This is a genomic window from Halonotius roseus (genome assembly GCF_006861655.1).
GTDB lineage: Archaea > Halobacteriota > Halobacteria > Halobacteriales > Haloferacaceae > Halonotius > Halonotius roseus.
In genome coordinates, this window is the sequence record NZ_SESI01000001.1 from 361,840 (window position 1) to 473,407 (window position 111,568).

The 111,568-nt window shown below is 61.4% G+C and carries 113 protein-coding genes, 4 tRNA genes, 1 pseudogene and 1 CRISPR repeat array (1 of these 119 cut by a window edge); of the genes and pseudogenes, 66 read left to right on the plus strand and 52 right to left on the minus strand.

Features of this window, described 5'->3' with window-relative positions:
* Positions 1-315, plus strand: the 3' end of a protein-coding gene (locus EWF95_RS01980) for a DUF7504 family protein (RefSeq protein ID WP_142442351.1). Its footprint begins 1,131 nt before the window's first position; only the last 315 of its 1,446 coding nucleotides appear in the window; its start codon lies beyond the left edge, outside the window; it ends in the stop codon at positions 313-315.
* 190 nt (positions 316-505) lie between these two features.
* Positions 506-580 (plus strand) — tRNA-Met (locus EWF95_RS01985).
* A gap of 217 nt (positions 581-797) precedes the next feature.
* Here EWF95_RS01985 and EWF95_RS01990 read toward each other — a convergent pair.
* Both EWF95_RS01990 and EWF95_RS01995 read right to left on the minus strand, forming a co-directional pair.
* On the minus strand, positions 798-1,748 hold the full coding sequence (locus tag EWF95_RS01990; RefSeq protein WP_142442352.1) for an oxidoreductase: 951 nt from the start codon (positions 1,746-1,748) through the stop codon (positions 798-800).
* A 382-nt stretch (positions 1,749-2,130) separates the two neighbouring features.
* The gene (locus tag EWF95_RS01995; RefSeq protein WP_142442354.1) at positions 2,131-2,331 is read right to left on the minus strand and encodes a hypothetical protein; all 201 of its coding nucleotides are present in this window, start codon (positions 2,329-2,331) and stop codon (positions 2,131-2,133) included.
* Between the two features lie 242 nt (positions 2,332-2,573).
* Here EWF95_RS01995 and EWF95_RS02000 point away from each other — a divergent pair, with 242 nt between their 5' ends.
* Together EWF95_RS02000 and EWF95_RS02005 are read left to right on the plus strand one after the other, a co-directional pair.
* Entirely contained in the window at positions 2,574-2,957 is a 384-nt protein-coding gene (locus EWF95_RS02000) for a DoxX family protein (protein WP_142442355.1), read from the plus strand.
* A gap of 139 nt (positions 2,958-3,096) precedes the next feature.
* A complete protein-coding gene (locus EWF95_RS02005; RefSeq protein WP_142442357.1) occupies positions 3,097-3,966 on the plus strand; it encodes a CheF family chemotaxis protein in 870 nt (289 codons plus the stop codon).
* 16 nt (positions 3,967-3,982) lie between these two features.
* Here EWF95_RS02005 and EWF95_RS02010 read toward each other — a convergent pair whose 3' ends face one another.
* The 3 genes from EWF95_RS02010 to EWF95_RS02015 form a co-directional block, all read right to left on the minus strand.
* Positions 3,983-4,267: a DUF357 domain-containing protein gene (locus EWF95_RS02010; RefSeq protein WP_142442359.1), complete on the minus strand. Its 285-nt coding sequence runs from the start codon at positions 4,265-4,267 to the stop codon at positions 3,983-3,985.
* A 46-nt stretch (positions 4,268-4,313) separates the two neighbouring features.
* A complete protein-coding gene (locus EWF95_RS13410; protein WP_185911668.1) occupies positions 4,314-4,484 on the minus strand; it encodes a hypothetical protein in 171 nt (56 codons plus the stop codon).
* Positions 4,485-4,639: 155 nt separating this feature from the next.
* Positions 4,640-6,697, minus strand: a complete 2,058-nt coding sequence (locus EWF95_RS02015; RefSeq protein ID WP_142442361.1) for a DEAD/DEAH box helicase — start codon at positions 6,695-6,697, stop codon at positions 4,640-4,642.
* Between the two features lie 137 nt (positions 6,698-6,834).
* On the opposite strand from EWF95_RS02015, the gene EWF95_RS02020 reads away from it, so the two are divergent.
* The 4 genes from EWF95_RS02020 (at position 6,835) to EWF95_RS02030 (ending at position 10,023) form a co-directional block, all read left to right on the plus strand.
* Positions 6,835-8,019 (plus strand): CBS domain-containing protein, encoded by a 1,185-nt coding sequence (locus EWF95_RS02020; RefSeq protein ID WP_142442362.1) that lies wholly within the window; start codon positions 6,835-6,837, stop codon positions 8,017-8,019.
* A gap of 87 nt (positions 8,020-8,106) precedes the next feature.
* Positions 8,107-8,616, plus strand: coding sequence for a metallophosphoesterase (locus tag EWF95_RS02025; protein WP_142442364.1), 510 nt, complete (start codon positions 8,107-8,109; stop codon positions 8,614-8,616).
* 45 nt (positions 8,617-8,661) lie between these two features.
* Complete coding sequence (locus tag EWF95_RS13415) at positions 8,662-8,808, plus strand: DUF7859 family protein (RefSeq protein ID WP_185911669.1); 147 nt, start codon at positions 8,662-8,664, stop codon at positions 8,806-8,808.
* Between the two features lie 30 nt (positions 8,809-8,838).
* Entirely contained in the window at positions 8,839-10,023 is a 1,185-nt protein-coding gene (locus EWF95_RS02030) for an inorganic phosphate transporter (RefSeq protein WP_185911670.1), read from the plus strand.
* 42 nt (positions 10,024-10,065) lie between these two features.
* Here EWF95_RS02030 and EWF95_RS02035 read toward each other — a convergent pair whose 3' ends face one another.
* The gene (locus tag EWF95_RS02035; protein ID WP_142442365.1) at positions 10,066-11,427 is read right to left on the minus strand and encodes a hemolysin family protein; all 1,362 of its coding nucleotides are present in this window, start codon (positions 11,425-11,427) and stop codon (positions 10,066-10,068) included.
* Positions 11,428-11,577: 150 nt separating this feature from the next.
* On the opposite strand from EWF95_RS02035, the gene EWF95_RS02040 reads away from it, so the two are divergent.
* Positions 11,578-11,799, plus strand: coding sequence for a DUF7561 family protein (locus EWF95_RS02040; RefSeq protein WP_142442367.1), 222 nt, complete (start codon positions 11,578-11,580; stop codon positions 11,797-11,799).
* Between the two features lie 273 nt (positions 11,800-12,072).
* Complete coding sequence (locus EWF95_RS02045; protein ID WP_142442369.1) at positions 12,073-13,875, plus strand: helicase C-terminal domain-containing protein; 1,803 nt, start codon at positions 12,073-12,075, stop codon at positions 13,873-13,875.
* On the opposite strand, the gene EWF95_RS13885 is transcribed toward EWF95_RS02045, so the two are convergent.
* Positions 13,872-13,958, minus strand: coding sequence for a surface glycoprotein (locus tag EWF95_RS13885; RefSeq protein ID WP_394348579.1), 87 nt, complete (start codon positions 13,956-13,958; stop codon positions 13,872-13,874). The genes EWF95_RS02045 and EWF95_RS13885 overlap by 4 nt on opposite strands.
* 225 nt (positions 13,959-14,183) lie before the next feature.
* Here EWF95_RS13885 and EWF95_RS02055 point away from each other — a divergent pair, with 225 nt between their 5' ends.
* Both EWF95_RS02055 and EWF95_RS02060 read left to right on the plus strand, forming a co-directional pair.
* Entirely contained in the window at positions 14,184-14,366 is a 183-nt protein-coding gene (locus EWF95_RS02055; RefSeq protein ID WP_142442372.1) for a hypothetical protein, read from the plus strand.
* A gap of 150 nt (positions 14,367-14,516) precedes the next feature.
* Positions 14,517-14,834, plus strand: coding sequence for a DUF7853 family protein (locus EWF95_RS02060; protein ID WP_142442374.1), 318 nt, complete (start codon positions 14,517-14,519; stop codon positions 14,832-14,834).
* 30 nt (positions 14,835-14,864) lie between these two features.
* Here EWF95_RS02060 and EWF95_RS02065 read toward each other — a convergent pair whose 3' ends face one another.
* Positions 14,865-18,536 (minus strand): LAGLIDADG family homing endonuclease, encoded by a 3,672-nt coding sequence (locus EWF95_RS02065; RefSeq protein WP_142442375.1) that lies wholly within the window; start codon positions 18,534-18,536, stop codon positions 14,865-14,867.
* Between the two features lie 379 nt (positions 18,537-18,915).
* Between EWF95_RS02065 and EWF95_RS02070 the strand changes: the two genes are divergently transcribed.
* The 14 genes from EWF95_RS02070 to EWF95_RS02135 all read left to right on the plus strand — a co-directional run bounded on the left by EWF95_RS02070 (position 18,916) and on the right by EWF95_RS02135 (position 31,330).
* The gene (locus EWF95_RS02070) at positions 18,916-19,389 is read left to right on the plus strand and encodes a hypothetical protein (protein ID WP_142442377.1); all 474 of its coding nucleotides are present in this window, start codon (positions 18,916-18,918) and stop codon (positions 19,387-19,389) included.
* Between the two features lie 88 nt (positions 19,390-19,477).
* Complete coding sequence (coaBC, locus tag EWF95_RS02075) at positions 19,478-20,650, plus strand: bifunctional phosphopantothenoylcysteine decarboxylase/phosphopantothenate--cysteine ligase CoaBC (RefSeq protein ID WP_142442379.1); 1,173 nt, start codon at positions 19,478-19,480, stop codon at positions 20,648-20,650.
* Between the two features lie 205 nt (positions 20,651-20,855).
* Positions 20,856-22,034: a monovalent cation/H+ antiporter subunit E gene (locus EWF95_RS02080; protein ID WP_142442380.1), complete on the plus strand. Its 1,179-nt coding sequence runs from the start codon at positions 20,856-20,858 to the stop codon at positions 22,032-22,034.
* On the plus strand, positions 22,031-22,336 hold the full coding sequence (locus tag EWF95_RS02085; RefSeq protein WP_142442382.1) for a cation:proton antiporter: 306 nt from the start codon (positions 22,031-22,033) through the stop codon (positions 22,334-22,336). Before EWF95_RS02080 ends, EWF95_RS02085 begins: the two co-directional genes overlap by 4 nt.
* Positions 22,333-22,653 (plus strand): monovalent cation/H(+) antiporter subunit G, encoded by a 321-nt coding sequence (gene mnhG, locus EWF95_RS02090; protein WP_142442384.1) that lies wholly within the window; start codon positions 22,333-22,335, stop codon positions 22,651-22,653. Before EWF95_RS02085 ends, mnhG begins: the two co-directional genes overlap by 4 nt.
* Positions 22,650-23,207: a DUF4040 domain-containing protein gene (locus EWF95_RS02095; RefSeq protein ID WP_142442386.1), complete on the plus strand. Its 558-nt coding sequence runs from the start codon at positions 22,650-22,652 to the stop codon at positions 23,205-23,207. Before mnhG ends, EWF95_RS02095 begins: the two co-directional genes overlap by 4 nt.
* Positions 23,204-23,818, plus strand: a complete 615-nt coding sequence (locus tag EWF95_RS02100) for an MnhB domain-containing protein (protein WP_142442388.1) — start codon at positions 23,204-23,206, stop codon at positions 23,816-23,818. Before EWF95_RS02095 ends, EWF95_RS02100 begins: the two co-directional genes overlap by 4 nt.
* Positions 23,815-24,183 carry a cation:proton antiporter subunit C gene (locus tag EWF95_RS02105; protein WP_142442390.1) on the plus strand — a complete coding sequence of 123 codons (369 nt, stop codon included), beginning with the start codon at positions 23,815-23,817 and terminating at the stop codon, positions 24,181-24,183. The genes EWF95_RS02100 and EWF95_RS02105 overlap by 4 nt, the downstream gene beginning before the upstream one ends.
* Positions 24,176-25,717, plus strand: a complete 1,542-nt coding sequence (locus EWF95_RS02110) for a proton-conducting transporter transmembrane domain-containing protein (RefSeq protein ID WP_142442392.1) — start codon at positions 24,176-24,178, stop codon at positions 25,715-25,717. The genes EWF95_RS02105 and EWF95_RS02110 overlap by 8 nt, the downstream gene beginning before the upstream one ends.
* The gene (locus tag EWF95_RS02115) at positions 25,714-27,399 is read left to right on the plus strand and encodes a proton-conducting transporter transmembrane domain-containing protein (RefSeq protein WP_142442394.1); all 1,686 of its coding nucleotides are present in this window, start codon (positions 25,714-25,716) and stop codon (positions 27,397-27,399) included. Before EWF95_RS02110 ends, EWF95_RS02115 begins: the two co-directional genes overlap by 4 nt.
* Positions 27,399-29,192, plus strand: a complete 1,794-nt coding sequence (locus tag EWF95_RS02120) for a Na(+)/H(+) antiporter subunit D (protein WP_142442396.1) — start codon at positions 27,399-27,401, stop codon at positions 29,190-29,192. Before EWF95_RS02115 ends, EWF95_RS02120 begins: the two co-directional genes overlap by 1 nt.
* A 43-nt stretch (positions 29,193-29,235) precedes the next feature.
* The gene (gene hisD / locus EWF95_RS02125; RefSeq protein WP_142442398.1) at positions 29,236-30,504 is read left to right on the plus strand and encodes a histidinol dehydrogenase; all 1,269 of its coding nucleotides are present in this window, start codon (positions 29,236-29,238) and stop codon (positions 30,502-30,504) included.
* A gap of 58 nt (positions 30,505-30,562) precedes the next feature.
* A complete protein-coding gene (locus EWF95_RS02130; RefSeq protein WP_142442400.1) occupies positions 30,563-30,928 on the plus strand; it encodes a HesB/IscA family protein in 366 nt (121 codons plus the stop codon).
* 75 nt (positions 30,929-31,003) lie between these two features.
* Positions 31,004-31,330 carry a DUF5789 family protein gene (locus tag EWF95_RS02135; RefSeq protein ID WP_142442401.1) on the plus strand — a complete coding sequence of 109 codons (327 nt, stop codon included), beginning with the start codon at positions 31,004-31,006 and terminating at the stop codon, positions 31,328-31,330.
* Here the strand turns inward: EWF95_RS02135 and aglJ are convergent.
* Entirely contained in the window at positions 31,319-32,329 is a 1,011-nt protein-coding gene (gene aglJ / locus EWF95_RS02140; protein ID WP_142442403.1) for an S-layer glycoprotein N-glycosyltransferase AglJ, read from the minus strand. The genes EWF95_RS02135 and aglJ overlap by 12 nt on opposite strands.
* 198 nt (positions 32,330-32,527) lie before the next feature.
* On the opposite strand from aglJ, the gene EWF95_RS02145 reads away from it, so the two are divergent.
* From EWF95_RS02145 to ftsY, 6 genes are all read left to right on the plus strand, one after another.
* Complete coding sequence (locus EWF95_RS02145; RefSeq protein ID WP_120084282.1) at positions 32,528-32,680, plus strand: 50S ribosomal protein L39e; 153 nt, start codon at positions 32,528-32,530, stop codon at positions 32,678-32,680.
* A 2-nt stretch (positions 32,681-32,682) separates the two neighbouring features.
* On the plus strand, positions 32,683-32,958 hold the full coding sequence (locus tag EWF95_RS02150) for a 50S ribosomal protein L31e (RefSeq protein WP_142442405.1): 276 nt from the start codon (positions 32,683-32,685) through the stop codon (positions 32,956-32,958).
* A 6-nt stretch (positions 32,959-32,964) separates the two neighbouring features.
* Positions 32,965-33,630: a translation initiation factor IF-6 gene (locus EWF95_RS02155; protein ID WP_142442407.1), complete on the plus strand. Its 666-nt coding sequence runs from the start codon at positions 32,965-32,967 to the stop codon at positions 33,628-33,630.
* Between the two features lie 109 nt (positions 33,631-33,739).
* Positions 33,740-33,916, plus strand: coding sequence for a 50S ribosomal protein L18Ae (gene rpl18a / locus EWF95_RS02160; protein WP_142442409.1), 177 nt, complete (start codon positions 33,740-33,742; stop codon positions 33,914-33,916).
* Positions 33,913-34,386 carry a prefoldin subunit alpha gene (gene pfdA / locus EWF95_RS02165; RefSeq protein WP_142442411.1) on the plus strand — a complete coding sequence of 158 codons (474 nt, stop codon included), beginning with the start codon at positions 33,913-33,915 and terminating at the stop codon, positions 34,384-34,386. The genes rpl18a and pfdA overlap by 4 nt, the downstream gene beginning before the upstream one ends.
* 29 nt (positions 34,387-34,415) lie before the next feature.
* Positions 34,416-35,603: a signal recognition particle-docking protein FtsY gene (gene ftsY, locus EWF95_RS02170; RefSeq protein ID WP_142442412.1), complete on the plus strand. Its 1,188-nt coding sequence runs from the start codon at positions 34,416-34,418 to the stop codon at positions 35,601-35,603.
* A gap of 80 nt (positions 35,604-35,683) precedes the next feature.
* On the opposite strand, the gene EWF95_RS02175 is transcribed toward ftsY, so the two are convergent.
* The gene (locus EWF95_RS02175) at positions 35,684-36,544 is read right to left on the minus strand and encodes a twin-arginine translocation signal domain-containing protein (RefSeq protein ID WP_142442414.1); all 861 of its coding nucleotides are present in this window, start codon (positions 36,542-36,544) and stop codon (positions 35,684-35,686) included.
* A 51-nt stretch (positions 36,545-36,595) separates the two neighbouring features.
* A complete protein-coding gene (locus tag EWF95_RS02180; protein WP_142442416.1) occupies positions 36,596-38,074 on the minus strand; it encodes a S8 family peptidase in 1,479 nt (492 codons plus the stop codon).
* Positions 38,075-38,265: 191 nt separating this feature from the next.
* Here EWF95_RS02180 and EWF95_RS02185 point away from each other — a divergent pair, with 191 nt between their 5' ends.
* Positions 38,266-39,663 carry a signal recognition particle protein Srp54 gene (locus EWF95_RS02185; RefSeq protein ID WP_142442418.1) on the plus strand — a complete coding sequence of 466 codons (1,398 nt, stop codon included), beginning with the start codon at positions 38,266-38,268 and terminating at the stop codon, positions 39,661-39,663.
* 41 nt (positions 39,664-39,704) lie between these two features.
* Here EWF95_RS02185 and surE (EWF95_RS02190) read toward each other — a convergent pair whose 3' ends face one another.
* A complete protein-coding gene (gene surE / locus EWF95_RS02190) occupies positions 39,705-40,538 on the minus strand; it encodes a 5'/3'-nucleotidase SurE (protein ID WP_142442419.1) in 834 nt (277 codons plus the stop codon).
* 60 nt (positions 40,539-40,598) lie between these two features.
* Positions 40,599-40,982: a secondary thiamine-phosphate synthase enzyme YjbQ gene (locus EWF95_RS02195; protein WP_142442421.1), complete on the minus strand. Its 384-nt coding sequence runs from the start codon at positions 40,980-40,982 to the stop codon at positions 40,599-40,601.
* Positions 40,983-41,062: 80 nt separating this feature from the next.
* Here EWF95_RS02195 and EWF95_RS02200 point away from each other — a divergent pair, with 80 nt between their 5' ends.
* Positions 41,063-42,040 (plus strand): nucleoside recognition protein, encoded by a 978-nt coding sequence (locus tag EWF95_RS02200; protein ID WP_246055614.1) that lies wholly within the window; start codon positions 41,063-41,065, stop codon positions 42,038-42,040.
* A gap of 19 nt (positions 42,041-42,059) precedes the next feature.
* On the opposite strand, the gene EWF95_RS02205 is transcribed toward EWF95_RS02200, so the two are convergent.
* The 5 genes and pseudogenes from EWF95_RS02205 to EWF95_RS02225 all read right to left on the minus strand — a co-directional run bounded on the left by EWF95_RS02205 (position 42,060) and on the right by EWF95_RS02225 (position 44,527).
* Positions 42,060-42,632 (minus strand): GNAT family N-acetyltransferase, encoded by a 573-nt coding sequence (locus tag EWF95_RS02205; RefSeq protein ID WP_394348574.1) that lies wholly within the window; start codon positions 42,630-42,632, stop codon positions 42,060-42,062.
* Positions 42,633-42,708: 76 nt separating this feature from the next.
* A pseudogene (locus EWF95_RS02210) lies at positions 42,709-42,933 on the minus strand (DUF7123 family protein); the annotation flags it as partial.
* A gap of 128 nt (positions 42,934-43,061) precedes the next feature.
* On the minus strand, positions 43,062-43,343 hold the full coding sequence (locus EWF95_RS02215; RefSeq protein WP_142442423.1) for a hypothetical protein: 282 nt from the start codon (positions 43,341-43,343) through the stop codon (positions 43,062-43,064).
* 208 nt (positions 43,344-43,551) lie between these two features.
* The gene (locus EWF95_RS02220) at positions 43,552-43,974 is read right to left on the minus strand and encodes an RNA-binding domain-containing protein (protein WP_142442425.1); all 423 of its coding nucleotides are present in this window, start codon (positions 43,972-43,974) and stop codon (positions 43,552-43,554) included.
* Positions 43,958-44,527, minus strand: coding sequence for an AAA family ATPase (locus EWF95_RS02225; RefSeq protein WP_142442427.1), 570 nt, complete (start codon positions 44,525-44,527; stop codon positions 43,958-43,960). The genes EWF95_RS02220 and EWF95_RS02225 overlap by 17 nt, the downstream gene beginning before the upstream one ends.
* Positions 44,528-44,617: 90 nt before the next feature.
* Between EWF95_RS02225 and EWF95_RS02230 the strand changes: the two genes are divergently transcribed.
* The 3 genes from EWF95_RS02230 to EWF95_RS02240 all read left to right on the plus strand — a co-directional run bounded on the left by EWF95_RS02230 (position 44,618) and on the right by EWF95_RS02240 (position 46,543).
* Positions 44,618-44,692 (plus strand) — tRNA-Arg (locus EWF95_RS02230).
* A gap of 288 nt (positions 44,693-44,980) precedes the next feature.
* Positions 44,981-45,379, plus strand: coding sequence for a PAS domain-containing protein (locus tag EWF95_RS02235; RefSeq protein ID WP_185911671.1), 399 nt, complete (start codon positions 44,981-44,983; stop codon positions 45,377-45,379).
* 84 nt (positions 45,380-45,463) lie between these two features.
* Positions 45,464-46,543, plus strand: coding sequence for an NAD(P)/FAD-dependent oxidoreductase (locus EWF95_RS02240; RefSeq protein ID WP_142442431.1), 1,080 nt, complete (start codon positions 45,464-45,466; stop codon positions 46,541-46,543).
* A 9-nt stretch (positions 46,544-46,552) separates the two neighbouring features.
* On the opposite strand, the gene surE (EWF95_RS02245) is transcribed toward EWF95_RS02240, so the two are convergent.
* Positions 46,553-47,374: a 5'/3'-nucleotidase SurE gene (gene surE / locus EWF95_RS02245; RefSeq protein ID WP_142442432.1), complete on the minus strand. Its 822-nt coding sequence runs from the start codon at positions 47,372-47,374 to the stop codon at positions 46,553-46,555.
* Positions 47,375-47,483: 109 nt separating this feature from the next.
* On the opposite strand from surE (EWF95_RS02245), the gene EWF95_RS02250 reads away from it, so the two are divergent.
* On the plus strand, positions 47,484-47,885 hold the full coding sequence (locus EWF95_RS02250; protein ID WP_142442433.1) for a DUF5798 family protein: 402 nt from the start codon (positions 47,484-47,486) through the stop codon (positions 47,883-47,885).
* A 35-nt stretch (positions 47,886-47,920) separates the two neighbouring features.
* On the opposite strand, the gene EWF95_RS02255 is transcribed toward EWF95_RS02250, so the two are convergent.
* Both EWF95_RS02255 and EWF95_RS02260 read right to left on the minus strand, forming a co-directional pair.
* Positions 47,921-48,346 carry a CoA-binding protein gene (locus EWF95_RS02255; protein WP_142442434.1) on the minus strand — a complete coding sequence of 142 codons (426 nt, stop codon included), beginning with the start codon at positions 48,344-48,346 and terminating at the stop codon, positions 47,921-47,923.
* Between the two features lie 57 nt (positions 48,347-48,403).
* Positions 48,404-49,252: a geranylgeranylglycerol-phosphate geranylgeranyltransferase gene (locus EWF95_RS02260; protein WP_142442435.1), complete on the minus strand. Its 849-nt coding sequence runs from the start codon at positions 49,250-49,252 to the stop codon at positions 48,404-48,406.
* A 118-nt stretch (positions 49,253-49,370) separates the two neighbouring features.
* Between EWF95_RS02260 and EWF95_RS02265 the strand changes: the two genes are divergently transcribed.
* Positions 49,371-49,445, plus strand: a tRNA-Arg gene (locus EWF95_RS02265).
* A 99-nt stretch (positions 49,446-49,544) separates the two neighbouring features.
* On the opposite strand, the gene EWF95_RS02270 is transcribed toward EWF95_RS02265, so the two are convergent.
* Both EWF95_RS02270 and EWF95_RS02275 read right to left on the minus strand, forming a co-directional pair.
* The gene (locus tag EWF95_RS02270; RefSeq protein ID WP_142442436.1) at positions 49,545-50,441 is read right to left on the minus strand and encodes a DUF3267 domain-containing protein; all 897 of its coding nucleotides are present in this window, start codon (positions 50,439-50,441) and stop codon (positions 49,545-49,547) included.
* 170 nt (positions 50,442-50,611) lie between these two features.
* On the minus strand, positions 50,612-52,696 hold the full coding sequence (locus EWF95_RS02275; protein WP_246055615.1) for a glycoside hydrolase family 15 protein: 2,085 nt from the start codon (positions 52,694-52,696) through the stop codon (positions 50,612-50,614).
* 141 nt (positions 52,697-52,837) lie between these two features.
* Between EWF95_RS02275 and EWF95_RS02280 the strand changes: the two genes are divergently transcribed.
* Positions 52,838-53,503 (plus strand): DUF502 domain-containing protein, encoded by a 666-nt coding sequence (locus EWF95_RS02280; RefSeq protein WP_142442437.1) that lies wholly within the window; start codon positions 52,838-52,840, stop codon positions 53,501-53,503.
* A gap of 138 nt (positions 53,504-53,641) precedes the next feature.
* Here EWF95_RS02280 and EWF95_RS02285 read toward each other — a convergent pair whose 3' ends face one another.
* Both EWF95_RS02285 and EWF95_RS02290 read right to left on the minus strand, forming a co-directional pair.
* Positions 53,642-54,406 (minus strand): pirin family protein, encoded by a 765-nt coding sequence (locus EWF95_RS02285; protein ID WP_142442438.1) that lies wholly within the window; start codon positions 54,404-54,406, stop codon positions 53,642-53,644.
* Between the two features lie 44 nt (positions 54,407-54,450).
* Positions 54,451-55,107 carry a lactate utilization protein gene (locus tag EWF95_RS02290; protein WP_142442439.1) on the minus strand — a complete coding sequence of 219 codons (657 nt, stop codon included), beginning with the start codon at positions 55,105-55,107 and terminating at the stop codon, positions 54,451-54,453.
* Between the two features lie 156 nt (positions 55,108-55,263).
* On the opposite strand from EWF95_RS02290, the gene EWF95_RS02295 reads away from it, so the two are divergent.
* The 3 genes from EWF95_RS02295 to EWF95_RS02305 all read left to right on the plus strand — a co-directional run bounded on the left by EWF95_RS02295 (position 55,264) and on the right by EWF95_RS02305 (position 57,910).
* Positions 55,264-55,710, plus strand: a complete 447-nt coding sequence (locus EWF95_RS02295) for a hypothetical protein (protein ID WP_142442440.1) — start codon at positions 55,264-55,266, stop codon at positions 55,708-55,710.
* Positions 55,711-55,794: 84 nt separating this feature from the next.
* The gene (locus EWF95_RS02300) at positions 55,795-56,298 is read left to right on the plus strand and encodes a hypothetical protein (RefSeq protein WP_142442441.1); all 504 of its coding nucleotides are present in this window, start codon (positions 55,795-55,797) and stop codon (positions 56,296-56,298) included.
* Positions 56,299-57,190: 892 nt separating this feature from the next.
* Positions 57,191-57,910 carry an SDR family NAD(P)-dependent oxidoreductase gene (locus EWF95_RS02305; RefSeq protein WP_142442442.1) on the plus strand — a complete coding sequence of 240 codons (720 nt, stop codon included), beginning with the start codon at positions 57,191-57,193 and terminating at the stop codon, positions 57,908-57,910.
* 36 nt (positions 57,911-57,946) lie between these two features.
* On the opposite strand, the gene EWF95_RS02310 is transcribed toward EWF95_RS02305, so the two are convergent.
* The 4 genes from EWF95_RS02310 to EWF95_RS02325 all read right to left on the minus strand — a co-directional run bounded on the left by EWF95_RS02310 (position 57,947) and on the right by EWF95_RS02325 (position 60,738).
* A complete protein-coding gene (locus EWF95_RS02310; protein ID WP_185911672.1) occupies positions 57,947-58,837 on the minus strand; it encodes a CheF family chemotaxis protein in 891 nt (296 codons plus the stop codon).
* 101 nt (positions 58,838-58,938) lie between these two features.
* On the minus strand, positions 58,939-59,424 hold the full coding sequence (locus EWF95_RS02315) for a metal-dependent hydrolase (RefSeq protein WP_142442444.1): 486 nt from the start codon (positions 59,422-59,424) through the stop codon (positions 58,939-58,941).
* Between the two features lie 66 nt (positions 59,425-59,490).
* Positions 59,491-59,841 carry a hypothetical protein gene (locus EWF95_RS02320; RefSeq protein WP_142442445.1) on the minus strand — a complete coding sequence of 117 codons (351 nt, stop codon included), beginning with the start codon at positions 59,839-59,841 and terminating at the stop codon, positions 59,491-59,493.
* Between the two features lie 105 nt (positions 59,842-59,946).
* Complete coding sequence (locus EWF95_RS02325; RefSeq protein ID WP_142442446.1) at positions 59,947-60,738, minus strand: DUF5806 family protein; 792 nt, start codon at positions 60,736-60,738, stop codon at positions 59,947-59,949.
* A 140-nt stretch (positions 60,739-60,878) separates the two neighbouring features.
* Between EWF95_RS02325 and EWF95_RS02330 the strand changes: the two genes are divergently transcribed.
* Both EWF95_RS02330 and EWF95_RS02335 read left to right on the plus strand, forming a co-directional pair.
* Entirely contained in the window at positions 60,879-61,241 is a 363-nt protein-coding gene (locus EWF95_RS02330) for a universal stress protein (protein ID WP_142442447.1), read from the plus strand.
* A complete protein-coding gene (locus EWF95_RS02335; RefSeq protein WP_142442448.1) occupies positions 61,238-61,783 on the plus strand; it encodes a GNAT family N-acetyltransferase in 546 nt (181 codons plus the stop codon). Before EWF95_RS02330 ends, EWF95_RS02335 begins: the two co-directional genes overlap by 4 nt.
* On the opposite strand, the gene EWF95_RS02340 is transcribed toward EWF95_RS02335, so the two are convergent.
* Positions 61,784-62,233 (minus strand): universal stress protein, encoded by a 450-nt coding sequence (locus EWF95_RS02340; RefSeq protein WP_142442449.1) that lies wholly within the window; start codon positions 62,231-62,233, stop codon positions 61,784-61,786. It abuts the gene before it with no gap.
* A gap of 108 nt (positions 62,234-62,341) precedes the next feature.
* Between EWF95_RS02340 and EWF95_RS02345 the strand changes: the two genes are divergently transcribed.
* Together EWF95_RS02345 and EWF95_RS02350 are read left to right on the plus strand one after the other, a co-directional pair.
* Positions 62,342-62,782, plus strand: a complete 441-nt coding sequence (locus EWF95_RS02345; protein WP_142442450.1) for a universal stress protein — start codon at positions 62,342-62,344, stop codon at positions 62,780-62,782.
* Positions 62,783-62,843: 61 nt separating this feature from the next.
* A complete protein-coding gene (locus EWF95_RS02350) occupies positions 62,844-63,293 on the plus strand; it encodes a type IV pilin (RefSeq protein ID WP_142442451.1) in 450 nt (149 codons plus the stop codon).
* An 11-nt stretch (positions 63,294-63,304) separates the two neighbouring features.
* Here the strand turns inward: EWF95_RS02350 and EWF95_RS02355 are convergent, their stop codons facing one another.
* Together EWF95_RS02355 and uvrA are read right to left on the minus strand one after the other, a co-directional pair.
* Positions 63,305-64,390, minus strand: coding sequence for a geranylgeranyl reductase family protein (locus tag EWF95_RS02355; RefSeq protein WP_142442452.1), 1,086 nt, complete (start codon positions 64,388-64,390; stop codon positions 63,305-63,307).
* 299 nt (positions 64,391-64,689) lie between these two features.
* A complete protein-coding gene (gene uvrA / locus EWF95_RS02360; protein ID WP_142442453.1) occupies positions 64,690-67,638 on the minus strand; it encodes an excinuclease ABC subunit UvrA in 2,949 nt (982 codons plus the stop codon).
* Positions 67,639-67,860: 222 nt separating this feature from the next.
* Between uvrA and EWF95_RS02365 the strand changes: the two genes are divergently transcribed.
* The 8 genes from EWF95_RS02365 to EWF95_RS02400 all read left to right on the plus strand — a co-directional run bounded on the left by EWF95_RS02365 (position 67,861) and on the right by EWF95_RS02400 (position 72,899).
* Entirely contained in the window at positions 67,861-68,151 is a 291-nt protein-coding gene (locus EWF95_RS02365; RefSeq protein WP_142442454.1) for a DUF7562 family protein, read from the plus strand.
* An 80-nt stretch (positions 68,152-68,231) separates the two neighbouring features.
* Entirely contained in the window at positions 68,232-68,546 is a 315-nt protein-coding gene (locus tag EWF95_RS02370) for an EMC6-like membrane protein (protein WP_142442455.1), read from the plus strand.
* Positions 68,547-70,382 (plus strand): ribosome biogenesis/translation initiation ATPase RLI, encoded by a 1,836-nt coding sequence (locus tag EWF95_RS02375; RefSeq protein ID WP_142442456.1) that lies wholly within the window; start codon positions 68,547-68,549, stop codon positions 70,380-70,382.
* 264 nt (positions 70,383-70,646) lie between these two features.
* A complete protein-coding gene (locus tag EWF95_RS02380) occupies positions 70,647-71,075 on the plus strand; it encodes a hypothetical protein (protein WP_142442457.1) in 429 nt (142 codons plus the stop codon).
* Between the two features lie 95 nt (positions 71,076-71,170).
* Positions 71,171-71,446 carry a ribonuclease P protein component 4 gene (locus EWF95_RS02385; RefSeq protein WP_142442458.1) on the plus strand — a complete coding sequence of 92 codons (276 nt, stop codon included), beginning with the start codon at positions 71,171-71,173 and terminating at the stop codon, positions 71,444-71,446.
* Between the two features lie 166 nt (positions 71,447-71,612).
* Positions 71,613-72,011, plus strand: coding sequence for a response regulator (locus tag EWF95_RS02390; protein ID WP_142442459.1), 399 nt, complete (start codon positions 71,613-71,615; stop codon positions 72,009-72,011).
* A gap of 71 nt (positions 72,012-72,082) precedes the next feature.
* A complete protein-coding gene (locus EWF95_RS02395) occupies positions 72,083-72,277 on the plus strand; it encodes a methytransferase partner Trm112 (protein ID WP_142442460.1) in 195 nt (64 codons plus the stop codon).
* 46 nt (positions 72,278-72,323) lie between these two features.
* A complete protein-coding gene (locus EWF95_RS02400) occupies positions 72,324-72,899 on the plus strand; it encodes a DUF7524 family protein (RefSeq protein ID WP_142442461.1) in 576 nt (191 codons plus the stop codon).
* Positions 72,900-72,903: 4 nt separating this feature from the next.
* Here EWF95_RS02400 and EWF95_RS02405 read toward each other — a convergent pair whose 3' ends face one another.
* Together EWF95_RS02405 and EWF95_RS02410 are read right to left on the minus strand one after the other, a co-directional pair.
* The gene (locus tag EWF95_RS02405; protein ID WP_185911673.1) at positions 72,904-74,049 is read right to left on the minus strand and encodes a DR2241 family protein; all 1,146 of its coding nucleotides are present in this window, start codon (positions 74,047-74,049) and stop codon (positions 72,904-72,906) included.
* The gene (locus EWF95_RS02410; protein WP_142442462.1) at positions 74,050-74,928 is read right to left on the minus strand and encodes a CbiX/SirB N-terminal domain-containing protein; all 879 of its coding nucleotides are present in this window, start codon (positions 74,926-74,928) and stop codon (positions 74,050-74,052) included. It abuts the gene before it with no gap.
* A gap of 187 nt (positions 74,929-75,115) precedes the next feature.
* Between EWF95_RS02410 and EWF95_RS02415 the strand changes: the two genes are divergently transcribed.
* On the plus strand, positions 75,116-75,649 hold the full coding sequence (locus EWF95_RS02415; protein ID WP_142442463.1) for a DUF7523 family protein: 534 nt from the start codon (positions 75,116-75,118) through the stop codon (positions 75,647-75,649).
* Between the two features lie 57 nt (positions 75,650-75,706).
* Positions 75,707-77,251 (plus strand): cysteine--tRNA ligase, encoded by a 1,545-nt coding sequence (gene cysS, locus EWF95_RS02420; protein ID WP_142442464.1) that lies wholly within the window; start codon positions 75,707-75,709, stop codon positions 77,249-77,251.
* A gap of 36 nt (positions 77,252-77,287) precedes the next feature.
* Here cysS and EWF95_RS02425 read toward each other — a convergent pair whose 3' ends face one another.
* Positions 77,288-77,794 carry a hypothetical protein gene (locus EWF95_RS02425; protein WP_142442465.1) on the minus strand — a complete coding sequence of 169 codons (507 nt, stop codon included), beginning with the start codon at positions 77,792-77,794 and terminating at the stop codon, positions 77,288-77,290.
* Between the two features lie 3 nt (positions 77,795-77,797).
* Positions 77,798-78,364 carry a DUF7342 family protein gene (locus tag EWF95_RS02430; protein WP_142442466.1) on the minus strand — a complete coding sequence of 189 codons (567 nt, stop codon included), beginning with the start codon at positions 78,362-78,364 and terminating at the stop codon, positions 77,798-77,800.
* A gap of 134 nt (positions 78,365-78,498) precedes the next feature.
* Between EWF95_RS02430 and EWF95_RS02435 the strand changes: the two genes are divergently transcribed.
* Positions 78,499-79,335, plus strand: a complete 837-nt coding sequence (locus EWF95_RS02435) for a hypothetical protein (protein WP_142442467.1) — start codon at positions 78,499-78,501, stop codon at positions 79,333-79,335.
* 273 nt (positions 79,336-79,608) lie between these two features.
* On the plus strand, positions 79,609-80,787 hold the full coding sequence (locus EWF95_RS02440; RefSeq protein WP_185911674.1) for a HEAT repeat domain-containing protein: 1,179 nt from the start codon (positions 79,609-79,611) through the stop codon (positions 80,785-80,787).
* 5 nt (positions 80,788-80,792) lie between these two features.
* Here EWF95_RS02440 and EWF95_RS02445 read toward each other — a convergent pair whose 3' ends face one another.
* Together EWF95_RS02445 and EWF95_RS02450 are read right to left on the minus strand one after the other, a co-directional pair.
* Positions 80,793-81,155, minus strand: a complete 363-nt coding sequence (locus tag EWF95_RS02445; RefSeq protein ID WP_142442469.1) for a hypothetical protein — start codon at positions 81,153-81,155, stop codon at positions 80,793-80,795.
* A 349-nt stretch (positions 81,156-81,504) separates the two neighbouring features.
* Positions 81,505-81,579, minus strand: a tRNA-Glu gene (locus EWF95_RS02450).
* 234 nt (positions 81,580-81,813) lie between these two features.
* On the opposite strand from EWF95_RS02450, the gene nadA reads away from it, so the two are divergent.
* Genes nadA through nadC form a run of 3 tightly spaced genes read left to right on the plus strand, consistent with a single transcriptional unit; the run spans position 81,814 to position 85,308 of the window.
* The gene (gene nadA, locus EWF95_RS02455; RefSeq protein WP_142442470.1) at positions 81,814-82,947 is read left to right on the plus strand and encodes a quinolinate synthase NadA; all 1,134 of its coding nucleotides are present in this window, start codon (positions 81,814-81,816) and stop codon (positions 82,945-82,947) included.
* A 1-nt stretch (position 82,948) separates the two neighbouring features.
* Positions 82,949-84,493 carry an L-aspartate oxidase gene (locus EWF95_RS02460; protein WP_142442471.1) on the plus strand — a complete coding sequence of 515 codons (1,545 nt, stop codon included), beginning with the start codon at positions 82,949-82,951 and terminating at the stop codon, positions 84,491-84,493.
* Positions 84,493-85,308, plus strand: coding sequence for a carboxylating nicotinate-nucleotide diphosphorylase (gene nadC / locus EWF95_RS02465; RefSeq protein WP_142442472.1), 816 nt, complete (start codon positions 84,493-84,495; stop codon positions 85,306-85,308). The genes EWF95_RS02460 and nadC overlap by 1 nt, the downstream gene beginning before the upstream one ends.
* Positions 85,309-85,544: 236 nt before the next feature.
* On the opposite strand, the gene EWF95_RS02470 is transcribed toward nadC, so the two are convergent.
* The 3 genes from EWF95_RS02470 to EWF95_RS13420 all read right to left on the minus strand — a co-directional run bounded on the left by EWF95_RS02470 (position 85,545) and on the right by EWF95_RS13420 (position 87,531).
* Positions 85,545-86,396 (minus strand): MOSC domain-containing protein, encoded by an 852-nt coding sequence (locus EWF95_RS02470; protein ID WP_142442473.1) that lies wholly within the window; start codon positions 86,394-86,396, stop codon positions 85,545-85,547.
* Between the two features lie 66 nt (positions 86,397-86,462).
* Positions 86,463-87,215, minus strand: a complete 753-nt coding sequence (psmA, locus tag EWF95_RS02475; RefSeq protein WP_142442474.1) for an archaeal proteasome endopeptidase complex subunit alpha — start codon at positions 87,213-87,215, stop codon at positions 86,463-86,465.
* A 139-nt stretch (positions 87,216-87,354) separates the two neighbouring features.
* Complete coding sequence (locus EWF95_RS13420) at positions 87,355-87,531, minus strand: DUF7501 family protein (protein WP_185911675.1); 177 nt, start codon at positions 87,529-87,531, stop codon at positions 87,355-87,357.
* A gap of 207 nt (positions 87,532-87,738) precedes the next feature.
* On the opposite strand from EWF95_RS13420, the gene EWF95_RS02480 reads away from it, so the two are divergent.
* Positions 87,739-88,161: a DUF2391 family protein gene (locus tag EWF95_RS02480; protein ID WP_142442475.1), complete on the plus strand. Its 423-nt coding sequence runs from the start codon at positions 87,739-87,741 to the stop codon at positions 88,159-88,161.
* 28 nt (positions 88,162-88,189) lie between these two features.
* On the opposite strand, the gene EWF95_RS02485 is transcribed toward EWF95_RS02480, so the two are convergent.
* Complete coding sequence (locus tag EWF95_RS02485) at positions 88,190-89,608, minus strand: sensor histidine kinase (protein ID WP_142442476.1); 1,419 nt, start codon at positions 89,606-89,608, stop codon at positions 88,190-88,192.
* 328 nt (positions 89,609-89,936) lie between these two features.
* Here EWF95_RS02485 and EWF95_RS02490 point away from each other — a divergent pair, with 328 nt between their 5' ends.
* Positions 89,937-91,181, plus strand: a complete 1,245-nt coding sequence (locus tag EWF95_RS02490; RefSeq protein ID WP_142442477.1) for a tyrosine-type recombinase/integrase — start codon at positions 89,937-89,939, stop codon at positions 91,179-91,181.
* 17 nt (positions 91,182-91,198) lie between these two features.
* Here the strand turns inward: EWF95_RS02490 and EWF95_RS13425 are convergent, their stop codons facing one another.
* A complete protein-coding gene (locus EWF95_RS13425) occupies positions 91,199-91,363 on the minus strand; it encodes a hypothetical protein (protein ID WP_185911676.1) in 165 nt (54 codons plus the stop codon).
* 469 nt (positions 91,364-91,832) lie between these two features.
* On the opposite strand from EWF95_RS13425, the gene EWF95_RS02495 reads away from it, so the two are divergent.
* Positions 91,833-92,501 (plus strand): hypothetical protein, encoded by a 669-nt coding sequence (locus EWF95_RS02495; protein ID WP_142442478.1) that lies wholly within the window; start codon positions 91,833-91,835, stop codon positions 92,499-92,501.
* 16 nt (positions 92,502-92,517) lie between these two features.
* Positions 92,518-98,703: direct repeats of the CRISPR family, unit length 30 nt; unit sequence GCTTCAACCCCACGAGGGTTCGTCTGAAAC.
* Between the two features lie 104 nt (positions 98,704-98,807).
* Here EWF95_RS02495 and cas2 read toward each other — a convergent pair.
* Genes cas2 through cas6 form a run of 8 tightly spaced genes read right to left on the minus strand, consistent with a single transcriptional unit; the run spans position 98,808 to position 108,082 of the window.
* Positions 98,808-99,068: a CRISPR-associated endonuclease Cas2 gene (gene cas2, locus EWF95_RS02500; protein WP_137692286.1), complete on the minus strand. Its 261-nt coding sequence runs from the start codon at positions 99,066-99,068 to the stop codon at positions 98,808-98,810.
* Position 99,069: 1 nt separating this feature from the next.
* Positions 99,070-100,065 carry a type I-B CRISPR-associated endonuclease Cas1b gene (gene cas1b / locus EWF95_RS02505; protein WP_142442479.1) on the minus strand — a complete coding sequence of 332 codons (996 nt, stop codon included), beginning with the start codon at positions 100,063-100,065 and terminating at the stop codon, positions 99,070-99,072.
* Positions 100,066-100,067: 2 nt separating this feature from the next.
* The gene (locus tag EWF95_RS02510; RefSeq protein ID WP_142442480.1) at positions 100,068-100,616 is read right to left on the minus strand and encodes a CRISPR-associated protein Cas4; all 549 of its coding nucleotides are present in this window, start codon (positions 100,614-100,616) and stop codon (positions 100,068-100,070) included.
* Complete coding sequence (locus EWF95_RS02515) at positions 100,613-103,243, minus strand: CRISPR-associated endonuclease Cas3'' (RefSeq protein WP_142442481.1); 2,631 nt, start codon at positions 103,241-103,243, stop codon at positions 100,613-100,615. The genes EWF95_RS02510 and EWF95_RS02515 overlap by 4 nt, the downstream gene beginning before the upstream one ends.
* On the minus strand, positions 103,243-104,040 hold the full coding sequence (gene cas5b, locus EWF95_RS02520) for a type I-B CRISPR-associated protein Cas5b (protein ID WP_142442482.1): 798 nt from the start codon (positions 104,038-104,040) through the stop codon (positions 103,243-103,245). Before cas5b ends, EWF95_RS02515 begins: the two co-directional genes overlap by 1 nt.
* A gap of 2 nt (positions 104,041-104,042) precedes the next feature.
* A complete protein-coding gene (gene cas7b / locus EWF95_RS02525) occupies positions 104,043-105,125 on the minus strand; it encodes a type I-B CRISPR-associated protein Cas7/Csh2 (protein WP_142442483.1) in 1,083 nt (360 codons plus the stop codon).
* 1 nt (position 105,126) lies between these two features.
* Positions 105,127-107,289: a type I-B CRISPR-associated protein Cas8b/Csh1 gene (cas8b, locus tag EWF95_RS02530; RefSeq protein WP_142442484.1), complete on the minus strand. Its 2,163-nt coding sequence runs from the start codon at positions 107,287-107,289 to the stop codon at positions 105,127-105,129.
* On the minus strand, positions 107,276-108,082 hold the full coding sequence (gene cas6, locus EWF95_RS02535; protein WP_142442485.1) for a CRISPR-associated endoribonuclease Cas6: 807 nt from the start codon (positions 108,080-108,082) through the stop codon (positions 107,276-107,278). Before cas6 ends, cas8b begins: the two co-directional genes overlap by 14 nt.
* A gap of 330 nt (positions 108,083-108,412) precedes the next feature.
* On the opposite strand from cas6, the gene EWF95_RS02540 reads away from it, so the two are divergent.
* On the plus strand, positions 108,413-109,015 hold the full coding sequence (locus EWF95_RS02540) for a site-specific integrase (protein WP_142442486.1): 603 nt from the start codon (positions 108,413-108,415) through the stop codon (positions 109,013-109,015).
* Positions 109,016-109,135: 120 nt separating this feature from the next.
* Here EWF95_RS02540 and EWF95_RS02545 read toward each other — a convergent pair whose 3' ends face one another.
* Positions 109,136-111,292, minus strand: a complete 2,157-nt coding sequence (locus EWF95_RS02545; RefSeq protein ID WP_142442487.1) for an outer membrane protein assembly factor BamB family protein — start codon at positions 111,290-111,292, stop codon at positions 109,136-109,138.
* Between the last annotated feature and the right edge of the window lie 276 nt (positions 111,293-111,568).

Below are 111,568 nucleotides of genomic sequence, written 5' to 3' on the forward strand. Positions count from 1 at the left end.
GTCAACATCAACAACCCCAACGATGTGACGCGGCTCGGGATCCTCTCGACGAAGACGCTGGACGACTGGCGAGCCCTCGATGGCGGGATCGCTGTCTCGCTCGACCCGCTCGACGTGTTGTTCCGATACAAATCCGTTGAGGGCACCTTCCGGTTTCTCCACATTTTCCTCGGCAAGCTGAGTGCCGGCGGGGCGGTTAGCTCCTTTTTCGTCAACCCCTCGGCCAGCAACCCACAGGATGTGAACACGCTCAAACCGCTGTTCGATCACATCATGACAGTCGATGCCGGCGGCGTCGATCTGGAAGGGACGTGAGCCGATCTCGGTAGAAAGGACGTGATCCGGTCTCGGCTCCGGCGGCCGCCAAGAATGCCGGAATCATCGAACAAAACCAAGCCCCACAGCGGGCTGTCTGTGGGGTCATGACAGCATCTCACATCGTCGAAAAGTGCCATACTGCGAGTCGATCATAACCCTTAACCGTAGCTGTGGCATCCGTTTTGATAGCGGGATGGGATAGCCAGGAGATTCCGCCGGGCTCATAACCCGGAGATCGGTAGTTCAAATCTACTTCCCGCTACTTTTTGAGGCGAATAATAAGAGGAGCGTAGCGACGAGTGTCGTGAGCCTCACAAAAGCTCGGAAGAGATTTGAAGGAGACAACGAGGGAGCGAAGCGACCAAGTTGGCGTAGTTCAAATATACGTCCTGCTATACGTCTCAGACTCACACTACAACGGCGAGTCTCTTCTCGACACGATCTGGGGCACCAGCGGTCGGCAGACGACGAGTGGGCAGTCACCAGTGCCAGTAGTTGTACGTGACCCCGGTCGCCGCCTCGCTTCGTTCCCACAATCTCCGAGCGGCGTCCTCATCGTATGAAGCGTCGCTGGAGGACTGCTTTGTTGGGGATCCCCGCAGGTTCTTGAAGCCGCCAGGCCCGTAGTAGTCGCCACCCGCAACATCGTCGGCTGTTGCCGCGTACAACAGCGGCAACACCCCGTCTGCGGGCGACTGGCCGACGATCGCATTAGCGATCTTCATCATCGCCAACCGGAGCATCGAACCCTGTTGTTGGGGCCCCCGGTATTGGAGATTGGTTGCGGCGTAGCCGGGATGGCAGGCGACACTCAGCGTCCCGGTGATCCCATGGGCGTCAAACCGCCGCTGCAGCTCGTAGGCAAACAACAGATTGGCGAGTTTGCTCTGGCCGTAGGCCTCCCACTTGTCGTAGGACTGCTCGCGGTGTAGATCCTCGAAGTTCAGCGAGCCGATCGTGTGCGCGCCGCTGGAGTGGGTGACGATCCGGCTTTCGCTGTCGCTGTCGAGCAGGAGGTCTAAGAGCTGTCCTGTGAGTGCGAAATGGCCGAGATGATTCACGCCGAGCTGTGTTTCGAACCCATCCTCGGTTTCCTGTCGGGGGATCGCCATCACGCCAGCGTTGTTACAGAGGATATCCAGCGTGTCGTAGTCGTCGGCGACGCCGTTGGCGAAGGCGGCGATCGAATCCAACGATGCAAGATCGCACTCCCGGACGTTCAGTGTCGCGCCGGTCTCGCCGACCGTGGTCTTGATCTCGGTGGCAGCCTGTCGACCGCGGTCGAGGCTGCGACAGGCCATGATCACGGTCGCACCCTTGGCGGCGAACGCTTTCGTCGCTTCGTAGCCAAGCCCACTGTTGGCTCCGGTGATAACGACGGTGCGATCACGACAATCCGGCATCTGATCGGTAGTCCACGTAGGTGACATAGTGGGCTCCAGTATAGCGAACGTTCACGCCGTGTCGTAATTAATTACACCGATGCTACTGCTGGTGCTGTGATCGGTAGTGCCGCGAAAATTGGGATACAGTGCTGCACCATGCCAGTGGTGTAGCAGGGTTCGAGGGGGTCAATGTCGCGCGCTCTCGAAGACTCGGAAGTCGGGGGAGACTTCCACACCTATTCAGGGGGTGTCGCCTTCTGTGAGTAGCGACATCTTTGTGTGGTGCGAGGAGATATAAATACATTCGGCGCAGAATATCAGCTGTAATAATCAGGAGACCCAAGGGCGGTCGACACGGAGCAGCCAGTACAGATTTCGTGGGAGTGCTACAAAAAACAGAGCGCGTCGAAGCCGGTAGGTCGGCGCGCTACCGCTGTTTTTTCACCGGTGCGTAGCCGCGGGCTGCCAGCTTGCGCTCGACCCGTTCGGATTCGGCGTCCAGCGCGGCCGCCACAGGGGTCTGCTGTCGTCGGGCCTGTCGCCGACAGCGTTCTTGGGTCATCCAGCGGGATCGTTCCTCGTCGGTCATGGCCGCCCAGTCGGGCGGGAGGTCGTAATCGTGTCTCATAGCGTCGGTATGGGCATCTGTATGGTATACCGTCACACATATACCTCTTTTCGGTTCTGTTCAAACGGTACTCGTTTGGGTGGTTTTAGTTTTATTTCAACTAGCTTGCTGGATATTCACAACAGAAACAGGCTATTTTTCGCGTTTGAGACCGTGTTAATCAACCATGGACAATATCACGCGGTCTGAGAGACCTTGGCGTTTATATTCCCGTGGCGTCTACCACGCCGATAGACGACATCATGGGATCCGATACCACTGACACCCTCTCGACGCTGGGACGCGTGTTGTTCGGCCTCGGCGTCGCACTGCAAGCGACCGAAGATTTCCGGGAGATGGACGAGACGATCGAGTACGCCGACTCCGCCGACGTGCCACTGCCAGAGATCGCGGCCCCGTTTGCCTCCGGCATGATGGTCGTTGGCGGGCTGGGAACAGCACTCTGGCGGTTCCCGCGGCTGGCGACCGGTGCGGTGGCAACGTTTCTGGCGGTGGTGACACCGACGATGCACGATTTCTGGAACGCCGATCCCGACGACAAAAGCGGCGAGCGGCTGGCCTTTTTCGGGAATCTCGCCATGTTCGGCGCGGCCCTCGCCTTCCTCCGGGCGGCCTACAAACGGTAGCAACACGGATTTCGACCGGTTCTGAGAGGAACACGACAGCCACCCGGTGCCGGTAGGAGCAACACTGTCCGCAACCGCGCTAAATCCATCCCCAACTGATCCGAAATATACAATACCATGTTTGAGTAATGAGTACGTCATGAGTGAGGAGGTCGTCGCTGATTTCACCGGAAAGCTCCTCACCGAAGATATCGACCAGCTCAAACCTGTCAAAGGGAGAGTACTTCTTAACCACGAACAGTTAGTGCTTGTCACGGGCGACAGCAAGGAGAGCATCTTTCTCTCGAAGATCGTCAGCACAAACCCCGGCTCGGTCGCCGACAGCGTCTCACAGTTTTTTGAGGAGGCGATCGCCGTCGCCTACGAGCGAAACGGGAACCGACGGCGGGCGATCATCGGCGGCAGCCCGGATACCATCGCCAAGTTCCGGACGCTGCTGTTCAAGCTCCTGATCGGTAAACAGACCGTGATCGCCCAACACCCCGCCAAACGCGGCGGCCGGGTCACCGATGTGCCGCCACGAAAGATGCTGTTGGACCTCTCCGAATCGGCGATCGAGCTCTCGTTGGACGACAAGACCGCCCGAATCAACGTTGAGGCGGTCATCGGCTTCGAGCACGAACAGCGGGAGCTGATGGATCGCGCCCGGCCGACGCTGATCTTGGATCACGCCGCCGGCAACACGACACTGACGACCTACATCTCGCTGCTCAGCAAGCGGAAGCTCACCTTCCTGAGTCAGTTTGTCCGGCTCAACTACAGCAAGGTGATCAACGACGTGCGGGAGACAGAGGTCAACGACACCGAAACCCAGGCCCTTATTTCGCTGTACAGTGCCGGCGGCAGCGCGTCGCTTGAGGGGATCGTCACCGACAACGACACCGACGCACGGACGGTCGGCGAAAACCTCCTCGAAAAGGAGTTGGTCACGGAGGAGGAGGGCGTGCTCTATCTCACCTCCCGCGGCGAGATCGTCGTCACCGAACAGCTGGAATCGGTCAACGAGTAGTAGCCTGCCGGCAGCACTACATCGTGAACAGCTCGGTGTCGTCGGGCACCGAAAACAGCCCCATCCGGACACCACAGTCCAGCCAGCCGTAGCCGTAGGAAAACGCCGCCAGGGCGTTCACGGGGTCGTCATCCGCTCGGAAGTGACGGCCGTCCGCCAGATACGACGCTGCCATCTCCCGACACTCGGCGGCAGCCTCACCGAGTGGTGTGTCGGCTGGCGGTTGTATCGTCGCCGCGGCCAAGGCGTCGGCCAACATCCGCTCGTAGCGATCCGTCTTTTCGTCGAGGTCAGCAGCCATACCTGTGGCTTGCCGGCCAGCCCGAAAGCCGTTCGGTCGCTGGTCGCTACTCCTTGACGGACTGTTTCAGGATCAACGGCGTCACGATCGCATCCAGCGCGGCGATCCCGTAGGCGACGAGTTGGACGGTGCCACTCAAATAAAAGTAGGCGACGCCGGCGACGATCGCAGCTCCCCAGAGACCGATACCCCAACGGACGAGCGGATTACGCAACATACCGCGGAGGTTGACCGCGAGGCGTAAAATCGTCACTATCGGTTCGACGCCTGTTTCACTGACAGGCGATCACATGTGACAGTTGCTCGGTGACCACTAGCTCCGCTCGGCCAGCTACAACTCCTCGTCGGCCAGCTACAGCTCAGCTCGGCCAACTACAGCTCTTCGTCGGCCAGCTCCTGTTCGGCGACGATCTCGTACGGCGACAACCCATTGCGGATCCCATCGAGCAGCCGGAAGGCATCGTCCGGCGAGAGGAAATGCCGGGTGACCGCCCGGCCCATCGGCGTCGGTTCGAGGCCGTCGATAAACTCCCACTCCAGCAGCTTGCCGACCGCTCGCTGGGTGTCGATCTCACCGAGCATGCGGTCGTTGAGCCGCTTGGCCGACTCACCGGCGACGGTGATGTTGGCAAGAGTCTCCTCAACGGCAGCAGCCTGATCGTAGACGTTTCGTACGTCCTCCATCTCGCCCTTCAAAAGCTTGAACGCGACCTCGTCTTCGGTCATCTCCATCGAGTTGTGGTAGGTGCAGTCGGGCTCGATCAGCATGTAGACCGTCCCCTTGTCGTGGTAGTCGGGCCGCCCCGCGCGGCCAAGCATCTGGCTGAACTCCTGTACTGAGAGCCATTCGATCCCCATCGCCAGCGAATCAAAAATGACCTGCGAGGCCGGGAAGTCGACACCAGCAGCCAGCGCGGCGGTGGTGACGACCGCCGAGAGTTCCTGATCGAGGAATTTGCTTTCGACCTGTTTGCGCTTCTTGTAATCGAGGCCGGCGTGATACGGTGCAGAGTCGTAGCCCAGTTTCCGGCTGATCGAGTGACAGCGTCGCCGCGAGTTGGTAAAGATGATCGTCTGGCCGCGGTAGCCCTTCGAGGATTTCTGATCGAAGGCGCGTTTGACGAGCTTATCCTCCAGTCGCAGCTTCTCGCGTTCGTCGGCGAAGGTGACGTGTCGCTCGATGGGGACGGGTCGCTCCTCGAACTCGATGAGCGTCGCGCCGAGCTGTCCGGCCAGCCATTCGGGGTTGCCGACGGTCGCCGAGAGGTAAAGCCACTGCGCGCCGCCGTACTCGCTTCTCGTGTCGGCGCGCTCCGCACAGTAGTATTTGAGTCGTGAGATGAGGCCGTCAAGCCGGTGGCCGCGCTCGGGCTCTTTGAGCGTATGCACCTCGTCGATGACGACGGTGCCGATGTCGCCGAGATCCTTGCCTGTTCGCAACGCGTGATCGATCCCCTCGTAGGTGCCGACGATCACGTCCGCCCCCGGATCGAACCGCGTCCCGTCGTCGTTGATCCGGCTCGCGCCGACGCGGATCGTCACATCCAGCCCGAGATCGCCGTACCGATCCCGGAAATCCTCGTGTTTCTGATTTGCGAGGGCAACAAGCGGGACGAGAAACAGCATCTTGCCCTTGCCTTCCAGTGCGCGGTTGACACCCGCCAGCTCGCCGATCAGTGTTTTGCCTGTTGCGGTCGCGCTGACGACAAGCTGGTCGTCGCCATCAAAGAGGCCGTTGCGCACCGAAAGACTCTGAACTGGCAGCAACTCATCGAACCGGGATTCGATCATCGACTGCAACTGCGGGTGGAGACCGAGATCGGCCGTCTGCACCGGGTCGACATCGTCGACGGTCGCGCTGATCGTATCGAACTTCGTGAGGTCGGGGTCGAGATCACCCGAAAGCAGGTTGACGATCCGGTCGAGATCTTGGACTTCGAGCAGGAGATCCTCAAGCCGCTGTTGGGCCTGCCCGGTAAACTGGCCCTTGTAGGCGAGTTCCCGCTCTAACTCCTCGCGGGCACAGTCTGGACAGATATGCTCGCGGTCGGTTTTGATCGCCGTCTCCTCGGTGATCGGCGAGTACGCGCCGTCGTTGGCGCAGTACCGGCAGGTGCGAACCGTTTTCGCCGATAGCTGATAGCCATCGAGCAGTGCCTGAAGCTCCTCCCGTCCAGCCGTCGAGGTCTGTTGGGAGATGCGGATGCGGCCCGCTTGGCGGGCGAGTTCGACGAACTCATCTGGGTTTCGCGGCTCCTCGGTGGTTCCGTCCTTCGTGCGGAACCGCCCCGGTCGCGGGCCGGCGCTCGTCTCCTTCGTATCGAGCGTGCCGTGGAAAACGCGCTGGCCGTCCCGGATAGCGACGACGCGGTAGCTGTCGCCGCGCTCATGCAGGAACAGCGTCTCGACAGCCGAGGCCTGCGTGGACACGCCCTCCGGTAGACTATCGGAGTATATCAGGGGTTCGGCTTTCGGCGACGCCGTGCTGTCGGTTCCCTCGCCGCGGCCACGCCTGCCGCCACCACCCGGAAAGCCAGGTTAATACCTGCTCGTGGCGAACAGCTGGTATGCGAGGGCTTCGTCTCGGACGGGTATTTGGTATCCCTGTTCAACTCAACTGGACATTCCTGCTGATCCTCCCGATCTTTGCGTGGATTATCGGCTCGGATATCGACCGACTAACCGATCTTATCAACGGTGTTCTCGGCGGCAACCTCGCCGTCGAGACGCTCACAGCCGGCATAACCCCGTGGCTGCTCGGGATCGCCGCCGCAGTCGGGCTGTTTGGTGGCGTGTTGCTCCACGAGTTCGGCCACTCGCTGGTGGCGATGCGCTACGACGTGGAGATCGAATCGATCACGCTGTGGTTGCTCGGCGGCGTCGCCAGCTTCAAGGAGATCCCCGAAGCCTGGCAGGAGGAGTTCAATATCGCTATCGCCGGCCCGCTTGTCAGCGTCGGCGTCGGCGGCCTCTCCTATCTCGCCTTTCTGGTCGTACCGGGCGGTCTCGATCCGATCCGGTTCGTCCTCGGCTATCTCGCTGTGATGAACGTCGGGCTCGCCCTCTTCAACATGCTGCCGGGGTTCCCGATGGATGGCGGCCGGGTGCTCCGCGCGCTGCTGGCCCGCAACCGACCCCACGCACGGGCGACCCAACTCGCCTCCGAGGTCGGCAAAACCTTCGCGTTCGCCCTCGGCCTGCTGGGGCTGTTTGCGTTCAGCCCGCTGTTGATCCTGCTGGCATTCTTTATCTACATCGCCGCCTCCGGCGAGGCCCAGCAGTCGACGCTGAAAGCCGCCTTCGAGGGTGTCACCGTCGGCGACATCATGACGCCCGGTGAGGATCTGCTCGTTGTCGACCCCGAGACAACGATCACCGACCTGCTAAACCGGATGTTGACCGAACGCCACACCGGCTACCCGGTTGTCGACAGCGGCGGGGAGCTGATCGGGATGGTCACGCTGGATCACGCCCGCTCGATCAAGGAGGTCGAACGCGACGCCTACACCGTCGGCGATGTGATGGAACGCGATATCACGGCCATCTCGCCGCAGGCCGACGCCTTCACCGCGTTACAGGCGATGCAGGAACACGGCGTCGGCCGGCTCCCCGTCGTCGACGAGGGCGAGAACCTCGTCGGCATCGTATCGAAAACCGACCTGATGACCGCGTTCAACATCATCCAGAGCCGCGGGGAGTCGACGACGCTGATCGGTGATCAGGCAAGCGGCGATCTGCCGTCGCTCCGGTAGGCTGATAGCAGCGATATCCCGTCGCTCCGGGAGGACGGATTCGCCGACAGCGGTAGTTTTTCCCCACTGCATAGCTGAGTAAGAGGTATGCTAACTGTCGTTTCTGACACCCACAGTGTCCGGGGCCACGAGCTGACGGGCCGGACGCTGCAGGCTGTCCGGGAGGCCGATCTTGTTATTCATGCCGGGGATTTCATGCGGGCGTCGGTGCTCGATGCCTTCGAGGATGAAGCCCGGACAGTTCGGGGTGTCTACGGCAACAACGACGACAGCGAGATCCGCGATCGGCTCCCGGAGGCCCGGACGGTCGACTACAAGGGGTTCCGGTTTGCGGTTACTCACCGCGTCAGCGGCGGCCCGACGGAGCTGACGCTGTTCGGCCGGGAACGCGACGCCGACGCCGTGATCTACGGCCACAGCCACAACCCCGAGGTCGACACGAGTGGCGAGCTCCCCCTCATCAACCCGGGCAGCCACGCCCAACCCCGCGGCTATCGGAAAGCCCACGCCGAACTGGAGCCGAGCGACGACGGGCTTGCTGGGCGGCTCGTCACACCCAACAACTACGTGATCGAGGAGTTCAGCGTCTCCAGATAACCGCTGACCGAAACGTCTTTGCGGCGTGCCGGCGGTGAGGCAACTATGACTGTTGGTGAGCTCCTCACGGATCCTGTCCTCATCGGGATTCTTGTGGTGCTGTTATTGTTCGTCTTCTTTGGGTATCTTCTCATGCGGCGTACCGTCCTCGGGCTCCGAGAAGGGTATCGTGATGGCCAACGGCGGGAGTAACGTGGTCGACACCAACCACCGGAACACACTATGATCGGTGTCGAAACGCTGGTCACCTTCGGGATCGCCGCGGCGGCCAGCCTCTTTATGGCGTGGGCGATCGGCGCGGGCTCCTCGGGGTCGACGCCGTTTGCCCCCGCGGTCGGCGCGAACGCCATCTCCGTGCTCCGGGCCGGCCTCATCGTCGGCGTCCTGGGCTTCTCCGGGGCGGTACTCCAGGGAGCCAACGTCACCGAGGCCGTCGGCAGTGAGCTCATCGTCGGCGAGCCGCTGACCGCCGGCGCGGCGATCGTCGGCCTGCTGACCGCAGCCGTCCTCGTTGCTCTCGGCGTCTTTGCGGGGTATCCGATCGCCACCGCCTTTACCGTCACCGGCGCGGTCGTCGGCGTCGGGCTGGCGATGGGCGGTGGGCCCGCCTGGCCGAAGTACGCGGAGATCCTCACGCTGTGGACGCTGACACCGTTTGTTGGTGGCGGGATCGCCTACGGGATCGCTCGGCTCATCCGCGGGGATCGCTTCGATGAGGATCGGCTGATCGCCGCGCTTGGTGGGCTCGTCGGCGCGCTGATCGCCAACATCGGGTTTACCTTTCTCGGCCCGCCGGGCGAACAGGGGTCGATCGCCAGCACCCTTGGCCCGGCGACTGGGCTTCCCACAGCCGCCGGCGTCGCCGTCGCCACCCTCGGCGTCGCCCTCGCCGCGATGGCAACGCTGTGGCTCGCACTGAATCGGGATCGGGCGACCGGCCAGCGACGCTTCCTGCTGTTTTTGGGCGGGCTGGTCGCCTTCTCGGCCGGTGGGAGTCAGGTCGGCCTGGCGATCGGGCCGCTGGTGCCCCTGCTCGGGAGTGGGATCGATATCCCGCTGTGGGCTGTGCTTGTCGGCGGCGGGTTTGGGCTCCTGGTCGGCTCCTGGACCGGCGCGCCGCGGATGATCAAGGCGATCTCACAGGATTACTCCTCGCTTGGGCCGCGGCGATCGATCGCGGCGTTGATCCCGTCGTTTGCGATCGCCCAGACCGCCGTCTACTTTGGGATCCCAGTTTCATTCAACGAGATCATTGTCAGCGCGATCGTCGGCAGCGGGCTGGCCGCCGGCAACGCCGGGGTGAGCCGCGACAAGATGCTGTATACCGTGTTGGCGTGGGTCGGCTCGCTGGTCTCGGCGTTTGTCATCGGCTACGTGGTGTACACCGCTGTCCAACTCGTCTTCTAACTCGTCGCTCGGCTGTTGCTCCAAACGCTGTCCGCAAAACGGCTACTCCGTCAACTCGGGTTCGTCGTCGTTCTCGGTTTTCGGATACTCGTCGGTGACGGTGAGCCGGGCTTTGAGGATGCGCGTGCTGTCGACCTCCTCGATCTCGATGACGACGCCGTCGTACTCGAAGGTCTCACCCTCCTCGACGAGCCGGCCGGCGCGGTTGAAGACGAAGCCGGCCAGCGTTTCGAACTCCTCGCCTTCCGGGAGATCGATGTCGAGTACCTCGTTGACCTCGTGGATATTGACCTCGCCGCGGATGATTGTCGTCTGGTCGTCGAGCCGCTCGAAGGGCTCCTGCTCGTCGCCTTCGAGGATGTCGCCGACGATCTCCTCGACCATATCTTCGAGGGTGATGATCCCCTCAGTGGTGCCGAACTCATCGAGAACGACGACCATCTGGAGGCGGTTTTCCTGCATTTCGGCCAGCAGCTCGTCGACGTTTTTCGATTCGGGGACGTGCAGCGTCGGCTGGACGATATCCCGCAGCTCGCTTTCGCCCTCGCTGTACTGGTGTTCCCGCACCAGATCCCGGACGTTGACGACGCCGATGATGTTGTCGAGGTTGCCGTCGTAGACGGGCACACGGACGTGGTCGTGGCCGATACAGGCCTCGATGGCCTCCTCGATGGTGGCGTCCTGGGAGACGGCCGTCACGTCGAGCCGCGGGGTCATCACCTCCTTGGCGATAGTAGAATTAAAGGTGAAGATGCGTTTGAGCATCTCGCGTTCCTCCTCGTCGATGACGCCCTCCCGTTCGCCGGTTTCGATGATATCCTTGATCTCATCGCGGGTGACGTACGGCGATTCGATCGCCGAGGAGCTGCCCATCGCCTTGTTGACGATGCGGGTCAGTCGGTCGAAGACGATGATCAGCGGAAAGAGGACGTACTCTGAGAGCTTGAGCGCGCCCGCGATCCGCAACGCCCACGACTCGGTGTTTTCGACGGCGTAGGATTTCGGCGCGCTCTCACCGAACAGCAGGACGACCGCGGTGATCCCAAAGGTCGCCGCGACCACGGCCTGGCCCTGCGAGAGGTAGATCCCGAACAGCGCGGTGGCGATCGAGGACATGGCGATGTTGACGATGTTGTTGCCGACGAGGATCGTCACCAACAGCCGGTGAGGGTCGTCCTTGAGCCCCTTGACCGTCTTGGCGTTGGGGATCCCCTCTTCGACCATCGATTCGATTCGGTGTTGTGGCAGCGAGAAGAAGGCGATCTCGGAGGACGAGAAGAACGCCGAGAGGCCGATCAGCAGGACGATAGCGACGATCCCGAGGCCGGTGATCGCCGTCGTACTGAGGGCTGGCAACTGGAGCACCCCGGCGGCGAGAGACATGCCTACAAGCGATAAGCCCATTGTCACTGATCGTTCCTCGGCCCCGGAATTAAGCGTTGTCCTCCGGACAGTTCAAGCCGTCAGTCGCCACCCAACCGACCATCGCCGCCGCGACGCGACGTGTCGTCGCCGAGCGGTGGACTGAAACCGCCGGCCACCCTCCTACGACCAATGACGACACGGCGGTGTGACGGCTGTAACACAAAGGTCAAGATCGCTGGCGGGATCGGCGATTTCTGGAGTTTCGACTTCGGGCCGACCGACGGGATGATCCTCGAACTCGCCGACGGCAGCGAGCACTTCCTCTGTCTCGACTGTGTTGACCGACTGCCCGACGACCACGACCCCACTGCCGACGACGTGGCTGCGTTGCCGGCGGCTGACGAGGAGTAATTCGCCAACCGCACACCTGGCGGCCTGCGAAAATCGAAGATTTTCGGGCGACCAGAAGACGCAGTCTTCTGGTAGACTGAAAGGGCGAGGCTCTCTCGGCGAACCCCGGCGACGCAAGCACCGCAACGAGCCGAGCGAGTGAGGAGCGCAGCGAGTCGCGGGAGTCGAGAGAGCCGAGGGCTTTCTACATCTCCGTCTCGCACACAATCGTGCATCTAAATTACCCCCACCGCAATCCCTACGCTTTTCTCCCCGGCAATCCGACCGACGGCCGTGAAGCCAGCCCGCATCGTCGAGGAGTTCCCCGCCCCCGAGTTCCGGGCCCAACAGAAACAGGCCCTCCGGGACATCCAGTCGGCCTTCGAGGCCGACAACGACGTGGTGCTGGTGCGCGCGCCGACCGGCAGCGGAAAGTCGTTGTTGGCGCGGTCGATCATGGGCTGTGCGCGCTCGAAACAGACCGCCGAGCCGGCGCAGGCAACGGGTGCCTACTACACGACGCCGCAGGTCTCCCAACTCGACGATGTGGCCGCCGACTCCCTGCTCGACGATCTCAACATCATCCGCGGGAAGAACAATTATTCCTGTTTGCTCCCGGGTGAACACGACACGCCGGTCGATCAGGCCCCCTGCGCCCGCGAGTCCGGGTTCGACTGCTCGGTCAAACACCGCTGTCCGTACTTCTCCGACCGATCGATCGCCTCCGCCCAGCCCCACGCGGCGATGACGCTGGCATACTTCATGCAGACCGCGGGATCGGACGTGTTCGGGAAACGCGATGTCGTCGTCATCGACGAGGCTCACGGGCTCGCCGAGTGGGCCGAGATGTACGCGACGATCGAACTATCACCCGATCGCGTCCCCGTCTGGGATGAGGTCGGCGTGCCAGCTGTCGCCGCTGCCGACGACCCCCTCGACCGCACCGTTCGCTTTGCCGAAACGCTGGCGGGTGTCTGCTCGCGGGCGAAAGATGAGCTGACCGCCCAGCCCGAACTCTCCCCCGACGAAGTCGCCCGCCGGGATCGACTCGGCGAACTCATCTCGGATCTCAACTGGTTTGTCGACGACTACCGCGATCCCGAGAGCCCGACGACATGGGTCGTCGATCAAGCCGGTGGGGAAGGCACCACGATCACGATCAAACCGCTCGATCCCGCCCGGTATCTCCAGCATACGGTCTGGGATCGCGGCGATGCCTTCGCGCTGCTGTCGGCGACGATCCTCAACAAGGAGGCGTTCTGCCGGGGGGTCGGTCTCAATCCCGACCGTGTCGCCCTCGTCGATGTCGACCACACGTTTCCGGTCGAGAACCGCCCGCTGTACGATGTGACACAGGGGAAGATGACCTACGAGCACCGCGATGAGACACTCCCGAAGCTCGCCCGCCTGCTCGTTCGACTGATGGCCGAACATCCCGACGAGAAAGGGTTGATCCACGCCCACTCGTATGCCATCGCCGACGATCTCGCCGACCGGCTGGCCGAGTTTGGTGTTGGGCCGCGGGTTCGCACTCATACGACCGACAGCCGCGACGACGAGCTCGGCGCGTGGAAGGCCAGCGACGACCCCGAGGTCTTCATCGCGGTCAAGATGGAGGAGGCCCTTGATCTTGCGGGCGATCTTGCCCGCTGGCAGGTGCTCTGTAAGGCACCCTATCTCAACACCAACGACTCACGGGTCGCTCGCCGCCTCGAAGACGGCCAGTGGGCGTGGTACCACCGGGCGGCGTTACGAACGGTGATTCAGGCCTGCGGGCGCGTGGTTCGCGCGCCCGACGACTACGGGGCGACGTATCTCGCCGATTCAAGCCTGTTGGATCTCTTTGATCGGGCAGCCGCCGACATGCCGCCGTGGTTCCGCCAGCAGGTCGATCGCTGCTCGGAGCCGACGCTGCCGGCGTTCGATCCCGAGGCTGCACTCGCCGGGATCGATGCCACGGCCGACAGCCGGGATCGGCCGTCCGCCGTCACGCGTGGACACATCGACTCCACAGGGTCGGGAGGTCAGTCCCAAGCCGACGCCGACGCTGGCCAACGGGACGACCACCCGCTGTCGGATGTGTGGGGCGACGGCTAGATCAGACTCGTCGCGCCCCACGCGACCATCGAGCCAACCATCAAGACCGCAAAGAGGACGGCGATGATCTGCTGTCTGTTCATAACTGTAGCTATTGTATCGAATGATTTAGCTCCATTGACTTCGCGGCCGACAGGGAACGTCACGCCAAACTGCAGGCCACAGCGTTATCGAACAAAAGTATGGAGACCATTCAACCAAATTTATCCGATTAGAGAAAACAAAACAATAGTAATCTGAGTTTAATAGCTTGACTGCGGTACTAATTCTCACAGTAGACTTATATTCAACCACTCTGTAAGAGGTGTATGGCCACAGACAGCCTGATGATCGCGCTCACCCTGTATCGTTGTGGAACACTCACCTTCGGGCAGGCCGCGACCCGTGCCGGGCAGTCGCCGGAATCCTTCGCTCGCGTTCTTGACCGCTTCGATGTGCCGTACTGCACGGAACAGCCACCCACCGCACCACGCTCAGAACCAACAGTGTAGCCGAGCCGCGAAATCGGCTTGCGGGCCCAACAGCGAAAGCGGCTCACAGGCGAAGCGTTCAACGCCGAAGAAGCCACAGATATCAGTGGAGATAATTGAGGGCCGAATCTTTTGTACGTGGTACTCCTTCTCACGAATGGAGGCACCCGTATGACAGCATCCGTAACTGACCCCTGTGGCCGGCTCGAACTCCCACACGCCGAGGCATGGGCCGCCCACGCAACCGTCGAGCACTGGCTTCGAGACGCCGTCGACCGCACCACTGTCGACGATGTGCGTATCGAACGGGTCTCTCGAATCCTTGACCGACTCGAAGCCGACGGGGTATTCACAACGGATGAGCTGTCACTGCTCTGTGAGCTGTGTCGTGACCGGCTGTCGGAGTCGGCAGCACCAACGCGGGATCACTCCTCGCTGCGGGCAGTCATCGACGCGGCTGAAACACAGCGTGAACGTTGCGCGCAGTAACGCGGAAAACGAGACAGCGGTCGACCAACGTCAGGTTGTCCGCAGGTGATCCTGCTTCGGTTCGTACACCTCGCCTTTTCGCCGCAGCTTTTCGATCTCATCTTCGGCTTTGGAGGCATCCATCCCGATCTCATCGGCCCGATCTAATACTTCCTCGATCGGCGCGCCCTCCTCGAACTCCTCCTCGATATCGGTGATCAGCCCCTTGATGTTCTTGATCCGATCGCGTTGCGTCTTTGAGGTGCCTGTCTCGACCACATCGGCGTCGAACTGGCCGGTTTCGGGGTCGACACCGATATCCTGGAGACACGAGCGGACGATATCGACCGACCGCTCGGCATCTTCGGCCTCGACAGTATCCGAGAGTCGCACGCGCGCACTCGCCTCCGCCAGCCGGACGAGGGCTTCGAGTTTTCGGGCGGTGACCGGGATCGGCGCGTCCTCGTCGGCACCTTTCGATCGGAGGTCGACGTAGAACTCCCGGATCGTCGCCTTCGCCTCGTCGGTCATCGTCGGGAAACAGGAGCGTTTGGCGTGGGCGACGTATTTCCGTAGGAGCTCGGCGTCGATCACGGGGGCGACCTCCTCGGTCACGTCGTCGACCTGCTGTTGGGTGAACTCGGAGGTGGCGATCCGGTCGCGCTGGGTGTTGAGCTCCCCGGCGTAGTTCGTTTTCAGGATGTGGTCGGCCAGCTTGCCGTCGTGTTCGGGGTCGGGTTGGTCGGTGACGGTGAAGATGAGATCGAATCTGGAGATCAGGGCGGGTTCGAGGTCGATCTGCTCGCCGATCGGTTCGTACTGGTCGAACCGGCCGTACTTCGGGTTGGCCGCACCCAGGAGGGAACAGCGGGATTTCAGGGTGGCGTTGATCCCGGCCTTCGAGATGCTGATCTTCTGCTGTTCGAGGGCCTCGTGCATCGCCGAGCGGTCGTCGCTGGCCATCTTGTCGAGCTCGTCGACCGCGGCGATCCCCTTGTCGGCCAAGACGAGCGCGCCCGCTTCGAGTGTCCACTGCTGGCCGTCGCCGAAGTCATCTTGCACAGCGGCGGCGGTGTTGTGTGTGACGAGACCGTTGCCAACGAAGTTGTGTGTCTCGGGGACGGTCAGGTCGAACACCTCCTTCTCGCCCGTGTTTTCGACGGCAACGACCTCATCCCATCGCAACTCCGCGTTCACCACTTCACGGACGAGCGGTTCGGCGGGGCCGAGATCGATATCCTGCAGCATCGAGCGCGCCCTCGCCCGTCCAGGGTTGTCACCGCGGTGGATGTTCATGTAGTATTCCCCAGCCGACCCCTCAGCGGGGGCAAGTGTCGACCCGACCGGCATCGTTTCGCGCTGGCGTCGTTCAGTGCTGACGATCTCCTGTAGTGCCTCGGCTTTTGCCGTCGATGCAAAGCCGATGTTTCCTGCGTAGCGGTCGATATCCGCACCGTAGATTTCGATGTGGTGTTGGACGTGTTTGGATTCGATTGTCCCCCCGTTGGCGAGTTCGTACGTGCCACGCCGATCGCGTTCCCTGGTTTGTGCCCGGACGCCGTAGGTCTCCAACATCAACTGCACCTGTTCGGCGAGGTCATCACTGATCGTCGACATGAGAACGCTCGACCCGCCGTCGTTGCGTGCCGAGACGGAGCCATCCGCGTCCATGAGGCCGCGGAGGAACGCATCCGCATGCTCCGCGGTGGTCAGCCGTGGATCGAGTGCCAGCCCGTCCTTCGGCGTCTGCATCCCGGCGTTGGCGAACAGCCGGGCAATCGTCGCACTGTTGGCCCGAATACAGGGCACTTTGTCCGCCTGCCGTTCGATATCGGGGCGTTTGTCGAACTTGGTTTCGAAGATATCGGCGGCGCGTTCGAGCAGCTGTGTGTCGCTGTTCGAGATCCGAACCATCCCGCGGTTGCCATCGCGGCGGTTCAGCGAGATATCCCCATCCCCAAAGACGAGCCCGAGCAGGTACATGAGATCCTCGTCGAACGTCTCCGGAATGGTGATGCTGTCGCCGTGTCTGAGCATCGCTCGCTCAATCGTGGCGTCCTCACGGGTCGCACCAACCGCATTCAGCATCCGATCGAGTTTGTCCAGTGGGACGTGGCGGTTTTTGAGGTGGAGGTAGATGAAATTCTCCGAGAGGTCGAGTGCCGCCGCGGCGTCCCGCAACGAGCCGAACTCCGCTGTCAGCTCCTCGCGGAGGAACGCAACCGTCTCGTCGGCGAGGCGTACCTTCTCGGTCGTCAACTCCAAGAACTCCCGAACGTCGATCTCCGAGCGGTCGAGGTCTGCGTACCGCGGTACTGCCACATACTCGCCGGGTTCGACCGCCGAGATTTCGATCCACTCCATCCCGTCGGAGCCACACGTCAGGACGGGCGTACTGCGGGATGCTTCGAGTTCTTTCCCGTGCGCCGTTTCGAGGCGTCGACACTCCTTTTTCGGCATTCTCCACGCGTGCGATGACGTGTCGCTCTTCATCTCACCCGTCTCGCGGTCGAACGTCTGGAGCCCCACCTCCTTCTCGACAGCCGTCTCGTCGCTGACGGGGTCGGGTAGCTCACTCGTCACGAGGTCTTGTATTTGCCTGAAACCCTCGTTCGTGTGTACAAGCGTGTCTCCTGTGACACACAGCCCCGCCGAACTGCTGCCCTTCCCCGAGGTGTAAACTGACCGGGGAGCGATATTTTCTATATATGACAGCATCTGGGACTTACCCGTACCCGGGTCACCGATAAGCAGCATATGCAGATCGCCACGAATCCGTGAGCCGTCGGGGAGATTCTTCGTCACCCCGGAGAACAACTGGAGAATCATCGCCAGCTTCTCCTCCTCGTAGCCGTAGATCGCCGGCGCGACCGAGCCGACCATCTGGTCGTAGATATCGTCCTCGTTGGAGAGGGTGATGATCGTCTCGATGTCATCTTGCTCGATGTCCATATCCTCAAACTCCTCGTCCTCGACGGTGATCGAGACACCGTCCATGTAGAGATCGAACAGCGAGGATTTCTCGTTGCCCTCCGACATCTGTTCGATGTGGAGGACGCCGACGGCGGTGACGTGATCGCCGGGGGTGACCTTCCCGGTGATGTCGTCTTCGACGTTCATGTCGATGCTCTGTGGCGTCTCGCCGCCGCGCAGGCCTTCGGGGCTCTCCTGGACGCGGATCTTCTGGGCGTCGATAAACTCCGATTGGTCGAAGTTGATCCGGAACGGCCCCTGTCGCTCACAGCCCTGACACTCGTGGGGCTCCTGAAACTCGCCGTCCTGCTGTGGGATGTAGTTCATCGTCCCACACCGCTGGCACTCGAAGGCCGAATCCGTGATCTTCGGGCGCACGTCGGTCGCTTTGCGGACGATCCCCTGCACTGAGACGAGCTTGCCGATGTGGTTGTCGTGGACGCGGATGCCGCGGATGTCGACCGAGTCCGGAAGGTTCCGCAGCCGGACGTGGGCGTTGCCGAGTTTGACATCCGCCGGGAGATCGTAGAGTCGGAGGGCTTCCTCGGCGTACTCCTGGAGCTGGTCGGGCTGGGAGCGATAGTCCTCGGCGAGATCCGAATCGAACTGGTAGAGGTCGTCGTAATCGATGTACAGCGATCGCTTTTCGTTGGGATACTGTTGGGCGAGCTGCCCGATCTCATCGCGGTAGTAGTTGCGGTAGAACTGGATGAACCGATCGGTGAGCTCCTGATTGGAGGCCTGCGCCATTGAGAGAGGCGTAGGTCGGCATCGGTTATGAAAGTCCGGTTCCCACACCCCCTCAACTGGGATCCGAGTTCTGTACCACCACCACAACAGTGCTCGAACCGCTACACACGGTATGGTCGCTACACACGGTATGGTGCCATCGCAGTCGACGAAAGCAGCGACCACACAGGCGCACGCAAACGCCTATATCGACGTTACCGGCAGCATCAGCAGGCTTACCGCGGTGACGTTCACCGCACCGCCGGGATCGAGACACGACGGTTTGAGATATCGCTTGGATATTGCGCGTGCATCCAGCAAATCAAAACAATACACTATATGCCGTTTTTAGACCACATACATCTATTTTATATACTTATAAAACAATATATGATTTGTGATGAACCTCGCACGGAGTCTGCAAGTGTTGGTCGTTGTCGGAGTACTTGTGAGCGCGGCGACCGGCGGTGTCGTCGCACAGTCGGACAGCGGTGACGCTGATCTGTACAAATCCTTGGAGAACATGGTGCCGATCTACAACGAGAACGCCGATAGCGTCGATCTCGGCCCGGTCTCCATTGCCGGCACGAATAACATCTACATCGAAGACGGTGAGTCGGTCGTCACCTACTCGATGGTCATCAACGATCAAAACCGCATTACGGCACTCAACGACAGCCCCAGCGAGGCTGCAAAACGAAAGATCACCACGGATCGGGCGACGATCGAAGAGCTCACCAGCGCGAGCAACCCCGCACTCACCTTCCGGAACGGGGTCGCTAACGACGATATCGTGATCACCGGCGAAGACGGCCAGATCCTTGAGGGGGTCAAATGGGCGGTTCTCAACGCGCTCAAGGGCTTTTTCATCTGATCGCGGCTGTTCGAAGCTGCCAATGCGGCGGGAGACAGTCAGGCAAACCCCGAACGCCTATCCGTGCGTCACCCCTCAGATCGATCTAATGCTTGACGGTGTCAACGTCGCACTGGGCGTCACGGGGAGTATCGCCGCGGTGAAAACCGTCGAACTCGCCCACGAACTCCGCCGACAGGGCGCGTCAGTCCGCGCGCTGATGAGCGAGAGCGCGACCGGCGTCATCCACCCGTGGGCGCTGGAATTCGCCACCGAACACGATGTTGTCACCGAGATCACCGGCCGGGTCGAACACGTTGATCTCTGTGGTCGGGAGGGCTGGGCCGACGTACTCCTTATCGCGCCCGCGACCGCCAACACGGTCGGCAAGATCGCCGGCGCGGTCGACGACACGCCCATCACCACGGCGGCGACGACCGCCCTCGGCGCGGACGTGCCGGTCGTCATCGCGCCCGCAATGCATGAACCGATGTACGACCATCCCGGTGTCCTCGACGCCATCGACCGTGTGGAATCGTGGGGCGTCGAGTTCGTCGATCCCAGAATCGAGGAGGGGAAAGCCAAGATCGCCACCGAGGAGGCCATCGTCACCGCCACCGCGCGGGCGACAACAACCCAAGACCTCGCCGGTCGCCACATCGTTGTCACCGGCGGGGCGACAAGCGAGGCGATCGATCCGATCCGCGTGCTGACCAACCGCGCGTCGGGCCGCACCGGCCGCGAGGTCGCCCGCGCCTGCCACATCCGCGGTGCTGAGGTAACCCTGATCCACGATGGTTCCGGGGTTCCGTACGCCGATGTCGTCGAAATCGAGAGCGCGGCGGAGATGCTGGCCGCGGCCGACGCCGCCTGCGAGGACGCCGACGCGATGGTTTCGGCCGCGGCCATCGGCGACTACACGGTACAGGAGGCCTCGGCAAAGCTCCGATCCGGGGAGGCTCGTACCATCGATCTCGAACCGACGCCGAAGGTACTCGACTCGATCCGACAGGGCCACCCTGATCTCACGATGGTCGGCTTCAAGGCCGAAACAACGGGCGACGACGAGGCCCTCTTCGAGCAGGCGACCGCGCTCCGCGATCGCGTCGACCTCGCCTTCGTCGTCGCCAACGACGCGACCGTGATGGGCGAGGCCGACACCCGCGCGCTGTTGGTCGATCGGGCGGCCGAATCGGTCGCCGACTGCGAGGTCGTCGAGGGATCGAAGCGGCTGTTGGGGGATCGGATCGCCACGCAACTCGGGGAGATCCTCGATTCGTGATCGCCCTGGCACCGCAAAACTGAACAGCTGCCGGCGTACACCACCCCAACTATCCAGATTCGGACGCCGACAGTGTGATTTCAAACCACAGTCGACCGGAGGCGGCCGAGATAAGAATAGTTTTGAGGCGTCCCCAACTCCGTACAGTCAAGACCAGTATGACGTTCGGACAACCCCCTCGTGTGCCGGACGGAGTGACCCGCGGATGACGGCTCCCGCGTCGGGGATCGTCGTTCCCGTCAAACGTTCGCCGACCCTCCGCCAGACCGTCGGCTACGTGATCCAGCAGGCACTCGACGCCGACGGCGACGCCCCCGTCATCCACTTCGTCTCGGTTGCCTCCTGGCGCGCCGACGACCCCGGATCGGACGCCGACCGCCGACGGGCGACCGAGCTGCTCGAACAGGTCGAAACGTGGTCGCGGTTCGAACTGGAGGAGGCCGACGCCGACCCCGACGCGATCACCATCGAAACCGCGGTGATCGGCGACGACGACTACCTGTTCAGCCCGGCCGACTACGCCGAGCTGCTCACCGCCTACGGCGAGAGCCACGGTCTCGGTCACGTCGTCGTCGACCCCGAATACTCGCTTGTCGGCCACACGACACTGGTGGAGCCCCTGGAGTTCGAACTCCAGCAACGAAAGCTCTCCATCGAAGAGGCTCCCGTCGACCGGCCAACGCGCCGCGGCCGACTGACCGTTTCCTCGACCCCGGCGCGCTTCCTCACGCTGTTCGGCACCTCGTTTCTTTTCTATCAGATCCTTGGTGGCTTCAGCGGCCTCTTTGACATCGTGACCGGCCTTGCGACCGCGCTGGTCGTCGCTATCGCCCTCGACAACGTGAGCTTCTACCGCGATCCGACGCTGGTGGAGTCGCCGAAACGCCTCGCACGCGGCGTGATCTACGTGCCGTATCTCCTCTATGAGATCGTCGTCTCGAACCTCGTCGTCGCCCGCGTGATCCTCGATCCGCGGCTCGATATCGACCCGCGGCTGACCAAAGTTCGCGTCTTCGTCGGCTCGGGGTTCCCGTTGACGACGCTGGCAAACAGTATTACGCTGACGCCGGGAACGCTGACGGTGAAAGCCGACGATCAGGAGCTGTACGTCCACTCGCTGGTACCCTTCGCCCGCGATGGGCTGTTCGACGGCGCGTTAGAACGCTGGGTTCGGTTCGTCTTCTATGGGCGAGAAGCCGCCCGCTTCCCCACGCCGCGAGAACGTGGCGACACCGAAATCTTGCAAGATCCTGACGCGTCGTCGACAGCTGACGCGAACGCGGTCGCCGACGGCGGGGTCGATGTCGACGGCGACAGCGGTGTCGACGACAGCACCGACATCGCTGACGATAGCGCGACTCGCTCACAGGAGGGCGAGCGATGAGCGTCGCCGACACCACGGTGATCGCCGGCTACACTGTCGGTGACGGCCTGCTGATCGCGGCCGCGCTGTTCGTCACACTGGCCGTTGCGATGCTCTACCGAGCGATTCTGGGGCCGACCAATCAGGATCGCGTGCTCGCGGTCAACGTCCTCGGCACCAATACGGTCGTCATCCTCGCCTTGCTCGGTGCTGCCCTCGGCGAGCCGTGGTTCCTCGATATCGCGCTCGTCTACGCGTTGTTGAACTTCCTGATGTCGATTGCCATCTCGAAGTTCACCGTCGAGCGGGGTGGGGTCATATGATCACCACCGCCCGTATTGGACTCATCGCGGTCTTCGTCGCGTTGGGCCTGTTTTTCACGTTCGTCTCGGCGACCGGCGTCATCCGCCTGCCGGACGTGTTCTCGCGGGCTCACACCGCCTCCCAAGCCGACACGCTCGGCGCGGGCTTTGCACTCGCGGCTGTCGCGTTGACGATTGGCTGGGGGCCAACAGCGGTCAAGACGGTGCTGCTGCTGTTTTTCATCTTCGTCACCAACCCGACGGCCGCCCACGCCATCGCGCGAGCGGCCTACGAGGAGGGCGTCGAGCCCTGGACACGGGGGGATGAGCGACGATGAGCGTCGCTGTCGGCATTACGCCCATCGAGGCGTCGCTGTTCGTGTTCGTCCTGCTCACGGCCGTCCTGACCGCGCTGTTCCGGGACGTCCTCGCCTCGATTGTGGTCTTTGCGGCCTACAGCCTTGGATTGGCCCTGCTGTACACGTTCTACCGCGCGCCGGACGTGGGGCTGACCGAGGCCGCAATCGGGGCCGGCGTCACCACCGTCTTCCTGCTGTTGACGATAGCGAAGACGACCCGGCCCGCCAGCGACGCCCGCTTCGAGTCGATCAACTGGCCCGCCGTCGGCGTCTGTGGGCTGTTCGTCCTCGTTGTCGGCGCGACGCTCCCGGCGTTCCCGGCGGTCGGCGACCCGGCCTCGCCGATCCTCGCCAACGCCGACGTGACCGGCTACTACATCGCCAACGCCTACGACGAGACCGGCGCGGAAAACGCCGTCACAGCCGTTTTGGCGGCCTACCGCGGGTTCGATACCTTCGGCGAGGCTATCGTCGTCTTCGCCGCTGGGGTCGCCAGCCTGCTCGTGCTCGGTCGGGAGGTGTTCACCGCATGAGCAGCGACCGACTCGACGGCGACACTAACGGCATCGCCCGCCAGCGGCCGATGTACACCGAGAGCCAGGTCATCATGACGACCGTCAAGGCCGTGATCCCGTTCGTGTTGACCTACGGGCTGTTCATCACGTTCCACGGGACGAGTTCGCCCGGCGGCGGCTTCCAAGGCGGCGCGCTCGTCGCCTCGGTGGTGTTGATGATCGCCTTCGCCTTCGGCATCGAGTCGACCCGCGAGTGGCTGTCCAACTCGCTTGTCGTCGGCCTCGGCACGGTCGGCGTGGCGATCTTCGCGGGCATCGCGCTCGTCCCGATGGCTCTCGGCGAGAACTTCCTCGATTACACCGCCTACTACCCCGTGTTGGGCGACACGCTCGGCCTCAAGGAGTACGAGTTCGTCAAATACGGGATGGAGGCCGTCGAGATCGGCGGGATCGCCTTCATCGTTTCCGGTGTCCTGATGGGGCTGTTTTTCGCCCTCGCGGCCGGCGTGACGCCGCCCAGCGGCACCGCCAGCGACGCTGCCGAGGCGTCGGATTCGGATGGCGAAACCGATGTCGACGACGGCGAGACTGCTGGCGACACCGCCACTGAGGCGGGTGAGAACGAATGACCGACTTCCTCGGGGTGGTGACGACGCGACACGCCTACGCGCTGTTCGTCCTGCTGTCTGCCATCGGGCTCTACATGATGATCGCGAACAAAAACCTCGTCAAGAAGATTATCGGGCTGAACATGTTCCAAACCGGCGTCTTCCTGTTTTTCGTCACCTCGGCCTACCGGATCGGCGGCGCGGCCCCGATCATCACCGAGGGGGCTGGCCCCTACGTCAGCCCGCTGCCGCAGGTGATCGTGCTGACGGCGATTGTCGTCGGCATCAGCCTTACGGCAGTCGGCCTCGCGCTCACCATCCGGCTGTACAGCGAGTACGGCACGCTGCGTGCCGACGCGCTCCGGGAGGTGATCGGCGATGAGTGACGCCCTCCTGCCGCTGTTGATCGCTCTGCCGCTCCTTGCGGCGATATTCCCGCTGCTGTTCGGCCTCCGATTCGAGCGCGTCGGCTGGCCGGTCGCGATGGCAACGTCGCTGTCGGTTGCCGGCCTCGCGGCGTGGCTCGCGTGGGCCGTCTCGCCGTGGAGCGGCGGAAGTCGGCGGTTCGTCCACGACCTCGCGGGCTACCCCGCGCCCTACGGGATCGAACTCGTCGGCGACGGGCTGTCGGCCCTGCTCGCACTCCTCATCGCCATCGTTGCCGTCGCCGTCCTCGTCTACGCCCGGACGACCGGCCCCGACAGCAACGCCTTCTACAGCGGTTTCCTGCTGCTGACTGGCGGTTTGCTCGGGATGGCACTCACCGGCGACCTGTTCAACCTCTTCGTCTTCCTCGAAATCGTCGGGCTGGTGAGCTACGCGCTGATCGCCAGCAACGACGACCCCCGGGCCGCCTACGGCGCGCTCAAATACCTCTTTCTTGGTACAGCGGGCGCATCACTGTACCTGATCGGCGTCGGCTACGCCTTTGTCGCCACCGGCACGCTCAACATGCGCGATATGGCAACTGAACTCGCCGCCCTCGGCTACAACGACCCGCTCGTCCAAGCCGCGTTCGGCTTCATCCTCATCGGCTTCATGCTGAAGATCGCTATTTTCCCGCTGCATACGTGGCAGCCCGATGCCTACACGTACGCGCCCGATACGATTTCAGCCTACATTTCCGCGCTCGTCTCGACGACAGCGGCCTACGCGCTCATCCGGATCGCCTACGACGTGTTCACTGTTGACTTCTTCGCGGCGAATCCACTGATCACCGACGCCGTCCTGCTGGTCGCCTCGGTCAGCATCGTCGTCGGCAGCCTGCTGGCCCTGTTGCAGACCGACCTCAAACGCGTCTTCGCGTACTCCTCGGTCGCCCAATTCGGGATGATTCTCGCCGCCATCGGGCTGCAGAGTGAAACCGCGCTGTTCGGCGCGGTCATCCACCTCGTCGGCCACGGGCTGATGAAGGCGACGCTGTTCATGGGCGCGGGCGTGCTCTCGTCGGCCTACGGCGCGCGAACCGTCGCCGACTACGCCGGCCTCGCCAAGCGCGCCCCGATCACCTCGGGCATGATGGCGGTGACGGGTCTCGCACTCGTCGGGATTCCGCCCTCGGTCGGCACGCTCGGCAAGTGGTTCATCGCCCTCGGCGCGGTCGAAGAGGGCTCGTGGGGCGTCGCCGCTCTGATCTTCATTAGTACGCTATTGACGCTGACGTACATCGGCCGGCTGCTCGAAACGCTGTACTTCAATCCGCTCGCCGACACCGACGACGCCGCTGTCGCTGGCGACGCGACAGACGCGGTCGATGCCACGGATGACAGCTCGTTCGTCGCCGACGGCGGCGTCGACCGCGTTGCGACCGAACGCGTCGTTGTCGTCGTCGTGCTCGCGCTCTCGACGGTCGCGCTGTTCGCCGCGGCCGATCCGCTTGCTGCCATGCTCGATCCCGTCTTCGGGAGGTTCTTCCAATGACTACCCCCTCGCTCCAACCGCTGGCTGCTGTCGTCGTCTCGTTCGTCGCCGCCGGGCTGATCCTCGTCTCCGGCCGGCGGCCGAACCTCCGAGAAGCGTGGACGTTGCTGGCGTCGTTCTCGATGTTCGGCCTCGTCGCCAGCATGGTGCCCGGCGTGCTCGCCGGCGAAACCTACGTCACGAATCTCGGCACCATCGTCCCCGGCATCGACTTCGTCCTCCGGGCCGACCCGCTGGGCGTCCTGTTCGCCTCTCTCGCTAGCTTGCTGTGGATCGTCACCAGTTTCTACAGCATCGGCTACATGCGCGGCCTCGATGAGGACAACCAAACCCGCTACTTCGCCTCCTTCGCCGTCTCGGTCGCCGCCGCCGTCGGGATCGCCTTTTCGGGGAATCTCCTGACGATCTTCGTCTTCTACGAGGTGCTCTCGGTCGCAACGTACCCGCTCGTCGCCCACGACGAGACGCCCGAAGCGCGGTCGGCCGGTCGCAAGTATCTCGCCTACACCTTCTTCGGCGGCGGGGTGTTGGTGCTGGCCGGTACAACGCTGGTCTACTGGCTCGCCGGCACGGTCGATTTCACACCCGGCGGGATCGCCGCCCTCGCAAATGCTGATCCGACGGCGGCGACGCTGGCGTTCATCGTCCTCGCGCTTGGATTCGGCGTCAAAGCCGGGTTGATGCCGCTGCACCAGTGGCTGCCCGAAGCGATGGTCGCGCCGACGCCCGTCTCGGGGCTGCTGCACGCGGTCGCGGTCGTCAAAAGCGGCGTCTTCGGGATTGCCCGTGTTGTTCTCGACGTGTTCGGCCCCGAAACACTGGCCGCGCTCGGCCCCGACCGCTTCGGCGACCTCGGGATCGCCTTACCGTTGGCCGCGCTGGCGGCGATCACGCTCACCGTCGCCAGCATCATCGCCCTCCGGAAGGATCACCTCAAACGTCGGCTGGCGTACTCGACGATCAGCCAACTCTCGTATATCGTCCTCGGCCTCGCGCTACTGGAGGGCGACGCCTTGATCGGCGGGCTGCTCCACATCCCTGCTCACGCGTTCATGAAGCTCACCCTGTTCTTCTGTGCGGGCATCATCCACGTCGAAACCCACACCGACTACATCAGCGAGATGGCCGGCATCGGCAAGCGGATGCCGCTGACGATGCTGGCCTTCGGTGTCGCCGCCGCAGGTATGGCCGGCATTCCGCTTGTCGCCGGCTTCGTCAGCAAGTGGTACATCGTGATCGGCGCGTTCGAGGGCGGCAACGGGATCTTCGCGGCCGTGTTGCTGCTCTCGGGAATCCTCAATATCGCGTACTTCTGGCCCATCGTCTACCAGGCGTTCTTCGAGACGCCCGATGATACCGACGAGAAACCGCTGGTCGAAGGCCCCTATGGCGGCCGCGACCGCGTGGTTGCTGATGGTGGCGACGCCACCAACACCGCTGACGACGCACACGACGCCAGCGACGAGCACAATTCCGACCACGAAGACCACCATCACGGCGGCCCGCCAGCTGGCGGCTGGGAAGTCAGCAACTGGCGCGGCGGCGAGAGTACGTGGTTCATGCTCGGGCCGATCCTGACCGCGGCCGCGCTGTCGCTGCTGCTCGGTGTTATTCCGCACACTGTCGTCTTCCTGCGGATCGTCGAGACCATTGTCGGTAATCTTCCGGGGGTGATGGGCTGATGACGACCGCGCTGACCGCAGTGCCGCCGGGCGTCGTCCTGCTCGCGGTCGCCGTGCTCGTCGCGCTCCTACCGCGGCGGGTCGGCCACGCGCTCGGCATCGCTGCCTCGGCGGCAACGCTGGCGTGGGTGTGGACGATTCCTGCGGGAGCCTACCTCCCAACCGAGTTCCTCGGGTTTGAGGCCGTCCTGTTCAACGTCGACCAGTTCTCCCGGTTGATGGGGATCATCTTCGCGCTGATCGGCGTCGTCGCCGTGCTGTACTCCTACGCCAGCGAGGCCGAGAGCCTCCAGACTGCCTTCGCGCTCTCGTATGTCGCCACCAGTTTCGGGGCCGTCTTCGCCGGCGACTGGCTCACGCTCATCTTCTTCTGGGAGCTGATGGCCGTCACCAGCACGCTGCTCGTCTGGCACTATCGCGGCAAGGCGGTGCGGGCGGGTTACCGCTATGCCATCTTCCACGGAATTGGCGGGACGCTACTGATGGCCGCCATTTTGCAGACCTACGTCGCCAAGGGAACCTTCCTCTTCGCGTCGGTACCCGGTGGGCCGGAAGTCGCCGGCATCGCTGCCGGCCTGCCAGCCGCGCTCGCCGCGGTCGGGATCGGCGTCAACGTCGGCTTCATCGGCCTGCACACGTGGCTGCCCGACACCTACCCGCGGCCACACATCGCCGCCAGCGTCTTCCTCTGTGTATTCACCACCAAGACCGGCGTCTACGGAATGTACCGAGCGTTCCCGGAGGGTCACCTCGCTATCGCCTACATGGGCGGCGGGATGGCCGTCTTCGGCGCGACGTTCGCGTTGTTCCAAAACGACATGCGCCGGCTGCTTTCGTACCACATTCAGTCGCAGGTCGGCTACATGATCGCCGGCGTCGGCATCGGGTCGGCACTCTCCCAAGCAGGAGCCTTCGCCCACGTCTTCAACCATATCCTCTACAAGGGCCTGTTGTTCATGACGGCGGGTGTCATCATCTACCGGACGGGCGAGGAGAACCTGAAAAAGCTCGGCGGGCTGGCCCGCGAGATGCCGATTACCGCTGTGACGTTCACCGTTGCCGCGCTCTCGATTGCGGGATTCCCGTACTTCAACGGCTTCGTCAGCAAGGGGATCATCATCGACGGTGCGCACTACACCTTCGAGGAGGGGCCGCTCCTGCTCGGTGAGTTCCACACGCTCGAATGGCTGCTGTTGCTCGGTGGGATCGGGACGTTCATGTCGTTCATCAAGTTCGGCTACTACGCCTTCCTCCACGGCCCGGCCGACCGCAGTGTCGCCGATGCCAACCGCGGCCAAACCGTGGCGATGGTGGCGGTCGCTGCACTCTGTGTCTACTACGGCGTCTTCGACGGCGCGTTGTTCGCGCTGCTGCCGTTCGATGTCACCGATCCCGCGGTCGTCGAGGAGGTCTACACGACCTATACCGTCCCCCACGTTGTCGAGGGTGTGATCCTCGGCCTGCTCGGCCTGCTCGGCTTCGCGCTCGTGAAAAAACCGCTCTCGAAACTCGGTCGCGTCCCCGATGTCGACTCGCTCTACAACCCTGCCGTCTTCTACGGCGGGCGCGGCGTGATCGTCGGCGTCACCGAGGGCTACGCCGCCGTTGACCGCGCCGTGATGAGAACCATCGCCCGCGCGAAAGCCGTCGGCAGCGATCCGCGGGCAACTGCCCGGCGGCTCGGCCTCGGCAGCGACGACCAGCCGCCGATCCTCCGCTCAGGCATCGGCCGGAGCGTCTTCGTCTTACTCGCGCTGGTGAGCGTCGCCGTGGCGATCCTGCTGGTCGGCTGAGGCCGATGAAAACGGTTTTTCGACCGCTCTCCCAAACCGATCCATGGACTACCGAGTCATCGCGGATCTCTCGCCGGCCGAACGCGCGACCCTCTTCGAGCGCGACGCCGGCATCGACGCGGTTCGCAACGACGTGGCTGACATCATCGACCGTGTCAGCAGGGAGGGCGATGTCGCACTCCGCGATCTCGCCTCGAAGTACGACGACGTGGAAGTCGGCAATCTCGACGTGACTGACCTCGCCGAGCGCGCCCACGAGGATGTCGATGACGACGTGATGGACGCAATCGAGACTGCCGCTGCCAACATCCGCGAGTTCCACGAGCGACAGGTGCCCGACGACTGGCGCGAAGACTTTGACGGCCGCGAACTCGGCCGCCGGTTCCGCCCGCTCTCGGAGGTCGGCGTCTATGCGCCCGGCGGCACCGCCGCCTACCCCTCCAGCGTCCTGATGGGTGTCATCCCCGCGAAGATCGCCGGCGTCGATCACGTCGCCGTCGCTACGCCGCCGGCCGACCCGATCAATCCCGTCACGCTCGCGGCCGCCCACGAAGCCGGCGCGGACGCGGTCTATGCGGCCGGCGGCGCGCAGGCCGTCGCCGCGCTGGCCTATGGCACCGAAACCGTCACCGCAGTCCAGAAGATCGTCGGCCCCGGCAACAAGTGGGTGACCGCCGCGAAAGCCGAAGTCCGCGGCGACGTTGAGATCGACTTCCTCGCTGGGCCGAGCGAGGTACTCGTTGTCTGCGATGAGACCGCCGACCCCGATCTCGTCGCCAGCGATCTGGTCGCTCAAGCCGAACACGACCCCAACGCCTCGGTCGTCGCTGTCACCGACGACGAAGCGACCGCCGCGGCGATCAGCGAGGCCATCGACGAGCAGGTCACCGACCGCGAGCGGAGCGATATCATCAGCGACGCGCTCGCCCACGACGCCAGCGGCGTCCTGCTCGCTCGCTCGATGTCGGAGGCCGTCCTCTTTGCCGAGGAGTACGCCGCCGAACACCTCTCGATTCAGGCCGACGACGACGAGGCCCTGCTCGACCGCATTGATTCGGCCGGCAGCGTCTTTTTGGGGCCGTACACCCCGGTTGCTGCAGGCGATTACGCCTCCGGAACCAACCACGTTCTACCGACCAACGGCGGTGCGAAGCGGTTCGGCGGGCTCTCGGTCGATGCCTTCCTGCGGTCGACGACCGTCCAGCGACTCGATGCCGACGGTCTCGATGATCTCTCGGAGACGATTACGACGCTCGCCGACGCCGAAGGGTTGGAGGCCCACGCCGAGAGCGTCCGCCGGCGGTTCGAGTAACGATACCTGATTACGTCTCGGCGTCAGGGTTAACAGGCTTCGCAGACCATACGCAGCTATGAGCACTGGTACCGCCGACGGCACGAGCGAGGAGGCCGTCGAAGTCACCGAGCAGGCCGCCGCAAAGGCACTCGCGTTGATGGAAAGCGAGGGGATGGACACCGATATCGGGGGGCTCCGGCTGTTCGTCCAGCAGGGCGGCTGTGCCGGCCTCTCCTACGGGATGCGCTTTGATGACGAACCCGAAGAAGATGATACGATCACCGTTCACCACGGGCTCCGTGTGTTCGTCGACCCCTCAAGCCTGAACTACATCGGCGGCAGCAGCCTCCAGTACGAGGACGGGCTGCAGGCCGAAGGGTTCCATGTCGAGAACCCGAATGTCGTCTCCGAGTGCGGCTGCGGTGAAAGTTTCAGAACCTGACGCGATTTGTTCCGTTTCAGCGGCGACGCGGCTGGTGTGGCTGGGTTTTTACCACCTGAGCCCAACGTGTAGCCAATGGCAGCGAGGCCGCCCCAAAACGATACGTCGGAGCCTGAAGTGATCGCGTTCGGCATCGCCGCGCTCGCCGCCCGGCTTGAGACGGCCGACATCAGCTATCCGGCAACAAGCCAACAGATCTGTGCGGCCGTCGACGACACCGAGATCCCGGTCGACGGCACGGGCAACACCGTCGAGTTGGCGACCGTACTCGATCGATTGCCGCAGGATGAGTTCGCCAAGCAATCGGAGCTGCTGGATATGCTTCATCCGGTGTTCGAGGAACAGCGCAAACAGGCCGCCACAAGCGTTGTCGGTCGACTCCGATCCCTGTTACCGATCTGAGCTGGCGACCGGCTGATCAGCCTCGCCGTCGGTCGGCGTCGGCTCCGGCTGATCGGCCACGGTTTTCCTTCGATCGTTGGTGAGACCGGTTTCGAGCCGATCGATCCGGTCGCGCTGTTCGCGGTGCAGCGACTGGATCATATCCGCAAGGAAGCCGAAGATCAGGAGTTGCACGCCGAGCAGTAGCATCGCAACCCCGCCGATGGCGATTAGCTCGTGGGTGATATTGAGGGTGAGCCACCGCCAGAGGACAAACACCAGCATGACGACGCCAACGGTCGTCGAGCCGAGGCCGACGCTGCCAAAGTAAAACAGCGGGTTGTTCGTCTTCGCGTTTCGGTATAACTCCAGCAGGATGATACTGCCATCCTTGACCGGATGAAGGTTGGTTGCCGAGCCGTCGGGCCGCGGGCGGTAGGTGATCGGGACGACCGTGGTGTCGATCTCGTGTTTCGCACACTGGATCGCCATCTCGGTCTCGATGCCGAACCCGTCGGCCGTCAGGGTCAGTCGCTCGAAGGAGTCGGTTGTGAACGCCCGATATCCCGAGAGGATGTCGACGTAGTTTGCGCCGTAGATCGCCCGAAAGACGCCATTGAAAAAGCGGTTGCCGATCCTGTTGAGCGTCGTCATCGCACCGGCCTCCATGTCGGCAAACCGGTCGCCGATGACGTGGTCGGCCTCGCCATCGAGCAGCGGCTCCAACATCGCCTCGGCGTCGGCGGCGCGGTAGGTCATGTCGGCGTCGACCATGAGAACGTACGGCGCGTCGATGTGGGCGACAGCCTGCCGGACAGCCTGACCCTTCCCACTGCCGGTCTGGGTGATGACCGTCGCGCCGGCCTCCTCGGCGAGCTCCCGTGTCCCGTCGCTGGAGCCGCCATCGATGACGAGGATATCGGTGAAGCCGGCGGCCTGATAGCTGGTGATCACATCGGTGATCGTCTCGGCCTCGTTGAACGCCGGCAACAGGACACAGACATCCGCACTCGAAGCCATTGTCGTGGTGTCGGCACCCGAGGCCTAAAACCCTGTGTGGTTGTCGGTTGGGGCTCCGGGGTGGTGGTCGGTTTCTGGATCGTTGGCCGCCACCGGTGGTCGATCTCTGGATCGTTGGCCGCCGCCGGGATTGGGTTGCCGCGTCGATCCGTCGGGATGGACAGGATTTTAAGCGGTGCTATCCGAGAGGCTGGTACTATGGGAAAGAAATCGAAGGCGCAGAAAAAGCGGCTGGCGAAGCTTGACCGCCAGAACCGGCGGGTGCCGACATGGGTCATGATGAAAACCGATATGGAAGTTTCGCGCAACGCGAAACGCCGCAACTGGCGGCGGGGCGACACTGACGAGTAACGATGAGTACGAGTGATTTCGAGGAGCGCGTCGAGACGGTACCGCTCCGCGGCGTGAAAGCTGTCCCGACCCAGGAGCGTGCCGACCGGGCGATGACGATCATCCGCGACCACCTCGCACAGCATTTCAACGTCACCGAGGATGAGGTTCGGCTCGATCCCTCGATCAACGAGGCGGTCTGGGAGAACGGCCGGCAGAACCCGCCGTCGAAGCTTCGGGTTCGTGCGGCTCGGTTCGTCGAGGACGGCGAGGCGATCGTCGAGGCGGAACTCGCCTAACCCACCGTGTTACGCACGACTGTTGCCGGCTCACCGTACGTCGGTGTCTTCGCACACGCGAGCACCGGCTGTCTGCTCGTCCGGCGGGATATCGACGACGAGACAGCGGCGGCGATCGCCGACGAACTCGGCGTTGAACCGGTGTCGACGACGATCGGCGGCTCCGGCACCGTCGGCGCGTTGGCCGCCGGCAACGACAACGGGCTCGTTGTCTCCAGCCAGCTCACCGATCGGGAACGCGAGACGATCGGCGACGCCGCCGACGGCCAGGTCGCCGAGCTTCCGGGCCGCATCAACGCCGCCGGCAACGTCGTGCTCGCCAACAACACCGGCGCGTACGTTCATCCTGAGCTCGACGACGAGGCGGTATCGGTCGTCGAGGAGACCCTCGACGTGCCGGTCGTTCGCGGCGCGCTCGGCGATCGACAGACCGTCGGCACCGCCGCCGTCGCCAACAACACCGGCGTGTTGTGTCACCCACAATCGCGGGAAGCCGAGCTGACAACGATCGAGGAGCACCTCGATGCCTACGTCGACGTTGGGACGATCAACTACGGCGCGCCGCTGTTGGGCTCGGGGCTCATCGCCACCGACGACGGGTTCGTTGTCGGCGAGAAGACGACCGGCCCGGAGATCGGCCGGATCGAGGATACCCTCGGCTTTATCGAGTAGCCGCGGCGGCTGGTTTTTTGCTGTCGGCTACCGGTTGCACGGCACAGCGTTTGGGGTGACTCGTTCCGAGTAGGAAGATACTTCCCCGTTGCTGCCGGAGCAACGAGGCATGAGTCAGTTCACGATTCGCGGCGAGTTCGACGGGCGAACCGGCCCGCGAACCTTCACGAAGGAGATCGAGGCCGAAAACGAGAACGTCGCCCGCGAGCACATCCTCTCGCAGTTTGGGAGCGAACACGGGCTCAAACGAACGCAGATCACGATTCAGGAGGTGTCCGCACAATGATGGGAAGCGGTGGCGGCGGTCAGCAGCTCCAGCAGCTCCAGAAACAGCTTGAAGCCATCGACGCCGAGGTCGAAGCCCTGGAAGCCGAGGTCGACGAGCTTGAGACCGAACACGCCGAGATCGACGAGGCGATCGACGCTCTCGACACTCTCGACAGCGGCTCGACGGTGCAGGTGCCGATCGGCGGCGACGCCTACCTCCGCGCGGAGATTCAGGATATCGACGAGGTCATCGTCAGCCTCGGCGGCGGCTACGCGGCCGAACAGGAACAGGACAACGCCGTCGACGCCCTCCGCTCCAAACAGGACACCATCGAGGAGACCATCGAGGAGACCGAAGCCGAGATCGAGGAGCTCGAAGACGAGACCAAGGATCTCGAAAAACAGGCCCAGGCGATCCAACAGCGGATGCAACAACAGCAGCAACAGCAGATGTCGAAGATGGAGCAGATGCAGGACGGCGACGAGTAACGACCCACCCAACCTACTGAGGATCAGCCGTGTTTGATGGACTCAAAGACAAGCTGAACTCGTTCCGCGAGGATGTCGAGGAAACCGCCGAGGAGGCGGCCGACGCGGACGAGTCAGCCGACGACGCCGACGAATCGACCGCGAGTGCCGACGCCGACGAATCGACCGCGAGTGCCGACGACGCCGACGCCGAGAGTGTCGCTGTCGACGACGATGATTCCGACGACAGCGCGGCCGCGGCTGCTGCCGAGACCGACGCTGAGACACCCAGTAGCGACGAAAGCGATAGCGACGACGCTGACGACAGCGACGACTCGTCATCAGGGCCGGGCACGCTGAAACGCGCCGCCGCCTTCGCCACGGGCAAGGTCATCATCGAGGAAGACGACCTCGAAGACCCACTCTGGGAGCTCGAAATGGCACTGCTTGAGAGCGACGTGGAGATGAGCGTCGCCGAGCAGATCCTCGACACCGTCGAGGAGACGATGATCGGCGAGACGCGCAAACAGGTCGAAACGACCGGCGAACTCGTCGAACGCGCACTCCACGACGCGCTGGTCGACGTGATCAGCGTCGGGCAGTTCGATTTCGACGAGCGGATCGCCGAGGCCGACAAACCGATCACCATCGTCTTCACCGGCGTCAACGGCGTCGGCAAGACGACCTCGATCGCCAAGCTCTCGGAGTATCTGGCCGATCGCGGCTATAGCTCGGTGATGGCCAACGGCGACACCTACCGCGCCGGCGCGAACGAACAGCTCCAACAGCACGCCGAAAATCTCGACCGCAAGATCATCACCCACGAGCAGGGTGGCGACCCCGCCGCGGTCATCTACGATGGCGTCGAATACGCCGAGGCCAACGACGTGGATGTCGTCCTCGGCGACACAGCAGGGCGGCTCCACACCAGCGACGATCTGATGTCACAGCTCGAAAAGATCGACCGCGTTGTCGACCCAGATATGACGCTGTTCGTCGACGAGGCCGTCGCCGGCCAGGATGCCGTGATGCGCGCCCAGGAGTTCAACGACGCCGCCGCAATCGACGGGACGATCCTGACGAAGGCGGATGTCGATGCCTCCGGCGGTGCGGCGATCTCGATCGCCTACGTCACCGGGAAGCCGATCCTCTTCCTCGGGACAGGACAGGGGTACGACCATATCGAACCGTTCGAGCCCGAGGAACTGGTCGATCAGCTGCTTGGGGCCGACCAGTAGTTTTTGATCGCTGTTTCTGACGAACAAAGCAGTAGACCTGTCGAGGAGCCGTCAGCCTGTGGTCTGAGTGTCGCCGGTATTCAAACAGAGATCTCTCGCTCAACAAGCTCCCACGACTCGATCGTGGGCTGAGTACAGTAGACGCTGCGGTTGCCGGTCTGACCAACGGCCGACCGAGGGTCGCCAGCGAGTGCCATTGTAATCGAGAGGCGATCCCTGATCGGTTGTTCGTACTCGATGAGCAGCTCAACGGTTTGGGGTTCGGTGAAACAGGCCCCGCCAGGTGGGGTGAGCAGGTTTGCACCGACCGCCGGCTGATCAGCAACGATCAGATACGTCCGCTCCCAGCCCGCCGCCCAGGCCGGTGTCGTCGGCGTGATCTGACCGATCTGTTCGACCCCGTGGGCCGTTGTGAGAAATCCATCGTCGACAAAAGCTCGCAGCGGGCGCATGCGAATGTCGCTGTTGTTCTGGAGTGTGATCTCGATGCTGTTGACGATGTTGACGCTGCTGTTGTTTTGAAGACTGAGCTCGTAGTCGATGTCGATCGTCGGCTGCCACGGCCGCCGGGTCAGCTCTGTCTCCCCGTCGTAGAGAACGAGCTCGTGGTCGAGCGATTTGACGGCCGCGATCGGGTGGAGGATGGCATCGACCCCATCCTCTAGCGGCACACGGACGAAGCGTTGCTCCGGGCGGAGCTGTGTCTGAAAGACGGAGGCACCCGACTCGGTGACAACGACCAACCGTGTCGCGCCGTGATCCTCGACCAGTTCGATGAGGAGGTCGACAACGCGGGGGTTGGCACGCCGTTCAGTACTGAGCGAGGCGATGTATGTCGACTCCGGATCTGCCGCTGTCTCACTCGCCGCACAGCCCCCAAGCGCTGTCACCGCCCCGGCGGCGAGTGTCCCCAACACCCTGCGACGCGAAACCGGACTCACAGGTCATCTTCACCACTCAGCGAATAAACTTGCATCGCTGCCGCGCTGTGGTTAGTTGCGACAGACATCGACCGGGATCGAGAGGCTGGTGTTGGATGTCGTGACCGTGATCGAGGAGGTTCGGGGCGCGGCACAGGCGATCCCACGTGTGCCCCGGATCGTTGTGGTTGTGGTTCCGTTGAGCGTGACGCGACGGGAGCCAACCCGGTCACCGTCCACGGAGAGTATCACGAGTTGGCTGTCGGTGACGTTGCCGACGTTTTTGATCGTGGCCTCGAATGAGACCGGCTTGTTGCGTCCGAGGCGGTGCTCAGTTGGGCCATCGTGTGTGAGCCTCGTGACCGCGAAGTACGGGGGTCGATCGGCGACCGCTGCCACCGCGTCGTAGCCGTCGATGACGCCGTAGCCGTACCGTGTGTCAGGCGGTGTTTGGCCGGGATAGCGGGCGGTCTGGAGGAGCGCGCGATCGATCTCGGCCGGTGTGAGCTGGCGGTCGCTGGCGGCCTGCATGAGCGCGACCACGCCAGCGGCGTGGGGGGCGGCAAAACTGGTTCCCGATGTGCGCGTGAACCCACCGCCGGCGGTTGTGGAGATGGTCGTCGCGGGGGCGACAACGGTCGGCACGACGTACGACTCCGGCCAATCGTACTCGTAGATCGGCCTCGAACCCCAGCGGGCGCGGGTTGAAATGAGGTTGCCGACCGAGTAATCTTCGACAGCTCCGGAGGCGTTGGTCGCGCCGACCGACAGCGCGCTGTAGATGCTTCCGGGGGAGGTGATGCCGCCGTCACCTTCGTTGCCTGCGGGGACGACGACGTAGACCCCCGCCGCGCGGGCGCGTTCGATCGCCTCGATGTATCGATCGTAGTAGACCCGTTTGTGGCCGACATTGATCAGCAACACGTCGGGCTGCTGGGGATGGGTGATCGCCCACTCGACACCCCGGAGGACGGTCGTGGTGCGGGCGGTGCCGTCGCCGTCGATCACCTTCCCGTGGAGTAGGGTTGCGTTGGGTGCGACCCCGAAACGCGTCCCATCCGGTGTTTCGTTGCCGACGACCACGCCGGAGGTGATCGTGCCGTGGTTTCGATCGTCGATTGGATCGCTTCGATTATCGATAAAATCCTTCCAGCCGTCTTCGGCCAGAGTGAGTGATCGGTGGGAGTCGGTAGCGACACCGGAATCAAGGACGGCGATCGTTGTGTTCTCGCCGCGCGTGTCGAACCCGGTCCACACCTCGTTGACGCGGAGTAATTCCAGCGCGGCGGTCGTATTCGTCGCCGGTGGAGGCCCGATGATCGATGGCCTGACTGTCTGGGACTCGGGCGTCGATCGCGGGCGTTCAGCTGCGGGTGGGCGATCACTGTTCGTTTGGAGCGCGCCGGTGGAGGATGTTGAGAGACGATCTGCGGTGGGTGATTTTGGGTTGAGCGCCTCGGCGGAAGCACCAGATGCGGTGGTGTCGGCCGCACCAACGAGTAATATCGTACTGAGACAGACCAGAGCAACAATCGGCAGAGCGTGTTTCATACTATCGGAGCCGACAGCGTGGAGTAGGGCCTGTTGGCAGTTGGTGGGTGTAGGTGTTGCGGTGTCATATCTGTCCTCGGAACCAGTCGAGGAAGAAGTCGTCCAGCAGCCGAGCCTGACAGAGTGTCCGAGAGCGATCAACGCCACCGGACGAACAACACTTTAGCTATCCGGCCGTCTAACACGGACAAATGGTACTCGATGATCTCGGGAGTTCGCTGCGGGGCACCCTCGATGACCTCCGCGGGAAATCCCGGCTGGAGGAAGACGACATCCAAGAGGTCGTCAAGCAGATCCAACGCTCGCTGTTAGAGGCCGATGTCGAAGTCGACCTCGTGATGGAGCTGTCGGACTCGATCAAAGGTCGCGCACTCGACGAGGAGCCACCCGGCGGCACCTCTGCCCGCGATCACGTCCTCAAGATCGTCTACGAGGAGCTGGTCGAGCTCGTCGGCGACTCCACCGAACTACCCTTGGAATCCCAGACGATACTGCTCGCTGGCCTGCAGGGGTCGGGGAAGACGACCACCGCCGCCAAGATGGCGTGGTGGTTTGCCAAGAAGGGCCTCCGGCCGGCGATCATCCAGACCGACACGTTCCGGCCCGGCGCGTACGATCAGGCCAAACAGATGGCCGGCAACGCCGAGGTCGATTTTTATGGTGATCCCGACGCCGACGACCCGGTGCAGATCGCCCGCGACGGTCTCGAAGCGACCGAGCAGGCCGAAGTCCACATCGTCGACACCGCCGGTCGGCACGCCCTCGAAGAGGAGCTGATCGCCGAGATCGAGGAGATCGATTCGGTCGTCGATCCCGACACCAGGCTGCTCGTGCTCGACGCCGCAATCGGGCAGGGAGCCAAAGAGCAGGCCCAGCGATTCGAGGAGGCCATCGGCGTCGAAGGCGTCGCCATCACCAAACTCGACGGGACAGCCAAAGGTGGCGGCGCGCTCACCGCGGTCAACGAGACCGACTCTTCGATCGCGTTTCTCGGAACCGGCGAAACCGTCCAGGACATCGAACGCTTCGAGCCCAACAGCTTCATCTCTCGGCTGTTGGGGATGGGCGACCTGAAGCAGCTCTCCGAGCGCGTCGAGCGCGCGATGGAAGAGACAGGGGCCGAAGACGACGATTGGAACCCAGAGAGCATCCTTGAGGGGAGCTTCACGCTGAAGGATATGCAAAAACAGATGGAGGCGATGAACAACATGGGGCCGCTCGATCAGGTGATGGATATGATCCCCGGGATGGGCGGCGGGATGATGGATCAGCTGCCCGACGACGCGATGGACGTAACCCAAGAGCGAATGCGGGAGTTCAACGTCATCATGGATTCGATGACCGACGGCGAGCTCGAAGAGCCGCGCTCGATCTCGGCGAGTCAGGTCGAACGCATCGCCCGCGGCTCGGGCACCAACACCGAGCGGGTGAACGAACTGCTCGAACAGCACAAGATGATGGATCGCACCCTGAATCAGTTCCAGGGGATGGGCGACGGCGACATGGAGCGGATGATGAAGAAGATGCAGGACGGCGAGGGTGGTCTTGGCGGGCTCGGTGGCGGCGGTGGCCCCGGCGGCATGATGTAAGCCGGACGGCCGTCCCACATCGCACAGCCACAGCCGATCGACTATGATTCTTCGAGCGGGTACCGATCCAATGCGGCAACGAAATCGGCCGGTGGATCGACGATGCTCTGGGGCGTTCCCAACGGCGTGACGCTGATCTCGCCGTCGACAATGGCGGCGCGGTCGCTCCACGGCGGGTAGTCGTCGGTGTAGTTGTCGAGGCCGATCGGGAACCCATCGCCCTCGACCGGATGGGTCGCCCAGTAGTTGCTCTCGAAGACGTTGGTCTCACCATCGTTGTCGACGACACGGGTGTCGTAGTCGGCCAGCGGTTTGGTCACCGCGAGCGTGTCGCTGCCCGCCGCCGGGGCGTTGACGTTGAGATAGTCGACGTCGCCGTCGAACGCAGCGGTATCCTCGATCAGTGCGAGGAGATCGCGGGTGGCCGCAGCGATCGCATCGAAGGAGCCGCCGCCATCCTCGGGGAAGTACGTCTCGTGGTCGTAACCGGAGACCGCGACCGCGGGCGTACCGAGAAAGGCCGCCTCGACGGCCGCGCCGACCGTCCCCGAGTGGCCCAGAATGTAGCTGCCGACGTTCGGGCCGTTGTTGGCTCCCGAGACGACGAGATCGATCTCCTCGGATTCGGGGATGTGGCGCAGCCCGACAGCAACGCAGTCGGCCGGGGTGCCGTCGACGACGTACCCCCACTCGTGGTCGCTGATGGTGATCTCATCGGCGCGCTCATAGGAGAGATCCGATCGGGATCGCCCAACCCCGCTTTGATCGCCGGCTGGCGCGACGACCGTCACCGTCCACCTCGGCGTCAGGTGCTCGTAAACCGCAGCGAGGCCCGGACTGTCGATCCCGTCGTCGTTGGTGAGGAGGATGTGCATCTACCACAGGTTTGGTGGCCGTCGATAAAATTCCGCCGGATGGTCGGTGAAGACAACCGGTCAGTGAACGCAGAGGGTGAGCGTCCGGCTTCGCGGCCCATCACACTCGACAGCAAGGATCGACTGCCAGCGACCGAGTTGAAGATCGCCGTCAACGACGGGGACGGTCGCGCTCTCGCCGACGAGCATCGCCCGAACGTGGCTGTCGGCGTTGTCGTCGATCTCGTCGTGCTGCCAGCCGTCGTCGGCAACGAGGTCATCGAGTGCAGCCGCCAGATCATCGAGCAGCCCCGACTCGGCTTCGTTGACGACGACGCCCATTGTCGTGTGTTGGCTGAAGACGGTACAGACGCCGTCTGCGTCGTCAGGGAGCGTCGCCGCAACGCGGTCAGTAATATCGATACACTCGGTTCGATCCTCGGTCTCGACCGTGATCGAAGGCATACGCGCTGTAGGCGACAGGGGGTGAAAATCGCGGCGACGAGACCGACGCGGCTTTGGGCGCGCCGTTCGGACGGTCGGCTGTGCTGCCTGTCGACTCCGTTTCGGTCGTCGCCGACGCGCTCATCGAGGTGGCTCCGCGTGTCGCCCGGATCGCCGCCCTCGTCTCGGTGTCGGTCTATCTCGCCAACGTCGCTGTCGCCTTCGGCCTCGTCGAGAAGATCGCCGGCCTCTCGCGGCTGCTGACCGGGCCGGCCAACCTGCCCAACGAGGTCGGTACCGCGATCCTGACGACAACCGCCTCGACGACAGCCGGCTACTCGATGCTGGCTGATCTGTGGGAATCCGACTATCTCGACGACAGAGCGACGCTGATCGCTGTCGTGATAAACACGTTCTTCGGCTTCGCCCAGCACGTCTTTACCTACTACATCCCGGTTCTCATCCCGATTCTTGGCTTGGAGGTCGGCATCCTGTACGTCAGCCTGCGCGCGCTGATCGCCTTGGCGATCACGCTGGTCGGCATCCTCGCCGGCGCGCTGTTGCTCTCGGAGGCCAATTTTGACGAGGCTGTCCAACTCGATCCCGACGCGCTCGACGACGAGGAACAGACACCGAAGGAGCGACTGGTGGCGGCGTGGGATCGCACCCGGCCGACGCTGCGGCGGCTCGTCCCGCGGCTCGTGGTGGTCTACACGCTGGTCACGCTGCTGGTCGGCTGGTACGATCTCACCGCGATCACGGGGTCGGCAGATCCGTTGGTCGCGCTGGTCGGCCTCCCAGCGGCCGCCGTGCCGGTGATCGCCGTCTACACCCTCGATACGACATCCGGGGCGGCGACGATCGCGCCGCTGTTGGGTGAGGTGTTTACGCCGCGGCAGGCGGTGGCGACGCTGCTGCTCGGCGGGATCATCTCCTTTGCGGTCTCGACGTTCAAGCGATCGATCCCCTTCCAGTACGGGATCTGGGGGCCGGAGTTCGGAACAAAGGTGATCGTCGTCAACACGGCTCTGAAGATCGTCTTTATCAGCCTCACGGTCGTCGCGTTGCTGGCGATCTAACCGGATCGACGCTGGCTGGCTATCGATGCTGTGACCGCGTCGACAACGCCCGCTCCATCTCCACGTGTGTGATGCCGGCCTCCTCGAAGGGCTCGCTGACGGTTCGGTAGCCCAGTGTGTGATAGAACCCCTCCACACGCTGCTGGGCGTGGAGGACACAGCGGCTCGCGTCGGCGTCGACACCGACCGCCTCGACGGCGGCCATCAGCCGTCGTCCCCACCCCTCGCCCCGGGCTGACTGACGCACAGCTACCCGCTCGGCTTTTACCGTGCTGTCGTCAACGAGTCGTGCGCGGGCAGCCCCGACCGGTCGCTCGTTGACAACGAGGAGTAGGTGGATCGCCTCGGTCTCAGCATCATCCCATTCGAGGGAGGGAGCAACGCCCTGCTCAACCACGAAGACGGCTCGCCGGATCGCAAACGCCGCGGTCAACGTGCCGACACCGCGGTCGTTCGGTGCGGCCGCTGTGTTGTCGATAACTGCGTCGATGATAGCGGGTCCGGCAGCCGTGTCGCTGCCGGTTTCGACACCCCGTTTGGCCGCCTCGACACGCTCACTCGACGGCTTGGGGACTCGATAGCACTGGCACACGCCTTGCCTGTAGTGGTGACTATCGTATCTATCTACGGTTCGAAAGGAGTGTGGTCGTCGACGGTGAGCCGGCCGGTCAGTTGGTTCGTTCGACGCGCCAGGTCGTCGCGCTGGTGTACGACCAGCGTTCGATCGAGAGATCGGTGACCGAATCCTGGAGCTTGAGGATCAGCGCGCCGATCTCCTTCGCGGAGAGGTCGACATCGTCGGCGATGAACTTGCTTTTGAAGTACACCTCGCCGTCAGCAGCCTGCTCGCGGAGGTAGGCCGCAAGCCGCTGCTGTTTCGTCGCCGTCGACTCGGCGTCGGCGGCGTCGTCGGTGGTCTCGCCGGGGTCGTCAGAGGCTCCGGTATCGTCGGCATCGGCATCATCGCTCGATTTCTCAGGGGCTGTGCGCGTGTCGTCAGCGGGGGTGTGGTGGGAGGTACTCATGGGTGATCGTGGGTGTGGTTGTGGCCAGCGAACAGTGCGAGCAGGTGACAGCCAAGCAGTCCAAGGCCGAGGCTGCTGGGCTGGGGGCCGATCCCGATCGCAAGCACCGGCAGATACACCAAGGGGAGCAGGATCGCAACCCAGAACGCCGTCCACCGAACGGTGGTGTGGAGGGCCCGGCGGCCGTCGTTGAGGACGCGCTGGCCGCGGCGAAGCGTTGCGGCGGCCGTGCTTGTCGCAGCCGTTTCGATACGTTGGGTGGATTGGAAGCCTTTCATTTCGTGCTCACCGTCTATCCATCCCAACGACCCATACCCACATATAGTGGCCAGAGCGTTGGAGTAAATTCACCCCGAAAAACGACGAAAACGATGAACGAACGACTGTTCACGACTGTTTTAGATTCCGTTAGAAAGTTTAGAAACCTATTTGATCCCGTTTCGGTATTCGTATCAGAAAAACAGAAATAACCGCGGAAAGGTCGGCTTACTCCGCTTTCGACTCTGGATCGACGGGCGTTCCCTCCTCAGTCGGTGGCGCGATGCGGTCGATCATCGACTCGACATCAGGCTCGCGCACCGTCACCGACACCGCGATATCGCCGAGCTCGTCGGGGTTGCCGACCGCGAAGTTGATCACACCCTGAAAGGCGGCCTGTTTTTTCAGCGCGAAGCTGAATCCCTCGCTGTCGGCGTGTTTGTGGAACTCCCGACGCGCGGTATCGAGGATCTCCTGTTCGTGGAGCCGGTCGGAAAACGGATCGAGGGTGTGGGTCTCGCCGACGAGCCGGCCGTCCTCGTGGGTGAACTCCGCGTTCGGGAAGACGGTGCCGACGGCGTCGGCGACCCGATCGGTGACCTCGGTGTCGTTGACCGGGGCCTCGATCCGCACGTCAATGCTGTAGATCATTGGCACCCACCCGGGAGAGTAGTTCGCGCACCTCAGCCTGGAACGCGTCGAGGCTGTCGGTGTTTTCGATCCGGTAGTCGGCGGCGTCCATCACGTCGCCCATGCCAAAGCCGAGTTCGCGCTCGTCGCGCTCACGGAGGGCTTCGAGATCGGTGTCGGTGCCGTCCCGGCCGCGCTCACCGAGTCGCTCTGCACGGAGGTCGAAGGGGGCTTCGATGCTGACGATGGCGAAGGCGTCGCCGAACTCGTCGGTGAAGGCCTCAACCTCGGTCATCGACCGCAGGCCGTCGACGACAACGGTTTCGGTGTCCTCGTCGGCCAGGTGCTCGCGGATATGCGGCAGCGATCGCTCGGCGATGGCGGCGGGGCCGTTTTCCTCCCGCAGGGCTTGGGCGACCTCGCCGTGGTGGTCGGCGGGATCAAGCCCGCGGTCACGGCAGGCCTGCCGGATCACATCACCCATCGTGACAACCGGGATATCAGCCTCGCGGGCTATGTCGGCGAACTCGCCTTTCCCGCTGCCGGGGAGCCCAACGGTTCCGAGGATATGCATACTCGCGGTAGCGGACTGTCGGCCTTAGGTGTGCTGGCTCGCTGTCGTCAACCCAAACGGCTTTTTACCAACTGGCATGAGAATCTGATGGGGCACATAGCTCAGTCTGGACAGAGCGTCGGACTTCTAATCCGACGGCCGCGGGTTCAAATCCCGTTGTGCCCGGTTTGCTTGCTGTGAGCGTCGCTGTGTGAGTGTCGCTGTGTGTCACAACTTTGCACAGACAGCCGCCGACTACTCGACAGTGTCCATGAGAGTTACATCTCAGCCATCGTCGACTGCGATAGTTCAGGTATCACAACCTAAATCGCGCATTTGGTTGTTATTCGACATTGTTCTCCGATATATAATGTATGATAATGGTAGAAAATGGCAGAAAACTTATTACTCGTGATCGAGTATCAACTTATGCCGCAGAGGCATTCCACCACACTCCCGCTGTCGGCCCACCCCATGACCGCAACATCGAATCAGTTCGTCACCCAGTTCGGGCAGCTTCTCCACCAGATCGACGACGCCGTCGTCAAATTCGAGATCGAGGACGGCGAGCCGATCGTTGTCGACGCCAACCACGCCTTCCGCGACCTGTTCAGCCCCGACATGAAGCGCGTGATCGGCCTCCCGCTGAACGACCTCATCGTCCCCGCCGACCGCGAGGACGAAGCCCAACAGTTCGACCAGCGCACCGCCGACGGCAAATCGAACGTCGCCTTCGTCAAACGCGCGGCCGTCGGCGGCGAGAAGACGTTCCTGTACCGTGGGATCCCCTACGGAGACCAACAGGAGTTTGCGATCTACACTGACGTGACCGACAAGGTCGACGACCACGAGGAACTGCTCGACCTGCTGTAACTGTTCGTCGCCCGAGTGCCGGCTGTTCAGTCCGGTACCGTTCCACACACAACCTACATACGGCCCCTGTTCCTACAGTCGGCTATGTCATCAGAACCACCCGCGGACGACCACCGGCGGCTCGTGATCGCCGGCAGCGGCATCGCCGGGCTGTCGGCGGCGATCTACGCCGCCCGGTCGAACAACGAGCCCCTCGTTTTGGAGGGCGACGAGCCCGGCGGCCAGCTCACGCTGACGACCGATGTCGAGAACTATCCGGGCTTCCCCGAGGGCATCTCCGGGCCGGATCTCATCAACGAGATGAAAACCCAAGCCGAAAAGTTCGGCACGGATATCGAAAACGGCGTCCTCGATGACGTTACCGTCAAAGGCGAGGGAGCCGACCGCCAGTTCCGGATCACGCTCACCGACGACACGGTTTACACCGCCGACGCCGTGATCGCCGCCTCCGGCGCGAGTGCGCGCACGCTCGGGATTCCGGGCGAAGACGAGTTGATGGGCTGGGGGCTCTCTACCTGTGCGACCTGCGATGGGGCGTTCTTCCGCGATGAGAAGATCGTCGTCGTCGGTGGTGGCGACGCCGCGATGGAGGAAGCGCACTTCCTCACGAAGTTCGCTTCGACGGTCTACATCGTCCACCGCCGCGAGGAGTTCCGCGCCGAAGACGTGTGGATCGAACGTGTCATGGAGAAAGTCGACGCCGGCGAAATCGAGATCATGCGCAACACCGAGGTAACCGAACTCCACGGCACCCAAGCGGACGGGATCGACCACGTCACGATGGTCTCGAATCCCGAAGGCCACCCCACAGAGAAACTCGGCGACCCCGACACGGAGGAGTTCGAGTTCGACGCGGGCGCGGTGTTCTACGCCATCGGCCACACCCCGAACACCGACTATCTGGAGGGCATTGGCGTCGACACCGACGACGAGGGGTACCTCATCACAGAGAGCGGTCGCGGCGGCGGGCAGACGAAAACCGGCGTCGAGGGGCTGTTCGGCGCGGGCGATGTGGTCGACTTCCACTACCAGCAGGCCGCCACGGCCGCCGGGATGGGGGTGCAGGCCGCGCTTGACGCCGACGACTATCTCGACGAACTTGATCGCAAGCAGGCCGCCGCAGCCAGAGACGCCGGCGCGGCCGCCGCTGAATCGGACGACTGAGCGAACGATCTATTCTCCGTCGGCTTCTGTTTTCGCGTTCGACGAGTAGGCAGCGACGATCTCGTCGAGGGCGTCGTGCTGCTGTGTCGAGTGCGGCGCGGTCAGCGGCGAGACGCTGATCTCGCCGTCGGCGACCGCGCGGCGGTCGGTGCCGACCGGGTCGTCGACGCTGTCGCCGCGCATCAGTTCCCAGATGCCGTCTTTGAGCGCGATCTCGCGGTCGCCGTTCCGTTCGGCCCCCATCTCGTAGCGCATCGACGGCTGGGTGACGCGCATCGGGATCGACCCCGAAACACCGGCGTTGTCGACGAACGGGACGTTCACGTTGAGGTAGTCGGCTGCCTCAAAGACGCCGCTCGTCGTGGCGTGCTCGACGAGGTGTTTCGTCGCCCGCCGGGCGGTGGCGAAATCCGCCGGTTCGGTCGCCAGCGACGCCCAGTCCTCGCCGCCCTCAATATACATCGACACCGAGATCGCGGGAACGCCGAAAAATGCCGCCTCGACGGCCGCGCTGACGGTGCCGGAGCGACCCAAGACGTAGGCTCCGAGGTTACCGCCCTTGTTGCAGCCCGAAACGACGAGATCGACATCGGGGCAGATCGAGCCGAGGCCGGCGATCACGCAGTCGACGGGCGTGCCGTGAACCGCATACCCGTACTCGTGATCGGTGAACTCAACGGTCTCGGAGACCGTCCGGCCGACCGCGCTCTGGTCGTCGGCCGGCGCGACGGCGACGACATCGGCGACCGTCGACAACCCCTCGTAGAGGGCGCGAAAGCCGACGCTATCGATCCCGTCGTCGTTCGTCAGCAAAATCTGCGGCGCGTCCATACACCCCGTCACAGCGGCAGCACGAAAAACGCTCGGGCGAGCTGACAGGGCGACACGCGCTGTCGCCGACAACCACAACACACACAACGCGGGCGGCCGACGATCGGGTATGGGACTCGGAAGCACGGCGAAAAAGATCCAGACTGTCGCCGACACCGCCGAAAAGATGTATCGCCGGCTCAACGCGCTCCGCAAGGAGGTCGAATCAACCAAGCGGACGGTCGAGGACACCGGTGGCCGGGTTCAGTCGCTCGAAGACGAGATCGCCGAACAGCGCGTCATCCTGGAGGCCATCGGCGACGAACTCGATGTCGATATCGAGGCTGCCATCGACGACGCCGATCTCGAGGACACTGATACCGACGCAGAGACCGACGACAGCGAGGAGATCCCGGTCGAAGAGGGCAACGGCGACGATGATTCGGTCGACTCGAATAAGAGTGATAGCGACGGCGGCGACGACAGTGGCGGCGACGGCGACGACAGCGACGAGGCCAAGCCGAGCCAATAGCGACGGCCGACGTACTCGCGTTCGACGCTACCGAATCAGTCGGCCATCAATCGCTGGTGTTCGACTTTCATACATCGATCCTGAACCGTTGTGAGTCCGGCAGCCTCAGCGTCGACGAGTGCCTCGTCGTCGGTGATGCCGAGTTGGAGCCAGATCGCCTCAATATCGCCGTCGGCGTCGTGGCGGGCGAGCGTCTCATCGACGATGCCGGCGACCTCCTCGCTTGGCCGGAAGACGTTGACGAGATCGATAGCGGCCTCGACCTCCTCAAGCGAGTCGACTGCGGGTTCGCCCAACACAGTGTCGGCGTAGGGGTTGACGGGATGAATCCGATAGCCGTGTCGCTGGAGATAGGCGGGGATCTCATGGGCCGCTTTGCCGGCGGTCGTCGAACAGCCGACGACAGCGATCGAGTTCAACCCCAGCACGTCGCGGAGCGCATCATCGTCACTGACTCGCATACACTATCTATCGCGGCCACACGGCAAAGAGTCACCGGCGGTAGGGTTGAGACCGACTCAACCGAGGACGACCGCCGCCCGCCCGACGACGAACGCTGCGGTCGCAAGGAACATCCCGCGTTTGAGCCATCGCTGGCTCACGGTCGGATCGCGGAACGAGCGGAGCGCGGCCCACAGCATCACCGCATCGGCGGGTACAACAACGAGTAGATAGCTCAGTCCAAATGTACCGTCGAGATACGGCACCGCGCTCGCGGTGACAGCGACCACCAGCACCGCGACGCCAGTCCACAGCGCGGGGGTTCGGCCAACGACGATCGGAAACGTTCGTAACCCTTCCTGCCGGTCGCCGGCGATATCCTCAACATCTTTGACGATCTCCCGTGTCAGCGTTGCAACTGCGGCCAAGAGAAACAGCACAGCCGCGCCGAACGGGGCACCGAGGGCCGCCCCGCCGAAGAGGAACGCGCTCCCGGTGAGATAGCCGACGAGAATGTTGCCGAGGAGCGGCCGGCCTTTGAACCACTCGGTGTAGGCGACGAGCGCGAGCAGGTTGACGACGGCGATCCCGATAGCGACCAGCGGCAGCGTAAGTGCGGCGACGGTAGCGATCACAAAGCAGGCACCGCTGACCCCGAGCGCGCCGCGGGCGGAGATCGCCCCGCGAGGGATCGGTCGGTCGGGTTGGTTGACAGCGTCGATCTCGCGGTCGAAGTAGTCGTTGATGGCGTTGCCGCCGGCTGTCGCGGCAAGGGTAGCGAGGACAGCCGCGGCGACAGCGAGCGGTGCGGCAGCGACGCCGCCGGTGACGAACGCGCCGGTGGCGGTGAGCACGCCGGCGGCAACCGCGTTGCCGGGGCGGGTGAGTTCGACCGCCGCGCGAAGCGAGGGCGACAACGACGCCATACGCCTCGGTGGTCGGTGGCGGTGAATAAAGGGGGTGGTTCCGGGAGTCGTGTGACCGACTGGCCTACGATGGGGAGACCGACGCGCTTATTATTCGAGGTTCGGAACGAAGGAGTGCGGGCGCTTAGCTCAGCTTGGACAGAGTGCTTGGCTTCGGACCAAGTTGTCGCGGGTTCAAATCCTGCAGCGCCCATGGTTCTGCCGCCAAACAAAGTGAGGAGTCGAAACTGGGCAAAGAGATATGAACCAGACGACGGCTAAACGAGGTGAGATCGACGGCGTGGTTCACAACTTAGGCGACGTCGATAGGTACCTGTTTGCTTCGGCGATAGCTCCGGGCGAACGCATACAACAACCCGAGTAGTCCACCCACGCTCAGGACACCCGGGCCGAGGCTGATCGAGATCTCCTCTGCGGTGTTGACGAACGCAAAGAGATAGGTGAGCGTCCCCGGTGTCCCGATCGTTATCGACTCGACACCGAGTGCCGAGAGGAGTATCGGCCCAGCGAGTGCCAAGAGAATCCCCACGGCGAACAACGCCACCGCTGCGCCGGCAAGCCCATCCCAGACGAGCGACGTAATCGACAGCGAACGCGGTTTATCGCTGTCTCGTCCGAGAATTCGGACGCCACTTTCGTGGTCGACGATGCGGATGTGCGCCGGGTAGCTCACTAACATGAGTGTCATCCAGATATCCGCGACTGCACCGGCGGCGTTCAACGTCAGTGGGATAGCCAGCCACCCCCAGTCAAGAAGGATCATCAGCGGGATACCGACGAGCGTCATCACGACAAGCGGCGTGAGGAGTACCACGATGAACTGGTTGCGCGTGAACTCGTGGTCGGTCGTCGCATACGCATACGGGAGAATAAAGTGGGCAACACCGACACCGTAGCGAGGCTCACCACCGTAGTACCGGATGGCGAGGCCATGAAGCCACTCGTGAGGAACGAGAATCGCCGTCCCGAGAAACACGAGGACGAGGATGTTCACCGGGGTTGCAAGCCAGCCGATCGACTCCGGTGCAAACTGAAACGTGACCGCGTTCCCGGTTGTAAGCTGATAGAGGCCACTGAAAACAGTCCATCCGACGAGCATCCCCAACGTACCGATAGCCAGCATCTGGATCGTAAGCCCGCGAGTGAGTTCGAGATCGGCGAGCACCCGCTCAGTAGACAGGTCAGTCATCCGCTAAGATACCATCCCATTACGCAAAAGCATTCGCACCATACCCGATACACACCCTGTCTCTTGGACGGGTAGCGGATCGATATCAAATATCTGTTCATAGTAGCGGGTTTGCGACCGGCGACAACCTCACCCGCTTCGTCGATGCGACCGTCGAGCTGATGGTATTGCTACGCCTCGGGCGCAAGCCCGAACGGCTCGCCGCGGACGTGGCTCTCGGCCAACAGGACGTACATCGCCTGGCTCCACTGGAGGTTCGCGTTCCACGAGACGGTGCCGTCGCCGTCGACGCGCTCGGGGAGGAGTCCCGCTGTTGTCGTCCACTCGGTTGAGTCGTCGAGGTGGTCGACGACCGCGTCGCTGTCGAGGCCGCTCTGCCAGCGCGCCATGTCGGCGTAGGCCTCACAGAGCGGCCAGCCGCCGTCCTCGGGCGCGCCGCTGGGCGTGTAGCGATCCGCGGGATACCGCCCGACACAGGGCGTGCTGTCGGCCTGCCAACGCGGGTCGGCGGCGAGTTCGGCCGTCGAAACCAACTCGTCGGCATCGGCGTCGACGACGTTCCACGGCCAGTAGGCCATGAACGCCGCCGCGTCGGGGCGGGCGTCGGGCGCGGGGTGGATGTTCCCCTCCGGCTTGTCGGCGGTCACGAAGTGGCTGCCGTACTGGGTGTTTTCCTTGAAACAGTATCGCTCGAAGTTGTCGGCCCACGTCTCGGCTGTCTCCCGGCAGTCGTCGGCGAACTCGCTGTCGCCCTTTGCGTCGGCCAGTTCGGCCATACAGCGCAGCCCGGCAATGGCCGCGGCCGACCCCTCCGTGGTGTGGCCCCACACTTCCTCCCATGGGTCTTGATGCGGTTTGGGGAAGCCCCAGCCGTTGTCCCAGTCCAGCAGGAATTCAGCGGCGCGTTTCGACATCCCGTAGTGGGCATCCAGATACTCATCGTCGCCGGTTTCGTCCCACAGCAGCCAGTGGGCGTAGATCGGGCCGCCGACCTGATCGAGTTGGAGCGCGCGCCAGTGGCCCTCGCCGGTGGTGTAGTAGTTCTGCCACCACGTCCCCCGGCGGTCGATCCCGCGGTCGTCGTACGTCTCGTCGGTGATCTGGACGCCGTCGAGCCAGCCGACCGCGAGGGCGGCCTCCTCGACCGCACCCGCCGCAAGGAGTGCCTGAACGATGATCACCTGATCGCGGGGCCAGATGAACTTGTAGGTCATATCGTGAGGTTTGAACGCCCCTGCGATGGTGGCACAGCAGCCGTCCTGAGCGGTTTTGATGCTCGTCAGCGACCGCTCGTAGAGATCGGTCACCGTCGGATCGTCGGTCGGCGTCTCCGTAATGCCGTCGTGCCACTCCTCCCATGCCTCGATGAACGCGTCGAGTTCCGCCTCGTAGCCGCGGTCGAGTACATCGCGGGCGTGGGCGATGGCATCGGCCTCACTGTAGCCGAAGCCGACCGCCGTAAGCCACTCGACAGTGTGACCCGCCGCGTCGGTGTCGTCGTCCTGGCCATCCCCGCAGTGTAACCCGAAGCCGACATCGAGGTCGCCGGTCGCGGTCTCGTTGGCGTCGATCCAGCCGTTGTTGTCCTCGTAGATATCGCTCCACGCGCTTCGATCCGGGCCGCGTGACTCGCCGGCGACGCCGACACGGTGGCCGTCGAATCGTCGGCAGTCGCCACGCTGTTGGGCGAAGGCGATGTAGCGGTCGTCCTCGTCGTCGTGGGCAACGATCACGTCGCAGTCGTCCTCATGGCGGACGGTTGCGGTCTGTTCTGTGATGTGGTGTTCGTGATCGTGGGCCGTAATGCCGAGCTTCGAGATCGTGAACAGCGTCCGCTCGCGGTCGTCGGCGAACGTCGCTTTGTTGTGGAGCAGCAGCGCGGGACAGTCGATGCTGGCGACGGCGCGTTGGGTCAGGTCGGCTTCGGTGCCGTCGGCAAAGCGAAGGGTGTTGGTGAGGTGGAGTTCGGGAACGCGTTTCGAGTGCCAGTCCACCTCGCTTGTGACGGCGTCGTTGCGGCTGTCGAGCGTCTGGCCGAGGTCGGGATCCCAGACGAGCGTATGGAGGTTGTAGAACAGCTCGACATCCGAGCGGAACGCCGACGTTTCCTCGATCAGTGCGCCGTTCCACTCGCTGCGGGGGTTGTCGGCGTAGCTGTTGGCGGTGACCATCGTATGCTGGCTGTCGCCGCTGGGCGTGCTCATGAGGGCGTCCTTGTCGCTGGCGACGCGGAATGCTGCTGGCGGTTCGTCCATACACACCTCTTGGGGCGACGACCCAATACGGTGTGGGTGGGGTGCAGCGATCACACCTATTGTGATACCACCAGGCGAACCGTGAAGCAGACCCTTGTATCCTAGAAGATTCTTTATCGTACAAAAACACGTCAGGGATAGATGTCAGAGCAACAGCTCAAACGGAAGTTTCTGACGGGTATCGCCGTGGTGATCCCCCTCGCTGTCTCAGCGTGGGTGCTGTTGTCACTGTTTACGTTCGTCGGCGGGGTGCTCTCACCGATCGGTGAGATACTGTCTGAGAGTGGCGTCGAATCGGGAACGGTCGTGATCATTATTCAGGTGTTGAGTGTGGGGCTCATTGCGATCTTGGTGTTGGCTATCGGGACGATCGCACAACGGCAGGTCGGCGAGAATATCATCAAGACGGTGGATGCCTACGTGACACAGATCCCGGGCATCGGCTCGGTCTACCAGACGACGCGGCAGATGAGCGACCTCGTACTGGATCCCAGCGAGGATGGCGCGCAGTTTCGGGAGGTAAAACTCGTTGAGTTTCCGGTCGAAAACGCGTACACGCTGGCGTTTCTAACGTCGGAATCGCCACCTGAAAGCATTGCGACGGCCGCAGACCGCATTACCGGAGCAGAGTCGACAGCGTATCAAACCGTGTTTCTACCGATGGCACCCAACCCGGTGATGGGCGGCCATCTAACCCATGTCCCGGTCAGCAGGATCGAGGATGTCGATATGACTGTTGAACAGGCAGTCCAGTACATCCTCACGACCGGGATCGTGGACACAGATACATCGGTAGAGCGTGTGTGACGACGCGCGCAAGATCGGCTTGTCCTCTCATGAGGTCACGTTCTCTTCGAGACACGCACGCTATGCATGTTAGCGCGGAGTTAGTGCAATGTGTCGTCAGGACGGGATCTGTGAATCACCGACTGATGGGTCTGCGAATCATCGGCCGATTGTACCCTGACGCGTGATCGGAGCATCAGGATTGATAGTAAACGCGACAAGTGTGGAATCCTCCGTCGCGGTAACGGGTATGTCGCTGTCGTCAGTCACAAGCGCGCTCTCAGTGTAGCCGAGCGACCCCTCGCCGACATCGACTGCACCATCGAACACGTACAGATAGGTGTGCCAGCCCGCCCGCGATGGCAGCGTGGTCGTCGTCCCGGCGGCAAGCCGACAGTCGTAGAAATCGACGGCGTTGCGAACGAACAGCGGCGCGTCGGTTCCCTCGGGGCCGAAGAGGTGTCGCCACTCGTTGTCGACGCGGTTGGGGATCGGCTCGTGTTGGATGCCGGGGTCGAGATCAAGGCTGTGCGGTCGGACGAAGATCTGGAGCATCCGCAGCGGTGGATCGTCGGCCAGCGTCTCCTCGGCGTGCCAGAAGCCGCTGCCGGCGTTCATCACCAGCAGGTGGTCGGCGTCGGTGACGAGTTCGTTGCCCTGTCGGTCGTCGTGGCGCATCACACCGTCGGGCACCCACGAGATGATCTCCTCGTTGCGGTGTTGGTGCATCCGGATCAGCGTGCCCGGATCCATGAACGACTCGACGACAGTCGCCAACGGGCCGTAGCCGTGGTCGTCGTGCTCAGGGACAGCACGGCCGGGAAAATTGAAATGGATCCGGAACTTGCCCTGATTCTGCGAGATCTCTGTTCGCGGAGCCGTGTAGAGCGTCGGTTGTGTCGTCGCCGAGGGAGCGTCGTCCATTGTAACCTGTAGGGAATCACCGAAGATAGGTGCTGTGTCGCCGATTAGTATCCGAGCTCCTCGCGGACGAGCAGCACCGTTGTGCGATCCTCCTCCAGCTCCTGTCGGAAGATGAGTTGTTTGGCGATGGCGGATTCAACGCCGTAGGCCTCTTTTGCGCGCTCGTTTTCGAGCGGATAGGCCACGTTTTCGAGGCGATCCAGCGCGTCTTCCAGTGAGGGGACGATCTTGTTGATCCCACTGACGATGACGACGTTGCTGGCGGCGAAGGGGTACGCGCCGATCCGGCTGCCCGAACGATCCGCGGCGACGAGTTCCCCCGTTTGGGAGATCCCGTTGACGCTCCCGAGGAAGTAATCAGCCGTCTGTGCGTCGCGCCGGGCTGCTTGGCGCTCGGCATCGTCGTCGATACCCCAGATTCTGTCGGACAGACTCTCCCAGTCGTGGTCGCCGTCGCTGAGATACTCGTCGAAGCCGATCTCTTCGAGCGTTGTTGAGTGGCCGTTCATCACCGAGGCGTCGGCCGGGATGTGCGATTGGAGGGTTTCGAGCGCGTCCTCGGCGGTGTCGACGACAACGACATCGAACCCATTGGCTTCGAGATTCTCAACCGTCTCTTCGACGGCGTCAGCAGACGGGAGTTCATCTAATTCAGCGTCGATACCGGCATCGTCAGCGTAGGCTGCTTTCTCATCAGGCATTATCAGTCATTCAGTGCAAGGGGTGGAACCGCATTAAGCCTCAGCACACATCGATGTCGGGTACTAACACCGATGTTACCGGCGGAAACAACACGACCCTCAAACCACTGTTTGAGTGTTACGAACGATTTACCTCGGCGAGTAGACACAGCAGGTATGTCCAATGAATCGATCCGGTGGTCTGTGTTAGCTGGAGCGTATATGTTCCTCGTGGGGGCGGTGCTCTCGATACCGCTTGGGCTTGGGATTCAGACGACGATTCCGTTTCCACTCCAGTTTGGTGTCACTCTTGGCCTTATCGGTGGACTCTGTTGGGGTGGTTTCGTCGAATATCCCTCGCGGTATCGCTACCTTCGTGGCGCGGGATGTGGTGCGCTCGCCGGGATCGTTACAGTTGTCCTGTGGCTCTGGTTTTTTGCATTCGTCCTTGCCGGATTGCCACTTGAAGCTCTTTCTGCTGGAGCCCTGTTTTTGCTCAAAACGCTAAGTGTTATCGGAGGGATTGGTGCGTTGACGTTGGGGCTTCCAATGATGTATGCTCGACGACGGGACAACTCACCGGTTGAGAGAACGGACGGCAACGAGAATGATGATCTCACCTAAGCGGTTGCTCGGAGTTACCTTGTTCACATTGGACAGGAAACACAAATAGCAGGCTTACCAAACGAAAGGGCGACACTCAGAGAGATGAAACCAAAATCAGCTGGACTGTGTGTAGCCGTACTGGTACTCGTGGTGACAGCTGGGTGTTTGGCTGGTGGCAACACCGCTACCGACTCGCTGGTGTCAACAAACGAGCGGTGTCTGACCGACCAGGTTCCGAACCGGAGTACAGTCACCGATACTGAGGTCCTCAATTTCACGCCGTATCCTGAGCCACCGACTGTGGTCAACCGAACGAGCGTGACTAACTTCGTCAAAGCCGTCGAGCGTGCATACGAAGGTAACCGACTGCTCGTCCAGACTGAATCAGTACAACTCTCGTCGGCGAATGTAACCGTTACAGCTACCAATACCACACAACAGGTGGAGGGATACTCAGTTGACGTGAAAACCCATATTTCGTTTCAGTCGAGTGCCGGCATTGGAATGACGGTCAGTAGGGTAACGTATTTTGTGAACGAAACGACGCTGCGGCGACAGCCCGGCGGTGGAACTGCAGGCGACGGTGTTGTCATTGCTAAGTGCTGAGTGAGTTGGTGGAGATGATTTCGAGAAGCTGGTCAAAGAACCTCGTTCTGATAGCGAATATGGGTTGAGAACGGTTCTATCATGCGATTCCCATGGGTGAAATCAAAATTTAAGATAACATATGACTTTTCACCAACTGACACAGTGGTGACGGTATATGCGAGTTCACTGGGCTGTGATTGGATTCGGTGTGCTAATCATCTGTGCGGGGTGTTTAGGCTCCCCAGCCTCACCTGCAGATACCAATTCGTCATCAACGATCCAGGGCCCTTCAAATTTGACAGTAGCGGAGATCTCGTATGGCCCTGATATGGATCATGCTGAGGATGTAGGAGTCGGTGATACCCCCAAACCCGATGTTACGTCAAATGAGTCTCATGCAGTAATTGAGGGTGCAATCTTCGGGACAGGAGATCCAAAATGCATTGACATCTCTGGGAATGTCATCGAAAACTCGACCGACTCACCCACAGTAGTAATTCAGAGCAATACATCCCCTCCACGCGGAGAGGGGTGTAATGCGACCGCGTTCAAGTGGCCCTATCGGGCTACACTTACCTTCGATGACCAACCACCACAAACGATTCACGTTCAACATGTGAATGATGGAGAACAGCTGAACGCTTGGACAATCACCGTCAATCGTCGTGATCGACTGATCTCTCTATTCTGAGGATTTCGGAGAGCGTTCACCGATTTGTGTAGCGAAGATTCCAGCCAAGGAAGCGTAAGAACGCGATCGCACACCGTGCGTTTCGAACCAGATGTATCAGTCTGTCATCTGAAAGATGCCAAATGACGCCAGCGGTCAATTAGATGTCGATCGGCTGGGATCGGTTCAATGATATCGCCCGGCCCAGAGTGTTTTGCCCTCGCACATCCAATGGAGCGTATGACACAGACCGCAGTCATCGCCGGTGTCGGCCCGGGCCTTGGCGAGTCAATAGCACGAACGTTCGCCGAAGAAGGCTGTAATGTCGCGCTGTTCGCTCGCAGTGCAGACTACATCGAAGAGCTCGAGGATGACCTACCGGATCCTGGTGACGGACTGGCCGTCCAAACAGACCTACAGGATGTTGCTGCCATTGAGTCTGGTTTCGAGACAGTCAGAGACGCCTTCGGGAGTGTCGACATCCTCGTCAACCACGCCAGTGCAGCTGTCTGGAAAGGCCTCACCGATATCTCACTGGAGGAGTTCGAAACCGCCTGGGAGGTCACCGGCCGTGGCGGGTTTGTCTGCTCGCGGGAGGCTGTCGAGGACATGCGTGAGACCGGCGGCGGCACGATCATTTTCACCGGTGCGACATCGGCCGTTCGAAGTCTCGGTGGAACGATCGGATTCACCGCAGCGAAGTTTGCAGCCCGCGGGATGGCGATGGATATCGCCCAGGAGTTCGGCCCCGAGGGCATTCACGTTGCCCATGTCGTACTGGACGGTCAAATCGATACCCCCGACTTGCGGGCGCGTAACCCCGAGCGAGATGCTGACACACTACTGGATCCCGAGTCGATTGCCGAGACCTACTGGCATCTCGTCGAACAGGACGATCACAGTACCCAGCCCTTCGAGGTGCATATCACGAACGGCCCACAGAATACGGAGTTCATGTAGAGAAACCCGAGACGAGAAACAAATCGTGAACAAGTGTTAGGTGTTAACGGTTTCAAGCTCTGTATTCGCCAGCATCTTTCCTTTCTGTGTCAGTCCCACGCCATCATCGGGATGGGTGACTAATCCATGGTCTATTGCGTCCTCGTAGATCGACTCAAATTCGCTCGTATTTCCATCCGTGAGCGCGTGCATGGTCTGTTTGAGGTTCTGAGTGGTGTAGTAGCCGACGACGAGCTGGGTTTCGGCCTCGCTCACATCCGTCTCATCGATCTCCGCTTCGAGTTCGGCGTACTCCGTCCGGAGATATCGGTTGAACAGATGTTGCAGCCGCGTCTCGATAAGGCTCAGATAGCTGGTGATCCGTGTCTGGGATTTCATGTAGTCGACCTTGATCGCATCGCGTTTTGCCTCACCGATGGTTCGTTTGCCGGATTTGATATTCACGATCTCCCCGAGAGCGACCGTTTTTGATGACACCGAATCCGTCTCGAAGACCACACGATCGGGCTCGATTGCGACCTCTACCTGCTCTGCGTCTGTCCCTGTCTGTTGGCCACCTTTCTGGGCTCCCAACTCAGCAAGCCCATCGGCACCGTTGATGATCGCAGCAAACAGCTGATACTCAAAGATGTCGGCGTACTCCGGATCGTACTCGATAAAGCAAACACCGGAGCCGCCCGCAGGCGAGAATTTGATGCCGAACACCTGCTCAAGCTCGTCGTCAAACTTCTCGGGTGGGGTTCCGAGGGTGAGATCGGTCACGTCATCGAGAGAGATGTCGATTGATTGACTGCCTGCCCGAAGCGAGATGCTATCGCCGTCGATTTCACAGACGCCGTTCTGAACATCCGACCGCCTGATGGCGTTGGAGTAAAATCGAGTCTGGAAGCTTGCTGAGAAATCGGTGGAATTGCCGACGGCACTCATAGCCCTGTAATAGATTCGGGTACGCCCTACTATCCTATATATCCCCGTTATCATCAGCGACGCGATCACCACCACTGGCGGCCGCGAGTACCGCCAGGTGCTCAGACGAGCCCGGCAGCAACGACCACCCACACGCCGGTTACAGCGATCCCGCTGACAAAGAACGCGTAGTTCGCAACCGTGTTGTCGGCCCGCGTCACCGAGAGCGAATAGCTCCGTGGCAACGGCCACAGCAGGGGGACACCGGCGGGCGTAAGCGCGTCACCGACGAGATGAGCACCGACAACGAGGACACCGAGCAGAACGCCGAAAACACCGAGACTCATCCCAGCAACGCTGAACAGCCCGGCGAGGACAGTCCCGATCGCGCCAAACAGCCCGCCAACGAGAGCCGCAAACAGCAGCGAGTGGGTCACACCCCGATGGTCGATCACCGGGAGGCGGTGGTCGATATCCGGCAACATGGTGAGCCAACACATCACTACCCCCGTCAACAGCGCGGCTTCGGGTTCACCGACGGTCACGAGCCAGTAGCCCACCGGCGCAAACACAAGCAGTGAGACGCCGAGATGCCCCTTGCGGTACATACGCCACCCCTGCCGAGCAGCTACAAAAGGGGTTCGACTCCCACCACACCGCTCACGTCATGGCCATCAGTTCCCGCGTTGTCGTCGAGCGGCCCACTCATCTTTCGAGACAACATACAGCAGCACCTCGGTGGTAAGCCCCTGGTCGTCGGCATCGGTATCGACCGTCGAGTAGTGGATCGCGCGGTCGACGACGCGGAAGCTCATATCCTGCTCGCCGCGGGGGCGCGTGGTGTTGGCGTCGTCGGTAAACTGGATGTTATGCAGGCTGACAAGGTCGCCGACGGCGGGGACCGGCGGCGAACTGCCGGAGACAGCACCGATCTCCTGTTCGGTATCCTCATCAAGCAGGATGATATCGGTCTGCTCGGACTGCGGTTGATCATCCGGAACATCGAGGGACGCGTTGCTGGCCATACATTATAACGAATTAACATTAGTATTAAACTGTCGGCTGCGGTCGGAGCTCACCAGTTTAGCACACTGTGATCACCTACTCAGAGAACCCACGATCACCACACCCTACTCAGAGGAGTCAGGCGTGTGGGTGTGACCACAGTTGGGACACTCGACTTCCTCACTCCGGAGCTCCGCGCTCTGCTGGCGGACATCCCGCATCACCGAGGAGATGCGTTCCTCGGCGTTGAGTTCGTCGGCGACAGCGAGGTCGACGCCTTCGACCTCCAAGAGGAACTTGGCGATCTCGGTGACCTCATACATCACGTCGTCGAGTTCGTCGGCGGTGAAAAAGCCGGACATCGCCCCATAGAGGAACGTCGCCCCCGCCTGAGTCACCTTATCCTCGAAGGATGACCGCGCCTGATTGACCGCCTGTGGGCTGTAGGTATCGGTCATAAAGGGAACCAGCTCCGGGAGGTTCTCGCCGATCTTCGTCATCTCGACGCCGGTTTCGGTGCGGAAATCCGCACAGAGGCGCGCGATCGCCCACTCGCGGGCGGTGATGTAGGTTCGATCCCGCAGAAACTCGTTGACACGGTCGTACTGCGCGCCGTCCATCTTCGTGAACCGCTCGTATTTGCGAACATCGTCCGGAACGGCTGTCTCCCCGGCGGTCGACTCCCGGGCAGCATCCGTGGTGTCGGCCTCGCCGGCGGCTGTCGCCGTGTCGGCTGCTGCCCCGGTCGGCTCAGCGGTGGTCTCCTCACCGACTGCCTGCCCGTCGTCGCCGCGGGCGGACTCGTCTTCGCCGACCGCCTGCCCGTCGTCGCCGACCGCCTGCGCGTCATTATCGGTCGGCTGATCGCCGTTTCCGGCTGCCGATCCCGGCTCGGCGTCGGGGGTGTCGTCGTCCATGCCGGCCTTCCGACCGGCCGCTTGAAAAACGTTGTCGTGGCCGGCATCACACCCGAGAGCACGACGGCCGCGCCGGCAGCGATGCCGACAGCTGTGCCGACGGACAACGCTTTTAGTGAGTCGCCGTAACCGTCTGTTGCATGAACGTACTTGTGGGGGTCGGCAGTCCAAACGACTCGCCGGCTGCCATCGAACAAACCATCCAGCGGGCGGCGATGGTCGCCGACGAGCTGACCGTCGCCATCCTGAGCCCCGAGTCAGCCGACGGGGAGTCCCTCGATGCGACCGTCGCAACGACACTGGATGAACAGGATCTCACGGCCTCGGTACGCCACATCGAAGGCGAGCCGGGGAGCGGACTCGTCGACCTCGCGGAAGCCGAGGCGGTCGACGAGATCGTGTTGGCCGGTGGACAGACGAGCCCGATGGGAAAGATCCGGATCGACAACACTGTTGAGTTCGTCCTGCTCAACGCACACACAACGGTGACTCTCGTCCGATGAGTTCGGATCGTCGCTACCCCGAGACGGTATCTGGCCCGTTCGAGAAACCGCCCGTTCGCTTCGCCGATCGGGAGGAGCGTGATATCGAGATCCGGCCGTATGACGGCTCCGATGCCGAATACGAGGCACTGGCGGAGATGTACGTCGAGTTCGACCCCTCGGATCGCGCCCAAGGGATTCCGCCGGGGCGGGAGTCCCGGGTGCGAACCTGGCTCGATGGTATTCTGGCGGAGGATTGCTACAATCTGATCGCGTGGGACGGCGACACCGCCGCCGGCCACTCAACGCTCGTGCCCGACGGCGACGACGACTACGAGCTGGCGATCTTTGTCCTCCAAGACTACCAGGAGGCCGGGATCGGCACCCACCTCATCGAATCGCTGCTCGGCTACGGCTACAGTGAGGGGATCAACTGCGTCTGGCTGACCGTCGAGCGGTGGAACCACGCCGCCGTCTCGCTGTACGAGAAGGTCGGCTTCGAGACAACAGGGGCCGAAAGCTTCGAGCTTGAGATGGCGATCCGAATCAGCGAAGACGAGTAGCTACACCGACAACACGGGCTGACTCGCATACAACAGGACGTACTCGGCGGCTTTTGCCAACACATCGGTATCGGTGTCGCTGGCCGGCTCCCGCGGCACGACAACGAAATCCGCGCCAAGCTCCTCGGCCGTATCGAGGACGACACTTCCCGGATGCAGCGTCTTGATCTCCGTCGAAAAGCCGCGGGTGATCGACGTTGAGACATCGACACCGGTGTCGGCAGCGATCTCCTCAAGCGTGTCGCTGAACGATTCGGTGTCGTCGGCGATCTCGGCGTCGGTAACGGTTCCGTCCTCCAGCCCGCGCACCCGCGGCTCACCAAGGACGTAGACAGCATGGACGGCCGCGTCGTACCGGTCGGCGATCGCCACCGCGTACTCGGCGGCGGTTGTCGATTCCGGGCTCCCGTCGACCGGGACGACAACGAGCTCGATATCCAGATCGGCCATACCCCATCCCTCTCCCGGCGACCACAAAAACACTCCCTTCCGTCGGCGATCGACACCCAGCTGCTCGAACACCACCAATTTATGACCGCCGCGGTCGAACCGCCGGCTATGTTTGAGACGATCGTCGTGGCGACCGACGGCTCCGACAGCGTCAGCCGGGCGGTCACCGTCGCACTCGACGTTGCCGCTCGGTTCGACGCGACCGTCCACGCGCTGTCGGTGATCAACGTCGACGCCAACGAGGATGACGACGACCGACGGGCCGAGCTGACCGCCCACGCCGAGGACGCCCTCGCTGCGGTCGAATCCGAAACCGACCAACCGGTGGTGACGGCTGTCCGCGAGGGTGAGCCCGTCGCGGAGATCACCGCCTACGCCGAGGAAAACGACGCGGATCTGGTGACGACCGGCACGCGCGGCCGCCACGGCGAAAACCGGTTTCTCCTCGGCAGCGTCGCCGAAGATGTCGTTCGCCGCTGTCCGGTTCCGGTGTTGACGGTTCGACAACTGGCAGCCTTTGAGGATGACGAGGCAGTCGACGCTGTGTAGGCTGACACCGTCGATCACGCCGTAGCTTCAAGTACGAAGCCGAAGCCACGGCGGGATACCGATGGTCGATCCTTCGTCTTCGAGCGATGATCGTGGCGTCTCGCCGGTGATCGGCGTGATTCTGATGGTCGCACTGACGGTGATTCTGGCGACGGTGCTTGGAACCGTTGTGCTTGATTTCGCCAGTGGAGTCTCCGAGCAGCCGCCGCAAGCCGCCTTCGACTACGAGTTCGACAGTGCCGATGACAACGTTACAATCACTCACGTCAGTGGTGATCGGATAGACAGTGAAACGATCCGGATCACGATTGGTGGTGATAAGGCAGTCTCTGGCACTAATTCCGATTTTCAGGGGACAGACTGGGAGGACTCTATACGTGCAGGTGGTGGAATAGAGATCGGTGACCATGATGTTAACGGTGATATCTCAACTGGCGACACCGTCCGAATCATCTGGGAAAATCCATCAAGCAGTTCCGCAAACACCATCGACAGCCGCGAATGGCCGTGATCAAGCCCAGATCAGGAAAACACGCGCTTGAGATGTTGCTTCGAGAACACCGAGGTCGGCTTATCCATGTGGACGCCGATCTCACCAGAGAGCGCGCGAAGCCCAAACCGCTGAACCGGCTTCGGCAGTGAGTAGCCGCGTCGAATGAGGTGGCCGAGGCGGATTTCACTCGACAGAGTTTCGCGCCACGCCGACTCGTAGATCCCGAGTGAGTCGGGGCGATCCGGCTGGATGTGCCGGGCCGCGCAGTCGGCGGCGGTCATCCCGTAGAGAATCCCACCACCGGTGAACGGCTTCGTCTGGGCGGCCGCGTCGCCGATGAGGAACACGCGGTCGGTTGTGACCGTCTCAGGTGGGCCGATTGGAATTGCGCCTGAGCAGAACCGGTCGGTCTCGACATCGTACTGCTCGGTCAGGATCTCGAAGCGGTCGTTGACATCCTCGCCGGGCGCGGCCGCCAGCCCGTACTCGACGCCGGCCTCGCCGCGGGGGATGCGCCACGCGAAGAATCGCGGGACGGTGAGGTGGACATCGACGTGGTCGCCGTGATCCTCCTCGTCGGTAAAGGCGAGCACACCGTGGAGTTTTTCTTCGGGTTCGGGGAGTTCGACCGCCTGGCGGACGCGGGAGACAGGGCCGTCGCAGCCGGCGACCATGCGCGCCTCGATCTCGATTGGGTCGGCTTCGTCGGCAACGCTGACGGTGAGGACAACACGGTCGTCGCGTTCGCTGACGCCGGTGACGGTGTGGCCCTCGCGGATCTCCGCGCCAGCGTCGCGGGCGCAGTCGGCCAGCGTGCGGTCGAGTTCGACGCGGTCGATGACATTCGAGACCTCGTCGGTCTTGTAGAACAGATTGGCGTCGCTGTCGGGGCCGCCGGTGTAGAAGTTCGCGCCGTAGACGCGGTTCTGCAGGAGGTCGGCTTTAGCGTCGTCGGGGACATAGTCCCAGATGTCGGTGCTGACGTGGCCCGAGCAGGCGAGGGGTGTGCCGACGGTGCCCTTTTCGAGGCCGAGCACGTCGTAGCCTGACTCGGCGGCCCGGCGGGCGAACCGCGCGCCTGCGGGGCCGATGCCGACGACGACGAAATCGTACATTACGTGTGGTTTGCGGAAGCGTGTGTTTAGCTTGTTTGTTTTCGAGAAAACGTAGTCTGTGATCTCGCGGCAACTACAACCCAGAAAGCCCTCGACGCTCTCGACCACCGAAAGACTCGCTTGCGCTCGTCTTTCGAGGTTCTGCTCGCTTCGCTCGCAGAACTCCCGGGACTCGCTGCGCTCCTCGTTCGCTTCGCTCACTGCGGTGCTTGCGTCGTCCGGGTTCGTCGGGAGCGTCTCGCCCTTTCAGTCCGCCAGGAGTTCAGCTGTTCGGCCGAGCGAAAAAGAGGCCAGATCAATCAGTCGTCGCTGGCGACTTTCGCGGGCTTGCGTCGATCCGAACGCGGCCCCTCGATGTCGATATCGGGGAGGTAATCTCGCAGATAGCGTCCCGTGTACGACTCGTCAGTTTGGGCGACCGATTCAGGGGTGCCGCTGGCGACAACGTTGCCGCCGCCCTCGCCGCCCTCCGGCCCGAGGTCGATGATGTGGTCGGCGTTTTTGATCAGGTCGAGTTCGTGTTCGACGACGACGACGCTGTTACCGTTGTCAACGAGTCGCTGGAGCACGTCGATCAGTTTGCGCTCGTCCTCCTTGTGGAGGCCTGTGGTCGGCTCATCAAGGAGGTAGAGCGTGTCGCCGGTCTGTTTTTTGCCTAACTCCTCGGCGAGTTTGACGCGCTGGGCCTCGCCACCCGACAGCGTCGTCGATGGCTGACCGAGCGACATGTAGCCGAGGCCGACATCCTTCAGGAGCTTCAAGCGGCGGCGGATCTGCGTGTTGGCCTCGAAGAAGTCGTAGGCTTCGGCGACCTCCATATCGAGCACGTCGGCGATGGTCTTGTCCTTGTAGGTCACGTCCAGCGTCTCGTCGTTGTAGCGTGCGCCCTCGCACTCCTCGCAGGGCACCTTGACATCGGAGAGGAAGTTCATCTCGATTGTGACCGTGCCCTGCCCGCCGCAGGCCTCACACCGGCCGCCCTTGACGTTGAACGAAAATCGACCCTTCTTGTAGCCGCGCTGTTTGGCGAGTTTGGTTTCGGCGAAGAGGTCGCGGATGTAGTCGAAGACATCGGTGTAGGTCGCCGGGTTCGATCTGGGTGTTCGGCCGATGGGCGACTGATCGATCAGCCGGACGGTTTCGATCTCGTCGATCCCCTCGATGGCGTCGTGGTCGCCGGGATCGACCGAGGTGTTGTCGTTCATCTCGCGGGCCAGCCCCTTGTAGAGGATCTCGTGCATCAGCGTCGATTTACCGGAGCCGGAGACGCCCGTAATCGCAGTAAAGACGCCGGTCGGGATCGACACGTCGAGATCCTTGAGGTTGTGCTGGCGCGCACCGCGAATCCGGAGTTCGCTGTCACCGCCGCGCCGGTCGTCGGGAACGGGGATCTCCTTGCGACCGGCGAGGTAGTCACCCGTGAGCGACGCGTCGCTCGCACAGACCTCGTCGAAATCGCCGCGGACGACGATCTCGCCGCCGCGTCTGCCGGGGCCAGGGCCCATATCCAGGATTGTATCGGCCCGCCGCATCGTCTCCTCGTCGTGTTCGACGATCAGCAGCGTGTTGCCGAGATCCCGCAAGCCCTCCAAGGTGTTGAGCAGGCGGTCGTTGTCGCGCTGGTGGAGGCCGATTGACGGTTCGTCGAGGACGTACAGCACGCCGACGAGGCCGGAGCCGACCTGTGTGGCGAGTCGGATGCGCTGGCTCTCGCCACCGGAGAGCGTCGAGGCCTCGCGGTCGAGCGTCAGGTAGTCGAGGCCGACCTCCTCCATGAAGCCGAGTCGTGCGCGGATCTCCTTGAGAATCTCCTCAGCGATGGTGCGATCTCGCGCCGAGAGATCCTCCTCCATATCCTCGAAATGCTCGCGGGCGTCGCTGATCGACATTTGGTTGACTTCGGTGATCGCCGTACCATCGACGAAGACGTGGCGAGACTGCTCTTTGAGTCGGGTGCCGTCACACTCGGGGCACTCGGTGACGGCCATATACTCCTCGATGTGCTCGCGGGTACCCTCGGAGTCGGTTTCGACGTGCCGCCGACTCAGATTCGGAATCACGCCTTCGAACCGTTTTTCCTTCCGGCGGGTGCCGTTGCGTGTCGACCGCTCGAAGACGACCTGTCGATCCGTGCCGTAGAGGAACTGTCGCTGAACCTCCTCGTCGATCTCTTCCCACGGTGTGTCGAGACTGACGCCAAAGTGTTCGGCGACCGAATCGATCCGCGTACGGTAGTACGAGCGGTTGTAGCTCCAGGCCTCGAAGACGTGTTTCAGGGGTTTGCTCGGATCCTGAATCACGAGATCCTCGTCGACCTCCTTCGCCTGCCCAATTCCCTCACACTCCGGGCAGGCTCCGTAGGGGCTGTTGAACGAGAAGGATCGCGTCTCGATCTCAGAAAACTGGAAGTCGCTGTTGGGGTTGCCCAACGTTTCGGAGAACTCGACTGTCAGCCGGTCGTCGCCGTCGCCGGCGAGATCACCCGTCGAGCGCGTGTTCGACCCGATCGGTGGCTCTTCGGGCGGGTCGGGAATGATCACCTTGAGCACGCCCTCGGCCTCCTCCAATGCGGTTTCGACGCTGTCGGTGATCCGCGAGCGGGCGGCGGCGGCGAGTTTCACGCGGTCGACGATCACATCGATCGTGTGGTCGTAGTTTTTGTCGAGCTCCGGCGTCTCCATCGTCAGATCGTACTCCTCGCCGTCGACCTCGACGCGCGAGTAGCCATCGCTGACGAGCGTCTCAAATCGATCCTCGAAAGCCCCCTTCTGATCGCGGACGATCGGCGCGGCGATCTTTGCGCGTGTGCCCTCAGGGAATTCCAGCAGTTGTCGCACCATCTCCTGTGGGCTCTGCTCGCCGACCTCCTCGCCGGTGATCGGGTCGTACTGGGTGCCGGTACGGGCGTAGAGCAAGCGGAGATAGTCGTGGAGTTCGGTGACGGTGCCGACCGTCGAGCGGGGGTTGTTGGCGGCGTTCTTCTGATCGATCGAGATCGCCGGCGACAACCCCTCAACGGCTTCGACTTTCGGTTTGTCCATCTGGCCGAGGAAGTTGCGAGCATAGGCCGACAGCGACTCGATGTAGCGTCGCTGGCCCTCGGCGTAGACCGTGTCGAAGGCGAGCGAGGATTTGCCCGACCCCGACAATCCGGTAACGACGGTGAGCTCCTCGCGGGGGATCTCGACATCGATCTCCTTCAGGTTGTGTTCCTCCGCGCCGCGGACTTCGATGACATCGCGGCTCATCGTGTGCGAATCACCCGGTAGCGGCGAGAATGGGTCGACTCAGCGACAGCACAGTACATACCATCGGCAGGGGTTCGACCGACTTAACGCGCCCGCTCCGTGGGTCGACGTGTCGTGGGCGAAGGGGATACCCGCGGTCGATAGACTCGTGGGGCACCAGCCAACGGATATCTTTGTGGGCTGAAACAAACGCTAAGTGGGTCGCAGTTGTAGGAGGCTGGTATGCTGGGCTCCGACGGTGGTGATACGACGGTCGTCTGTATCGCCTGCGGGGAGTCAGTCCCGCGGTCGGCCGCCCGCGAGTACGACAAAACCGGCGACCGCTGGGAGCGACACGACAAGGAGTTCGAACACGTCTGTAAGGACTGTTTTCGGGAGCTCTCCCATCAGCCGCGGTCGGGGCTTGAATCCCTCTTGGTCGATATCGAGGACGACGGCCTCTCGGAAACGGAGTTCCTCTCGCGGTATCTTGACCGCGTCGACGACGAGGCGGTCGAAGAGCCTGATTCCTGAGCTGAAAGCACCACTGTCGCCGATGCCGGTGCTCACGGCCAAGCGAACTCCTTTTGATGACGGCTCTCAGAACGGTGAGTATGGCAACTGACACAACGGCCGGGCTCTCCGATCACATGCGGGGGGTGACGGTCACGACGGTCGCCTGTCTGGCCGGGCTGGGGGCCGCGCTGGGATCGGCGACGATCTTCGGCACCACGGCCGCCGCCGCGGTCGGCTCAGGGCAGGCACTCCTCGTGGCGACGGCGATCCTTATCCAGTTCCCGATTCTCAAGGTCGTCGGCGTCGACATCAGCGAGTTCGGGATTAAGGACAACCTCTATATCGCGTTTATGACGTTCTGTCTCTGGTTTATCACCTACACGGTGCTGCTCACGTCGGCGGTGGGAGCGTAGATGGCCGACGACAGCATCGCGGTCGTCGACCTCGATCGCTGCCAGCCCGATCGCTGTAACTACGAGTGTGCCAACTTCTGCCCGCCGAACCGGACGGGCGAGGAGTGTATCGTCACCCGCGAGGAGCGGTTCGCGGACGACGACCGCTATGAGGGCGACCCCGACCAGATCAGCATCTCCGAGGAGCTCTGTCTCGGCGAAACATGCGGCATCTGTGTCGAGAAATGTCCCTTCGACGCCATCGAGATCATCAACCTCCCCCAAGAGCTCGACGACGAACCGACCCACCGCTACGGCGACAACGCCTTCGCGCTCTATGGGCTCCCGGTTCCCTCGCCCGGAAACGTCACCGGCATCCTCGGACCCAACGGGATCGGGAAATCGACCGCGGTCAAGGCGTTGGCCGGCGAACTCGTCCCCAACCTCGGCGAGTTCGACGACGACGCCAACTGGGAGGCCGTCCTCGATCGCTACCGCGGCTCCGAGCTCCAGAATTACATCACGCAGCTGATGGACGACGATATCACCGTCGCCCGCAAACCGCAGTACGTCGATCAGATCCCCAAGCAGTTCGATGGCAACACCCGCGAGCTGTTGGAACAAACTGACGAGCGCGGCGTGCTTGACGAACTGGTCGAACGGCTCTCAATTCAGCCGATCATGGATCAGTCGATCGACTCGATCAGTGGCGGCGAACTCCAGCGGGTCGCCATCGCGGCGACGCTGGCACGCGACGCCGACTTCTACTTCCTCGATGAGATCACGCCGTATCTCGACATCGGCCAGCGAATGGTCGTCGCCCGGCTCATCCGCGAGCTTGCCGACGACCCCGAGGCCGATCGGTCGATGCTCGTCGTCGAACACGATCTGGCGATTCTCGACCTCCTTGCGGACACGCTGCACGTCGCCTACGGTGAACCCGGCGTTTTCGGCGTGATGACCGATCCGAAATCCGTCCGCAACGGGATCAACGAGTATCTTGAAGGGTATCTCAACAACGAAAACATGCGCATCCGGCCGGAGTCGATCACCTTCGAGGAACACGCACCCCGGGAGACGAGCCGCGGGACGCCGCTGGTCGAATACCCCGAAATCTCGAAATCCTACGGCGACGGCGAGTTCTCACTCGATGTCGATGCCGGCATGATCTACGAGGGCGAGGTACTCGGCGTCGTCGGCCCCAACGGGATCGGGAAATCGACGCTCGCCAAGCTGTTTGCCGGCAACATCGATCCCGACGACGGCGAGCTTGATTTCAATCTCGATATCTCCTACAAGCCGCAGTATATCGAGATCGACCAACCCATGCGCGTCGACAGCTTCCTCTCGTCGATCACCGACGAGTTCGGCACCTCCTACTGGAACACTGAGATCGCCCAGCCGCTCCAGCTCGATCCGATCATGGAACAGCAGCTCACCGATCTCTCGGGCGGGGAACGCCAGCGCGTCGCCATCGCGGCCTGCCTCTCGGAACCCGCCGATCTCTACGTGCTCGACGAGCCATCCGCCCACCTCGACGTGGAACAGCGCGTGCAGGCCACCTCCGCGATCCGCCGGTATGCCGAGAACCACGACGCGACCGCGCTCGTTATCGACCACGACATCTACATGATCGATCTGCTGGCCGACCGGCTGATGGTCTTCGACGGCGAGCCGGCCAAACACGGCCACGCCACCGAGCCACAGGAGATGCGCGCCGGCATGAACGACTTTCTGGCCGACCTCGATATCACGTTCCGCCGCGACGAAGGAACAGGTCGGCCCCGGATCAACAAACCGGGCAGCCAGAAGGACAGCCAACAGAAACGCGACGGCGAATACTACTACTCAGCATAACCCCAGCATCCGGGGCAGTTTCGCTTGCGGATCATCTACTTTCCTGGCGGACTGAAAGGGCGAGACGCTCTCGGCGAACCCCGGCGACGCAAGCACCACAGGAACGAGCAACGCGAGTGAGGAGCGCAGCGAGTCGCGGGAGTCGAGAGAGCCGAGGGCTTTCTGGGCGGTTACATTCACAACTTCGACAAGCAAACTCCCAAAATCAAATCCGTCTAGCCCGAACCAACAACCGTTTTCCGTCCCCCGGTCGAACGCGGAGCCATGACAGACGACGAGGAATCCACGCCGGACGCCGAGGAATCGGAGGCAGCCGACGAGCCCGCCGAGGGCGAGAGCGACGGCGAGGAGAAATCCTTCCGCGAGCGCGTCGAAGAGATCCGCGAGAAACGCGAGCAGGAACGCGAGGAGGGCGAGGGTCGCCCGAGCCCCGAGGAGATGATGGGTGGCGGTGGCGCGCCCGGCGGGATGGGTGGCGGCGGTGGCGGCAACCCATTCGCCCAGATGATGAGCGGGATGATGGGCGGCGGTGGCGGCCCGGGCGGCATGGGCGGCGGCCCGCCGGGGATGGGTGGCGGCGAAGAGTCGTCGAACGACAACGAACAGCTCGTCCGGGAGATCCGCCAGCTCCGCGATGAGGTTCGGGACGCCAACCGCGAGCTTCGCCGGATCGCCGACGCACTCGAAGACTGAGCCGGGTGTCCCGACCCAGTATCCGCTTTTTCGACAGCACCCCGCCGCAGTCGGGTCGCAACACCTAACATTCGCTCGGCCGCGAGAAACACACAGTGAGTATCGCCGCCGAGCGCATCGAGCGACTGTTCGCCCTCGCCAAGCAGGCGACCGCCGACGGCGAGTTCGATCGCTCCCGGGAGTACGTTCGGCTGGCCCGCCGGATCGCCGAGCGGAACCGCTGTGGCCTGCCGCGGGCGTTCAAACGCTTCACCTGCCCGCGGTGTGCGGTCGCCCTCCGGCCCGGTGTCAACGCACGCGTCAGATTACAGGACGGCCACGTCGCCATCAGCTGTGACTGCGGCGAAATCAAGCGATACCCCTACGACTGAGTTCGGAGACCCGGATCCCGAAAAGCGAGATCCGATTTTGTGATGGCGAAGTTACAAAAAGACACGGCGTGCGGTGGCGGGCCGGCGGATGCGGTCGCTTGTGCTGTCACGGAACGAATACGATAAACATACAATTATTAATCAGTAGCAACCAGAGTCGATAGCAATGGCAGCACCGCATGTGCTCCTCGTCGAAGACAGCGAGTTCATGGCGACGCGGGTCGCCGAGACGCTGGAGGAAGTTCATGACTTCTACGTGACGACCGTCGATACGGCCGATGACGTTCGCGCAGCACTCACGGAGTACGACGACATCGAATGTATCGTCACAAACTACGAACTGCCGGAGACAAACGGGGTCAAGCTCGCCGCCTCGATCAACGGCCGGAGCGAGCCGGAGATCCCGATCATCATTCTCACGGGCCGAGAGCTTGAACCGATCGCCAGCGATGCGATCCGGGCCGGCGTCACCGAGTTTGTCTACAAGGGCGACCACGCGACCGGCGAGATGGATGTCCTCGCCAACCGGATCGACCTCGTGTTGAAGGCCTACAGCGACCGGTGACCGGCCGATCGGCTGGGATAGCTGGGGGTGAACCCGTAGGCTTTTGTCGATTCCGGCCCCACCAAGCGATAATGAAGGAGTCGCTCATGGACATCCTCTGTTGTCCGGTGGACAAACACGACCTGGAACTGACGGTCGAAACGAAAGACGACGAGGAGATCATCGAGGGAGAGCTCACCTGTACGGAGTGCGGTGAGGCCTACCCTATCGAAGACGGCATCCCGAACCTGCTGCCGCCGGACATGCGGGACGAAGCCGCAGCCTAACGGCCGGCACCTGTAGCTTTTTGGTCTGTGGGGTCGATCCCCAACCGTGTCGCAACTGACAGTGTCGCTCAACGAGGACGGCCTCCACTCGGTCGCCGCGCCCGCGGCCTTCGAGACGAGCGAGCCCTTTGATGTGGTGTTGGACAACGACGGCGAGGCCGTGCATGTCCATCTCAACCTCGATGAGACGCTGTCAACGGTCGCCGACATCCGTGCCAACAACCACTACGTTGAGCCCAACGGCTCACGCCCGGTCGGGGTCGGGATCAACCCACGAACCACGGCGGTCACCGGTCGGCTCAAGATCGCCACCGGCTACGGATCCGAGGTCGCCTACACGACGGTCACGATCCAGCCGCCGGAAGAAGACCCAAAACGCGTCACCGTCGACGAGTCGCTGGCGAAACCCCAACGGGATCCGCCCGCGGAACCGACCACAGCCGAACAGATCGGCGCGCGTCTCGCCGACAGCGGAGCCGGGCTCCTGGTTGCCTTTGGGCTGATCGCGGTGTTGCTGGCGGTCGCTATCGCCGCCACACTGGAAAGCGGGGTCGTCATCGCCGGCGCGGTTGTCGTCTTACTCGGCGTCGTCGTCGCCGTCGGCCTCGCTGTGCGCGCCTAATCTCTTATTCGCCGTCGTCGCCGTCATCGCCGTCGTTTCCGTCGTCATCATGGCCGTCCGGATGGGTCGGCGTTCCCGAGAGGTGTCCGTCATCGTCGAACCGTTTTTCGCGGAGATACCGTGCCCGCCACCGGTTGGCTCCGTTCCCGATATCGGCCTCTCGGATCTCGTCGATCTCGTCGTCAGCGACCGCATCAATGATTTCCTCGATCTGTTCCTTCTCGCTCGGTGTGAGCTCGAACTCGTAGGTTTGGGTCTCATCGCGTTCGAGTTTGGCCCACTCACGGCCCGCGGCGACGACCATCGAACACGGCTCCCGACAGGGAAAGACGCCGTCGCCGCCATCGGCATCCAGCGGCTCGTCTTCCGAAAGCTCCCATTCGCGCCGTTTGAGGCACTGAGAATCATCACAACAGGCCGCAGCCGCCCACTCAACGGCCTCGTCCGGCAGCACGGTGATCAGATTGTAGATCCCGCTCTGGCGATCCTGTTCGTCCCGCCAGTGATCGATATCCAGCTCGCCGCGCTGTTCGCGGTGCCAGTTGACGACCGTTGCCGGATAAAACGCCTCGACAGCGTCGTACACCTCGTTTGCGGTCAGTTCCGAAAAGATCCAGCCGGAGTCGAGCGAGGGCGCGGTGCGAAGCGGGCGGTAGCGACCCTTTGCATCGAGCGTCCCGATATCGCGGGCGTCGAACGGATCGGTGTGCGTTGTCAGCGCGTCAGCGTCGGCGTCGCTGTCGTCGACATGGCGGATCTCGTAGCGACGAGCCCCGTCGTCGGCCAGTGTCGTGGTAACTCTGAGTTGGCCCCACTCGCGATCGATCCCAGAGTTGAGAGCGTCGTAGCGATCCGGAACCGCGCGGTCGTCAGCCAGTTCAAGCCACCGGCAGAATGCTTGGGTGACCTCACCCCCGACCTCCTGGGTGTAGAAATACCAGTTCGAAATGTAGGCTGCCTGCTCGGCGTCGACCGTGCTGAGTTCGTCGGCGGTGAGCGTGGTCTGTCGGGTGGGGGTCTCGATATGGTAGCTGTCCTCGTCGGCGTCGTACTCGGCGGCCAGCCCGTCGTACTCGATGGGGTCGGACGCAAGCTGCTCTCGAAACGCCGCCAGTTGCGTCTCCGAAAGCGTGGGCTCAGCAACAGACATCTAATCGCCCGCCGCCTGTGTCGTCGGTTTGGTTCGCTGGCGCACCCGTGCGATCGCATCACCGATATCCGCGCCGGCGTCGGCAGCGCGCTCAAGAATCACATCGGCGGTCAGCTCCTCGGTGCCGACCGCGCCGCCGTACCAGATCCGGTGGCCGTCGACCTCGCTCGGCACGTCGTATCCGTCTCGGTAGTCGTCAGTGAGCCCCATGTCCTCGGGGATATCCTCCTGGGTGTGGAAGCCGTCGGCGATAAACAGCGGGACGACGATGATATCCTCGCTGTCGAAGTGGTCGGCAACATCGTCGACCTCCGGCTCCTCGTCCATAAACAGGGCTTTGACCTCGTCGAAGCGACCGGTCTCCCGGATGCGTTCGGTGTGATATTCGATCGCTTTCGCGCTGTTTTCGTTGCGCTCGGTGCCGTGACCGACGACAGCGAATCCAAAGCCGTCGCCGACTGACGGATCACCGGTGACCGATTCCGCGCGACGAACCAGTACGTCCGTCATCGCCTCGTGGGTGCCGACGGGGCCGCAGTAGTGAACCTCGGTGTCGATGTCGCTGGCGACCAGCGTGGCAGTATCGGCCGAGATCCCATCAGAGCCCCACAGCTCCGGATCCCAACCCTCTAACCGGAGTTCCCGTGGGATGACCCGCTCTGTGAAATAGCCCTCACTGATGAACAGCGGAACGACGTAGATGTCGTCGCCCCGTGCCGTGCGAAGCACCTCACGGAGCGAGGGCTCTTCCTTCCAGAAGCCGGTTCGCACCTCGTCGAACGCGCCGGTTGCCCGGATCGTGTCGGCGTGGGTGTGTGTTGGCGTCGCCGAATCGGGGTTGAGATGAGAGCCGTGTGCGACGATGACCAGCGATTGCATACGCGGTGCTTCGGGCGTCGATGGCTTATGGACTTCGGGTGATCGCCATCGTCGTTGCCGAGACACCGAGCAATCGGTGGTTTTTGCGCCGGTTTGCCACCATCGACTCGTTGCTATGCGAGCACGCCGAGCGACGAACAGCGACCGACGGCGAAATCATCATTAGCATCGGCGACACGCCTCTGGTATGTCACTTGCCGCCGAAACACGCGAGGCCGTCCGTCGGCGACCCGTTCTCTATGATGGACTCCGGGCGGGCATCGTCAACTACACTGCCGCCGCCAAGAGCCTCGATATCGACGGCGACACCGAAGCGATCGCCACCGCGCTGCGTCGGTTCGGCGACTCGCTGTCGGCCGAGGAGGCCGACGCCGATGGTGTCAGCGGGGCGGGTGAGGAGGGTGACCGCTCGCTGACCGTTCGCATGGAAAGCGGCATCGGCCGTGTCGACACCGACACGCTACTCGCTGTCGACGGTGCCGGCTTCGGCGGCGACGGGGACACAGAGCCAACCTCGAATGTCGCCGACGAATCACCGTCGTTGACGGCGATCCATGCGACCGGCGATGTCGACAGCGAGCTGTTGGCGACGGTGGTGGATCGGCTTCGCATCGACGAGATCGAGGTGCATGCGGCCGGCGTCGCCGACGACGCGTTAGTCGTGCTCGTGCCGCGTCGATCCGGGGCGACAGCCCTTCGGCTCGTCGAGGCGGCGGCGTAGCCGACAGCGCAAAAATTCGACGGCTTCAAACGCCCGCCGGTATCACCACCGACAACGATGGCTCTGTCCGTGACGAACTCCCTGACAGACGAGCGTGAGGAATTCGAGCCGACCGGCGAGGAAGTCCTGGTGTACGTCTGTGGGCTGACCGTCTCGGACGATCCCCATCTCGGCCACGCGCGGCTCTGGACGCACGCCGACGTGATCACCCGCTGGCTCGACTACGCAGGCTACGACGTGCGACACGTCGAGAACTTTACCGACGTCAACGAGAAAATCGCTGCCCGAGTCGGCGAACGCCCCGAGTGGGAGACCGAAGCCGACGTGGCACGGCACTACATCTCGCAGGTCATCGAGTATATGCGCGGGCTGAACCTCGCACGCGCGACGGTCTACCCCCGCGTCTCCGAGCACATCCCCGAGATCATCGACCTCGTGGAGACGCTGATCGACGCGGGCCACGCCTACGAGGCCAACGGCTCGGTGTATTTCGACGTGACCAGCTTCAACGACTACGGGGTGCTCTCGAACCAGCAGATCGACGACCTCGAGGCCCAAGGCGAGCCCGACGAACGGGGCGAAAAACGCAACGCCGCGGATTTCGCCCTCTGGAAGGCCGGCGGCGTCGCGCCCGACGCCATCGCCGAACACGCCAAACACGACCACGGCGACGATCCACCGACCGGCCAGACGTGGGAGTCGCCGTGGGGCGAGGGCCGCCCCGGCTGGCATATCGAGTGCTCGGCGATGTCGATGACGCATCTCGCCGACACCATCGACATCCACATCGGCGGCCACGATCTCGTCTTCCCGCATCACGAAAACGAGATCGCCCAAAGCGAGGCTGCTACCGGCCAGCGGTTTGCGAACTACTGGCTCCACACCGGGCTGCTTGAGACAGATGACGAAAAGATGAGCTCCAGTCTCGGGAACTTCTTCACCGTCGAGGCAGCCCTCGACGAGTACGGCCCCAACGTCATCCGCACGTTCTACCTCTCGACGGAGTACGGCTCGAAACAAACCTTCTCCAAGGAAGCGATGGCCGAAGCCGAGGAGCGGTGGGAGCGACTCCAGCGAAGCTACGACGCCGCCGTCGACGCCTGCGATTCCGTTGACTCGACCGCGAAAACCGAGGACAGCGAGCTGCGGGCGGCGGTCGACGACACCCACGAGGCGTTCACGGCGGCGATGAACGACGACTTCAACGTTCGGGAGGCGATGGCCGCGCTCCGCTCGCTGACGAAGGCGGTCAACCGCCATCTCGACGATCACACATCATACGACGATCAGTTTATTGACGGAGATTCAGTGGGGCCATATACGATCCCCGACAGCCACACCGCCTACGACTATCACGGCCTCAAACGCGCCATCGAGACGTTCGAATCGCTCGGAGGCGAGGTCTTCGGCCTCCAGTTCGGAACCGAAACCGACGGCGATGTTGGCCTCGCCGGCGACCTGGTGGAGTTACTGCTGGACGTTCGGGAGGCCGACCGCGAGGCCGGCAACTACGAGCGCGCCGACGAGCTCCGGGATTCGTTGGCCGACCTCGGGGTTGAGGTACAGGACAGCGACGACGGGCCGACGTTCCGCTTTGAGTAGGCCAGCCGCTACGGGGTCTCGGTTTCTCCGATCTCTTCATCCCAGTACATCGTCGGCAACGGTCGGCGTTCCGTCAGTCCATTCGAGCGTATTGAGCACCGAAACAAGGTCATCGATCCGGGTATCGAACACGTTCAGTGGGTGGGAATCCAGATACGTCGTCGCGGCGCGCTGGACGGTCGCGCCGTCGTAATCGAGTTGGAAATGACACGGGCCGAGATCCATGTGGGCCTCATCTTGATGCCAGCCAACCATGAGATCACGCTCGCGTTCGACCCACTGAATCCGGTAGCAGTCGTAGTCGAGATCACGGGGAAAATCAAATGAAACCTGTAGTTCGGCCTCGCTGCAGGGGTACTCCTGATCCAGAAACCGTACCGGATCGACCGTCGCTCGGACGCCGATCTTGTTGCCGGCGGCGGTGTGATACCACACCTGTTCGATAGGGGCCGTTTCGCTGTCGACCTGTGTTTGCAGGCGATTGTGAATCCGCGTCAACAGCCGCCGACTGTCGAGGTTGGCGCGGTTGGCGAGAAACAGCATCGGCTACTCCGAGACCGACGCCGACCCGTCGCCGGGCTGGGTGGGGCCACCGAGCTGCTCGGGGGTGATCGACCGCGCGTCGTCGTACAGCTGGAGGGCCTGCCGGAGCAGCCGTTGGTTGTCGGCCGCCCGCTCCCAGCGGCGAAGCACGCGGTTTCGCTCGCGGATCGCTTCGGCGTTCTGGTCGTCCGCCAGCGACGCTTCGAGTTCGTGCTGATCGCTGACGCCGAACTCGGCTTTCCAGTCGTCGATCCGCTCTTGGATCGTGGCGATCTCATCGCGGAGTTCCGCCCGCGTGTGATCGTTTATCAGCGCGGCAAGCTCCTCGAAATACCGCTGTTGGTAGTTCGGGGCGTACTTCGTGTGGCCGTCGTCGCCCTCGATGGCCCGCAGTTGCCCGAACTCGACCAGCATTGCCAACTCGTCTTTGGCGGTCTGCCACGCAGACACACCGGCCTGCTCTCGAACCCACTCGACCGATCGGGGTTCGGTGAGCGTGGTGGCGATCTCCCGCACCCGCTCTCTCGCGGTCAGATCTTCGTCCCAGGCGGGAAGGCCAGTCTCACTCATACGCCAAATACACTACTTGTTCTCTTATATTTTAGGATGACTCTCATATATACGGGAAAATCGCTGGTCGACTGCGGCTCACAGCGACGGGATGATCATGCAGTATATGCGTCTCGATACTGTCACGTGCGGATATGGACGGTCGCCGCCTCATCGAAGCCCTCCTCGGCGTCTACGTCGCAACGCTGTTGCTCCCAACACTCGCTGTTACCGACTGGGTTGCCGTCAGATCGGCGTCACTCGGCGCGATTCTCGCCGCCGGCCTCGCTATCGCGGGGGCGACCGCGCTGGCGTCGACCACCGTCGACGACCTCCTGGATCGGGTGGCGTCGCTGCCGGCAGCCGCCGCGCTGACCCTCCCCCCGTTGGCGTACATCCCCTATATGATCGTTGCCGACGCCGAGGCGGAAGCCGTGGTGACGATCGCCGGCCTGCTCGCCCTCGTTCCCGGGATCGCTGTCCTGCTCGCGGCGGCCGGGATTCGGAACCGCCGGCTGCGAGCACGGGCGACTGAACACGCGGTCGTTACGATCGGCGACGATGATGGCGAAAGTGGTCTGGGTCGATCGATCAAAGTGGCGGCCGCCGCCGGGCTGGGTCTCATCGGCGTCGGTGTTGCGGTATCGATCCTGGCGTTCGACGGTTTCGACGGGAGTTCCACCCTATTCACCTCGCTGACCGGGTTGTCGTCGCTGTTGTTTTTGTTCGACAACGACGGCCACGAACTCGCTGTCACCGACGAGGGGCTGCGGGTCGACAGCTCGATTACGCCGTGGGACGATCTTGGCAGCTACCGCGTCACCGACGAGGAGATCCAGATCGAACGCGCGAAGTGGTGGCTTCCATCCCGCGAAATCGACCGTGAAGAGATCGACGACGACGCAGCGTTCATCGAGGCACTGGATGAGTTTCTGCCCCAAACAGGCGACGAGACCGAGGAGACGGGGCGAGCGACAGCAACGGCCGGCTGACAGCCTGCGCCGCCGACAGCCACTATCGTCGACGGCAGCCACTCAACTGCCGGGGCGCGTCTGAAACGGCATCCATCGGAGACACGTGTTTATCAATCAACAAAAATGTGGCAATTGTCTGTGACTTACGGCAGTATAATCCTGTAACAGATAACAATTATAGAACAAAATATAGGTGACCAGCGGTATTTGTGTTATATAATACCGATGTCGCCCGATCGCCGGCCCACCGAAACCGGGTTTCTCCACTCGATCGCGAGCAGCGGGCAGTTTGTGCGATTGGCAACATACCTCGGAAGCAACGAACAGCTTGCGGTTCGACAGGAGGCAGCACACATCCTGGCACAGTCAGCTGACTCGATCCGGGAGGGCGATACCGACGAGCTGACAGCACAGCTGTACACCGCCGCAATCACCGAATCCGATGACACTGTCCGGGCGACGATCATCAAAGCGCTCCGTGCGCTCGATGCGGAGGCGGTAGAGACCCTGGTTACAAAGATCGAATCCCCGGATGCGGCGACACCGACGACTCCATCGCCGCTGGTGTACGGCGAGTGGCTTGAGAGTGACCACGCTGAGCTCCGGCTCGTCGCTGTCGCCGGGTTAGGACGCGTTGGCGGCGACCAGATCGTATCGAAGCTCGCCGCGGCCTGCGCCGATCACGATCCACGCGTTCAGATTCGGGCACTCACGGAGTGTGGTCGGCTGGGTGATCCACGCTGCGTTGACGCCGCCGTCAAGTGTCTCGACAGCGACGAGGTTGAGGTTCGGATAGCCGCGGTCAGCTGCCTCATTCAGATCGGCACCGACGATGCACTGACCGCGGTTATGCCGCTGGCGAAAACGGCGGAGCCGCCGGTACAACACGCGATCATCGAGGAGATCGGCACCGTTGGCTCGCTGCGCGTCTTTGGACTGCTGCTGTGGGCGCTCACCAGCGATGTGGCTGAGCTGCAGGAAACAGCGGTTCGATCGATCGTCGATCTGCTGGTCAACGCCCCGGCCGACGACAGTCATACCGTCCGGATGACGGTTGGAACACATCTGCAGCGGTGTTCGGCCCAGGACGTGGTTCCCAAACTCCGGCCGGTCGTTGCGACCGACTCCCAGCAACGCCGCCGCAATGGGATCTGGCTGCTCGGAGAGCTGATCGAGCCAACCGAACACACCGACAGCCTCACCGCGTTGATCGAAGCGATCGGCGATGATGACACGAAAACAGCCAATATCGCGGTCTCACAGCTCGTCAGCTACGATGAGCCCGTTATTATCGATCGGTTGGAAGCCGTCATCAAAACGGCCGATTTCGACTCCCCGGCACTGCAGCGAGCCGACCACATCCGAGAGCAGATCACACACAAAACAGCAACTGATCATCTCGAAGAGGCCGTCGAATACACGCGGGTCAGTGATCCAGCAGACTACACGCGAAAACACGCCGAGCGGTGAGGGGACTACTTTTGGACGGTTGTATTGGGTGACTGGCCTGGTCGCGCCGTGACTGACCCACGCGTCGCTGTGCCCTGTGCGTTGAGGATACTGTGTTCCCGGTCACGATCATACCCGTCGTCGTCGGATGGATCGGTGGATTCGAACCGTTGGATCGCAACGCGTGGACAGCCATCGATCGACCGCCCACAGCCCCAGACCATGACATCGCTGGTCTCGGCATCAACGGTCGCGGCCGCCGCAACGATGGCCGCATACTCCGTGTCGGCATCGAAGCTAACCTGTCTGATGTCGCCGAAGAGATGATCTGTTGCAACCGGTGTTGCGCCGGTCTGCTCCGCGATGCGGGAGATTACTGGGTGGCTCATGTGTCTGTCTGGTGTGAATCGCTCCGACTGCTGTGTCGTGAGCACTCGCGTGAACGGATGCTCGGTGCCCGTGTGTTGACTGCCCGGTCGGCTCTGCGGTTGTGTAGCGTACCGCGTGTAGTTACCTGATTATCGCCCGAAACCCACCTAAGCGTTCTGATTGTCGAGATATCATGTCCAGACGCAACCCGAAGAGCGTTGTCAAGACGTTCGTGTCGGACTGAGGGTTCACCGAGAGGATGAGACAACAGAAGAAATGCTCCGGCAGGGATTTGAACCTCACTCGCTTCCCTGCGGTCGCTCGCTGCTTCAAATCCGACTGTTGGGTTTACTCACTACGTTCGTAAAATGCTCCGGCAGGGATTTGAACCCTGGTCATCACCGTGAGAGGGTGATATGATTGGCCGGACTACACCACCAGAGCAGACTGCATTCGCCTGAATGCATCCGATCGTAGCCGGGTTGGTATCAAAACAGTTGCGCTTCGGCCGCCCCATGTGACAGCGTGCCGAATGCTCGTGTGACGATCGCCTGTTTCGTGGACACGAACTCGCCGACGCCGAGGTTATGCGAATATCTACACCCGAAGTGAGTTATTGAATAGAAAACCTCTTCAATACAGATATCATAAATATGAGCACCTGAAGGATCCGACGCTATGGCCAACATGGAAACAGCGACGTTCGACACGGAGCTGAGCCTTTTTAAGTACGACAATCTCGAACAGCTCCCGGCGAGCCACCGCGAGCTGACCGAGGCCGAACGCGACCGACGGATCGAAGCCGCTCTTGAGAAACTCGGAGACGACGTAGTCATCCTCGGCCACAACTACCAGCGACGCGAGATCGTCGAACACGCCGACTTCATCGGCGATTCCTACGCGCTGAGCAAGCACGCCGCAGAGGCTGACGCCGAGTACGTCATCTTCGGCGGGGTGACGTTCATGGCTGAATCCGCCGACATCATCACCGACGACGACCAGACGGTCATCCTCCCCTGTATGGAAGCCTCCTGTCCGATGGCCGGGATGGCCGAAGCCCTCCAGGTCGACGCCGCCTGGGAGCAGATCACCGCCGCCGACCCCGACAGCGAGATCATCCCGATCACCTACATGAACTCCTACGCCGACCTGAAGGCCTTCTGCGCCGAACAGGGTGGTCTCGTCTGTACCTCATCGAATGCCCACAAGGCCTTCGAGTGGGCCTTCGAGCGCGGCGACAAGGTGCTCTTCCTCCCGGACAAACACCTCGGCGAGAACACGGCCCACCACCTCGGCATGGAGGATTCCATCGCCGAGTGGAACCCGTGGGATCCCGAAGCGAAGGATGCCGACGAACTCGAAGACGCCGAAATCGTCCTCTGGGACGGCTACTGCCAGGTTCACGAGCGATTCACCGCCGAACACATCACCGATGTGCGCGAGCGACACCCCGACGCCAACGTTGTCGTCCACCCCGAGTGTCGCCGCGAAGTCGTCGAAGCCGCCGACGTGGTCGGCAGCACGGCGACGATCACCGAAGTCGTCGAGGAGGCCGACCCTGGCGAGACGTGGGCCATTGGCACCGAGATCCACCTCGCCAAACACCTCGACCGCTGGCATGACGACGTGAACGTCGTGCCGCTCTGTGGCGACGCGTGTATGGACTGTGACGCGATGCGACAGATCGACCCCAACTACCTAACCTGGGTGCTCGAAGAACTCGCAGCGGGCCGCGAGCACAACGTCATCGAGGTCGCCCCCGAGGAGAAGGAACTCGCGGGCGTCGCCCTCAACCGGATGCTTGAACTCTAAGATGGTTCCTGACACACCTTCGGCTGAGACGGCCAGAACGGCCGACGTGCTCGTCGTCGGCAGTGGTATCGCCGGCTGTGCGGCTGCTCTCGCGGCCGCGCGCGAAGGCGAGGAAGTCCTGCTCGTCACGAAGGCCAGCGAGCCCGAAGACGCCGCCTCCGATTGGGCACAGGGCGGGATCGCAACCACCCGCGGCGACCCCGACTCGCTCAAAGCCGATATCATCGACGCCAGCGCGGGCGTGGCCGACCCCGAGGCGGTCGACGTGCTGGTCGAGAACGCCGCCGACGCCGTCAGTGACGTGCTGATCGAGACGCTCGGCGTCGAGTTCGACACCCTCGGCGCGGAGTACGACTTCGCACAGGAGGCCGCCCACTCCGAGGATCGAATCCTCCACGTCGACGCCGCGACCGGCCAGCACGTCCTCCGGCCGTTCCTCTCGCATCTCGACGCGGTCGACAACGTCGAAATCCTCGAATCGACGGCCGCCCTCGAACTCCTCCGCCACGAGGGTCGTGTCCACGGCGCGCTGCTCGATACCGAACCCGACGGCGAGCCGGTCTTCGCCGGCGCGACCATCCTCGCCACCGGCGGCATCGGCGACTGCTTCGAGCAATCGACCAACCCGCCGGGCTCGACGGGTGACGGGATCGCCATGGCGTTCCTCGCCGGAGCCGAGGTCGAGGACATGGAGTACGTCCAGTTCCACCCGACCGCGGCCGATGTCGAGGAACCCTTCTTGCTGAGCGAGGCGGTTCGCGGCGAGGGGGCCCTGCTGCGCAACGCCGATGGCGAGCGATTCATGCCCGAGTACCACCCCGAGGCCGAACTCGCGCCACGGGATGTCGTCGCCCGCGCGGTACAGGACGAGATCGATGCGACCGGCGGCGTGACGCTCGACGTGAGCCCGCTGGCCGAACCGTTCGACGAGGCGTTTCCGAATCTGGCCGAGAAATGTGCCGACCACGAGATCGACCCCGACGACGGCATCCCGGTCGCGCCCTGCGAACACTTCCTCTGTGGCGGCGTCGCCGTCGACGACCGGGGGCGGGCGAGTCTCGACCGGCTCTATGCTGTCGGCGAGTGTGCTCGCAGTGGCGTCCACGGCGCGAACCGCCTCGCCTCGACGAGCCTGCTTGAGGGCCTCGTTTGGGGCCTCCGCGCTGGCCGGGACGCAACCGGCTTCGAGCCCGAAGCCATCGAATATCAGCGACTCCAGAACAGCGACCCCGCGCTGCCCGACCGCTTCGCCGGCGAGAAATTCCACCGCTTACGGCGGATCGTCAGCGGCGAACTCGGCCTCCGGCGAACGAAAAGCGGGATCGACAGCGCGCGCGGCGTCCTCCGCCGGCTCAAAGGTGAAGTCGACGCCTACACGCGAACCCGAACCTCCCGCAGCCTGTACGAACTCCGCAACGCGACGGTCGTCGCAATTCTGATCGCCAACGCCGCCGCTGAGAACGGCGAGAGCGTCGGCTGTCACTACCTCGTCGACGACGCTCCGGCCGAAACCGAATCGACGGCGGCAGCGACGGACGGTGACTGATGCTCACGGCCAGTCAGATCGACCGATGGCTCCAGGAGGATATCGGCCACCACGACGTGACCAACGACGTGGCTGGCGAGACCGTGGGCCGACTCGTCGCTAAGGAGTCCGGCGTCGCCGCCGGGATCGACGCGGCCGCAGCCGTGTTCGATCATCTCGGTATCGACGCAAACCGCGAGGTTGACGACGGCGACGCCATCGACGCTGGCGATGTCGTTCTCACGACCAGCGGGTCGGCCCGCGAAACACTGCGCGCTGAACGTGTCGCGGTCAACCTCGCGGGCCACGCCTCGGGTGTCGCCACCAAGACGCGCAGGGCCGTCGACCGTGCGGCCGAGGTCACCGACGACGTACGAATCGCCGGGACACGCAAGACGACGCCTGGCCTGCGCGGGATCGAGAAACGCGCTGTCGTCGCCGGCGGTGGCGATACTCACCGACTCGATCTCTCGCATATGGTGATGATCAAGGAGAACCACATCGCCGAACTTGGACTGGAGACTGCCGTCGAGACGTTCCGCGAGCGGGCCTCGTTTGCGACGAAAATCGAGGTCGAGGCCGAATCGACCGAGCAGGCGACGCGAGCGGCTGCGGTGGGTGCCGATATCGTCCTGCTTGACAACATGTCGCCGGCCGAAACCGGAGAAGCAGTCGACGCTCTCAACGACATCGAGGCCGACGTGCTCACGGAAGCTAGCGGTGGGATTACTGTCGACGATGTCGCCGACTACGCCGCCACTGGCGTCGACATCATCTCGATGGGCTCGCTAACACACTCGGCTCAGAGCCTCGATTTCTCGTTCCGAACCGGTTGAACTGGAGTTTTCAAATAATACCAGCCAAGCAGGTGGGTCGGCCAGCCGATGATGCACACGCCTGGCGGACTGAAAGGGCGAGGGTCTCTCGGCGAACCCCGGCGACGCAAGCACCACAACGAGCGAAGCGAGTGAGGAGCACAGCGAGCCGCGGGAGCCGAGAGAGCCGAGGGCTTTCTACACCGATCCGTCTCAGACAACCGCGCATCTGAACACTACCGTGAATAGGAGATATCCTACTCAGCCGGAACCGGCGTCTCGTCAGCCGGTACCGTCTCGCCGAGCGTTAGCTCGTCGCCGACAGCGATTGTCTCGCCCCAACTCGCTTCAGGAACGCCCGTATTGAGCATCAGCCGGAAATCGTGGTTGAACCAGTCACCACCGCTCCAGTCGGGCATCGTCGCGCGGCGTTGCTCGATAAACGTCTCGTTGAATCCCTCGATCTCATCGCCCGTATCTGGATCGCGGCTCGGAACGACACATCGCTGGCAGGGGTTGACGCCGAACAAGTCGGTCTCGCCAATCGAGAACCGCACGCGGCTGTCGCGGTCGGCAAAGAGATGGTCTTCCCAGAACGCCGGGACGCCGCTGAGAACGATGTTCGGCCGGAGACGACGCCGCATGCCCTCAGCGTCGATGTCGTCGAACCAGCCGGCGACGGTTTCGATCGTCGCCTCGCTGATGATCGTCGGCCCCGAGGCAGCGGTGTCGTCGGGGAATCCACCCTCGCGGTTGCGGTCGAGGGTGACGGGATAGCCGAACCACTCGCTCAGCCAGTCGGTGAGGGCGGCCGATGAATCGCTGTCGACGGAATCCAGTTCGAACTGTTGGGGCTCGCTGTCGGGCGTCGACAACGTCACTGACTCGGCACGTGCTGTCTCGCCGTCGTAGCTGGCACTGATCGGGTGAACCTGTGCGTCGTTTTTGCCGTTGACATAGTCGCCGTCCTCATCGAATAACACGTACTCGCGGTCGCCGGCGAGCCCGCCGTTGGTAACGATCTCGACGCGATCGACTGACCGGGCGTCGAGAGATTTGATCGGATAGATCGACAATCGCTCGACCGTTGCCGACTCCGTGGGTGGCATGTCGTCGAAACGGCACGGCGAATAGAAAAGTCGTCGGTTCCAGCGCGTGAAAGCGGAGGGCGGTCGCTATTCGTCGTCTTCGTCGTCCGCGTCGGCGTCGAGATCGATGTCGGCATCCTCGAAGACGGCCTCGATCTCCTCGACGGAAAGCGACTTGAATCCCTCCTCATCTGTCAGCGTGGCTATGCTGACCTCTTTCGGGCCGAGTTCGTCGGTGGCAACGCGGAGTGCGAGAACCGCCAGCGCGAGGCCGTCGTCGTGGCTGATTCCCTCGTCCCACTCCTCTTCGAGGAACTCCTGGATATCCGCGCCGGAGCCGCCGATGACCGTCGCCTTCCACTCGTTTGGCGTCCCCGAAGGATCGGCCGCGAACAGTCGCGGTTCGCCGTTTTCGATCCCGCCGATCAGCAGAGCCGCACCGTACGGCCGGGTGCCGCCGCGCTGGGTGTTCTCCTGAATGTGGTCGGTGAGTTCCTTCGTGAGTGCTTCCACGTCGATCGGTTCGCCGTAGCGAAGCTGGCTGACTTGGCCCTGTTGGCGGGCGAAGTCGATCAGCTGGCGGGCGTCGGCGACGTGGCCGGCGGAGGCCGCGCCGACGTGGTCGTCGATCTTGTGGAGCTTTTCGATGCTCTCGGATTCCATCAGCGACGAGCCCGCACGGCTCTGGGCGGCAAGGATGACGCCGTCGGTCGTCCGGATCCCGACGCTGGGCGCGCCACGCGAGACGGCCTCGCGGGCGTACTCGACCTGATAGATGCGGCCGTCGGGCGAAAACAGCGACGTGCCGCGGTCGTAGGCCTGCTGGTCGTTACCTCTCATCGCTGTCCTCCAAACCGGCGACCGACTACGTACTGGTTCATCTGGTTGCGCGTAGGAGACCGATAGGAAAAACCCTTGCTACCCGTTCCGGGCCGCCGACCGTGCTGTCCTCGCTGTGTAACCGCCGCAAACAACCGACTCAGCCGGCCCACCCACCCGGCATGTCGCCGTCAACCCGCTCACGCCACAGCTCGAAGGCCTCGTTGCAGTCGGGGTTCGACTCGATGTGATCCATGAAACCGGCCCCGGCGGAGCCGATCGGTCGCTCACAGAACGGACACCGGTTGGGCTCGACGGGATTGGTAGCTGTTGCCATACCACATGCTTCGTCGCCAGCTATATAACGATTGTGCACGTTTGCGCCGGGTTTCTGCCGGGATAGCCCGATACTTTTCGGGTAAGCAAGGGAAACAAGAGCCTGCCAGAGGAAGGATGTCTGTAGGGACAGATGAGAGATGTCTGTAGGTGCCACCACTGAACTGCCAGCCGGTAGCTCTTCCACCCAGCATACCAAAGGGCAGGTATGAACGAACGACGAAAACACAAGCTCGCCGACACCGCCCAACAGATCGTCGGGGGGTTTCTGCTGGCTGGCCCATTTGTCGTCACCGAGGAGGTGTGGTCGCTGGCGCAGAATATGACACCGATCCATAGTATCGGCCTTGTCGGGGCTGTCATGGCGATCGGCTACGGTGGACTGTACGGCGCGGACAACGACCGTGATCCACAGCGGGAGGCGGCGATCGTCGGCGTGCCGGTACGCTTCATCTCGGTGCTGATCGTCGCCTTTGGCTCCGTCGGCGCGCTCGCGGTCGCGGTCACCGCGCCAACCGTCTTCCTGGGTGATCTCGATCCGGCAGCCAGAGCGGGGGTCACCCTCCGGGCGATCAGCATCGCCGCTGTGTTCAGTGTTGTCGGCGCCGTCACGACCGACAGCCTGTTCTAACGCGGGAGGGTGTCGGCAGGCCAGCAGATCAGTTCATCTCCGGATCGTAGATCGGGAGTTCGACGGCGAACACCGCCCCGGCGGGCTCGTTGTCCTCGACCCAGATCTCACCGTTGTACTGGTCGACCAGCTTTGAGACGAGATAGAGCCCGATCCCCGAGCCCGGGCTCTCGGCTCCCTTTCGGCCCTTCTCGAAGACAGCCTCCTTCTCGCTGTCGGGGACACCCGGGCCGTTGTCGGCGATCCGGAGGACGACCGTCGTCGCCGTCTGTTCGGCGGTGATATCGATCGCAGGGGCTCCGTCGTTGTGTCGGATGGCGTTCGTGAGGAGGTTGCCGATCACCGACGACAGCAGTTCGTTCGCCCGAACCACGGCGGCGATGTCGTCGCCAACGGAGATCGTCACATCGTCATGTTTCGAGCGAAGCTTGCTCACCTCGGTGTCGACAGTCTCCCCGAGATCGATCGCTTCAAGCGCAACGTCGGTTGTCCCCTCGATCGAGTCGACGAAATCCTTGGCGATCTGGGCGAGCTCCGCGATGTGGTCGCTTGTGTTTCTGATGCGCTCGACCATCTCGATCGCTTCCGGGTCGGTGTGCTCGGTGAGCACGTCCGCCCAGCCGGAGATGACGCTGACATCGTTTTTGATGTCGTGGCTGACGATCCGATTGATGAAGGTGAGCTCCTCTTTCTTGCGGCGCAGCTGCTCTTCGTTGTGTTTCTGGAGGGTGATCTCCCGGGTGACGATCTGCACCGAATCCTTTTCGCTGCCGGTCGTCAGCGGAACGACAATGTTGTGAAAATGCCGGAGGCCGATGCTGTCCTGAAAGGTAACGACGCTGCCGGCGGTGATCGCCCGCCGGCCCTGTGTGCGGCGGTTGTCGGCGACATCCTCGGGGAGGATCGACGACAGCTGCTGGCCGGCAAGCTCGTCGGTGGTGGTGTTGAACGCCCGCGCCATCGTCTCGTTGGCGGCCAGGATCGTCCCATCCAAGCGCACCTGACTGATCTCATCGGGGGCGTTGGCGACGAGTCGCTCGTATTTCTGCTGGGTGCGGTGTCGGTCGACAACGTTGTCGATGCGGTTGGCAAGCAGTTCGAGCGCGTCGGCTTCGTTGATATCCTGTTTGAGGATGTACTCGTCGACACCCTTGCGGATCGCGCGGCTGGCGACCGTCTCATCGCCCTCGCTTGTGACCAGGATAAACGGCACGTCGGTCTTGTCGACGATGGCGTCATACAACTCCAGGCCGGTGAGATCCGGCATCTGGTAGTCGCTCACGAGACAGTCGATGGATCCCTCAGCGGCGATAGACACCGCCTCGCGGGGGTCGGTGACGGCGGTCGTTGCCATCCCGTGTTCCTCGCTGAGTGTCTCGGCGACCAGGTTGGCAAAGAACTCACTATCGTCAACGACGAGAATCGAGAGTGATTCGGGTTCCACCATGGGGGTGGTCGTCAGTGCTAACGTACTCAGGGGGCTTAATGCTGCGTATTCATGCGTCAGCTGCTGTAATAGCGTTGTCACGAGAACGAGGACAACGAAGTCCCGCTTCGGTCACCGAAACAAATGTCGTTGGGAATCTCCCGGAATATGTTGCTGGTAGACCAAAACAAATATCTGCTTTTTCGCTGCCGAGTGGTTATAAGAGATCGCTGCCTTACAGTGATTATAGGGTAGGAAGGAGTGCACCGCGCTACTTAACCCGGAGGAGGGCTGTGAACTTCAGGTTCAAAGCCCTATTTTTATTTGGATTCCCCCTGAATCGGTACGTATGTCTTCCGCTGGCGAGGCTGTGGACAGACTCCGCAAACGGATCGAAAACGGTGGAAAGCAGAGCTCCATCAACAAGACTGACCGTGAGGCGTTGCTCACATTCAGCGACCGTGTTCAATTGCTCGCCCAAGAGTACACCGACAAGCGACACTTGAAACTGCTCAGGCACTGCGTAATCGTCGCCGAGACCCTCGACAGTGGTACGCTCGCCGAAGCTCTCACCGACCGTGACGCGGCAGAGAGAATCGTTTCTTGGATTAACGTCGAGTACGACAACGAGGAAACAAACCGAGATTACCGAGTTGCACTTCGCGTCTTCGGGAAGCGTGTCGCCGAAGCCGACGAGAGTATCGACACCACGCCTGACGGCCTCCCCGAGAGTCTCGCGTGGGTTCCCACTGGCACATCTTCGGATTACGACCCGACCCCCGACCCCCGAGAAATGCTCCGATACGAGGAAGATGTGAAGGCCATGATCGACGCCACCTACAACGCCCGCGACGCGGCCATGATCGCTCTGCAGTTTGACGCTGGGCTGCGTGGCGGCGAGTTCAAAGACCTCGCTGTCGGCGACGTTCGCGATCACGACCACGGGCTGGAGGTCACCGTCGAGGGCAAACAGGGCCGTCGAACCGTGCTGTTGATACCCTCTGTTCCGCACGTGAGCGCGTGGCTCGACGCGCACCCGGCGGGCGACAACCACGACGCGCCGCTGTGGTCGAAGATTACCAAGCCCGAGTCGATCTCCGACCGAATGGTATCGAAGATTCTCAACGAGGCGGCCGACCGTGCCGATGTTTCCAAGCCGGTCACTCTCACCAACTTCCGCAAGTCGAGTGCCGCCTTCCTCGCAAGTCGCAACCTCAATCAGGCCCACATCGAGGATCACCACGGCTGGGTGCGAGGCAGCAGCGCGGCCGCCCGGTATATTTCTGTGTTCGGGGAAGATTCCGACCGCGAACTCGCCCGACTCCACGGGATCGACGTATCGGAGGACGAACCCGAGGATATTTCTCCGATTGAGTGCCCCACTTGCGGCCGTGAAAACGAGCGTGACGCGTCGTTCTGTATGCAGTGCGGACAAGTCCTGAGCCCCGAAGCTGCGTCCGAACTCGACGAGTCCACGGACGAACTCAACGAAAGCCTCGCGTCGCTCGAACCCGAAAAGGCCGAGCGGCTGCTTGAGGTCGCCGACATGCTCGATGACCCCGCCGTTCGTGAGGCCCTCGTCGACTCCGAATGAGCTGGCAGTGGTCGACATTAGTATCCCTCCTCCTCTAATCGTTCGAGCAGCCTCTCGGCCCGATCTGCGAACGGAACATCCTCTTCAACACACATTTCGAGTACCTCACGGCGTTTAGCTAACTGCCTCCAGACATCGTCAGACCCGTCATCAGTGACAAGCCGATGGTTATCGGTACTCATAGCAATATTACCTCTGTTTGTTCATCATCGATGCCTCGCGTGTCGGTCGTTTCTTGCGTTCGCATTTGTGGAGTCCAGCGTGAGGTCGCCGGTGACCGACGGGTTAAGTAAAACTCTTAACCGAGGGGAACGTTACCCTCGGTACGGACCGCCCGTCGCGGCCCGGTCCGCACACTATCACTTCGACGCCGAGAGAACCGATCACCGATCCAATGATGTCCGGTTCCGGCGTCGAACGATTCTACTGGTACGTGCTCAAAAGCCTTTTCAGCTAGTCGCTACGGCGTGGATCATACTGATCTGCCATGGCTCTGAATAGATCGTCGTATGTCTGACCCCCTCTTTTGAGTGGCTTGAGTACGTTATCCCTCGTCTCAATATGACATGGGACACGTGTCAGGTTGGGTTCTGACATGCAACATTGTAACGGAGCGTATAACTTAATGGTAATGATCCCAATGTAATCGATATGGTTTCAACTGATCGGGGGAGGGGAATACTCACACAATCAGACCGAGAGTTCGCTCTGAACACAGAGGAGTGGGCAAAAGAGAAATCAAGAGCTGCAGTGAACCAACGAGAAAAAGCAATAGTAAACCGTGTTCAAGACGGTTTGATCGACTTCCACCATCTCGCATCTAAAGAATTCCCTAAAGAACTCCTCAACTCTGCATTCCAAAATCCCAACGTCGATCCTTCCAAGGATTCCGAACAGGATACATACGAAAATATGGAAAACAATCAAGATTTGTATGATTATTCAGTTGAAACAGGATGCATAGCCGCTGTTAGTCTTATCTATCGGATGTTCCCTTTAGAATATTCTAATAAGATTGTTGCTGAAGGTTTAGAGAAAGCTGTCCGGGATTATTATCCTAATGCTACTGTTGTAGATTCATCCTACGAACCTAAGGTAGAGACACCAGATAAGACACATGAAATTGCACTGGATTGTTTAGAAGAAGGATATACCCTGACCGACGAGCAGGTTAAAGTTTTACTCAAAAGAGGAGAAGTCGATCCGGATGAAGTTGCTGAACATGTTCAAAAAGATACAGTGATGAGCCTAAAACACGTATCAGATGGTAATAAGGCACTTAGAAGAGGGCTTGCTGATTTTGCAACCCGACCTGAGTAAGGACACGGGTTATGAATGTTCAACCCCACGAGGGTTCGTCTGAAACCGATCTGAGCGAGCCGATCGACAAACAGACATTTGCTTCAACCCCACGAGGGTTCGTCTGAAACAGGCCACCGCGACCGAGCGAGTCACGCTGGAAATAGCTTCAACCCCACGAGGGTTCGTCTGAAACACTAAGGCTGGCGTCTCGACCGCACCAGCACCGATCGCTTCAACCCCACGAGGGTTCGTCTGAAACCTGCTGCACGTTGTCGATCTCGGCCAGCGTCTCCTCGCTTCAACCCCACGAGGGTTCGTCTGAAACGCGAGACAAGGTTTAGCAGCTACGCACGACGGTGCTGGCTTCAACCCCACGAGGGTTCGTCTGAAACATTCTTGCCGTTTGACGTTCTCGTTGATGCGAGCGAGCTTCAACCCCACGAGGGTTCGTCTGAAACATTCTTGCCGTTTGACGTTCTCGTTGATGCGAGCGAGCTTCAACCCCACGAGGGTTCGTCTGAAACCCTTTGAGTATCAGGTCGCAAACGACTCCTCGGTGGCTTCAACCCCACGAGGGTTCGTCTGAAACCAGTCGTTCGTTACGGTTGTCTTCGACGGCAACCTGCTTCAACCCCACGAGGGTTCGTCTGAAACACGAACGACACCGTGGTGACTATCGCCGAACAGCGCGCTTCAACCCCACGAGGGTTCGTCTGAAACACGGCAGGTCGCCCTTGGCCGGATCAGCGAGACGGCTTCAACCCCACGAGGGTTCGTCTGAAACCGGGCAGTGCATCGGCTGCTGGTTGCCGCCGATCGTGCTTCAACCCCACGAGGGTTCGTCTGAAACACGAGCCGTTCGTCCGGGAGAACTACGTCGGCCTGCTTCAACCCCACGAGGGTTCGTCTGAAACCGGTCGCGCCCGAGTGGGCGAGTCCCGGCGACACCGCTTCAACCCCACGAGGGTTCGTCTGAAACGCGTTCGTGCTGACCTACGGGCCGGGTGGCAACGGGCTTCAACCCCACGAGGGTTCGTCTGAAACCGGACACGACGACGACGCCGACGTACAGCCAGCCGACGCTTCAACCCCACGAGGGTTCGTCTGAAACCGGACACGACGACGACGCCGACGTACAGCCAGCCGACGCTTCAACCCCACGAGGGTTCGTCTGAAACGATTGCGCGATCACTTCGTCGGCGTCGATGTCTTCGCTTCAACCCCACGAGGGTTCGTCTGAAACATGCCGCCGGTCGCCCCGGAGGCCGCCCCACCCAGGCTTCAACCCCACGAGGGTTCGTCTGAAACGGATTACGTCCGAACCTCGGCGTTGGGCCAGCTGATGCTTCAACCCCACGAGGGTTCGTCTGAAACCTGTCTCGGGGGACACACCGACTACCGACGGTTCGGCTTCAACCCCACGAGGGTTCGTCTGAAACTCCGGTGGGACACGGCTGGGTCGTACACTGGCGGTGCTTCAACCCCACGAGGGTTCGTCTGAAACTCCGGTGGGACACGGCTGGGTCGTACACTGGCGGTGCTTCAACCCCACGAGGGTTCGTCTGAAACTACCTGACGACCCCGATCAGTCTGAACACGGCACTCCGCTTCAACCCCACGAGGGTTCGTCTGAAACAATCGGTTGCCGGTTTCGTGGGTGAGTGTCCACTCTGCTTCAACCCCACGAGGGTTCGTCTGAAACTCTGGCATTTGGAGCGTCGCCGGGATGAATCCCGCCCGCTTCAACCCCACGAGGGTTCGTCTGAAACTTCGTCCGGCGTGGCTGCTGCCTTCCGACAACTCCGGCTTCAACCCCACGAGGGTTCGTCTGAAACTCTGCCGACACCACCAACACCGAACACACGTTGACCGCTTCAACCCCACGAGGGTTCGTCTGAAACGACGACCCGCTGTTGTTGGTCGATCTTCGGGGCTGGCTTCAACCCCACGAGGGTTCGTCTGAAACATGATTGACACGCAGCATGGCAACAGTAACTATCGAGCTTCAACCCCACGAGGGTTCGTCTGAAACCAAGCCGATGCGACTGTGGGCGGTTGCGCCCGACATGCTTCAACCCCACGAGGGTTCGTCTGAAACGACGGTAACATCCAACCGCCCACCCTGACGTATGACGGCTTCAACCCCACGAGGGTTCGTCTGAAACCTGGCTTCTCAGCCTCGGTGCGGCCTACAAGCAGGGGCTTCAACCCCACGAGGGTTCGTCTGAAACCACAGTGCCGACACTGTCGGTCGTCGTCGCTCTCCGCTTCAACCCCACGAGGGTTCGTCTGAAACTCGATCTCGACAACGACGGCAGCATCGAAGAGGATGCTTCAACCCCACGAGGGTTCGTCTGAAACCATTGTTGATTCACTTATTGAGTTATTCTTGTAATGCTTCAACCCCACGAGGGTTCGTCTGAAACGAAATCAAAAATGCACTTGAGGAGGAGCTGGGATACGCTTCAACCCCACGAGGGTTCGTCTGAAACAGCATTGAGGTGGTCGACGCATGAGCCAAGGCCGAGGCTTCAACCCCACGAGGGTTCGTCTGAAACGCGATGAAGCTCCGCGGCCGCCACGGCCCAGATGCTTCAACCCCACGAGGGTTCGTCTGAAACTTTGTCTGCTCGTCAAGGACGATTTTCGGCTTGTCAGCTTCAACCCCACGAGGGTTCGTCTGAAACGACTCATACGCCGATCTCGCATCCGACCGATTCCTCGCTTCAACCCCACGAGGGTTCGTCTGAAACCTTGTCGTCGTGCCTGGGCTGAGGATATCCCCATAAGCTTCAACCCCACGAGGGTTCGTCTGAAACGATGGTCGACCTCGGCCGCGAGGCCCTGCCGATCCTTGCTTCAACCCCACGAGGGTTCGTCTGAAACCGATTCCATATCTCCCTTCGACTCCGTATCGAAGTTTGCTTCAACCCCACGAGGGTTCGTCTGAAACGATAGCCACCGAGGACAATCCCAACCCCGACGATGCTTCAACCCCACGAGGGTTCGTCTGAAACCGGCGTCGGGTACGGGTTCTGTGACTGGCTGAAATGGCTTCAACCCCACGAGGGTTCGTCTGAAACCGAGATCGAATACTACAACACAAAGACGGGCGTCGCTTCAACCCCACGAGGGTTCGTCTGAAACCAGCGAGACGTTCAGCGCGACATCTGAGACGACAGCTTCAACCCCACGAGGGTTCGTCTGAAACAGTCTGGGTCGAGGACATCCTCCCGCTGCTGTGGGGCTTCAACCCCACGAGGGTTCGTCTGAAACCCGTTCGTCCCGGCAGCAGAGGTCAACCCCGACGCTTCAACCCCACGAGGGTTCGTCTGAAACGATTCTCTCGCGCATCTTCGTTCTGTGACATTATAGGCTTCAACCCCACGAGGGTTCGTCTGAAACTTCGGGGATGTAGGCGTTCTCGTTGCGCGACAGCTCGCTTCAACCCCACGAGGGTTCGTCTGAAACGTTCTCAGGCCGTAGCTTCTCGACCCAGTCAAGCTTCAACCCCACGAGGGTTCGTCTGAAACCGTACATCGCCGCCAACGCCGAGCAGGCAGCGCGAGCTTCAACCCCACGAGGGTTCGTCTGAAACTCCCTTTGCCTCAAAACGCGATAACGAGGCCGGTAGTGCTTCAACCCCACGAGGGTTCGTCTGAAACTTGAGTACATCTCGACCATCGGTCGGTCGTCGCCGAGGCTTCAACCCCACGAGGGTTCGTCTGAAACTGTCTCTCGGGCGAGCAGCCCCTCCAGGGCCCAGCTGCTTCAACCCCACGAGGGTTCGTCTGAAACGTGATCGACGAGTTCGAGGCAAAACTCCGCATCGCTTCAACCCCACGAGGGTTCGTCTGAAACGAGATCGACTCTGATCTCCCCGCCGAGACGAACGGCTTCAACCCCACGAGGGTTCGTCTGAAACGAAGACCAGGTTGTCGATGGTTTTGGCTTTGATCTGGCTTCAACCCCACGAGGGTTCGTCTGAAACGGGCCAACAAGATCACGGCGACAAGTGACAGTCTCGGAGCTTCAACCCCACGAGGGTTCGTCTGAAACGATCGGGTCGACGATGTTCCCGCTGCTGTCAAGTGGGCTTCAACCCCACGAGGGTTCGTCTGAAACAACGACTCCCGAGACAGCCACGGCGACGCTGTCGAGCTTCAACCCCACGAGGGTTCGTCTGAAACCGTGATAACCGAGGCCGACCTTCTTGCCGATTTCTTCGCTTCAACCCCACGAGGGTTCGTCTGAAACCATCCCACCCTGTGCCTGCTCGACCTCTTGGAACGGGCTTCAACCCCACGAGGGTTCGTCTGAAACTGTTGTTGACGACTTCGAGCACGTCGTTCGGCTTGTCGCTTCAACCCCACGAGGGTTCGTCTGAAACGAACCCGACCGCGAGGATATCGAGCGGTGGATCAACGCTTCAACCCCACGAGGGTTCGTCTGAAACACGGCAACGTGCTCGGGGGCATCCGACTCCGCGAGCTTCAACCCCACGAGGGTTCGTCTGAAACGAGTGTGAGTGTGATGCTCGCTTCAAGTGGTCACACGCTTCAACCCCACGAGGGTTCGTCTGAAACTACGCGATACCAACTGCCCCGAGGATGTCAACGGCGCTTCAACCCCACGAGGGTTCGTCTGAAACCCTTTCGGAACTCGTTGCCGCACTGCTGGCACTCGTAGCTTCAACCCCACGAGGGTTCGTCTGAAACGGGCGATGTTTCTACCAAGTGAGCGAGATCGGAGCTTCAACCCCACGAGGGTTCGTCTGAAACACAGATCCGCGTGCGGCGCATCGACCCCTACAAGTCGCTTCAACCCCACGAGGGTTCGTCTGAAACGCTCACGTTGGCCCACAGGGCAGCGACGACAGCCTGCTTCAACCCCACGAGGGTTCGTCTGAAACGCGTGCCTGAGGCCGACTGGGTGATCGACGACGCTTCAACCCCACGAGGGTTCGTCTGAAACGCGTGCCAGTCTCGGGTTGACGCGCACTGCTCTGTTTGCTTCAACCCCACGAGGGTTCGTCTGAAACCCACTGACCGGATCTTTGCCTGCATCACATCTGCGAGCTTCAACCCCACGAGGGTTCGTCTGAAACAGACCCAGACCTGTTGGTCGGTTTCGTGTCCAGATGCTTCAACCCCACGAGGGTTCGTCTGAAACCGTCGCTCGTTGAGCACGCCTACGACGACCCGACCGCTTCAACCCCACGAGGGTTCGTCTGAAACCGCGCCGGCGGCCGTGCTTGTCCAACCCGAGCGTGTGCTTCAACCCCACGAGGGTTCGTCTGAAACGCGATCGCCGAGACTGGGGGGGAGTGGGTCATCGGCTTCAACCCCACGAGGGTTCGTCTGAAACAACGGCAACGTGCTCGGGGGCATCCGACTCCGCGAGCTTCAACCCCACGAGGGTTCGTCTGAAACTCGCCTGCAGTCGGCGTTCTCCGAGTTGTTGGATCAGCTTCAACCCCACGAGGGTTCGTCTGAAACTCACGACCTCGTCGCCGTTCGGCAGCCGGCCGTCGGCTTCAACCCCACGAGGGTTCGTCTGAAACCTTGCAGCCGCAGATCCGATACCCGTGTTCGGGATGCTTCAACCCCACGAGGGTTCGTCTGAAACTGTGAGCGGCGCGGCCGGGCCGTTTCGTCAGGATTTGGCTTCAACCCCACGAGGGTTCGTCTGAAACTGATGTCGTCGATATCGGCTGTGAGTTGCATAGGTGCTTCAACCCCACGAGGGTTCGTCTGAAACAGCCGGCCGATCGGCGTGTACCACAGTGTCAGGTGGCTTCAACCCCACGAGGGTTCGTCTGAAACTCGGGCAAGGCGCGGAAGTTTACCGAGTGGCTCCGCGCTTCAACCCCACGAGGGTTCGTCTGAAACGTTTTCGCGGCGACTGGCACTCCATCCCAGCGCAGCCGCTTCAACCCCACGAGGGTTCGTCTGAAACCCTGCACACGCTTGCCGATGAGGGCTATCTCAATAAGCTTCAACCCCACGAGGGTTCGTCTGAAACCAGTTCAACGTCGCCGACCGGGCCGATCAGTGGTTCGCTTCAACCCCACGAGGGTTCGTCTGAAACGACGATGAAGACCGCCGTCCACCCATCGCTGTGGTGCTTCAACCCCACGAGGGTTCGTCTGAAACGCCGCGACCTCGTCGCCCATCCAGTCGATTTGTTCGCTTCAACCCCACGAGGGTTCGTCTGAAACCATGCCCGATATACGGGGCATAGGCGTGCTGACGGCTGGTTACAATAAAATCCTTCCGTCAACCCTCAATAAGCTGCGTCCCCCGTGGGGGTCGACGGAAGTGATTACAGAAACCGCTGATCCTCGGTCGGATCATCGCCGTAAACCGTCCGATTGAGCAGTGTATCAGAAGACAGCTCGTAGATGATTGTCGACTCTCCAGGTTTCAGAAGGTCATCGATCTCGTTTTTCAGCTTCGTGAGATCGCCTTCCGATATCTCGCCTTCCAGCACCGAGTTCTGGACGTGAGTGAGATACCGTCGCCCAATCTTGAGAGCTTTCTGTGTCCGTTCGGCTTCCAGATCGTAGACCATTACCACATACATCTCACCACCACCGCTGGAACGGCTCGTATTTCTCGCCAGTGAGCAGGTGTTTCTTGAGCTTGTACGCTTCGAGCCGCATCAGGTACTGGTAGCTAACTTTGCGGTTCAACTCCGGATGGTCGACTGTCCGTTCTAGCGTCTCCTCGAAGGCCTTCGTATACGTCTTCCGGCCGGATTCGTTCAACAGACACGAGCCAAGTTCCGTCTCGAAATCGTCGTCCGAAATCTGGTTTCGGTTTACCAGCCGAAACAGGACACGGTCAGCCAGAACAGGTTTGAAAAGATCGGCAAGATCGAGTGACAGTGAGTATCGGCGTTCGCCTGGCTCGTGGAGGTAGCTGATCGTCGGATCGAGTGCCGTAGCGCGGATCGCCGAGACGCAGTTGGCATAGACCAGCGAGTTCCCGAACGAAATGAGGCTGTTAATCTCGTTGGGTGGTGGATTGTACTCGCGCTGGGTCAGCTGAAACTCACTTGGGAGGATCTCGTTGAAGCTACGGTAGTACGCCTTTCTCGCGGTAGCTTCGGTTCCCAGAAGCTCATCAACCGGCAATGACTCCTCGACGCGTTCGGCTGCAGCTTCCAGATCCTCGATGACGCCGTCAAGATCGTGATCGCGGCCGTTGTAGTAGACGACGTTCGTCCGCATGTTGTGGATGCTGCCCCGCACAATCGCAGCGGCGAGCTGTCGGCGATGCTGACTATCCTCGTAGGCTCGAACTTGGTTGACGACGGTCTTCCCGGAGGTTTGCCCGCGTTTCGGCATCACCGACCCCGAGTAGTAGTCCTCCCAGCCGAAGACGTGGAGTGCGACTGTCCGGTCGTTGAGGAACGACATCAGTCGCGTGTTGAAATCGATCTGGCCGTGCAGGAAAAACGCCTCGGCGTTCTCGATTGGGATGTACTGCTTCTCCCCACCGTCGTCGGGGACGAGTCTGAGCGTGTCGTCGCTACGTTCGAGTCGGCCATCTGAAAAGACATGGTAGTTCCGATCCATTGTTAACACCAACAGAAGTCGTGGTACGCACAGGAGTCACAGAACGGTTTCTCCTCGGCCGGCGGCGGCGAGGACTGGCTGACGATATCGTAAATCCCACGGATCGCGGTTTCAATCTTCTCCGCTCGCTCCGTCGTGAGTTTGACCGGCTCGCGCTTTCGCTCACGGGGATGCGCCAAGACGCCGTCCCGCTGGATGTCGGCGACGCGGTCGAGATACCAGAGGTAGTACGACAGCTGCATCTCGGCTGGTTCCGTAAGCGTCGAGGAGGGTTTGACCTCAACGACGCGGCCGTCGTCCAGCAGGTCGAGTGATATCATGCCGAGATGGAGGTTCTCGCGTTTGTCGCTGTAGGCCGTCTCGTCGACGCGGGTGCCACGGACGACGGTCGCGTTCTCGCGGTCGATTTCGAGGTTTCGGCTCTCGAACCAGAGTTCGCGTTTGCAGACGTAGTAGTATTGCACCATCACGCCCGTGACGCGGAACGGCTCGTCGACCGGCTCGCCGCGAGCGGTTGCGAGGAGGCGGTCGACTGGATCAGCGGCGGTCATAAGATGCGCCTCTCGGCAGTGCTGTCCGGGATGACGAACCCAGTATTCTCATCGAAATACTCGCTCAATCCGTGTTTACGGACATCAAGACATAACACGTCCGTATCCGAGTGGACTGGGTTCAGCTGACCGAGCTTATCCTTTTTATTAGACTCGCCGTGGTAGATTGGTATGGACACCCGCGCTTCCTTGATTTCATCCATCAACTGTCGTACGCGGTCGAAGTCATATTGTGTCCACGCATCACGCACCTGTTCTACTAGATCCCGTTCGTCCTTGGTTCGACAGATAATAATGTCCACTGCGTTACGCTGATCGATCAGTGATAGATCTTTGAGTTTGTCTCCGCGTACGTCGTCGACATACTCAGCGTACTCCTGTTTGCCGACGTTCTTGTCGGTGTGTAGTCTTTTGTAGTACTCCGTGACTGCTGTACGGGCCACAGCGGTTTCGGACAGTGGTTCATCCCCTTCACGAACAGCATCGAGTGTTTCGGCCGCGACAGGAAGGAGGGTCGTTCCTCGATTGTAGACTGCTTCTGCAGGTGTTTTTTGCTGCTCATCCGGAACGTCAAGCCACCAGACGATAACGCGCCCTTGTTCTCGTTCGAACGACCGATTACAGCGACCGGCTGCCTGAACGATACTGTCGATTGGGGCCAAATCACGGTAGACTCGGTCGAAGCTGATGTCGACGCCAGCTTCGATAAGCTGTGTCGAGACCGTGATGAGACCATGTCCATCGTCGGTGAGTTCTTTTGCGGCTTCGATCAGTTTGAGACGATCCACGGGACGGAGTCGTGTCGATAGGTGGAGTACTGACCGGTCGTTTCGCTCTTCGATGCGGCTCGCAAGCGTCTTTGGATCGATGTCGGCTGTCGTTTCGACTGTGCTGAGTTCGTTGGCGTAGATGTCTCCGACGCTAGGTATCGAAGACGCGTTGTCGGTGAGTTCATCAAGGAGTGCTCGGGCACTATCGATTGTGTTACAGACTGCAAGCGTTGACACGCCGGAATCGACTGCACTCAGTAGTTCGGCACCCGCATCGGCGTATGATTTCGGGGCTTCTTGCGTCTCGATATACCGCTCGGTAGACGCATCGAGTTCGTACTGGACGCGCTCGGTCGCCTCGAAGTACACATCAGGATCATCGACCAATTCAGTCACTTCGCCTTCCCGGTCGGTTGCTTCATCGAACAGCTGTGGCTGGGTTGCGGTCATAGCGATAACTGTCGCGCCGTACTGTTCGGTCAGTATTGCGACGAGTCGGGGGACGAGCTTCCACCAGTCGAGCGGCAAGCTCTGTGGCTCATCGAGGATGACGACGCTATCTCGAAGCGCGGGAATCTTCATCGACTGTTTGTTGGCTGGCCCAGCAAGACTCTCGAACAACTGCACGAACGTCGTGACTGTGATGCCAGCCCGCCAGCTTTCGGCGAGCATCCCGGCGACATCGTCGTTCTTGTCCGCGTCGTCAGCGTCTACGTCGTCCTCGTCGACGATCTTGGTTTCCGAAAGGTGGTGGTGGGCTGTCAGTAATCGTCCGAGCGTGTCGGTCTCGTAGATGTCTTCGACTTCATCGACGACCTGATCGATGATGCTGGTAAACGGAAGTGCGTAGACGACGCGCTCGCCGCCGAGTTCGTCACGAACCGTCTGCGCGGCCGACAGCCCGGAGAGAGTCTTTCCCATTCCAGTTGGTAAGGTAAGAGTCGCTACGCCCCCGCCAGCTTCGGCGAACTGTTCCGCGTTCTCTACGACAGCTGAATGTGCGCGTGAGCGATAGTGGTTCAGCCGCTCGGTTCTGGAGCCGTCCGGATCAGCAGGCGAGGAGGCTTCGAGATCGGCCACGTACTCATCCAACACTTGCAGCGATGGCTGCGTTGCTTCGTAGGTTGAAGCCACGTCCGCCCCCTCACTCCGGCTTGCGGCACTCGTTTTGTCCGCGAGGACAAGCGACCCCCATATTTCGAGAGTGAGGCCGTAACAGGACTCCGACAGTGACTCACGACTGATCGTCGTACCACTCTCCGCGGCAACAGCCCCAGCGATTTCATCAAGCAGCTCTTTGTACGAGTAGCGAAATCCGTCCCACGACCCATCGCCATCAGTGGCATCATCGAAGACATCGTCCGCCAGCTCCGGAACATTGTCTTCGATATCGTTGAGCTGCATAGCGATTGCTGCTTGTAGCTGTTCATCGTTAGTCTGTGCTCCTCCCGTTGAGTTCTCCGAGGTGTACGCACGGTCGTAGATATACTGAGTCACATCCGGAAGTCGCCCGTGGTGTTTGGCGACCGCGACGAAGCCAGCCAGACAGGTCTCAGTTTCAAACCCCTGTGCGTCGAGGGCATAGTACGCGGCGAACGAGCCGATTGGGGCATGGTACCGACACGGCTTGTGCTCGGGTTCGGTACCATGCCGAAGGTACTTCTGAAAGAAGGTCGTCGCTTTCCCGAAGTCGTGAACGTAGGCGAGCGTCTCAACCACCTGCTGTAGCGACTCATCATCAGGTGTTGTCGATTCATCGGGAACGACTTCTCCAGCCCGCCGGGCAACATCACCCAGGTGATCCCGAAGATAGACACCTTCATAGCCGTCTTCGGGGGGATGAGAGTATACAGCCATCAGACGAACACCACTGTTCGACCGTCGACACTGGCCGCTTTCGTGTCTCGCACCTCAAGTGAATCGGCGTCGGGATTGTAGGCGTAGTTCGTGAATCCAGTTGTCGTCCGACCACCGGCATCTGACTCCATGAACGCGGGTGACTCCTCGATCTGACAGCGTGTTCCTGCATCCAGAACGACATCGTCAACGGCATTCGGGACGGCTGAATCGATTTCCACCGGATCGGATTGCGACCCGTCCGCAACATCGAACTCGCCGTGATACTCGATGTCAGCGAGATGCTCCGAAAGGCCAAGACTCGGCACGTAGTGCGATTCGCCAGCAGCAAGCGTCTTGCGCAGTTCGGTATACCACTGGTCGTCAGCGAGTGCGACATCGATTCGGTAGGCTGGATCGACCAGCACCTCGTAGTTGTGTTGCTGCCGGAGCGTCGTCGGGTCAGGTAGCTTGACGCTGATTTTTCCACGACCGTTGAGCGACTGCAAGTTTCCAGCAGCGGTCGACAGTGTGTTCATCGGCATATTGACCGTCCTAATCTCCCGAACGGGTTCGATTGCGACTGCCGAGCTATCGGGCGCAAACAGGTCGTAGTAGCCATCCCGCTCGATCCCAAGGACGGCTGCGAGGAGCCCAGCAACCGTAGTCCGGGGAATGATTCGATAGGTCTGTTTGACGATATTGCCCTCGATCCGTCGGAAGTGACCCCACGGGCCACGCACGGTAAACGAGAGACAGCGATCAGGCTGGCCGCCGTTTTCGTCGACCGTCCAATCGTCCAGCGATTGTTGCGACATCGTTACGCCGTGTCGTCGTCACTCGGAAGTGTCGCGGTCTGTTCATCGTACACATCGATTTCCTCTACGGCATCCGCTCCGACTGCGTCTTTGAGGGCGTCGTGAAGTACCGATGGCCCGCCGAGTTCGCCATCGTAAGTGAGCTGGAGCACGTCGCTAGCGACGACTCGAACGCGTTCGATCCGGTCACTCGCCCCGTCGAGTCGGTCTACGAGTCCTGTCACATCAAGCGTGAGGTCACGAACCGTTCGGAGTTCCTCGTCGGGTTTCGAATGTTCGTCATCGAGTTCGAGATCGCGGTCGAGGCCGCCGAGGTGGAAACTCTCGTCGGCATACTCGACACGGCAGTAGAGTCGCGGTTCTTGACCGACTTTGCTCCGACTGATAGTCTGGTTTTTGATCGCCCGCCAACAGAGCGTGTCGAGCCGTTCGACATCCGCTGCGGTGAGGTTTGTATCGGCGGCACCGTGCTCGTCGACGAGTCCATGGAATCGGATCAGTCCGTACTGAATCCGGTGGTCGTCGAGATCGAATCCACCCTGCTGTTTGTTTTCCTGCGTGGCGATCACGCTCGTGAGGCTATCGTACTCTTCGTTTTCGTTGACCGCGTGCATCGATTTGCCGGGTGAGAACTGGACTGGACCAGTAAAGTGATCCGGCAGGTGTTTGGCGTATACCTCGTCAGTATCCACCGACATCGTCGCGCCGAAGTATCGCACGTCGACGCTTTCGTTCAGGAACTCGCCGAAGATATCGTCGCGGAACTCCTCGACTTCCTCGTCGTCATCGAGGTCGTAATCGTCGGGTTCGACCTCCTTGAGTCGATCTTCGAGGAGCTGGCCGCGCGTGTACTGATCGCCGTCTTCCTGCACGTTTCGAATGTAGACGCCGTGACCGTCGTCGTCAAGCTGATCGCGGAGATACCGCTTCAGGCGAACGTCGGTGACGATTGCCTGCTGGGTCTGTGGATCGATTCGCGGCCGGTTGGCACCGGACAGCGGGTTGCCGTTCGGGTTGGCGTCGACGGCATCGTACAGGAAGACGATTTCTGAGCGGTTCGTCACGGGGTCAGCTGTGTCGGACATGTTAGTGTTCCTCCTCGGGAGTTGAATCGTCGGCATCGGTTTCCTCTCGGTTCCACGGGTGGTCGTTCATTCCGTACGTCACGCCAAGGGCGTAGTAGAAGCGGAGATCATCGGTTTCGATCTCCCACTCTTCTGGATCGGGCTTGAGAATCGTATCACGAAGTCGGTCGACGATATGATCCGCCTTCGTGCCGGGGTAGTTCCCCCGCTGTTTCTTTTCTTGACGCGTGTAGGTCAGCGTCTTGGCGACAGTTTCCTGTGTCACCTTCTTGATCCGTGAGCGCGTGATCGATTTGACCGGGTACTGATCGACAAGCGTTGTCGACCGATCCTCGCTGTACTCCTGATAACTGCCGATGTCGCCGACGAGTGCGCCAAGCAGGAACGCCCCACGGCGTTGACTCGTCACGGAGTCTGGATCGTCGTCGTTAGCTGGCGACAAGGCAGGTGTTTCGTTGATGAACGATTCGAGTTTCGGTGCGGCGGGGTGTCCCCCATCCGCGATTGGAATCTCGTCTAGTGATGGCATGATGTGTTTTTCATACGTTGGTTCTTGTGTGATCGGTTCCCTACTCGGATCATCTGCTTTCAGCAAATTGAGCTGGTTATCGGCCAGCGCACAGATTTGGGCGAACTGACTGGCGACTAAGAAGGAGGGAAAACCCTCATGCTCTTCGTCGTCAGTCTGGTCGTCAATGATACGATTGACATACTCTTCAAGTAACATTTCGACCGAAAGTGAATCGCCACTCAGCACGCTAACCAATGCTTTGATTCGTGGATCATCCGCATCGGCTTCGTCGTCATCTCGCTCAGCAAAGGTCTGATAAAAATACCAGCCCGTTGAGACGGAATGCAACTGATTATCGTTGGTCTCAAGAAGCTCCCAATTTTCATTTGTTGGAAGCGGTGCCGTCCATTCCGCGTCAGGGGCTCTGTTGAACGCTGATACACTTTTCACGAGACGGTTGTGGCTCAAAGCCAATTCTTTCGGGAAATGAAGCTTTCCGTTCAGTGTCTCGCCAAATACGTCATATCTCGAATTTTGGTGCGGCATGACTGCAGTGATATAAAACCGCAGGCGATTTGCTCCGAATATATCTTGTTGTCTTTCGTAAGCTCGCTCAATTGGTGTTTTATCGGAATCTTCTACAGCCGAGTTGTGCAGAATCGTATATAATTCATACAGCTCCTCTGCTGACGGCGTTCCAAATATATACGGAAGGTAGTACACCTTTGCGCCAAATGTCCGATAGGCACATGTTTCGATGAACTGTTCTGCCTTCATTAGAGTCAGCGCGCTGTCCTCGGAGACCGGATGTGATCTCCAAGCTTCGTCAATATCTAAACCCGGGAATTTTTCAACTTGTTTCCCGAGGTAATAATTAATCGGGTCTTGAGCTGTTCCCACCGTCCGGGTGTTTTGCTGGGTGACAATATCGACAGCTTGACCAGAGGAATCCTTTGCTTTGTTTTTTGTCACAAGTTTGGAGAGACGCTGTCTTCGCATTCCCTCCATTAGGATTTCTAGTTCGGAAGGCCACTGAAACTCTCCATCTGATTCGGTTTTTATTTTGACAGTGATAAGCGAGGTCTGATCACCATCGATTTGGCGTTGAACACTCGTTTTTATTTCCTCAGTCAGCTCATCATTTTCACCGATTTTATTGAGATCAGTAATGATCCAACCCTCACCGTGATTCTCCGCGAGATCCTGCACAGCGTCTTCAGAGGGCCACCGTGTGAAACGGTGTTTTGCGTATTCACCCAATCTCTCGGGAGATTTGTCTTGTCCGGATTTGTGAGTGATACTGTGATCAATCCCTGCACCTCGATTTTGGTAATAGCAATGGGCGGCCAGCGGGATATGATCCTTAGTGTATCTTGTTATCCATACTGTGCCTCGATTGTCGTCAGCCAACTGCGGTTCGTCACCTGAGAGATCAACTCGAACAACAATCAGACTGTCATCGGTGTCGAGGAGATCATCGGCCGCGTCAGGAGTGAGGTAGGGTGCGTACTTACCACCGTCCGTTGTGGCGAGCGTGTAGAGTTTCCCGTAGAGGTACTGGAGATCACGGAGCGATCCGATTGGCGAGTCCGGAAGCTCTGCTTCCAGTTCCTCGGGCGGGTACTTCTCCCGGAACGCATCAGGCGAAAGCATCCCGACCCTCCAGTTCGCTCTCGCTTGGCGGCGTTTTGTCCGTAATGTTCACGAATCCGAGCCCCAGCGAGTTCCGCTCGCCGAGCCCGCAGTCCAGCGCGAGGTTGAGATGTCGACGATGGTGGTCGTCCCGAACAGTATAGGAGAACTCCCACTTGCTCAGGACGTAGGTCATCTCCTGGCCCTCGGTGACGGTCACCGGGACGGCGAACGTCTTGATCAGTTCGTAGCCGTCGAACAGATCGCCATCGACATCGCTCGGCCCCGGCAGGTGGTCGTGTGCGAAGCGGTCGTGTTTCTTATCGAGGTTGTCCTCCAGCTGATTCCGGAGCGGTGCCATCGAATGCTCCGGTCGCCAGAAGACGGCGGTGTCGCCGCCAGGATGATCGATACCGTATTCCTCACATCTCCACGGCGGAATCCGAACCAGCAGCCCAGTCCCAGTTTCAATAGTCCCGCGCGTGCCGGGCTCGCCGACATCCGGTTCGAGCGAACTCACGTCGTCAACGTGGAACGGCATCTCGCCGATGTTCAGCTCCGGCTCCTCAAGCAGGTCGGCTGCGACGTTGGCCAGGAGTTCTTCGTCGGGCGAGGCGACCAGCAGCTTGCGGTCGTCGCCGGCCTCCATATCGTGCGGCGGGAACGGGTTCGAATACGAGAATCCTGGCGGCTCGCCGCCGTCGTGACGATCGTCGTATTCGGTGCCATTGAGCGCGTCCCAGAGCCGACCACGGAGCTTGTGATGGTAGTCATTCTGGTAGGCGGCGTCCGCTCGTGCGGAAAGATGGGCCATTACACGCACCCGGATGACTCACCTCTGTAGCGGGGGAGCATACAGTCTGTCATACAGACAACTAGTACTAAAAAGGATGTCACGCCGAGTGAAAGTAAAATAATTTATTCCGGTGTTTGAATAATGAATATAACCAGTTATGTATTAACACAATCTATTTATAATATTAACAGGTTTCAGATTATGATCCTGTGAGTGCTTAGCGACTTGTATAAGAAGTCGATAGACAGAACAAACTCGAACGGCTGAAACGGCTAAATTCGGATGTTACACTGGTAGCGATCAAACATCCACCAGTCCTTAAGTAGCGGTTTGTCATAACAAACTATCATGAGAAAGGAAACGACCGCTGGCGGTGAGGTGAAGGTGTGGCTAACTGACGATGAAATCGAGGAGCTTCGGCGGGCGGCCGGTTCACGACGCGACGACCTCATTATCCAGCTCGGTGCGTTCGTCGGACTCCGGGCGTTCGAGATCCCACAGGTACAACCCCAGCACGTCAAACGCTCTGGCGAGGACGGCGACCACTATCGACTCCGCGTTCCCGAGGGGAAGGATACGAAACGTGGTCAGGGCGAGCCACGCGATGCCTACCTTCCCACCGACACCGAGCGCGACCTCTACCAATTTGCCCGCGATAACGATATTGACGATGACGAGGCATATATCGATCTCGCCCTGTCGACGGTACGGCGGGTTGTCACCAGAACCGCCGAGGAGGCGGCCGAGCAAACGGGGAAGGAAGATTTCCACGACGTGTCCAGTCACGATCTCCGGCGACGGTTCGCCCAGCGGTTGCTTGTCGACGAGGGCATGAACCCGCGCGTCGTGATGGCCGTCGGCGGGTGGTCGTCTTTCTCGGCAATCGAACCGTATCTGAATGCACCGAGTGAGGACGTTATCAATGAGGCGTTCGCCGATGCGGGTGTGTGAACTGACCTCAGGCCCATCTACTGAAGATATCGAAGCATTCCTATCTGTATTCTGTTAGGACGCACAGTGCAAGATACAGGGCGCGTATATAGTACTGGTGACCGCCAGAAATCGGCTCAGTTACGATGCGTGATTGAAGCCGTAATCGGCCTGCTCCTGCCGCCTTGCAACCGCTTCGGCAGCATTAAACTCACAGCCCTCATTATCGCGTAACCAGGACAGCAGCGTCAGCGTTGTTGCGAGATTCTCCTCAATCGCACCATCGGCCACCAATTTTTCGACAGTAGCAGGTGTCCACGGCCATTCGTCGCAGCTTTCGAAATCCGAGAGTGTTTCTATTCCGGCGTCAGATAGTGCGTCTACTGCAGGTTCGGGAATTTCTACCAACTCGCTCAGCGTTGTCGACGATAGTTCTCGATCCGGCTGAACACTCACTTCCGTCGATGAGCCGAGCAGATTGTTCTCGCTTTCCGAGATTGTCTCATGCACCTCTTCGAATGCATCTCGGGCCTGTCGAAAGCGAATCCGCGCCACTGTCTGATTGTTTTCAATATACGCGACAATTGCTTCCTGAAAACTCCGTTCGGCTGGTTTGAGGGCTTCAATAATCTCGTTTCGCTGATCGTGGCGGGTTTCGACGGTCTCCAAGTCTGCACGCGCCGAGTCGATTGCTGCCTCTATCTCTGCGCGTTGCTCTGTGGCTCCAGCGTCAAGTACCGCAAGCACCGAGTTATACTCGCTAATGGCTTCGCTGTAGGCGTCGGCTGCCGCACTGAAGTTGGCGTTCGATGCAGCCGTACCAGCGGTCTCAATAGCTGCTTCGGCCGCAGTCAAATGTCTGTCGGCTGCCACTTCACTGGCAGGTGGCATGTCGTCAGTGGTGATCGTCGATTGGTCGTCCACCTCAGCAGTGCTGGGAGCGGAGTTCTCGCTGGTTGTGTCTGCTGTCTCTGTTTGGGTTTGCCCTGTTGATTGGTTCTGTGGGCTCCGGTAGAGATAACTCCAAATCACCGCGGTTCCAATTCCTCCAAAGAGTAACATAATGCTATTTCGAATCAATGATTCACCTGAGCCAGTCGCATCTGAGTCAGGAGTACGAATATCAATTGATTGTTCAGCATATCGCCACTCACTGTGGTGGCCTTCGGTTCCAAGTAACACCCGTGACCCTTCGCTCGACCCACTGACACCGGCATCCACCGCATAGAAAGTTCCATCTCCACTCCCGAAAAAGACAGTTCCATCGACCACTGTCGGCGATGAAATAATAAACTCGCCGGTTTCGAAGGCCCACTTTTGTTCTCCTGTGTCAGCATCGACTGCGTAGAGATTACCATCTGAACTCCCAACAAAGACTGATTTATCCGCTACTGTCGGGGATGTGGAAATGTCATCACCAGTTTGGAATGTCCACTCTGTATCTCCTGTGTCGGCATCTATCGCGTAGAGGTTACTACTAAAATTACTACTTCCAATAAAGACTGTCCCATCAATCACCGTCGGCGACGAGTCAAGACTACCGGGCATTCCAGTGGCCCACAGTTGGTTTCCAGTATCGGCGTTCACTGCATAGAGATTGGTTCCACTCCCAACAAAGACAGTCCCGTCGACCACCGTTGGCGACGACCAAACAAAGTCCTCTGTTTCGAAGGCCCACTCTTGCTCACCAGTATCGGCATCTATCGCGTAGAGATTTTCATTTTCACTCCCGACAAAGACTGTCCCATCCACCACTGTTGAAGACGATGAAATATCTCGCTCAATTTCGAAGGTCCACTGGAGATTCCCAGTATCAGCATCCACTGCATCAAGATTTTCGTTAAATGAACTCACGACGAAGGCTGTTCCACCCACCACTGTCGGCGACGACTGAGCGAATCTGGCAGTTTCGTAGACCCACTGTTGGCTTCCTGTTTCGACATCTACCGCATATAGGTTACCGGTGTCATCCCCGACGAAGGCTGTCCCGTCCACTACCGTTGGCGCAGAGATTACATTGGCTCCTGTTTTGAAAGCCCACTGTTCGGTGCCCGTTTCGGCATCCACCGCGTAGAGATTGCCGTCATTACTCCCGAAGAAGACGGTGCCATCGACCACCGTCGGCGATGAACGAACCTCGCCGCCGGTTTCGAAGGCCCATTGCTGATCACCGGGGTCGGCGGCAACTGTATCAGTGGTGACACCGCTGGCGACCCCGAGCGTGGTGAGGCCACCGACCGCCCGCAGAAGTCGTCGCCGGCTTGTCTGTGATAGAGTTACATTTCTCTCGCCGCTCATAGTGATTCAATTCTTATCGACTGTCATTAATCACCTGGGTGGAGTGCTGCATTGATGCTCTATATTCATCACTCAGTGTTGGCCCATTTCATATATCAAATAGTTATTTCGCAGTAGGTAAGCGTCACTACCGGGGAGCCACCACCATTCCGATCTCCATACGTAGACGATCGTTCGACCCATCCCCGACTTCCAGTGTTGAAACACTCCGATAGTGGTGTATATCGACGCGATTGTAGATAGGGCCAAGACTTGGCCCAAGTAAACAGCCTCTCT

Excerpts from the sequence above, each read along its gene's own strand:
- EWF95_RS13415 (WP_185911669.1), top strand. The coding sequence starts at position 8,662 with ATGACTGTTGGTGAGCTCCTCACGGATCCTGTCCTCATCGGGATTCTT.
- EWF95_RS01990 (WP_142442352.1), bottom strand. The coding sequence starts at position 1,748 with ATGTCACCTACGTGGACTACCGATCAGATGCCGGATTGTCGTGATCGC.
- EWF95_RS02065 (WP_142442375.1), bottom strand. The coding sequence starts at position 18,536 with ATGGCGCAGGCCTCCAATCAGGAGCTCACCGATCGGTTCATCCAGTTC.
- EWF95_RS02410 (WP_142442462.1), bottom strand. The coding sequence starts at position 74,928 with ATGCAATCGCTGGTCATCGTCGCACACGGCTCTCATCTCAACCCCGAT.
- EWF95_RS02135 (WP_142442401.1), top strand. The coding sequence starts at position 31,004 with ATGGCAGCGAGGCCGCCCCAAAACGATACGTCGGAGCCTGAAGTGATC.
- EWF95_RS02270 (WP_142442436.1), bottom strand. The coding sequence starts at position 50,441 with ATGACTGACCTGTCTACTGAGCGGGTGCTCGCCGATCTCGAACTCACT.
- EWF95_RS02215 (WP_142442423.1), bottom strand. The coding sequence starts at position 43,343 with ATGAAAGGCTTCCAATCCACCCAACGTATCGAAACGGCTGCGACAAGC.
- psmA (WP_142442474.1), bottom strand. The coding sequence starts at position 87,215 with ATGAGAGGTAACGACCAGCAGGCCTACGACCGCGGCACGTCGCTGTTT.
- cas6 (WP_142442485.1), bottom strand. The coding sequence starts at position 108,082 with ATGGCCCATCTTTCCGCACGAGCGGACGCCGCCTACCAGAATGACTAC.
- EWF95_RS02345 (WP_142442450.1), top strand. The coding sequence starts at position 62,342 with ATGTTTGAGACGATCGTCGTGGCGACCGACGGCTCCGACAGCGTCAGC.
- nadA (WP_142442470.1), top strand. The coding sequence starts at position 81,814 with ATGGCCAACATGGAAACAGCGACGTTCGACACGGAGCTGAGCCTTTTT.
- EWF95_RS02435 (WP_142442467.1), top strand. The coding sequence starts at position 78,499 with ATGGACGGTCGCCGCCTCATCGAAGCCCTCCTCGGCGTCTACGTCGCA.
- hisD (WP_142442398.1), top strand. The coding sequence starts at position 29,236 with ATGGACTACCGAGTCATCGCGGATCTCTCGCCGGCCGAACGCGCGACC.
- EWF95_RS02495 (WP_142442478.1), top strand. The coding sequence starts at position 91,833 with ATGGTTTCAACTGATCGGGGGAGGGGAATACTCACACAATCAGACCGA.
- EWF95_RS02350 (WP_142442451.1), top strand. The coding sequence starts at position 62,844 with ATGGTCGATCCTTCGTCTTCGAGCGATGATCGTGGCGTCTCGCCGGTG.
- EWF95_RS02370 (WP_142442455.1), top strand. The coding sequence starts at position 68,232 with ATGGCAACTGACACAACGGCCGGGCTCTCCGATCACATGCGGGGGGTG.
- EWF95_RS02415 (WP_142442463.1), top strand. The coding sequence starts at position 75,116 with ATGTCACTTGCCGCCGAAACACGCGAGGCCGTCCGTCGGCGACCCGTT.
- EWF95_RS02355 (WP_142442452.1), bottom strand. The coding sequence starts at position 64,390 with ATGTACGATTTCGTCGTCGTCGGCATCGGCCCCGCAGGCGCGCGGTTC.
- EWF95_RS02300 (WP_142442441.1), top strand. The coding sequence starts at position 55,795 with ATGAAACCAAAATCAGCTGGACTGTGTGTAGCCGTACTGGTACTCGTG.
- EWF95_RS02195 (WP_142442421.1), bottom strand. The coding sequence starts at position 40,982 with ATGCCTTCGATCACGGTCGAGACCGAGGATCGAACCGAGTGTATCGAT.
- EWF95_RS02000 (WP_142442355.1), top strand. The coding sequence starts at position 2,574 with ATGGGATCCGATACCACTGACACCCTCTCGACGCTGGGACGCGTGTTG.
- EWF95_RS02540 (WP_142442486.1), top strand. The coding sequence starts at position 108,413 with ATGAGAAAGGAAACGACCGCTGGCGGTGAGGTGAAGGTGTGGCTAACT.
- EWF95_RS02430 (WP_142442466.1), bottom strand. The coding sequence starts at position 78,364 with ATGAGTGAGACTGGCCTTCCCGCCTGGGACGAAGATCTGACCGCGAGA.
- EWF95_RS02005 (WP_142442357.1), top strand. The coding sequence starts at position 3,097 with ATGAGTGAGGAGGTCGTCGCTGATTTCACCGGAAAGCTCCTCACCGAA.
- EWF95_RS02375 (WP_142442456.1), top strand. The coding sequence starts at position 68,547 with ATGGCCGACGACAGCATCGCGGTCGTCGACCTCGATCGCTGCCAGCCC.
- cas1b (WP_142442479.1), bottom strand. The coding sequence starts at position 100,065 with ATGGATCGGAACTACCATGTCTTTTCAGATGGCCGACTCGAACGTAGC.
- EWF95_RS02055 (WP_142442372.1), top strand. The coding sequence starts at position 14,184 with ATGGCCACAGACAGCCTGATGATCGCGCTCACCCTGTATCGTTGTGGA.
- uvrA (WP_142442453.1), bottom strand. The coding sequence starts at position 67,638 with ATGAGCCGCGATGTCATCGAAGTCCGCGGCGCGGAGGAACACAACCTG.
- EWF95_RS02460 (WP_142442471.1), top strand. The coding sequence starts at position 82,949 with ATGGTTCCTGACACACCTTCGGCTGAGACGGCCAGAACGGCCGACGTG.
- EWF95_RS02340 (WP_142442449.1), bottom strand. The coding sequence starts at position 62,233 with ATGGCCGATCTGGATATCGAGCTCGTTGTCGTCCCGGTCGACGGGAGC.
- EWF95_RS02365 (WP_142442454.1), top strand. The coding sequence starts at position 67,861 with ATGCTGGGCTCCGACGGTGGTGATACGACGGTCGTCTGTATCGCCTGC.
- EWF95_RS02310 (WP_185911672.1), bottom strand. The coding sequence starts at position 58,837 with ATGAGTGCCGTCGGCAATTCCACCGATTTCTCAGCAAGCTTCCAGACT.
- cas5b (WP_142442482.1), bottom strand. The coding sequence starts at position 104,040 with ATGTCGCAACAATCGCTGGACGATTGGACGGTCGACGAAAACGGCGGC.
- EWF95_RS02290 (WP_142442439.1), bottom strand. The coding sequence starts at position 55,107 with ATGCCTGATGAGAAAGCAGCCTACGCTGACGATGCCGGTATCGACGCT.
- EWF95_RS02235 (WP_185911671.1), top strand. The coding sequence starts at position 44,981 with ATGACCGCAACATCGAATCAGTTCGTCACCCAGTTCGGGCAGCTTCTC.
- EWF95_RS02080 (WP_142442380.1), top strand. The coding sequence starts at position 20,856 with ATGACGGCTCCCGCGTCGGGGATCGTCGTTCCCGTCAAACGTTCGCCG.
- EWF95_RS02220 (WP_142442425.1), bottom strand. The coding sequence starts at position 43,974 with ATGATCTACAGCATTGACGTGCGGATCGAGGCCCCGGTCAACGACACC.
- EWF95_RS02100 (WP_142442388.1), top strand. The coding sequence starts at position 23,204 with ATGAGCAGCGACCGACTCGACGGCGACACTAACGGCATCGCCCGCCAG.
- EWF95_RS02070 (WP_142442377.1), top strand. The coding sequence starts at position 18,916 with ATGAACCTCGCACGGAGTCTGCAAGTGTTGGTCGTTGTCGGAGTACTT.
- cas2 (WP_137692286.1), bottom strand. The coding sequence starts at position 99,068 with ATGTATGTGGTAATGGTCTACGATCTGGAAGCCGAACGGACACAGAAA.
- EWF95_RS02510 (WP_142442480.1), bottom strand. The coding sequence starts at position 100,616 with ATGACCGCCGCTGATCCAGTCGACCGCCTCCTCGCAACCGCTCGCGGC.
- EWF95_RS02115 (WP_142442394.1), top strand. The coding sequence starts at position 25,714 with ATGACTACCCCCTCGCTCCAACCGCTGGCTGCTGTCGTCGTCTCGTTC.
- EWF95_RS02545 (WP_142442487.1), bottom strand. The coding sequence starts at position 111,292 with ATGAGCGGCGAGAGAAATGTAACTCTATCACAGACAAGCCGGCGACGA.
- EWF95_RS01995 (WP_142442354.1), bottom strand. The coding sequence starts at position 2,331 with ATGAGACACGATTACGACCTCCCGCCCGACTGGGCGGCCATGACCGAC.
- EWF95_RS02405 (WP_185911673.1), bottom strand. The coding sequence starts at position 74,049 with ATGTCTGTTGCTGAGCCCACGCTTTCGGAGACGCAACTGGCGGCGTTT.
- EWF95_RS02085 (WP_142442382.1), top strand. The coding sequence starts at position 22,031 with ATGAGCGTCGCCGACACCACGGTGATCGCCGGCTACACTGTCGGTGAC.
- aglJ (WP_142442403.1), bottom strand. The coding sequence starts at position 32,329 with ATGGCTTCGAGTGCGGATGTCTGTGTCCTGTTGCCGGCGTTCAACGAG.
- pfdA (WP_142442411.1), top strand. The coding sequence starts at position 33,913 with ATGATGGGAAGCGGTGGCGGCGGTCAGCAGCTCCAGCAGCTCCAGAAA.
- EWF95_RS02320 (WP_142442445.1), bottom strand. The coding sequence starts at position 59,841 with ATGGCCAGCAACGCGTCCCTCGATGTTCCGGATGATCAACCGCAGTCC.
- EWF95_RS02145 (WP_120084282.1), top strand. The coding sequence starts at position 32,528 with ATGGGAAAGAAATCGAAGGCGCAGAAAAAGCGGCTGGCGAAGCTTGAC.
- EWF95_RS02325 (WP_142442446.1), bottom strand. The coding sequence starts at position 60,738 with ATGGACGACGACACCCCCGACGCCGAGCCGGGATCGGCAGCCGGAAAC.
- EWF95_RS02255 (WP_142442434.1), bottom strand. The coding sequence starts at position 48,346 with ATGCGAGTCAGTGACGATGATGCGCTCCGCGACGTGCTGGGGTTGAAC.
- surE (WP_142442432.1), bottom strand. The coding sequence starts at position 47,374 with ATGGACGCGCCGCAGATTTTGCTGACGAACGACGACGGGATCGATAGC.
- cysS (WP_142442464.1), top strand. The coding sequence starts at position 75,707 with ATGGCTCTGTCCGTGACGAACTCCCTGACAGACGAGCGTGAGGAATTC.
- EWF95_RS02025 (WP_142442364.1), top strand. The coding sequence starts at position 8,107 with ATGCTAACTGTCGTTTCTGACACCCACAGTGTCCGGGGCCACGAGCTG.
- EWF95_RS02515 (WP_142442481.1), bottom strand. The coding sequence starts at position 103,243 with ATGGCTGTATACTCTCATCCCCCCGAAGACGGCTATGAAGGTGTCTAT.
- mnhG (WP_142442384.1), top strand. The coding sequence starts at position 22,333 with ATGATCACCACCGCCCGTATTGGACTCATCGCGGTCTTCGTCGCGTTG.
- surE (WP_142442419.1), bottom strand. The coding sequence starts at position 40,538 with ATGCACATCCTCCTCACCAACGACGACGGGATCGACAGTCCGGGCCTC.
- EWF95_RS02180 (WP_142442416.1), bottom strand. The coding sequence starts at position 38,074 with ATGAAACACGCTCTGCCGATTGTTGCTCTGGTCTGTCTCAGTACGATA.
- EWF95_RS02120 (WP_142442396.1), top strand. The coding sequence starts at position 27,399 with ATGACGACCGCGCTGACCGCAGTGCCGCCGGGCGTCGTCCTGCTCGCG.
- EWF95_RS02225 (WP_142442427.1), bottom strand. The coding sequence starts at position 44,527 with ATGCATATCCTCGGAACCGTTGGGCTCCCCGGCAGCGGGAAAGGCGAG.
- EWF95_RS02335 (WP_142442448.1), top strand. The coding sequence starts at position 61,238 with ATGAGTTCGGATCGTCGCTACCCCGAGACGGTATCTGGCCCGTTCGAG.
- EWF95_RS02380 (WP_142442457.1), top strand. The coding sequence starts at position 70,647 with ATGACAGACGACGAGGAATCCACGCCGGACGCCGAGGAATCGGAGGCA.
- EWF95_RS02185 (WP_142442418.1), top strand. The coding sequence starts at position 38,266 with ATGGTACTCGATGATCTCGGGAGTTCGCTGCGGGGCACCCTCGATGAC.
- nadC (WP_142442472.1), top strand. The coding sequence starts at position 84,493 with ATGCTCACGGCCAGTCAGATCGACCGATGGCTCCAGGAGGATATCGGC.
- EWF95_RS02240 (WP_142442431.1), top strand. The coding sequence starts at position 45,464 with ATGTCATCAGAACCACCCGCGGACGACCACCGGCGGCTCGTGATCGCC.
- EWF95_RS02305 (WP_142442442.1), top strand. The coding sequence starts at position 57,191 with ATGACACAGACCGCAGTCATCGCCGGTGTCGGCCCGGGCCTTGGCGAG.
- EWF95_RS02425 (WP_142442465.1), bottom strand. The coding sequence starts at position 77,794 with ATGCTGTTTCTCGCCAACCGCGCCAACCTCGACAGTCGGCGGCTGTTG.
- EWF95_RS02010 (WP_142442359.1), bottom strand. The coding sequence starts at position 4,267 with ATGGCTGCTGACCTCGACGAAAAGACGGATCGCTACGAGCGGATGTTG.
- EWF95_RS02485 (WP_142442476.1), bottom strand. The coding sequence starts at position 89,608 with ATGGTGGAACCCGAATCACTCTCGATTCTCGTCGTTGACGATAGTGAG.
- EWF95_RS02095 (WP_142442386.1), top strand. The coding sequence starts at position 22,650 with ATGAGCGTCGCTGTCGGCATTACGCCCATCGAGGCGTCGCTGTTCGTG.
- EWF95_RS02030 (WP_185911670.1), top strand. The coding sequence starts at position 8,839 with ATGATCGGTGTCGAAACGCTGGTCACCTTCGGGATCGCCGCGGCGGCC.
- EWF95_RS02390 (WP_142442459.1), top strand. The coding sequence starts at position 71,613 with ATGGCAGCACCGCATGTGCTCCTCGTCGAAGACAGCGAGTTCATGGCG.
- EWF95_RS02315 (WP_142442444.1), bottom strand. The coding sequence starts at position 59,424 with ATGTACCGCAAGGGGCATCTCGGCGTCTCACTGCTTGTGTTTGCGCCG.
- EWF95_RS02105 (WP_142442390.1), top strand. The coding sequence starts at position 23,815 with ATGACCGACTTCCTCGGGGTGGTGACGACGCGACACGCCTACGCGCTG.
- EWF95_RS13420 (WP_185911675.1), bottom strand. The coding sequence starts at position 87,531 with ATGGCAACAGCTACCAATCCCGTCGAGCCCAACCGGTGTCCGTTCTGT.
- EWF95_RS02020 (WP_142442362.1), top strand. The coding sequence starts at position 6,835 with ATGCGAGGGCTTCGTCTCGGACGGGTATTTGGTATCCCTGTTCAACTC.
- EWF95_RS13425 (WP_185911676.1), bottom strand. The coding sequence starts at position 91,363 with ATGAGTACCGATAACCATCGGCTTGTCACTGATGACGGGTCTGACGAT.
- EWF95_RS02280 (WP_142442437.1), top strand. The coding sequence starts at position 52,838 with ATGTCAGAGCAACAGCTCAAACGGAAGTTTCTGACGGGTATCGCCGTG.
- EWF95_RS02060 (WP_142442374.1), top strand. The coding sequence starts at position 14,517 with ATGACAGCATCCGTAACTGACCCCTGTGGCCGGCTCGAACTCCCACAC.
- EWF95_RS02250 (WP_142442433.1), top strand. The coding sequence starts at position 47,484 with ATGGGACTCGGAAGCACGGCGAAAAAGATCCAGACTGTCGCCGACACC.
- EWF95_RS02330 (WP_142442447.1), top strand. The coding sequence starts at position 60,879 with ATGAACGTACTTGTGGGGGTCGGCAGTCCAAACGACTCGCCGGCTGCC.
- EWF95_RS02275 (WP_246055615.1), bottom strand. The coding sequence starts at position 52,696 with ATGGACGAACCGCCAGCAGCATTCCGCGTCGCCAGCGACAAGGACGCC.
- cas7b (WP_142442483.1), bottom strand. The coding sequence starts at position 105,125 with ATGTCCGACACAGCTGACCCCGTGACGAACCGCTCAGAAATCGTCTTC.
- EWF95_RS02130 (WP_142442400.1), top strand. The coding sequence starts at position 30,563 with ATGAGCACTGGTACCGCCGACGGCACGAGCGAGGAGGCCGTCGAAGTC.
- EWF95_RS02110 (WP_142442392.1), top strand. The coding sequence starts at position 24,176 with ATGAGTGACGCCCTCCTGCCGCTGTTGATCGCTCTGCCGCTCCTTGCG.
- EWF95_RS02445 (WP_142442469.1), bottom strand. The coding sequence starts at position 81,155 with ATGAGCCACCCAGTAATCTCCCGCATCGCGGAGCAGACCGGCGCAACA.
- EWF95_RS02150 (WP_142442405.1), top strand. The coding sequence starts at position 32,683 with ATGAGTACGAGTGATTTCGAGGAGCGCGTCGAGACGGTACCGCTCCGC.
- EWF95_RS02490 (WP_142442477.1), top strand. The coding sequence starts at position 89,937 with ATGTCTTCCGCTGGCGAGGCTGTGGACAGACTCCGCAAACGGATCGAA.
- EWF95_RS02040 (WP_142442367.1), top strand. The coding sequence starts at position 11,578 with ATGACGACACGGCGGTGTGACGGCTGTAACACAAAGGTCAAGATCGCT.
- rpl18a (WP_142442409.1), top strand. The coding sequence starts at position 33,740 with ATGAGTCAGTTCACGATTCGCGGCGAGTTCGACGGGCGAACCGGCCCG.
- EWF95_RS13885 (WP_394348579.1), bottom strand. The coding sequence starts at position 13,958 with ATGAACAGACAGCAGATCATCGCCGTCCTCTTTGCGGTCTTGATGGTT.
- EWF95_RS13410 (WP_185911668.1), bottom strand. The coding sequence starts at position 4,484 with ATGTTGCGTAATCCGCTCGTCCGTTGGGGTATCGGTCTCTGGGGAGCT.
- coaBC (WP_142442379.1), top strand. The coding sequence starts at position 19,478 with ATGCTTGACGGTGTCAACGTCGCACTGGGCGTCACGGGGAGTATCGCC.
- cas8b (WP_142442484.1), bottom strand. The coding sequence starts at position 107,289 with ATGCTTTCGCCTGATGCGTTCCGGGAGAAGTACCCGCCCGAGGAACTG.
- EWF95_RS02260 (WP_142442435.1), bottom strand. The coding sequence starts at position 49,252 with ATGGCGTCGTTGTCGCCCTCGCTTCGCGCGGCGGTCGAACTCACCCGC.
- EWF95_RS02035 (WP_142442365.1), bottom strand. The coding sequence starts at position 11,427 with ATGGGCTTATCGCTTGTAGGCATGTCTCTCGCCGCCGGGGTGCTCCAG.
- EWF95_RS02395 (WP_142442460.1), top strand. The coding sequence starts at position 72,083 with ATGAAGGAGTCGCTCATGGACATCCTCTGTTGTCCGGTGGACAAACAC.
- EWF95_RS02285 (WP_142442438.1), bottom strand. The coding sequence starts at position 54,406 with ATGGACGACGCTCCCTCGGCGACGACACAACCGACGCTCTACACGGCT.
- EWF95_RS02470 (WP_142442473.1), bottom strand. The coding sequence starts at position 86,396 with ATGCCACCCACGGAGTCGGCAACGGTCGAGCGATTGTCGATCTATCCG.
- EWF95_RS02480 (WP_142442475.1), top strand. The coding sequence starts at position 87,739 with ATGAACGAACGACGAAAACACAAGCTCGCCGACACCGCCCAACAGATC.
- EWF95_RS02295 (WP_142442440.1), top strand. The coding sequence starts at position 55,264 with ATGTCCAATGAATCGATCCGGTGGTCTGTGTTAGCTGGAGCGTATATG.